The 110054-nt window shown below is 64.6% G+C and carries 112 protein-coding genes and 1 pseudogene (1 of these 113 cut by a window edge); 53 read left to right on the top strand and 60 right to left on the bottom strand.

Annotation, left to right across the window (positions count from 1 at the left end; all coding sequences use genetic code 11):
- The 3 genes and pseudogenes from AC1D10_RS30195 to AC1D10_RS30185 all read left to right on the top strand — a co-directional run.
- Positions 1 to 410: pseudogene (locus tag AC1D10_RS30195) on the top strand (LysR family transcriptional regulator); it begins 486 nt to the left of the window's first position.
- A gap of 138 nt (positions 411 to 548) precedes the next feature.
- A complete protein-coding gene (locus tag AC1D10_RS30190) occupies positions 549 to 3188 on the top strand; it encodes a bifunctional diguanylate cyclase/phosphodiesterase (protein ID WP_477278462.1) in 2640 nt (879 codons plus the stop codon).
- A gap of 168 nt (positions 3189 to 3356) precedes the next feature.
- The gene (locus tag AC1D10_RS30185) at positions 3357 to 4184 is read left to right on the top strand and encodes a class II aldolase/adducin family protein (RefSeq protein WP_477278460.1); all 828 of its coding nucleotides are present in this window, start codon (positions 3357 to 3359) and stop codon (positions 4182 to 4184) included.
- Between the two features lie 41 nt (positions 4185 to 4225).
- Here AC1D10_RS30185 and AC1D10_RS30180 read toward each other — a convergent pair whose 3' ends face one another.
- Both AC1D10_RS30180 and AC1D10_RS30175 read right to left on the bottom strand, forming a co-directional pair.
- Positions 4226 to 4810, bottom strand: a complete 585-nt coding sequence (locus tag AC1D10_RS30180; RefSeq protein WP_477278458.1) for a TetR/AcrR family transcriptional regulator — start codon at positions 4808 to 4810, stop codon at positions 4226 to 4228.
- 46 nt (positions 4811 to 4856) lie between these two features.
- Complete coding sequence (locus AC1D10_RS30175) at positions 4857 to 5033, bottom strand: hypothetical protein (protein ID WP_477278456.1); 177 nt, start codon at positions 5031 to 5033, stop codon at positions 4857 to 4859.
- Between AC1D10_RS30175 and AC1D10_RS30170 the strand changes: the two genes are divergently transcribed.
- Positions 5014 to 6165 (top strand): alpha-hydroxy acid oxidase, encoded by a 1152-nt coding sequence (locus AC1D10_RS30170; protein WP_477278454.1) that lies wholly within the window; start codon positions 5014 to 5016, stop codon positions 6163 to 6165. The genes AC1D10_RS30175 and AC1D10_RS30170 overlap by 20 nt on opposite strands.
- A gap of 6 nt (positions 6166 to 6171) precedes the next feature.
- Here AC1D10_RS30170 and AC1D10_RS30165 read toward each other — a convergent pair whose 3' ends face one another.
- On the bottom strand, positions 6172 to 6378 hold the full coding sequence (locus AC1D10_RS30165) for a hypothetical protein (RefSeq protein WP_477278452.1): 207 nt from the start codon (positions 6376 to 6378) through the stop codon (positions 6172 to 6174).
- Between the two features lie 113 nt (positions 6379 to 6491).
- Here AC1D10_RS30165 and AC1D10_RS30160 point away from each other — a divergent pair, with 113 nt between their 5' ends.
- Positions 6492 to 8030, top strand: a complete 1539-nt coding sequence (locus tag AC1D10_RS30160; protein ID WP_477278450.1) for a winged helix-turn-helix domain-containing tetratricopeptide repeat protein — start codon at positions 6492 to 6494, stop codon at positions 8028 to 8030.
- A 391-nt stretch (positions 8031 to 8421) separates the two neighbouring features.
- Positions 8422 to 9915, top strand: coding sequence for a winged helix-turn-helix domain-containing tetratricopeptide repeat protein (locus AC1D10_RS30155; protein WP_477278448.1), 1494 nt, complete (start codon positions 8422 to 8424; stop codon positions 9913 to 9915).
- 290 nt (positions 9916 to 10205) lie between these two features.
- Here the strand turns inward: AC1D10_RS30155 and AC1D10_RS30150 are convergent, their stop codons facing one another.
- Positions 10206 to 10901: an alpha/beta fold hydrolase gene (locus AC1D10_RS30150; RefSeq protein ID WP_477278446.1), complete on the bottom strand. Its 696-nt coding sequence runs from the start codon at positions 10899 to 10901 to the stop codon at positions 10206 to 10208.
- Between the two features lie 175 nt (positions 10902 to 11076).
- On the opposite strand from AC1D10_RS30150, the gene AC1D10_RS30145 reads away from it, so the two are divergent.
- Positions 11077 to 12621 carry a winged helix-turn-helix domain-containing protein gene (locus AC1D10_RS30145; RefSeq protein WP_477278444.1) on the top strand — a complete coding sequence of 515 codons (1545 nt, stop codon included), beginning with the start codon at positions 11077 to 11079 and terminating at the stop codon, positions 12619 to 12621.
- A 47-nt stretch (positions 12622 to 12668) separates the two neighbouring features.
- On the opposite strand, the gene AC1D10_RS30140 is transcribed toward AC1D10_RS30145, so the two are convergent.
- Positions 12669 to 14291, bottom strand: a complete 1623-nt coding sequence (locus AC1D10_RS30140; RefSeq protein WP_477278442.1) for an ABC-F family ATP-binding cassette domain-containing protein — start codon at positions 14289 to 14291, stop codon at positions 12669 to 12671.
- A 258-nt stretch (positions 14292 to 14549) separates the two neighbouring features.
- On the opposite strand from AC1D10_RS30140, the gene AC1D10_RS30135 reads away from it, so the two are divergent.
- Entirely contained in the window at positions 14550 to 14843 is a 294-nt protein-coding gene (locus tag AC1D10_RS30135) for a hypothetical protein (RefSeq protein ID WP_477278440.1), read from the top strand.
- 321 nt (positions 14844 to 15164) lie between these two features.
- On the opposite strand, the gene AC1D10_RS30130 is transcribed toward AC1D10_RS30135, so the two are convergent.
- Positions 15165 to 15764 (bottom strand): YdeI/OmpD-associated family protein, encoded by a 600-nt coding sequence (locus AC1D10_RS30130; RefSeq protein WP_477278438.1) that lies wholly within the window; start codon positions 15762 to 15764, stop codon positions 15165 to 15167.
- Positions 15765 to 15966: 202 nt separating this feature from the next.
- Here AC1D10_RS30130 and AC1D10_RS30125 point away from each other — a divergent pair, with 202 nt between their 5' ends.
- Both AC1D10_RS30125 and AC1D10_RS30120 read left to right on the top strand, forming a co-directional pair.
- Positions 15967 to 16311 (top strand): VOC family protein, encoded by a 345-nt coding sequence (locus AC1D10_RS30125; protein ID WP_477278436.1) that lies wholly within the window; start codon positions 15967 to 15969, stop codon positions 16309 to 16311.
- A 100-nt stretch (positions 16312 to 16411) separates the two neighbouring features.
- Positions 16412 to 17020, top strand: coding sequence for a hypothetical protein (locus AC1D10_RS30120; protein WP_477278434.1), 609 nt, complete (start codon positions 16412 to 16414; stop codon positions 17018 to 17020).
- 28 nt (positions 17021 to 17048) lie between these two features.
- Here the strand turns inward: AC1D10_RS30120 and AC1D10_RS30115 are convergent, their stop codons facing one another.
- Positions 17049 to 17522 (bottom strand): cupin domain-containing protein, encoded by a 474-nt coding sequence (locus AC1D10_RS30115; protein ID WP_477278431.1) that lies wholly within the window; start codon positions 17520 to 17522, stop codon positions 17049 to 17051.
- 65 nt (positions 17523 to 17587) lie between these two features.
- Between AC1D10_RS30115 and AC1D10_RS30110 the strand changes: the two genes are divergently transcribed.
- Positions 17588 to 18049 carry a MarR family winged helix-turn-helix transcriptional regulator gene (locus AC1D10_RS30110; protein ID WP_477278429.1) on the top strand — a complete coding sequence of 154 codons (462 nt, stop codon included), beginning with the start codon at positions 17588 to 17590 and terminating at the stop codon, positions 18047 to 18049.
- Positions 18050 to 18155: 106 nt separating this feature from the next.
- Positions 18156 to 18884, top strand: a complete 729-nt coding sequence (locus AC1D10_RS30105) for an SDR family oxidoreductase (RefSeq protein ID WP_477278427.1) — start codon at positions 18156 to 18158, stop codon at positions 18882 to 18884.
- A 25-nt stretch (positions 18885 to 18909) separates the two neighbouring features.
- Here the strand turns inward: AC1D10_RS30105 and AC1D10_RS30100 are convergent, their stop codons facing one another.
- Together AC1D10_RS30100 and AC1D10_RS30095 are read right to left on the bottom strand one after the other, a co-directional pair.
- Positions 18910 to 19872 (bottom strand): LysR family transcriptional regulator, encoded by a 963-nt coding sequence (locus AC1D10_RS30100; protein ID WP_477278425.1) that lies wholly within the window; start codon positions 19870 to 19872, stop codon positions 18910 to 18912.
- 22 nt (positions 19873 to 19894) lie between these two features.
- The gene (locus tag AC1D10_RS30095) at positions 19895 to 20800 is read right to left on the bottom strand and encodes a S1C family serine protease (protein ID WP_379099554.1); all 906 of its coding nucleotides are present in this window, start codon (positions 20798 to 20800) and stop codon (positions 19895 to 19897) included.
- A gap of 257 nt (positions 20801 to 21057) precedes the next feature.
- On the opposite strand from AC1D10_RS30095, the gene yghU reads away from it, so the two are divergent.
- A complete protein-coding gene (gene yghU / locus AC1D10_RS30090; protein WP_477278423.1) occupies positions 21058 to 21924 on the top strand; it encodes a glutathione-dependent disulfide-bond oxidoreductase in 867 nt (288 codons plus the stop codon).
- A 51-nt stretch (positions 21925 to 21975) separates the two neighbouring features.
- Here the strand turns inward: yghU and AC1D10_RS30085 are convergent, their stop codons facing one another.
- The 3 genes from AC1D10_RS30085 to AC1D10_RS30075 form a co-directional block, all read right to left on the bottom strand.
- Positions 21976 to 22773, bottom strand: coding sequence for a hypothetical protein (locus AC1D10_RS30085; RefSeq protein ID WP_477278421.1), 798 nt, complete (start codon positions 22771 to 22773; stop codon positions 21976 to 21978).
- A 397-nt stretch (positions 22774 to 23170) separates the two neighbouring features.
- The gene (locus AC1D10_RS30080) at positions 23171 to 23473 is read right to left on the bottom strand and encodes a DUF1236 domain-containing protein (RefSeq protein ID WP_477278419.1); all 303 of its coding nucleotides are present in this window, start codon (positions 23471 to 23473) and stop codon (positions 23171 to 23173) included.
- A gap of 691 nt (positions 23474 to 24164) precedes the next feature.
- Entirely contained in the window at positions 24165 to 24383 is a 219-nt protein-coding gene (locus AC1D10_RS30075) for a hypothetical protein (protein WP_477278417.1), read from the bottom strand.
- A 306-nt stretch (positions 24384 to 24689) separates the two neighbouring features.
- Here AC1D10_RS30075 and AC1D10_RS30070 point away from each other — a divergent pair, with 306 nt between their 5' ends.
- Complete coding sequence (locus AC1D10_RS30070) at positions 24690 to 25403, top strand: SOS response-associated peptidase (protein WP_477278415.1); 714 nt, start codon at positions 24690 to 24692, stop codon at positions 25401 to 25403.
- Here the strand turns inward: AC1D10_RS30070 and AC1D10_RS30065 are convergent.
- Both AC1D10_RS30065 and AC1D10_RS30060 read right to left on the bottom strand, forming a co-directional pair.
- Entirely contained in the window at positions 25400 to 25660 is a 261-nt protein-coding gene (locus AC1D10_RS30065) for a hypothetical protein (protein WP_477278413.1), read from the bottom strand. The genes AC1D10_RS30070 and AC1D10_RS30065 overlap by 4 nt on opposite strands.
- Positions 25661 to 25663: 3 nt before the next feature.
- Complete coding sequence (locus AC1D10_RS30060; protein ID WP_477278411.1) at positions 25664 to 25924, bottom strand: hypothetical protein; 261 nt, start codon at positions 25922 to 25924, stop codon at positions 25664 to 25666.
- Between the two features lie 138 nt (positions 25925 to 26062).
- Here AC1D10_RS30060 and AC1D10_RS30055 point away from each other — a divergent pair, with 138 nt between their 5' ends.
- Both AC1D10_RS30055 and AC1D10_RS30050 read left to right on the top strand, forming a co-directional pair.
- Positions 26063 to 26239 (top strand): hypothetical protein, encoded by a 177-nt coding sequence (locus AC1D10_RS30055; protein WP_477278409.1) that lies wholly within the window; start codon positions 26063 to 26065, stop codon positions 26237 to 26239.
- A gap of 472 nt (positions 26240 to 26711) precedes the next feature.
- Entirely contained in the window at positions 26712 to 26918 is a 207-nt protein-coding gene (locus tag AC1D10_RS30050; RefSeq protein WP_477278407.1) for a hypothetical protein, read from the top strand.
- 537 nt (positions 26919 to 27455) lie between these two features.
- Here the strand turns inward: AC1D10_RS30050 and AC1D10_RS30045 are convergent.
- From AC1D10_RS30045 to AC1D10_RS29980, 14 genes are all read right to left on the bottom strand, one after another.
- A complete protein-coding gene (locus AC1D10_RS30045) occupies positions 27456 to 28676 on the bottom strand; it encodes an amidohydrolase family protein (protein WP_477278405.1) in 1221 nt (406 codons plus the stop codon).
- Positions 28677 to 28981: 305 nt separating this feature from the next.
- Positions 28982 to 29548: an isochorismatase family protein gene (locus AC1D10_RS30040; protein WP_477278403.1), complete on the bottom strand. Its 567-nt coding sequence runs from the start codon at positions 29546 to 29548 to the stop codon at positions 28982 to 28984.
- Between the two features lie 43 nt (positions 29549 to 29591).
- Positions 29592 to 31211, bottom strand: coding sequence for a WD40 repeat domain-containing protein (locus AC1D10_RS30035; RefSeq protein ID WP_477278401.1), 1620 nt, complete (start codon positions 31209 to 31211; stop codon positions 29592 to 29594).
- Between the two features lie 148 nt (positions 31212 to 31359).
- Positions 31360 to 32130, bottom strand: a complete 771-nt coding sequence (locus AC1D10_RS30030) for an exodeoxyribonuclease III (RefSeq protein WP_477278399.1) — start codon at positions 32128 to 32130, stop codon at positions 31360 to 31362.
- Between the two features lie 4 nt (positions 32131 to 32134).
- A complete protein-coding gene (locus tag AC1D10_RS30025; protein WP_477278397.1) occupies positions 32135 to 32779 on the bottom strand; it encodes an alpha/beta hydrolase family protein in 645 nt (214 codons plus the stop codon).
- 55 nt (positions 32780 to 32834) lie between these two features.
- Complete coding sequence (locus tag AC1D10_RS30020; RefSeq protein ID WP_477278395.1) at positions 32835 to 33494, bottom strand: hypothetical protein; 660 nt, start codon at positions 33492 to 33494, stop codon at positions 32835 to 32837.
- Positions 33495 to 33498: 4 nt separating this feature from the next.
- The gene (locus AC1D10_RS30015) at positions 33499 to 34617 is read right to left on the bottom strand and encodes a tetratricopeptide repeat protein (protein ID WP_477278393.1); all 1119 of its coding nucleotides are present in this window, start codon (positions 34615 to 34617) and stop codon (positions 33499 to 33501) included.
- Positions 34614 to 35519 carry a non-homologous end joining protein Ku gene (gene ku / locus AC1D10_RS30010; protein ID WP_477278391.1) on the bottom strand — a complete coding sequence of 302 codons (906 nt, stop codon included), beginning with the start codon at positions 35517 to 35519 and terminating at the stop codon, positions 34614 to 34616. Before ku ends, AC1D10_RS30015 begins: the two co-directional genes overlap by 4 nt.
- A gap of 229 nt (positions 35520 to 35748) precedes the next feature.
- Positions 35749 to 38247, bottom strand: a complete 2499-nt coding sequence (gene ligD / locus AC1D10_RS30005; RefSeq protein WP_477278389.1) for a DNA ligase D — start codon at positions 38245 to 38247, stop codon at positions 35749 to 35751.
- A gap of 69 nt (positions 38248 to 38316) precedes the next feature.
- Positions 38317 to 38541, bottom strand: a complete 225-nt coding sequence (locus AC1D10_RS30000) for a hypothetical protein (protein WP_306280573.1) — start codon at positions 38539 to 38541, stop codon at positions 38317 to 38319.
- Positions 38542 to 38653: 112 nt separating this feature from the next.
- The gene (locus tag AC1D10_RS29995; protein WP_477278387.1) at positions 38654 to 39871 is read right to left on the bottom strand and encodes a GNAT family N-acetyltransferase; all 1218 of its coding nucleotides are present in this window, start codon (positions 39869 to 39871) and stop codon (positions 38654 to 38656) included.
- 73 nt (positions 39872 to 39944) lie between these two features.
- Positions 39945 to 41141, bottom strand: coding sequence for a GNAT family N-acetyltransferase (locus AC1D10_RS29990; protein ID WP_477278649.1), 1197 nt, complete (start codon positions 41139 to 41141; stop codon positions 39945 to 39947).
- A 48-nt stretch (positions 41142 to 41189) separates the two neighbouring features.
- A complete protein-coding gene (locus AC1D10_RS29985; protein ID WP_477278385.1) occupies positions 41190 to 42482 on the bottom strand; it encodes an MATE family efflux transporter in 1293 nt (430 codons plus the stop codon).
- A gap of 41 nt (positions 42483 to 42523) precedes the next feature.
- Complete coding sequence (locus AC1D10_RS29980) at positions 42524 to 43693, bottom strand: glycosyltransferase family 4 protein (RefSeq protein ID WP_477278383.1); 1170 nt, start codon at positions 43691 to 43693, stop codon at positions 42524 to 42526.
- Between the two features lie 313 nt (positions 43694 to 44006).
- On the opposite strand from AC1D10_RS29980, the gene AC1D10_RS29975 reads away from it, so the two are divergent.
- Positions 44007 to 45176: a DUF1972 domain-containing protein gene (locus AC1D10_RS29975; RefSeq protein ID WP_477278381.1), complete on the top strand. Its 1170-nt coding sequence runs from the start codon at positions 44007 to 44009 to the stop codon at positions 45174 to 45176.
- Positions 45173 to 46432, top strand: a complete 1260-nt coding sequence (locus AC1D10_RS29970) for a glycoside hydrolase family 5 protein (protein WP_477278379.1) — start codon at positions 45173 to 45175, stop codon at positions 46430 to 46432. The genes AC1D10_RS29975 and AC1D10_RS29970 overlap by 4 nt, the downstream gene beginning before the upstream one ends.
- A 174-nt stretch (positions 46433 to 46606) precedes the next feature.
- Here AC1D10_RS29970 and AC1D10_RS29965 read toward each other — a convergent pair whose 3' ends face one another.
- Complete coding sequence (locus AC1D10_RS29965; protein WP_477278377.1) at positions 46607 to 48130, bottom strand: winged helix-turn-helix domain-containing tetratricopeptide repeat protein; 1524 nt, start codon at positions 48128 to 48130, stop codon at positions 46607 to 46609.
- A 331-nt stretch (positions 48131 to 48461) separates the two neighbouring features.
- Here AC1D10_RS29965 and AC1D10_RS29960 point away from each other — a divergent pair, with 331 nt between their 5' ends.
- Positions 48462 to 49064: a DUF924 family protein gene (locus AC1D10_RS29960; protein WP_477278375.1), complete on the top strand. Its 603-nt coding sequence runs from the start codon at positions 48462 to 48464 to the stop codon at positions 49062 to 49064.
- A gap of 324 nt (positions 49065 to 49388) precedes the next feature.
- Positions 49389 to 50348: a DMT family transporter gene (locus AC1D10_RS29955; RefSeq protein WP_477278373.1), complete on the top strand. Its 960-nt coding sequence runs from the start codon at positions 49389 to 49391 to the stop codon at positions 50346 to 50348.
- A gap of 156 nt (positions 50349 to 50504) precedes the next feature.
- On the opposite strand, the gene AC1D10_RS29950 is transcribed toward AC1D10_RS29955, so the two are convergent.
- Positions 50505 to 51545 carry a LacI family DNA-binding transcriptional regulator gene (locus AC1D10_RS29950; RefSeq protein WP_477278371.1) on the bottom strand — a complete coding sequence of 347 codons (1041 nt, stop codon included), beginning with the start codon at positions 51543 to 51545 and terminating at the stop codon, positions 50505 to 50507.
- A 190-nt stretch (positions 51546 to 51735) separates the two neighbouring features.
- Between AC1D10_RS29950 and AC1D10_RS29945 the strand changes: the two genes are divergently transcribed.
- Positions 51736 to 52065 carry a MoaF-related domain-containing protein gene (locus AC1D10_RS29945; RefSeq protein WP_477278369.1) on the top strand — a complete coding sequence of 110 codons (330 nt, stop codon included), beginning with the start codon at positions 51736 to 51738 and terminating at the stop codon, positions 52063 to 52065.
- Between the two features lie 33 nt (positions 52066 to 52098).
- Complete coding sequence (locus AC1D10_RS29940; RefSeq protein WP_477278367.1) at positions 52099 to 52485, top strand: hypothetical protein; 387 nt, start codon at positions 52099 to 52101, stop codon at positions 52483 to 52485.
- 121 nt (positions 52486 to 52606) lie between these two features.
- On the opposite strand, the gene AC1D10_RS29935 is transcribed toward AC1D10_RS29940, so the two are convergent.
- The 3 genes from AC1D10_RS29935 to AC1D10_RS29925 all read right to left on the bottom strand — a co-directional run bounded on the left by AC1D10_RS29935 (position 52607) and on the right by AC1D10_RS29925 (position 57001).
- Entirely contained in the window at positions 52607 to 53164 is a 558-nt protein-coding gene (locus AC1D10_RS29935; protein WP_477278365.1) for a dihydrofolate reductase family protein, read from the bottom strand.
- A 380-nt stretch (positions 53165 to 53544) separates the two neighbouring features.
- Positions 53545 to 54891 (bottom strand): VpsF family polysaccharide biosynthesis protein, encoded by a 1347-nt coding sequence (locus AC1D10_RS29930; protein WP_477278363.1) that lies wholly within the window; start codon positions 54889 to 54891, stop codon positions 53545 to 53547.
- A gap of 1 nt (position 54892) precedes the next feature.
- Complete coding sequence (locus AC1D10_RS29925; protein ID WP_477278361.1) at positions 54893 to 57001, bottom strand: GumC family protein; 2109 nt, start codon at positions 56999 to 57001, stop codon at positions 54893 to 54895.
- 250 nt (positions 57002 to 57251) lie between these two features.
- Between AC1D10_RS29925 and AC1D10_RS29920 the strand changes: the two genes are divergently transcribed.
- Complete coding sequence (locus tag AC1D10_RS29920; protein ID WP_477278648.1) at positions 57252 to 58775, top strand: glucosamine inositolphosphorylceramide transferase family protein; 1524 nt, start codon at positions 57252 to 57254, stop codon at positions 58773 to 58775.
- Positions 58776 to 58869: 94 nt separating this feature from the next.
- Positions 58870 to 60090 carry an FAD-dependent oxidoreductase gene (locus AC1D10_RS29915; RefSeq protein ID WP_477278359.1) on the top strand — a complete coding sequence of 407 codons (1221 nt, stop codon included), beginning with the start codon at positions 58870 to 58872 and terminating at the stop codon, positions 60088 to 60090.
- Between the two features lie 18 nt (positions 60091 to 60108).
- Here AC1D10_RS29915 and AC1D10_RS29910 read toward each other — a convergent pair whose 3' ends face one another.
- The 5 genes from AC1D10_RS29910 to AC1D10_RS29890 all read right to left on the bottom strand — a co-directional run bounded on the left by AC1D10_RS29910 (position 60109) and on the right by AC1D10_RS29890 (position 64961).
- Positions 60109 to 60963 (bottom strand): sugar phosphate isomerase/epimerase family protein, encoded by an 855-nt coding sequence (locus AC1D10_RS29910; RefSeq protein WP_477278357.1) that lies wholly within the window; start codon positions 60961 to 60963, stop codon positions 60109 to 60111.
- 5 nt (positions 60964 to 60968) lie between these two features.
- Entirely contained in the window at positions 60969 to 61745 is a 777-nt protein-coding gene (locus AC1D10_RS29905; protein ID WP_477278355.1) for an ATP-binding cassette domain-containing protein, read from the bottom strand.
- Positions 61742 to 62734 (bottom strand): ABC transporter permease, encoded by a 993-nt coding sequence (locus AC1D10_RS29900; protein WP_477278353.1) that lies wholly within the window; start codon positions 62732 to 62734, stop codon positions 61742 to 61744. The genes AC1D10_RS29905 and AC1D10_RS29900 overlap by 4 nt, the downstream gene beginning before the upstream one ends.
- Positions 62735 to 62815: 81 nt before the next feature.
- A complete protein-coding gene (locus AC1D10_RS29895; protein ID WP_477278351.1) occupies positions 62816 to 63805 on the bottom strand; it encodes a sugar ABC transporter substrate-binding protein in 990 nt (329 codons plus the stop codon).
- 76 nt (positions 63806 to 63881) lie between these two features.
- Complete coding sequence (locus AC1D10_RS29890) at positions 63882 to 64961, bottom strand: LacI family DNA-binding transcriptional regulator (RefSeq protein WP_477278349.1); 1080 nt, start codon at positions 64959 to 64961, stop codon at positions 63882 to 63884.
- A gap of 145 nt (positions 64962 to 65106) precedes the next feature.
- Here AC1D10_RS29890 and AC1D10_RS29885 point away from each other — a divergent pair, with 145 nt between their 5' ends.
- From AC1D10_RS29885 to katE, 3 genes are all read left to right on the top strand, one after another.
- Complete coding sequence (locus AC1D10_RS29885) at positions 65107 to 66138, top strand: hydroxyacid dehydrogenase (protein WP_477278347.1); 1032 nt, start codon at positions 65107 to 65109, stop codon at positions 66136 to 66138.
- A gap of 375 nt (positions 66139 to 66513) precedes the next feature.
- Complete coding sequence (locus AC1D10_RS29880) at positions 66514 to 66729, top strand: CsbD family protein (RefSeq protein WP_019859538.1); 216 nt, start codon at positions 66514 to 66516, stop codon at positions 66727 to 66729.
- A gap of 153 nt (positions 66730 to 66882) precedes the next feature.
- Complete coding sequence (gene katE / locus AC1D10_RS29875) at positions 66883 to 68991, top strand: catalase (RefSeq protein ID WP_477278345.1); 2109 nt, start codon at positions 66883 to 66885, stop codon at positions 68989 to 68991.
- A 57-nt stretch (positions 68992 to 69048) separates the two neighbouring features.
- On the opposite strand, the gene AC1D10_RS29870 is transcribed toward katE, so the two are convergent.
- Positions 69049 to 69258: a hypothetical protein gene (locus AC1D10_RS29870; protein WP_477278343.1), complete on the bottom strand. Its 210-nt coding sequence runs from the start codon at positions 69256 to 69258 to the stop codon at positions 69049 to 69051.
- A gap of 329 nt (positions 69259 to 69587) precedes the next feature.
- On the opposite strand from AC1D10_RS29870, the gene AC1D10_RS29865 reads away from it, so the two are divergent.
- Complete coding sequence (locus AC1D10_RS29865; protein WP_477278341.1) at positions 69588 to 69992, top strand: hypothetical protein; 405 nt, start codon at positions 69588 to 69590, stop codon at positions 69990 to 69992.
- Positions 69993 to 70037: 45 nt separating this feature from the next.
- Here the strand turns inward: AC1D10_RS29865 and AC1D10_RS29860 are convergent, their stop codons facing one another.
- Positions 70038 to 70331, bottom strand: coding sequence for a hypothetical protein (locus AC1D10_RS29860; RefSeq protein WP_379099721.1), 294 nt, complete (start codon positions 70329 to 70331; stop codon positions 70038 to 70040).
- Positions 70332 to 70601: 270 nt separating this feature from the next.
- Between AC1D10_RS29860 and AC1D10_RS29855 the strand changes: the two genes are divergently transcribed.
- Complete coding sequence (locus AC1D10_RS29855) at positions 70602 to 70853, top strand: hypothetical protein (protein ID WP_477278339.1); 252 nt, start codon at positions 70602 to 70604, stop codon at positions 70851 to 70853.
- A 100-nt stretch (positions 70854 to 70953) separates the two neighbouring features.
- Here the strand turns inward: AC1D10_RS29855 and AC1D10_RS29850 are convergent, their stop codons facing one another.
- Positions 70954 to 71169: a hypothetical protein gene (locus tag AC1D10_RS29850; protein WP_477278337.1), complete on the bottom strand. Its 216-nt coding sequence runs from the start codon at positions 71167 to 71169 to the stop codon at positions 70954 to 70956.
- 477 nt (positions 71170 to 71646) lie between these two features.
- Here AC1D10_RS29850 and AC1D10_RS29845 point away from each other — a divergent pair, with 477 nt between their 5' ends.
- Positions 71647 to 72390, top strand: a complete 744-nt coding sequence (locus AC1D10_RS29845; protein ID WP_477278335.1) for a Crp/Fnr family transcriptional regulator — start codon at positions 71647 to 71649, stop codon at positions 72388 to 72390.
- Positions 72391 to 72394: 4 nt separating this feature from the next.
- Here the strand turns inward: AC1D10_RS29845 and AC1D10_RS29840 are convergent, their stop codons facing one another.
- Positions 72395 to 72760 (bottom strand): hypothetical protein, encoded by a 366-nt coding sequence (locus AC1D10_RS29840; RefSeq protein ID WP_477278333.1) that lies wholly within the window; start codon positions 72758 to 72760, stop codon positions 72395 to 72397.
- A 65-nt stretch (positions 72761 to 72825) separates the two neighbouring features.
- Positions 72826 to 73086, bottom strand: a complete 261-nt coding sequence (locus AC1D10_RS29835) for a hypothetical protein (protein ID WP_477278331.1) — start codon at positions 73084 to 73086, stop codon at positions 72826 to 72828.
- Positions 73087 to 73315: 229 nt separating this feature from the next.
- Here AC1D10_RS29835 and AC1D10_RS29830 point away from each other — a divergent pair, with 229 nt between their 5' ends.
- Positions 73316 to 74059: an XRE family transcriptional regulator gene (locus tag AC1D10_RS29830; protein ID WP_477278329.1), complete on the top strand. Its 744-nt coding sequence runs from the start codon at positions 73316 to 73318 to the stop codon at positions 74057 to 74059.
- A gap of 30 nt (positions 74060 to 74089) precedes the next feature.
- Here the strand turns inward: AC1D10_RS29830 and AC1D10_RS29825 are convergent, their stop codons facing one another.
- On the bottom strand, positions 74090 to 74761 hold the full coding sequence (locus AC1D10_RS29825) for a GntR family transcriptional regulator (protein WP_477278327.1): 672 nt from the start codon (positions 74759 to 74761) through the stop codon (positions 74090 to 74092).
- A gap of 141 nt (positions 74762 to 74902) precedes the next feature.
- Between AC1D10_RS29825 and AC1D10_RS29820 the strand changes: the two genes are divergently transcribed.
- From AC1D10_RS29820 to AC1D10_RS29775, 10 genes are all read left to right on the top strand, one after another.
- Positions 74903 to 75490 (top strand): amino acid synthesis family protein, encoded by a 588-nt coding sequence (locus tag AC1D10_RS29820; protein WP_477278325.1) that lies wholly within the window; start codon positions 74903 to 74905, stop codon positions 75488 to 75490.
- A complete protein-coding gene (locus AC1D10_RS29815) occupies positions 75483 to 77276 on the top strand; it encodes an alpha/beta fold hydrolase (RefSeq protein WP_477278323.1) in 1794 nt (597 codons plus the stop codon). The genes AC1D10_RS29820 and AC1D10_RS29815 overlap by 8 nt, the downstream gene beginning before the upstream one ends.
- A gap of 5 nt (positions 77277 to 77281) precedes the next feature.
- Positions 77282 to 78340 (top strand): LLM class flavin-dependent oxidoreductase, encoded by a 1059-nt coding sequence (locus AC1D10_RS29810; protein ID WP_477278321.1) that lies wholly within the window; start codon positions 77282 to 77284, stop codon positions 78338 to 78340.
- Positions 78337 to 79815, top strand: coding sequence for an aldehyde dehydrogenase (locus AC1D10_RS29805; protein ID WP_477278319.1), 1479 nt, complete (start codon positions 78337 to 78339; stop codon positions 79813 to 79815). The genes AC1D10_RS29810 and AC1D10_RS29805 overlap by 4 nt, the downstream gene beginning before the upstream one ends.
- An 82-nt stretch (positions 79816 to 79897) precedes the next feature.
- Positions 79898 to 80932 carry an ABC transporter substrate-binding protein gene (locus AC1D10_RS29800; RefSeq protein WP_477278317.1) on the top strand — a complete coding sequence of 345 codons (1035 nt, stop codon included), beginning with the start codon at positions 79898 to 79900 and terminating at the stop codon, positions 80930 to 80932.
- A gap of 67 nt (positions 80933 to 80999) precedes the next feature.
- A complete protein-coding gene (locus AC1D10_RS29795) occupies positions 81000 to 81860 on the top strand; it encodes an ABC transporter permease (protein ID WP_477278315.1) in 861 nt (286 codons plus the stop codon).
- A gap of 1 nt (position 81861) precedes the next feature.
- Entirely contained in the window at positions 81862 to 82662 is an 801-nt protein-coding gene (locus AC1D10_RS29790; RefSeq protein WP_477278313.1) for an ABC transporter permease, read from the top strand.
- Positions 82659 to 83735, top strand: coding sequence for an ABC transporter ATP-binding protein (locus AC1D10_RS29785; protein ID WP_477278311.1), 1077 nt, complete (start codon positions 82659 to 82661; stop codon positions 83733 to 83735). Before AC1D10_RS29790 ends, AC1D10_RS29785 begins: the two co-directional genes overlap by 4 nt.
- A gap of 151 nt (positions 83736 to 83886) precedes the next feature.
- Positions 83887 to 85965: an acyltransferase family protein gene (locus AC1D10_RS29780; protein ID WP_477278309.1), complete on the top strand. Its 2079-nt coding sequence runs from the start codon at positions 83887 to 83889 to the stop codon at positions 85963 to 85965.
- 132 nt (positions 85966 to 86097) lie between these two features.
- Complete coding sequence (locus AC1D10_RS29775; RefSeq protein ID WP_477278307.1) at positions 86098 to 86745, top strand: hypothetical protein; 648 nt, start codon at positions 86098 to 86100, stop codon at positions 86743 to 86745.
- 72 nt (positions 86746 to 86817) lie between these two features.
- Here the strand turns inward: AC1D10_RS29775 and AC1D10_RS29770 are convergent, their stop codons facing one another.
- Positions 86818 to 87567, bottom strand: a complete 750-nt coding sequence (locus tag AC1D10_RS29770) for an SDR family NAD(P)-dependent oxidoreductase (protein ID WP_477278305.1) — start codon at positions 87565 to 87567, stop codon at positions 86818 to 86820.
- A gap of 134 nt (positions 87568 to 87701) precedes the next feature.
- Between AC1D10_RS29770 and AC1D10_RS29765 the strand changes: the two genes are divergently transcribed.
- Positions 87702 to 88595: a LysR family transcriptional regulator gene (locus tag AC1D10_RS29765; RefSeq protein ID WP_477278303.1), complete on the top strand. Its 894-nt coding sequence runs from the start codon at positions 87702 to 87704 to the stop codon at positions 88593 to 88595.
- 79 nt (positions 88596 to 88674) lie between these two features.
- On the opposite strand, the gene AC1D10_RS29760 is transcribed toward AC1D10_RS29765, so the two are convergent.
- The 3 genes from AC1D10_RS29760 to AC1D10_RS29750 all read right to left on the bottom strand — a co-directional run bounded on the left by AC1D10_RS29760 (position 88675) and on the right by AC1D10_RS29750 (position 90219).
- Entirely contained in the window at positions 88675 to 89277 is a 603-nt protein-coding gene (locus AC1D10_RS29760; protein ID WP_477278301.1) for a DUF6456 domain-containing protein, read from the bottom strand.
- A gap of 80 nt (positions 89278 to 89357) precedes the next feature.
- Positions 89358 to 89663 carry a hypothetical protein gene (locus AC1D10_RS29755; RefSeq protein ID WP_477278299.1) on the bottom strand — a complete coding sequence of 102 codons (306 nt, stop codon included), beginning with the start codon at positions 89661 to 89663 and terminating at the stop codon, positions 89358 to 89360.
- Complete coding sequence (locus AC1D10_RS29750; protein WP_477278297.1) at positions 89584 to 90219, bottom strand: YdaU family protein; 636 nt, start codon at positions 90217 to 90219, stop codon at positions 89584 to 89586. Before AC1D10_RS29750 ends, AC1D10_RS29755 begins: the two co-directional genes overlap by 80 nt.
- A 74-nt stretch (positions 90220 to 90293) precedes the next feature.
- Here AC1D10_RS29750 and AC1D10_RS29745 point away from each other — a divergent pair, with 74 nt between their 5' ends.
- Both AC1D10_RS29745 and AC1D10_RS29740 read left to right on the top strand, forming a co-directional pair.
- A complete protein-coding gene (locus AC1D10_RS29745) occupies positions 90294 to 90596 on the top strand; it encodes a DUF982 domain-containing protein (RefSeq protein ID WP_477278295.1) in 303 nt (100 codons plus the stop codon).
- Positions 90597 to 90695: 99 nt separating this feature from the next.
- The gene (locus tag AC1D10_RS29740) at positions 90696 to 91004 is read left to right on the top strand and encodes a DUF982 domain-containing protein (RefSeq protein ID WP_477278647.1); all 309 of its coding nucleotides are present in this window, start codon (positions 90696 to 90698) and stop codon (positions 91002 to 91004) included.
- 168 nt (positions 91005 to 91172) lie between these two features.
- Here AC1D10_RS29740 and AC1D10_RS29735 read toward each other — a convergent pair whose 3' ends face one another.
- Positions 91173 to 91880 (bottom strand): GcrA cell cycle regulator, encoded by a 708-nt coding sequence (locus AC1D10_RS29735; protein ID WP_477278293.1) that lies wholly within the window; start codon positions 91878 to 91880, stop codon positions 91173 to 91175.
- Positions 91881 to 92492: 612 nt separating this feature from the next.
- Here AC1D10_RS29735 and AC1D10_RS29730 point away from each other — a divergent pair.
- The gene (locus tag AC1D10_RS29730; protein WP_477278291.1) at positions 92493 to 93188 is read left to right on the top strand and encodes an XRE family transcriptional regulator; all 696 of its coding nucleotides are present in this window, start codon (positions 92493 to 92495) and stop codon (positions 93186 to 93188) included.
- Between the two features lie 58 nt (positions 93189 to 93246).
- On the opposite strand, the gene AC1D10_RS29725 is transcribed toward AC1D10_RS29730, so the two are convergent.
- Positions 93247 to 93549: a hypothetical protein gene (locus AC1D10_RS29725; protein ID WP_477278289.1), complete on the bottom strand. Its 303-nt coding sequence runs from the start codon at positions 93547 to 93549 to the stop codon at positions 93247 to 93249.
- Between the two features lie 176 nt (positions 93550 to 93725).
- On the opposite strand from AC1D10_RS29725, the gene AC1D10_RS29720 reads away from it, so the two are divergent.
- Positions 93726 to 94094, top strand: coding sequence for a hypothetical protein (locus AC1D10_RS29720; RefSeq protein WP_477278287.1), 369 nt, complete (start codon positions 93726 to 93728; stop codon positions 94092 to 94094).
- Positions 94095 to 94098: 4 nt separating this feature from the next.
- On the opposite strand, the gene AC1D10_RS29715 is transcribed toward AC1D10_RS29720, so the two are convergent.
- From AC1D10_RS29715 to AC1D10_RS29690, 6 genes are all read right to left on the bottom strand, one after another.
- Complete coding sequence (locus AC1D10_RS29715) at positions 94099 to 95115, bottom strand: ABC transporter permease (protein WP_477278285.1); 1017 nt, start codon at positions 95113 to 95115, stop codon at positions 94099 to 94101.
- Positions 95112 to 96764, bottom strand: coding sequence for a sugar ABC transporter ATP-binding protein (locus tag AC1D10_RS29710; protein WP_477278283.1), 1653 nt, complete (start codon positions 96762 to 96764; stop codon positions 95112 to 95114). Before AC1D10_RS29710 ends, AC1D10_RS29715 begins: the two co-directional genes overlap by 4 nt.
- 178 nt (positions 96765 to 96942) lie before the next feature.
- The gene (locus tag AC1D10_RS29705; protein ID WP_379098779.1) at positions 96943 to 97890 is read right to left on the bottom strand and encodes a substrate-binding domain-containing protein; all 948 of its coding nucleotides are present in this window, start codon (positions 97888 to 97890) and stop codon (positions 96943 to 96945) included.
- Between the two features lie 264 nt (positions 97891 to 98154).
- Positions 98155 to 98598: an SRPBCC family protein gene (locus AC1D10_RS29700; RefSeq protein WP_477278281.1), complete on the bottom strand. Its 444-nt coding sequence runs from the start codon at positions 98596 to 98598 to the stop codon at positions 98155 to 98157.
- A 79-nt stretch (positions 98599 to 98677) separates the two neighbouring features.
- On the bottom strand, positions 98678 to 100597 hold the full coding sequence (locus tag AC1D10_RS29695) for a diguanylate cyclase (protein ID WP_477278278.1): 1920 nt from the start codon (positions 100595 to 100597) through the stop codon (positions 98678 to 98680).
- A 209-nt stretch (positions 100598 to 100806) separates the two neighbouring features.
- Positions 100807 to 101694, bottom strand: coding sequence for a LysR family transcriptional regulator (locus AC1D10_RS29690; protein ID WP_477278276.1), 888 nt, complete (start codon positions 101692 to 101694; stop codon positions 100807 to 100809).
- Positions 101695 to 101825: 131 nt separating this feature from the next.
- On the opposite strand from AC1D10_RS29690, the gene AC1D10_RS29685 reads away from it, so the two are divergent.
- The gene (locus AC1D10_RS29685; protein ID WP_477278274.1) at positions 101826 to 102692 is read left to right on the top strand and encodes a class I SAM-dependent methyltransferase; all 867 of its coding nucleotides are present in this window, start codon (positions 101826 to 101828) and stop codon (positions 102690 to 102692) included.
- 114 nt (positions 102693 to 102806) lie between these two features.
- Complete coding sequence (locus AC1D10_RS29680) at positions 102807 to 103553, top strand: pseudouridine synthase (RefSeq protein WP_477278272.1); 747 nt, start codon at positions 102807 to 102809, stop codon at positions 103551 to 103553.
- 62 nt (positions 103554 to 103615) lie between these two features.
- On the opposite strand, the gene AC1D10_RS29675 is transcribed toward AC1D10_RS29680, so the two are convergent.
- Entirely contained in the window at positions 103616 to 104029 is a 414-nt protein-coding gene (locus tag AC1D10_RS29675) for a hypothetical protein (protein WP_477278270.1), read from the bottom strand.
- 325 nt (positions 104030 to 104354) lie between these two features.
- Here AC1D10_RS29675 and AC1D10_RS29670 point away from each other — a divergent pair, with 325 nt between their 5' ends.
- The 3 genes from AC1D10_RS29670 (at position 104355) to AC1D10_RS29660 (ending at position 106679) form a co-directional block, all read left to right on the top strand.
- Positions 104355 to 105101, top strand: coding sequence for an SDR family NAD(P)-dependent oxidoreductase (locus tag AC1D10_RS29670; RefSeq protein ID WP_477278268.1), 747 nt, complete (start codon positions 104355 to 104357; stop codon positions 105099 to 105101).
- 42 nt (positions 105102 to 105143) lie between these two features.
- Complete coding sequence (locus tag AC1D10_RS29665) at positions 105144 to 106190, top strand: sigma-70 family RNA polymerase sigma factor (RefSeq protein WP_477278266.1); 1047 nt, start codon at positions 105144 to 105146, stop codon at positions 106188 to 106190.
- 75 nt (positions 106191 to 106265) lie between these two features.
- On the top strand, positions 106266 to 106679 hold the full coding sequence (locus tag AC1D10_RS29660; RefSeq protein WP_477278264.1) for a VOC family protein: 414 nt from the start codon (positions 106266 to 106268) through the stop codon (positions 106677 to 106679).
- 1 nt (position 106680) lies between these two features.
- Here the strand turns inward: AC1D10_RS29660 and AC1D10_RS29655 are convergent, their stop codons facing one another.
- Positions 106681 to 107262, bottom strand: coding sequence for a histidine phosphatase family protein (locus tag AC1D10_RS29655; protein ID WP_477278262.1), 582 nt, complete (start codon positions 107260 to 107262; stop codon positions 106681 to 106683).
- Positions 107263 to 107469: 207 nt separating this feature from the next.
- Between AC1D10_RS29655 and AC1D10_RS29650 the strand changes: the two genes are divergently transcribed.
- Complete coding sequence (locus AC1D10_RS29650) at positions 107470 to 107919, top strand: universal stress protein (protein WP_477278260.1); 450 nt, start codon at positions 107470 to 107472, stop codon at positions 107917 to 107919.
- Here the strand turns inward: AC1D10_RS29650 and AC1D10_RS29645 are convergent.
- Positions 107916 to 108665 carry a sulfite exporter TauE/SafE family protein gene (locus AC1D10_RS29645; RefSeq protein ID WP_477278258.1) on the bottom strand — a complete coding sequence of 250 codons (750 nt, stop codon included), beginning with the start codon at positions 108663 to 108665 and terminating at the stop codon, positions 107916 to 107918. The genes AC1D10_RS29650 and AC1D10_RS29645 overlap by 4 nt on opposite strands.
- Positions 108666 to 108692: 27 nt before the next feature.
- Positions 108693 to 108896 carry a hypothetical protein gene (locus tag AC1D10_RS29640; RefSeq protein ID WP_477278256.1) on the bottom strand — a complete coding sequence of 68 codons (204 nt, stop codon included), beginning with the start codon at positions 108894 to 108896 and terminating at the stop codon, positions 108693 to 108695.
- Between the two features lie 146 nt (positions 108897 to 109042).
- On the opposite strand from AC1D10_RS29640, the gene AC1D10_RS29635 reads away from it, so the two are divergent.
- Positions 109043 to 109918: a LysR substrate-binding domain-containing protein gene (locus AC1D10_RS29635; protein ID WP_477278254.1), complete on the top strand. Its 876-nt coding sequence runs from the start codon at positions 109043 to 109045 to the stop codon at positions 109916 to 109918.
- The last annotated feature ends 136 nt before the right edge of the window (positions 109919 to 110054 follow it).

Below are 110054 nucleotides of genomic sequence, written 5' to 3'. Positions count from 1 at the left end.
TCACCTGCGCCAGCCCCGCCTATCTCGAACGGCACGGCACGCCGGCCTCCCCCGATGCGCTCGATGGCCATGAGGCGGTGGGGTTCGTCTCGTCGCGCACCGGCGAGACCCTTCCGTTCGAATTCACCGTCGGCGCCAAGACTCGCGAGGTCAGGCTGCCGGGCCGCGTGGCGGCCAACAATTCGGACACCGCCGCCGACCTGGCGCGGCTTGGGCTCGGCCTCATCCAGGCGCCGCGCTATCGCTTCGAGAAGGACCTTGCCGACGGGACGCTCGTCGAGGTGCTGGCCGGCTACCCGCCCTCGCCGACGCCGCTGTCGGCACTTTACCCGCAGAACAGGCAGCTCTCGCCGCGGCTTCGCGTCTTTCTCGACTGGGCGTCGCGCATCTTCGCCGAGGCGAACCTGTAGCGCCCGGCCTCGGTTGAGCACAGCCTGAGCCGTTCCAATCCATCCACGCCCGGTATAGAAATTTCTTTTCTGGCATGGAAGGTTAAATTTAAGCGTTTGCTACTACGATCGGCTGGCGGGCTATTGTCCAGGAAAGGTATGCAGGTCGAATTGGCCACAACGGGATTCAGTCTCGGCCGCGTGAGGCAGGCCGTTTTTTCCTCCGCCAACTTGCCGGCGGCGATTGCTTTTGTTGTGCTCATGGTCTGCGCCGTCATTGCCGACCAGCAGAACAGAAGGGTTTCCGATCAGCTGGCGCGCGCTGATGTGCTGGCCAAGGTCAACGTCATCCGCGCCAAGCTGGAAGGCAACATAAACGGCAATCTTCAGCTTGTTCAGGGGCTCGTCTCAGCCATCGTTACAGAGCCCTACATGGGCCAGCAGAGATTTGCATCGCTCGCAGGCAATCTGTTCGAGCAGAAATCGCAGTTGCACAACATCGCCGGCGCACCAGACCTCGTTATCTCGCTGATGTTCCCGATGGAGGGCAACGAGAAGGCAATCGGGCTCGATTACCGCAAGAACGAGGAGCAACGCCTGGCTGCGCTTCGGGCGCGCGATCAGCGCGCTCTGGTATTTGCCGGACCGGTCAAGCTGGCGCAAGGCGGGCGCGGCTTCATCGGCCGCATCCCGGTCTTCGTGCCGACGGCGGGCGGCGGCGACCGCTTCTGGGGCATCGTCTCGGCGGTGGTCGACGTCGACCGGCTCTACGCGGCGAGCGGACTGGCCGACCCCGATCTCGACATCGATGTCGCGCTCACCGGCAAGGATGCGCTGGGCGGCGGCGGCGAACGTTTCTTCGGCAACGGCAATGTCGTCGCCGGCAATCCCGTGTCGGCCGATGTGCAATTGCCTTCAGGCTCCTGGCAGATCTCGGCCATCCCCAAGGGTGGCTGGCCGGCTCCGAAAAATGAGTGGACCTTGCGGGCGCTCATGGCACTTGCCGGCGCGCTGGTGGTGCTGCCGATCCTGGTGGCCGGGCGGCTGTTCGGCGAACGGCAAAAGAACTACGCCGAGTTGAGGCGCCTGTCCGGTCGCCTGGAGCTGGCGCTGGAAGCCTCGGGCATCGGCGTCTGGGAGCACGACCTCGCCAGCAACGAACTGCTGTGGGACGACCGCGTCAACGAAATCTACGGCAAGCCGGCCGACGGCAAGCCGCGCGGCTATGCCGACTGGGCGCAGGCGATCCACCCCGAGGACATCGAGCGGGCAAGGCAGGACTTCGATTCGGCCGCGGCGACAAAAGGCCCCTACTTCTCACAATACCGGCTCCTGCGCCCCGACGGCGCCGTCCGTCATGTGCGCACGCGCGCAAGCTTCTTCCAGGACATCAGCGGCACGCCCAAGCTGATCGGCGCCGAATGGGACGTAACCAGCGACGTGCTGCTCAACGAGAACCTCATTCGCGAGCGCCAGCTGTCGGAATCGAAGAACGCCGAACTGAAGCTCGCCAAGGCGCATATCGAGCATGTGGCGCTGCACGATTCGCTGACCGGCCTGCCCAACCGGCGCTATCTCGACGAGATGCTGGCCGAAACCGACCAACACGAGCGCATGGCGCTGCTGCATCTCGACCTCGACCGCTTCAAGCAGATCAACGACACGCTCGGCCACGCAGCGGGCGACGCCATGCTGATGCATGCCTCGAAAGTCATCACGGCCAATGCCGGTTCTGCCGATTTCGTTGCGCGCATCGGTGGCGACGAGTTCGTCGTGGTGAGCCATGGGCGTGACGATGACGAGCTCTCGGCACTCGCCGACCGCATCATCGAGGAGATGCGCCAGCCTGTCGAATATCGGGGCCATCAGTGCCGGTTCGGGGTCAGCATCGGCATTGCCGCCAACAGCGGCGTCGACGCAAAGCAGCTGCTCGTCAACGCCGATCTCGCGCTTTACCGGGCGAAGGGCCGTGGCCGCAACCGCTACGAGTTCTTCAACGAAGAGCTCCAGAGCGAGATCGTGCGGACCAAGCAGATCGCCGATGAGATCCTGGGTGGGCTGGAGCGGAACGAATTCATCGCTTACTTTCAGCCGCAGTTCGACGCCAGGACGCTCGAGATCGTCGGTGTCGAAGCGTTGTCGCGCTGGAAGCATCCGCGCCGCGGCATCCTGGCCCCCGACGCCTATCTCAAGGTGGCCGAAGAGCTCAATGTCGTATCGCTGATCGACCGCATCGTCCTCAAGGAGGCGCTGGAGAATTTCGAGCGCTGGTCGCGCAGCCATCTCAATATCCCCCGCGTTTCGGTCAACGTCTCGGCCAGGCGCCTGGAGGACAAGGACCTCATCAAGGGTCTGCGCCAGCTCGCCATCAAGGAAGGAACCGTGTCGTTCGAGCTGGTGGAGTCCATCTTCCTTGACGAGAACGATGATCTGGTCACCTGGAACATCGAGCACATCAAGGAACTCGGCATCGACATCGAGATCGACGATTTTGGCACCGGCTATGCCTCGATCGTCTCCCTGCTCAAGCTGCGGCCGCGTCGCCTCAAGATCGACCGCCAACTGGTCACGCCCATCACCGGCTCGACGGCGCAGCGACATCTGGTGTCGTCGATCATCGAGATCGGCAAGTCGCTCGGCATCGAAGTGGTTGCCGAGGGCGTTGAGACGATGGAGCACGCGCGCATCCTCAAAGAGCTTGGCTGCGATATCCTGCAAGGCTACTTTTTCGGCCGCCCGATGGAGGCGAAGGCCTTCAAGACCTTCGCCCAGTCGCGCAAATGGCTGGCGGCCGGGTAGCGGCCAGGCGCGCCTACCCTCGCGACATGGCGCCGCGACATCGGAATGTTTCGCACCTATTCGGAAGAATTCGGAACAATTGCTGTAGCCTTTGAGACTCCAGCCCGAAGCTCCCCCAGTCTGAGGCCTGCCGTCATGCCGACGGCATGGAACCCCAGGGAGGGAGCAATGGACGTCGTCACGTCAGTTCCAGACACCGAAAGCGATTTGGCCGTCAGCAAGCAGGCGGCCTATGAACCCCTTTTCAAAAGGCGGGGGCCATCGCGCTTCGAAGACCTCGAACAGGAGCGGCAACACCGAAAGGAAAGGCTTGCCGCCGGCTTCCGCATATTCGCGGCGCTGGGTTTCAGCGAAGGCGTCGCCGGGCATATCACGGCACGTGACCCGGAATTCACCGACACGTTTTGGGTCAATCCGTTCGGCATGCATTTCGCGCACATTACCGTCTCGGACCTCATTCGGGTCGACAGCGCGGGCGACGTGGTCGAGGGCACGATGCCTGTCAATGTGGCCGCGTTCGTCATTCATCATCAGGTCCACGCGGCGCGCCCGGATGTCGTTGCGGCCGCGCACACCCACTCCATCTACGGCAAGGCATGGTCGGCGGTGGGCCGGTTGCTCGACCCCATCACGCAGGACGCCTGCGCGTTCTATGAGGATCACGTCTTCTTCGACGACACGCGGGTGCTGGTCACCGAGGCGAGCGAAGCCGCACGCATCGCCGAGTGCCTTGGTGCACGCAAGGCGGCGATCCTGCGCAATCACGGTCTGCTCACGGTTGGCCAGACCGTCGACGAAGCCGTCTGGTGGTTCATCTCCATGGAACGGTGCTGTCAGGCGCAGTTCCTCGCCGAAAGCGTCGGGACGCCACTGCAGGTCGACCCGGAAAATGCCCGTGCCACCCGCGCGGTGAACGGCACGCCCCTGGCCGGCTGGTTTCAATGCCAACCGCTCTGCGACCGCATCCTCAGGCAACAGCCGGATCTGCTTGGATAGGTCCGCGCGTGGTCGGCTGTTGGCCAGCGAAGGCTTGACCATCAGCCTCCAGCGGCAGGTCCATTCACGACCAGCCTTTTGGCGGCATCGGCCGCGGCGGTGCAATAGTCGCGGTCGCCATGGATCAGGATCATGACCATCGCACCCTCGACCAGCAGGAACAACTCGCGTGCCCGCTCGCGCGGCGATGCCACCTGCGCTTCGGCGAGAAGGGTTGCCAGATGCTGTTCCATCAAGGCTTTGTGCCGACGCGCCATCGAGCGTGCCGGATGGCCGGAGAGATCGGCAAGCTCGATTGCCAGCCGGGTAAATCCCGATCCAGCCCAGCGCGGCTTGGCCGACCATTTGGCCAGTCCACCGAAGAGCTTGTCGACCAGTTGCTCCGGGCCGCCCGACAGGTCGATGCCGTAGGTCTGGAACTCGGCGAAGGCCCGCTCATGCTGTGATGCAAGCACCGCGGTCAGCAACGCGTCCTTGCTGTCGAAATGATAGTAGAGTGTGCGCTTGGTGACGCCTGCGGCACTCGAGATCTCATCCATGCCGACGCGAAAGAACCCCCGACGGCGAAAGAGCTTGTAGGCCGCCTGCAATATGTCTGGCCGGGTCTGGTCGGACGATCTGGGCACGGAGCGACGCTCATACCGATGGATGAATGTATACTCGCTAGTGAATTTACATCCGCGCGCGGGCGACATTCAATGGATCGGTGACAATATTCATCAGGGAGCCGACGATGGACAGGCTGGTCTCCGCAGTACCTGATCTTGGACAATCCACCGATGCTGCAACGTTTCGCGCCCAAACCAAGGCTTCACCGGCGCCCTTGCGCTTGAAAAACATGACCTGCATCGAGGATCTTCGGCAAGCGGCCCGTCGCCGCGTTCCCAAGCCCTTTTTCGACTATGTCGAGGCAGGCGCCTATTCCGAACAGACCTTGCGCGCCAACAGCGCGGATCTGGAGCGTATGACGTTCCGCCAGCGCGTACTGGTCGACGTTTCGCAACGGGACACCGCGACAACGATCCTCGGCGAGAAGGCCTCGCTTCCGATAGCGCTGGCACCGATCGGCATTGGCGGGATGCAGTGGGCCGATGGGGAAATTCTCGCTTGCCGCGCCGCGCAGGCGGCCGGTGTCCCCTACACGCTCGGAACGATGTCGATCTGCTCGATCGAGGACGTTGCCGAGGCGGTCGAGAAGCCGTTCTGGTTCCAGCTCTATGTGATGAAGGACCGCGGCTTCGTGCGCTCGCTTGTCGAGCGTGCCGCGGCGGCCCGCTGCAGCGCGCTGGTGCTCACCGTCGACCTGCAGGTGCTGGGACAGCGCCACGCCGACGTGAAGAACGGGCTCTCGGTTCCGCCGTCGCTGAACCTGCGCAATCTTCTCGCACTCGCCACCAGACCCGCCTGGGCCTGGCGGATGCTCACCGCCAGGCGCTGGACGTTCGGCAATCTCGCCGGCCATGTGAAAGGCGAGCAAGGCGTCAAGGAACTCGCGGACTGGGTGTCGCATCAGTTCGATCCCACGCTCAACTGGAACGACGTCGAGTGGATCAGGAGCATCTGGCCAGGCAAGCTCATCATCAAGGGCATTCTCGACGTGGACGATGCGCGCACCGCCAGCAAGGCCGGCGCAACCGCGATCGTGGTGTCCAATCATGGCGGCCGGCAGCTGGATGGCGCACCATCGACGATCTCCAAGCTGCCGGAAATCGTTGAAGCGGTGGGCTGCGAAACCGAAGTGCTGTTCGATGGCGGCGTGCGGTCCGGTCAGGATGTGATGCGCGCGCTGGCACTTGGCGCGAGAGGCTGCCTGGTCGGCCGGGCATACATATACGGCCTTGGCGCCGGCGGAGAGGCCGGTGTGGCAACGGCCATTGAGATCCTTCGCAAGGAACTGTCCGTCACCATGGCGCTGACCGGCACAAGAAGTGTCGACGAAGTCGGCGTGCGGGTGCTGGACCAGCCGAGACCAACTGGATGACGGCCGTCACGATGTCCGGCGGGTCTGCCTGCCGTCCATGCCGTGGGGCACCTCGATTGCCTCGGCGCGGCGCTTCTGGCGGTCGATGTAATCCGTCATGTAGCGGTCGAGGGCGGCCCGGAATTCTACTTCGCGCGGGCGCGGTCTGCTCGCCGGAACCGCCTGGCTGGTCTCAGTCTCAAACTCGAAACGGTCAAAAACAACAGCGGACATTTTCGGCTCTCCTGTCTCGAAACGCGATGACAGGATGAGCCGGGCGCGCATTGTCGTCCCTGGCGCCTGGCCGAATAGTTCTAAAAAGCCCCGAAAATATGCTAGTTTGCACCATGGTGGGGAAGCGGTTTGCCTTCGGCCCGTTCGAGCTCAATCCGGAGGCGGGAACGCTGCTCCGGCAAGGCATGCCCGTTCCCGTCGGCTATCGCGGCGTGCTGCTGTTGGGAGCACTGGTGGAGCGGCCCGGCGAAGTGCTGTCCAAGGCCGAACTGATGGACGCGGCGTGGCCGCACGCGGCCGTCGAGGAAAGCAACCTCTCGGTCCAGATCGCCTCGCTCCGGAGACTGCTTGGATCGGGGTCGGACGACGCCGAGTGGATCGCCACCATCCCCCGTGTCGGCTACCGCTTCGGTGGCGTGGTGGATTGCCTCGACGCGGCCGCGGCCCCACCCGACAGCGCGGAGGCCGGGCCTTCGATCGCCGTGCTGCCCTTTGCCAATCTCAGCGACGATGCCGAGCAGCAATATTTCGGTGACGGCCTCGCAGAGGACATCATCACCCGCCTGGCGCGGCTGCGCTGGCTGTTCGTGTCGGCGCGCAACTCGTCTTTCACCTATGGCGGCAAGCCGGTCGACGTGAAGCAGATCGGGCGCGAGCTCGGCGTGCGCTATGTGCTCGACGGAAGCGTGCGCCGCTCAGGACAGCGGCTCAGGATCAACGCCAGGGTGAGCGACGCCGACGCCGGGCGCCAGATCTGGGCGGAGCGCTATGATGCGGAGATCGCCGACTTCTTCGCGCTGCAGGACGAGATTGCCGAGAGCGTGATCGGCGCCATCGAGCCCAGGCTCTACGTGGCCGAGCAGGAGCGGTTCCAGAGCCGGTCGCCCGGCAGCCTCGACGCCTGGGGGTTCGTGATGAAGGCGATGCCCTATGTCTGGACCTGGGCCTCCCTGCCGGATTTCGAGATCGCCGAGCGGCTGCTCAAGAAAGCCATCGACATCGACCCCGACTATCCGCGCGCCAACTGCCTGATTGCCTGGGGTCTCGCAGCAAAGGCGATGCTTGGGCTGGCTGATGCCGAAGCGGCCTTGCCGACCGCCCACGACATGGCGCAACGGGCAATCCGCAGCGACCCCGAGGACCCCTGGACGCACTTCGCCACGGGCTTCGTGCATATGGCCTCGCGCCGTTTCGATCCGGCCGTGAAGGCCTTGTCCGAGGCGATCACCCTCAATCCGAGCCTGGCCTATGCGCATATGATCCTTGGATCGACCTATGCCTATGCGGGGATGCCCGACGACGGCCTGCACCATGTCGCGCTGGCCGACAGGCTCAGCCCGCGCGATTTCACCCAGGCGGGCAGCCTTTCCGTCATTGGGCTCTGTCATTTCATGGCCGGGCGCTACGCCGAAGCAGCCGAGTTCGAGCGGCGGGCGGTGGATCTCAGGCAGAATTTCGGCACGGCCTGGCGCACATATGCCGCCTCGGCCGGCATGGCGGGCGATCGCGCCACCGCGGCCCACGCGCTATCGCAGGCACGACGCCTGCAACCAACCGTCTCCGTGGACTGGGTCGAGAAGTACCACCCCATCGTCCACGAAAAGGATCGTGCGCTCTATATCGAGGGGCTGCGCGTCGCCGGGCTCGACTGATCGGAGAGGCCGGCTCCGTCGTTGCGGAGAGATTCAGCAGAATTTCAGAAATTTTCCGGTACGCGCGCTTTCCTTGGCTTCATTGTTCTCACAACGAAACGGAGGAGGTCGAACATGTCACCGAATGAGAGCATGCGCCAAGCCGCCCGGCATGAACTCCTGGAATTTGCGTCCAGCGTCATGGCTGGGTCCCCTTGTGCCCCCATGCCTGGAACAATGTTCGAAATGCTCGAGATCATGGCCGAGGAGAGGCGTATGGCTTCCAGCCAAAGTGAAGGCGGGTCAAATTCTCCTGAACCCTTGACGTCCGCGCCGATTGAGACCCCAATCAGGCAGCGTTTGGTCGAGCTGGTCAGATCGGCATTCAATGTCGCGAGAAAACCCAGGGCACGTGGCACTTGGCAGTTGCGAGCTTGATCTTGCCCGTGGGCTGCTGCTGCGCGATGGGAAACCCGTTGCTCTCCGCTCCAAGGCTTTTGATCTGCTGACCTACCTCAGCGGGAATGTTGGGCGTGTCGCGACAAAGTCGGAACTGATGTCAGCGGTGTGGCCCGATGTCTTTGTGACCGAGGACTCACTGACGCAGGCTGTCAGGGAGTTGCGAAAGGCGCTGCACGACGAAAGCCAAACCATTATCCGCACGGTCGCCAAACGCGGCTACATCCTCTCTGTTCTCGATACGCCGGAGCAAGAGCGCTCCGGACAGCCGAGCGTGGCGGTACTGCGTTTCAGCAATGAAGGTGCGCCGGAAGACACCCCTTTGGTCGACGGTTTCGCCGAGGACATTGTCAATGCGCTGGCTCGCTTCGGAACAGTCGTCGTGCTGGCGCGCAATTCCGGATTTGCATTTGTCTCGGATTCCGCTTCCGATTGGCGTGCCGTTGGCGACAGCCTGGGCGCAACCTATCTGGTTCGCGGTAGGGCGACGACTCGCGCAGACGGCATGCGGGTCACGATCAGTCTCGTCGCTGCTTCGACGGGTGGAGTCCTCTGGAGCGATACTTTTTCCGCGTCCGGCGGCGAGATCTTCGACATTCAGGAAGAAATCGCCCGCCGTGTGGTGAACCGGCTGGTGGCTCGGCTCGACGACGCGGGTGTCAAGCACGCAACGCCAAAACCTCCCGAGAGCCTGGCCGCATACGAGCTTCTCCTGCGTGGGCTGGCCCGGCTGCGCGGTTATGGTGATGGTGACAATGAGGCTGCGCGCGATCTTTTCCAGGCTGCGGTCGAAAAGGACCCGACTTATGCCTTGGCGCATTCCTATATCGCGCTCGCCGATCTCATTATCGGTGGCTATGCCGAGGCATCCCCAGCATCGCTTGGTTCAGTGATCTACCGCGCGGAGTGTGCGGTGACCTTGGCACCGGAAGAGCCACGCTGCCATCGCGTACTCGCCCAGGCTTTGATCTATGCGCGTCGGTTCGACGCGGCTGAACATCACCTTCAACGCGCGCTCGACCTCAATCCATATGACGCCGATACGATTGCGCAAATGGGGTTCTTGCTGACGATGAGAGGCAGGCCTCTTGAAGCACTCGCGGCGCTTGACAGTGCAATACGGATCAACCCGATCCATCCGGACTGGTACCACTATGATCGCGCCATCGCGCTATACTCCGTTGGAGATTACAGGGCCGCGCTTGTCAGCATGTCCAAAGTCCCCTCGAAGACCCCCTGGCGACTTACAAGACTGGCGGGGTGCCACGCTCAACTCGGCGATCTCAAGGAAGCTCAGCGCATTATGGCGGAGGTCAAGCGGATAGCGCCGGATTATTCGCCATTGCAGTTTGCGCAAACCGGGATCGCATTCGAACATGAGAGTGATGTCGAACATCTCGTTGCCGGCGTCGCGAAAGCACTCGCAGCCTATGAAGAGCAACCCTAGGCGGCGCCAACGGTGCAGCCTTCGCCTTGGAAAGGCAGCTTCTCGCCGGGAGCGCTGGCCCAAGCTGCCGATCGATGGTGAACGAACCTGCCTCATCCCAGCAAAATCCGTCGTTCTCCGAGAGGCGGCGCGTTCTATGATCAGCATCTCCTTGGTGGCGATGTCGCGATGGTCGGTCGGCTCGTCCAGCACCAGGCGGCGAGTGCCCCGCAGCGCCTGGCCGGTGCGGGCTGGAACAGGAAAGCCTGAGCGCCGCCAGGCGCCCAGGCCGTCATCTCGGTGATCCGGGTTCAGTTCTTGCTGGTGGCCGCCTGTTCGATGAGCTTGGCAACCGCGCCGGGATTGGAGACGTAGACTGCGTGGCTGCCGGGCACTTCAACGACCGTCGCCTGGGCGCGGCTTGCCATGTTGCGCTGCGCCGGCGGTGGGATCATCCGGTCGTCGGTGGCGACAAGATACCAACTGGGCTTCACTTTCCAGGCCGGAGCGGTGACCTTGCCTTCCAGCGCCGCCACACCCCAAGGCACCTGCGAGTCCGCCATGAAGGCGGCGAGCGAGGGACGGACATCGGCGGCGAACGAGGCGGCGAACTTCTCCTTGTCGAGCATCAGGAAGCCGTCGACGGGCGGCAGGATCGGCGGCACCGACGCTCCGGGCGGCGGGTTGGCGATCAGGGTCGAAACCGACTCGCCGGCATCCGGCGCGAAGGCCGCGATGTAGACGACGCCCGCCACCTTGGGATCGGTGCCGGCCTCGGACACCACGACGCCGCCATAGGAGTGGCCGACCAGGATGACGTTGCCGGGAGCGGCGGCGATGGCGCGTTTGGTGACGGCGACATCGTCGGCGAGCGAGGTCGTCGGGTTCTGCACGATGGTCACGTCATAGCCGTCCTTCTTGAGGATCTGGTAGACCCCGTCCCAGCCGGAGCCATCGACGAAGCCGCCATGCACGAGGACGACGGACTTTGCTGCGGTGTTCGACATCTGAGTTCTCCTGTTCAAATCGTTGGTTGCAGGAGGACTATGCGGCAGGGCTGGCGGGCGCGCTTTGAGGCGACTTTCAGGCTCTCTTGATTTTACCTTGAGACCGCTTTGATTTTGCGTCCACGACCCGGCTAAAGTGTCAGGCGTCGCAATTCCCGCGGTCTGGAGCAGCAATTTGCCGTATCTCTTCGAGGATTTCGCCCTGGATGGCGATCGGCGCGAACTGCGTCGCGGCAACGACCTGATCTCCGTCGAGCCGCAGGTGTTCGACCTCTTGCAATATCTGATCCGCAATCGCGACCGGGTGGTCAGTAAGGACGACCTGATCGATGCGGTGTGGCAGGGGCGCATCGTCTCCGACGCGACGCTCGCCAGCCGCATCAACGCCGCCCGCAATGCGCTCCAGGACAGTGGCGAGGAGCAGCGGCTCATCCGCACCATCCTGCGCAGAGGCCTTCGCTTCGTCGGCTCTGTGCGCGAGGAGGCCGAGGCGGCCGCTCCGGTGGAGCAACCGAAGCCTGCCCTGGGCATTCCCGCCCGTCCATCCATCGCCGTGCTGCCCTTCGTGAACATGAGCGGCGATCCCGAGCAGGATTATTTCGCCGACGGCATGGTCGAGGACATCATCACCGGCCTGTCGCGCATCCGCTGGCTGTTCGTCATCGCCCGAAATTCCAGCTCCACCTACAAGGGCCGCGCGGTGGACGTGAAGCAGATCGGCCACGAGCTCGGCGTGCGCTACGTGCTGGAAGGCAGCGTGCGCAAGGTGGGAAGCCGCGTCCGCATCACCGGCCAGCTCATCGACGCGGAGGACGGCAGCCATATCTGGGCCGAACGCTACGACCGCGAGCTGACCGACGTGTTCGCGCTGCAGGACGAAATCACGGTCAGCGTGGTCGCGGCAATCGAGCCCAATCTGCGCCGGGCCGAGATCGAACGCGTCCGACGCGACCGTCCCGACAGTCTCGACGCCTATGATCTGCTGCTGCGCGCGCTGCCCGATGTCTACACCTTCATGCCGCAGGGCGCCGCCAAGGGTCTGCCGCTGCTCGACCGGGCGCTCGCGATCGAGCCGACTTATGCGCTTGCCCACGGCTTTGCCGCCTGGGCGCACCAGACCCTGTTTGTGCGCGGCGGCCTGCAGCCGGAGAACCGCGAGAAGTCGATCCGCCATGCCCATGCGGCGATCGAGCACGGCTCGGGCGACGCGATGGCGCTCGCTCTGGCCGGCTTCACCATTGGCCTGGTGGAGCATGACCGCGGGCTGGCCGACGAGGCGTTTGCGCAGGCTTTGGCGCTCAGTGCCTCCTGCGCCTTCGTCTATACCTTCGGCTGCGTGCCGGTGGCCTATGGCGGCAACGCGGCGCGGGCAATCGACTGGTGCGAGCAGGCGATGCGGCTCAGCCCCCTCGACGCCATGAGCTGCGTGCCGCAAGGCATCATCGGCTTCGGCAACTTCCTGTCCGGCAGGCACGAGCAAGCCGTCACCGCCGGCCGGCGGGCGGTGGAACTGAACCCCGGCTTCAGCATCCTGCACGGATGGCTGGCGGCGCCGCTGGCCAGGCTCGGGCGGCTCGACGAGGCAAAGGGAGCGGCGACACGGCTCTTGTCGCTCGATCCGCATTTCAGCATCGGCCGCTGGTCCGCGGCCGTCGGACTTGCGCCCGATATCATCGATGACGTGACCGATGCCATGCGGACGGCGGGATTGCCGGCTTAGCCGATGAGGAACCGATGGCGGCTATGGACAATAGCCGCCCTGCCCGCTCAGCTCCGCAAGCCCGGCGCTTCGTGCCCCGTCCGCTCGACGTATTCGGTATAGCCGCCGCCATAGGTGTGGATGCCTTCGGGCGTCAGTTCCAGCACGCGGTTGGAGAGCGCCGCCAGGAAATGCCGGTCGTGCGAGACGAACAGCATGGTGCCTTCATACTGTGAGAGTGCCGTGATCAGCATCTCCTTGGTGGCGATGTCGAGATGGTTGGTCGGCTCGTCCAGCACCAGCAGGTTGGGCGGGTCGAACAGCATCAGCGCCATCACCAGCCGCGCCTTCTCGCCGCCTGACAGCACGCGGCATTTCTTCTCGATCTCGTCGCCGGAAAAGCCGAAGCATCCGGCAAGCGCGCGAAGCGGCGCCTGGCCGGCCTGTGGGAACGCGTCCTCCAGCGTCTGGAACACGGTGCGCTCGCCTTCCAGCAGTTCCATGGCGTGCTGGGCGAAATAGCCCATCTTGACGCTCGGGCCGCGCGCCACAGTGCCGGTGTCCGGTTCCGAGGCGCCGGCGACCAACTTCAGCAGCGTCGACTTGCCGGCGCCATTGACGCCCATGATGCACCAGCGCTCGCGGCGGCGGACCTGGAAGTCCAGCCCCTCATAGATGCTGCGGCTGCCATAGCCCTTGTGGACGTTCTTCAGCGTCACGACATCCTCGCCGCAGCGCGGCGCCGGCTGGAAATCGAAGGAAACCGTCTGGCGGCGCTTGGGCGGCTCGACGCGATCGATCTTGTCCAGCTTCTTCACCCGGCTCTGCACCTGCGCGGCATGTGACGCCCGCGCCTTGAAGCGCTCGATGAAGGCGATCTCCTTGGCCAGCATCGCCTGCTGGCGCTCGAACTGCGCCTGCTGCTGCTTGTCGGCGATCGCCCGCTGCTGCTGGTAGAATTCGTAATTGCCGGAATAGGCGGTCAGCGAGCCGGCGTCGATCTCGACCACCTTGTTGACGATGCGGTTCATGAACTCGCGGTCGTGCGAGGTCATCAGCAGCGCGCCGTCATAGTTCTTCAGGAAGGATTCCAGCCAGATCAGGCTCTCGAGGTCGAGATGGTTGCTCGGCTCGTCGAGCAGCATGGCGTCGGGGCGCATCAGAAGAATGCGGGCCAGCGCCACCCGCATCTTCCAGCCGCCGGACAGCTTGCCGACATCGCCGTCCATCATCTCCTGGGAAAAGCCGAGACCGTCGAGCACCTCGCGGGCGCGGCCGTCCAGCGCATAGCCATCGAGTTCCTCGAAACGGTGTTGCGCCTCGCCATATTTTTCGATGATCTCGTCCATCTGGTCGGCCTGTTCGGGATCGGCCATGGCCGCCTCGAGCGCGGCCATCTCGGCCGCCACGTCGCTGACCGGCCCGGCGCCGTTCATCACTTCGGCCACCGCGCTGTGGCCTTCCATGTCGCCGACATCCTGGCTGAAATAGCCGATGGTGACGCCGCGATCGACCTGCACCTGGCCTTCGTCGGGCTGCTCCTGCCCGGTGATCATGCGAAACAGCGTCGTCTTGCCGGCGCCGTTGGGGCCGACAAGGCCGACCTTCTCGCCCCTCTGCAGCGCCGCCGACGCCTCGATGAAGACAAGCTGGCGGCCGTTCTGCTTGCTGATGCTTTCCAGTCTGATCATGCGGTGTCCGGGGCTTGGAGCTTGGAGGGATTTTCCCCGGGGCCATACGCGATGGCGAGCGCCAGAGGAAGAGGCGCAAGCGCCGCAGTGGCGGGACGTTTTGCCATCTCCCCCTGCGGGAGAAGGACCGTCCCCAGACACAACCCAGAAACAAGATTCAACAGTTCGGAAAAACTGGCGAAAAGATCGGCTGGCATAACCACCCCGCGGCGGCCGGAAAATGGTCGCGGCACAACGCGAACGGGATGGTTATCGGCAATGCAACGAGGTTCCAACCGATGGATGGGTGCCCTGCTCGGCATGTCGCTCGCCGTCACCGCCATCGGACCGTCGGAAGCCGCGATCACCCGCAGCGAACAATGCGACCGGCTCAGTCTTCAATTGGACCAGGCCATCCAGACCACAGCCGAGACGGCCGAGGTCGCCGAGGCAACGACGCTGCAGAAGACGGCCGTCCGCTTCTGTGCCGAGCGCAAGCAGGCGCAAGGCATCAGGACGCTCGCCAACGCTCTGAAGCTGCTTGGGGTGACACCGGACGATCAAGCCCCGTGATATCGAACATTTGAAACCAGTTTTTGAAGCCCAGACTTTCAACATACAGACCCCAAGGCATGTCAAAAAGGCACACCGGCAAGAAACACGGCGACAAGCACGCCAAGGCTTATTGATCCCCGCTCTTCCTGACTTCCTCCCGGGAAAAGGCCGCACTCGCGAAAGCGAGGGCGGCTTTTTCTTGCGCGCAATTCAGGAAAAATGTGCAGCGGCTGTCCGCCCGGAATTGCGTAAAATCAAATCCTTACAACGGTTCAACGATTCAGACGTTGAACCGCTCGAGACCAGACTTCGGCTGAACCTGCGCTGCGCCGAAGGGCCTCACTTCCTCCCCTGCGGATAGATCGTCTCGCCGCGCGTCAGCATCGCGACGAAGGTCTCGATCTTCTTCCTGCGGCCGGCCTCGGTCTTCATGTTGTGGGTGCGGAAGGCGAGCGCGAAGCGGTTCTGCGCGCTGAGCTTTGCCAGCATCTCCTTCGCCTTGGGTTCCGCGTCGATCGCCGCAAGCAGATCGTCGGGGATCTTCATCTCCTTGCCGCTGCCATAGGCGCGCGCCCAGCGCCCATCGGCCTTGGCCGCCTCGACCTGCTTGAGCCCATGCTCGGTCATGCGGCCTTCCTCGACCAGCCGCGCGACATTGTCGACGTTGATCAGGCTCCAGATGCTCTTCTTGCCGCGCGGCGTGTAGCGCTGCAGGAAGCTGTTGTCGTCCAGCCCCTTGCGCACGGCGTCGATCCAGCCGAAGCACAGCACCACGTCGATGGCCTCCTTGGGCGTGATCGACTTCAGTCCCGACCCCACCTTGTGGACCTTGATCCACACCTCGGTTTCCGTGGCGTGGTGCTTGCCGAGCCAGGCACGGAACCTGTCCGCGTCCGGGAACTCCCTGACCTTGTCGGGGTCGACCTTAACCGGCGCCATCAGCACACCTGCCCGTTCGTTGCTCTTGCCGCTCGCATCACTGACATCTTGCCTCCAGCACCGTGCCTAACATCATCCGTCAACAGCGTGACATGGCACCCTGTCGGTTTCCGGCAGCAGAGACCCTTGCCGGCGGATGACGATGGAACGCACCACCCATCGCCGCGTTGCGGCCTCAGTGCAACATCGATGGAGGTTCGCGATGGCGATCCAGACCATTTTCGCCCATGTCAGCTGCTCCAACCTCGAAGCCAGCATCGACTGGTATGAAAAGCTCTTCGGCAAGGCGCCGCTGCGCCGGCCGATGCCGGGCCTGGCCGAATGGCAGTTCAGCGACAGCGCCGAGGTGCAGCTCTTCGAGGACAAGAACAAGGCCGGCACCAGCACGCTGACGCTGGGCGTGCTGCCGCTGGCGCCCGAAAGGCAGAGGCTGGTGGACGCCGGCCTCGAACCCGGCCCGATCGAGGAAGCCGACGATTTCTACATCATGCGCATGCGCGACCCCGACGAGAACCTGGTGGTGTTTGCGAGTGCACAACGCCACTAGGCCGGCGTTCCTTCGCGGCCTCGCCCGAATATATTGCTCCGCCCCGCTGTAGAATTCCCGCAGACCTGCCATGGTCCTGTTCCAAACCTCGGAACATGCCATGAAATCTCTGTTGCTCGCTCTTGTTCTCCTGCCCACAGCGGCCCTGGCCGAACCCATCGAAACCCAAAAAATCATCACGGCGGTGACCGGCGACTTCAACGGCGACGGCGCCGTCGACCTTGCCATGGTGGTGGAGACCCAACCCGGCGATCCGATGGACATCCACTTCTTCCTCAGGGACAAGGAGCACAATTACCTCAAGCCCGTTGAAATCGTGCACGAACAGATCGATGCCGAGTGGAACGGCTACGACCGGCCAGGCTACGAGAACTCCGACACCGAGCCGGAGCTGACCATGCTGCCCAACGGCTCGATCAAATTCTATTTGCCGGCGCCGCCGATCGGCAGTGAGCGCACCAACCAGACGCTGACTATCGCCTACCGCAATGGCGCCTTCATCGTTGCCGGCTTCGCCTATGATTCGCAGGATTACCAGCAGGAGAATGTCGCCAGCGCCTGTGACTACAATGTGCTGACCGGCAAGGGCACCAGCTCGAAGACGCAGCCGGACGGCAGCACCAAGCACAAGACGGTGTCGGGCCAAGGCCAGATCGTTGCCTTCAAGGACTGGAACCCAGGCGACGCCTTCTCCGCTTGCCAGGAATAAGCGGCGCGCCCTGTCCCTCCGGCCGGCGTCAGACCGGCGGCGGTGCCGCCGGTGTCAACCCATGGCGGCGCATGATCTCCATCATCTTGGCCTTGTCCGGCGGGCCACCGGCGGCGGCATAGAACATGGCGAAGATCTCACGGAAATAGTCCGGGCCGATCGCCGCCGGTGTGATGACACACAGTACTGTCGCGTCCGTGGTGCCCTTGTTGTCGAACCGGTGGACGGCGCCGCGTGGAATGCACAGCGCCTCTCCCGGTCCGACCTCGATCGCCTTGCCGTCGACGGTCCAGGTCAGCACCCCGTCGATGCCGTAGATCGTCTCTTCGTAATGATCGTGGCTGTGCGCCGGCGCCAGCAGACGTGATCCGCCGGCCACCTTCAACTCGAAAGCGGCGACGCTGCCGTTCGAACTGTCGCCGGTCACCAGGAAGCGAATGGATAGCCACTTGTCGCCGATGGTTTCGTTGGCTGGATTGATCTGGACGTTCATCACGGACATTGCGCAGAACCCTCCGATAAATTACATTTACTGGCTATCAGTAAACTCAATTTACCGAATCGTCAATGGCCACATCAACGGAAGTTCTCCAGACCAGGACCGAGGATCTGCTGATCGGCGCCCTCCTGCGCGTGCCGGCGCAGGCGATCCAGCGCCGGCTGATCAAGGAACTCAACACAGCCGGTTTCGATGAATTGCGTTTGCCGCATATGGCCGTGCTGCAGTTTCCCGGACCCGATGGCGCACGTCCGGGCACCATCGCCGAGCGCGCCGGCATGAGCAAGCAGGCCATCAACCAGCTGCTCAGCAGTCTCGAAGGGTACGGCTATCTCGTGCGCTCCGACATTCCGGGCGAAGGCGGCGCGCGCGTGGTGCGGTCCACCGAACGCGGGCATGCCGCCTTCTGGAAAATGGTCGACATCCTGCGCGACATCGAGGAGGAGTGGCGCGCCGAGCTCGGACCGGAACGCTTTGCCCAGCTGAAGGCGCTGTTGTTTGTCGTCTGGGACAGCCCGCTGGCGCGCTGAGAGCAGCCATCTGCATTTCCGATAGCGCCATCGGTTTCTTCCGTTTTCCCTTGCCGCACCGAACTGCCAATCCCTGCCTTGTCCCACCAAACAAAGGCAGAGCGAAATGAGCATTTCAAACCAGAAAATCCTGATCGTCGGCGGCGGTTCCGGCATGGGTCTGGCGCTGGCACGGCGATGCGTCGAGGCCGGTGCGGAGACCGTCATCGCCGGGCGCGGCGAGGACCGGCTGCGGCAGGCATGCGAGGCGCTGGGCAACCCCGTGAACCTGAAGGTGGTCGCTGTCGACATCGCGCGGGAGGACCAGGTGGTTGAACTGTTCGCGCGGATCGGCGGGCTCGACCATATCGTCAGCACCGCCGCCGACATCGACGGCGCCTACCGGCTGTTGCCGGAGCTTGACCCGAAGGCGGCGCAACGGGTGGTGGAGAGCAAGTTCTATGGCCCGCTGCTGCTCGCCAAGCATGGTGCACCACGGCTTAGCGTCGCCGGGTCGATGACCTTCGTCTCCGGCATCGCCGCCTATCGGCCGGCAGCACGCGGCTCCGTCGTTGCCGCCGTCAATGCGGCGCTCGAAGGGCTGGTGCGGGCGCTCGCCGTGGAGCTGGCGCCAATCCGCGTCAACGCCGTGTCACCCGGCTGGGTCGACACCACGATCTGGGCGCAGGTTGCCGGCGACAGGAAGACCGAGACGCTGGCCGCGATGGCGCAACGGCTGCCGGTCGGCAGGATCGGCCAACCCGACGATATCGCCGACGCCATCTTCTTCCTGACCGGCAACGGCTTTACCACGGGAACGACCCTGCATGTCGAGGGCGGGCACCGGCTGATCTAGAATGGCCTGGTGTCGGGAATTGCTTTTAAAGCAAGGCCTTGGAGCGGTTCGCCGATTCAGGCTCTGAACTGGTTGGAAAGCGTTCCGAAACAGGCGCCAGCGTGTCGCGCGCGGCGGCAAGAAGCCGCTTGAGCGCCGGCGGCTGAACACGCCGGCGCCGCCAGATCATCACCAGCGGTGCCGTCCGCATCGGGCTGGGCCATGGCAGTTCGGCGAGGTCGCCACGCGCCAGCGCGTCGCTGACGGCAAGGCGCGGAACGAGGCCAAGCCCCGCGCCGGCCGCGACCAGCCGCGCAATGGTGCCGATGCTGCTAACCTCGGCGGCAAGTTTTGGCGCGGCGACACCCGCCTCGGCAAAGGCGGTGTCGAACAGGTGCCGGTAGATGCATCCGGGCTCCGTAGCCACGAAGCGCAGCGTGGCAAGCGCGGCAAGGTCTGATGGCGCGGGCCCCTGCCCCGGAGCCGCGACGAGCACCAGCGGTTCGGCCACGATCGTGCGCCAGGCGAAGCGGTCGGCGACTGCACTCTTGGTGACGTCGCGACGATCGAAGCAGAAGGCGACGTCGATGTCGCCATCCTCCAGCAGGTGCCGCAGCGCGTCGCTGTCCGCCACCTTCATCCGCACGGTGATGTCGGGATGACGGGCCTGAAACCCCGGCAGCCAGGGCGCCAGCCGGGCCGAGGCAATCGTCTCCAGCGCACCGATGGTCAGCGATCCGCTCGCCTGCGCGGCGGCCGCCTGCACGGCCGCGCGCGCCTCGCCATCGAGGCGCAGCAGATCTTCGGCGATGGGCTTCAGCGCCAGTCCCGCCGGTGTCAGGTCGAGGCCCGTCTTCGAGCGCGTGAACAGGGCAGCGCCAAGCTCCGCCTCGAGCGATTGGATCTGATCGCTGACACTCGATTGCGCCAGGTGAACCGCCTCGGCGGCGCGCGTGATATTGCGGCTCCGCGCCACCGCGAGGAAGGTCTTGAGCAGTCTGGGGTGCAACGAAGTGTCCTGGTCGATGCGCTTACTGCAGCTGCGGCTTCTTGAGAAAGCTGCCGCGGTCGGCGGACTTGACGCGCAGCCAGGTTTCGCGGCCGTCGCGCAGCACCCGCATCGGGATCTCCGCGCCGGCCGAACCGCTCTCCCACAGCTTGCGATAGAAATCGGCCAGCCCATCGACCGCGCCGTCGCGGATGTCGGAGATGATGTCGCCCTGGCGCAGGCCGGCCTTGGCGGCCGGGCCGCCTTCGGTCACGCTCATCACCACGACCTTGCCGTCGCTTTCGGCCGACAAGGCGCCGAGCCACGGGCGCGGTGGCCTGGCCACATGGCCGCGCGTCAGGAGGTCGTCGAGAATCGGCGGCAGCAGATCGATCGGCACCACCATGTTGATGTCGGCAACCTCGCCGTTGCGGCTCATCTGCAGGCGCAGCGAACCGATGCCGAGCAGCGAACCGTCGGCGCCGAACAGCCCGGCACCGCCCCAGGACGGGTGCGCGGGTGCGATGAAGATCGCCTCGTCGAGCAGGTACTCCCAATAGCCCGCGAATTCCTGCTTGGTGACGATCTTGGCCTGGACCGAGCGGCCGATGCCGTCGGCAAGCACGACCGCATCGCCGATCCTGGCCTTGCCGGCATCGCCCAGCGCCACCGCCGGCAGCCCGAGCGGCGCCAGCGCCTGCACCAGGCCGAAGCCCGATTCCTGATCATAGGCCAGCGCATGCGCCGGGATGACGCGGCCGTCATGGCTGGTAAGCCAGACCTCTTCCGCTTCGGTGATGAGATAGCCGATGGTCAGCACCAGCCCATCGTCGCGGATGACGACGCCGCTGCCTTCCCTGAGCGTGCCCAGCGCACCGGCGGTGAAGGCATCCTCGGGAACGGTGGCCCGCACGGCAACGACCGAGCGCGAATTGGGATTGAGGGTCATGCTGTCATTCCTGGGTAGGTGATACTTCTATAGGTATGCCGCGCGGGAGATGGTGCAAGGGGTGAGAAGCTGTTCGCGTAGCGAACGAAAAGACAATTGCTTGGCTTTTCGAGCTTCGAACGCCCTGGGAAAGCGCCGGCAGGCGGACGCGGGGCAGCGCCGACATGAACAATAGTTCAACGCAAGTTGAACTTCCTCGTCGGCAGCCCTAGGTGTAGAGCGTCTTGCCCATCCTTCCCACGACACGAGGCCCCGAGATGACCGACTACACCCCGCCGAAAGTATGGACCTGGAACAAGGCGAATGGCGGCGCCTTCGCCAGCATCAACCGGCCGATCGCCGGACCGACGCATGACAAGGACCTGCCGGTCGGCAAGCACCCGCTGCAGCTCTATTCGCTGGCGACGCCGAACGGCGTCAAGGTGACCGTCATGCTGGAAGAGCTTCTGGCGCGCGGCCACAAGGGCGCCGAATATGACGCCTGGCTGATCCGCATCAACGATGGCGACCAGTTCGGCAGCGGCTTCGTCGAGGTCAATCCCAACTCCAAGATTCCCGCTCTGATGGACCGCAGCGGCAAGACGCCGGTGCGCATCTTCGAATCCGGCTCGATCCTGGTCTATCTCGCCGAAAAGTTCGGCGAGTTCCTGCCGGCCGAACAGCCGGCCCGCGTCGAAGTCCTGTCCTGGCTGTTCTGGCAGATGGGCTCCGCGCCGTATCTCGGCGGCGGCTTCGGCCATTTCTACGCCTATGCGCCGGAGAAATACGAATATGCCATCGACCGCTTCTCGATGGAGGTGAAACGCCAGATGGACGTGCTCGACCGCCGGCTGGCCGAAACCGAATATCTCGGCGGCAAGGACTACAGCATCGCCGACATGGCGGTGTGGCCCTGGTATGGCGGGCTGGCGCTCGGCCGCATGTACAATGATTCCGCCGCGTTCCTGTCCGTGCAGGACTACAAGCATGTCCAGCGCTGGGCCCAGGCGATCGACGCACGCCCGGCGGTGAAACGCGGCCGCATGGTCAACCGCGCCTTCGGCGAACCGGCCTTGCAGCTGCATGAGCGCCACGATGCCCGCGACTTCGAAACGAATACGCAGGACAAGCTGGCAGCGGAGTGAGCTGAGCCGATAGCGCGCCGATCTCCCTCCCCGTGGGGGAGGTTGGCGGCTTCAACCCACCAGTCCCTTCTCGACGGCCGACATCCACAGTTGGTCGATGTCGGCCAGAAACGTCTCGTCGATCTCATCGAGATGGTTCCAGTACATGCCATCCTCGTAGAAATAGCCGAGGTCCTTCTCGATCTCCTCGGCTTTTTCGGCCTTGTCGAGCCGGATGCCGGCAAGAATTTCCGCTTTCATTTCGGCAATCCGCGCCAGCGAAAGGCCGCCAAGCTCATCGAAGGCGAGACTGGGAAAGACCAGCCGGCTGCGCGGCAGGTCGGACAGATTGATGCACAGGCAGCCGTGCTTCAGGGCCTGGACAAGCAGGCGCGCCGACTTGGCCTCGAGGTTGCGCAGGGTGACGTCATCGCGCAACGGATCGGGTTGGCCGATGCCATAGAAATGGGTCTTGTCCGGCCGGTCGTAGATCATGTCGCAGCCCAGGAATGCCAGCACATCGGGCTTCTGGCTGTGAATGGTCCAATAGGCTGCGGTCAGCGCCATTGTGGCGCCGGCATAGACGAAGCCACCGAAGGCGTTCTGCGCCGGAACATAGTGCGTGGCGCTGAATATCTGAGCCCGCCGCGAGGTCGCGTCGTGGGGCAGGCGGTCCAATGGAAAATCACCGGCATGGATCAGGAAATCCCAGTCGGGACGCACGCGCCAGGCATTGTTGATGGCGACGATCCGGCTGAAGGCCTGCTTCGGCCAAGGCTCGCAACGCACCGCGTCGGGCGCGCTGCCAAGCAGAAGGAGGATGCGGGGGGCGTCATTGCGAACATTCGTTTCGACGGGCTGGATCGTCATCGAAGGACTTTCAGGTCTCCGGTCGAAAGGGCCGGCTTCGCATGCGATGCGTATGCCGGCTTCGTTGCCGGCGCGCGAATGTTTCGCTGCAACCCTGCACCCAGGCGGGCCGCTTTGCCAGCCCAATCCATGCGGCCGATCGCGCAGGCCGAGAGGCCGAGTCGATCGATGCGCGCCCGGTTGGTGAAACGGGGCCGCATGGTGAACCGCGCCCTCGGCGAACCGGCCACGCGGCCGCATGAGCCGCCGCGACACCAGCGATTTGAGACGAAACGCAGGACAAGCTGGCTGCCGGACAGACCACGGCAACGCCAGCCGCAAAAGAAAGCCCGCCACCGGTGTTGGTGACGGGCTTCTCCCAAGGCTTACGCAGGCAATCCTGTGTCGCGGGCCTCACTCAGTGCAGGACTTCGACGATCTGACGGGTCTCCGGATCGACCAGGACAGTCTGGTCGTTGATCACGGCGACGCGATACTTGACGTCGGGCACCTCACGCAATTCGACCGTGTCCGGCAGCGACGAGCCGAGCTTGAGTTCGACGCCCAGAAGGTTCACCGACGCAAGCGGCTCCTTCTTGATGTATTCGCGAACAACCGTCTCCTGCTGCGGCTGGAGGACGACGACATTTTCCGCCAGCGCCACACCAATGCCACCCATCAGGACGACCGCGGCAGCCACACTCGTAAGATAATGTTTCATGATAGCCTCCATTATATTGATTGGAAAACCGCCCTGGATGAAAACTCCGTCGCCACAGTGGGGTTCCATCGAAATTTCTGAATTGAAGGCATCACAAAATCGAGATGACATTAATTCTTGTTGAAAAAGTTCTCTGGAACAGAGGTGAAACAGCTTCCATGTTCGCGGATAAATTGTGCGGATCGATGCTGAATAGCGAACAAGTCTGGAGCGGAGACTGCAGCGGGAGGGTACCCTCCTGAGTCCAAAAGGCCATCAGCAGCGCCGGATCGGCCTCGATATGGTCATGGCCTAACGTGGAGAGGGAGGTGTCGTTCCAGCCGCCTTTCTCGGGATCACAAAAAGCTCCGGCACGAAAAAGGCCCGCCCTGCCGGGAGCAGAACGAGCCTTAGACGGCGCCGGCGGAGGTGGCAGCCTCACCGGTCACGCTCAAAAACGCGAGCATCAAGGGTTGGTTCCCACGTTTGCAGCCGCGATGGTGGCAACGGATGCAACCATGTGGCCGGGATGACGTTGTGGCAAAAATCTGCAGCAAGGATGTGCCCGGATGGCTCCCCGACCCTCAGTGACCAAGTATCCGTTCACGCTGATGTTTGTCGTGATCGCGCTGATGGCGCCGTTCGCCGGGCTCGCCTGGCGCACGCGCGAATGGATCGGCTGGTAGGAGGAATTGGACCCCACGTGCCGGCTTCAAAGCCAGGTACCGTCCCGGTGCAGCGGCGGCACAACGTCGACCGAATTCTGATCTGTTGCCCCCTCCTGCGCGCTCTTGTAGATCAGCCTTGCGACGAGCACGAAATAGCCGACTTGCAGGACAAACAGAGTCCCTATCGTCCAGGCAAGCGCCTGCCAAAACGAACCGGTGGCCCTATAGGTCCAGACCGCCACGACGATGGTCGTGGCTGACATTCCCACCAGAAACTGCCCAAAATACATCTATGCTCAAATCGCCCGAACCGATTCCGGCTCGAAACGACTCCCCTGCTCAGATTCCCAATACCCGCGCAGAGCGTCCCATTATTTTAGCAACTACGCAACTATGTGATCGCCCCGCTCGGCAACGCCGCTCGAAACCTTAGCGGCCGCAAGACATCTGACGAAGCTGCGATCACCCGCCACCCGACCCGCGAGGGCCGGTTCGACGAGACGTGATGGAACGCTGGAAATTGCCCTCCCTTTCCCACAAGATGCGCAGGCATCGGGGAAGGGCTTGAGATGTGCAACCTCTATAACATCACCACCAGCCAGGAGGCGGTTCGCCAGTGGACGCGTGCGCTACGCGACATTCTCGGCAACCTCGAACCCTCGGTCGACATCTATCCCAACCAGCCGGGCCCGGTGGCGCGCAACGCCCCCGACGGCCAACGCGAGCTGGCCAATCTTTTGTGGGGCATGCCGACGCCGATCGAGCGGGTGAAGGGCAAGGCCGACTACGGCACCACCAACATCCGCAACCCGCAATATGGCCACTGGCAGCAATATGTCGGTATCGAGAACCGCTGCGTGGTGCCGGTGACCAGCTTCGCCGAGCCCTCGCCGACGCCGGGCGACAAGGACCCCGAGACCGGCATCCAGCGCAATGTCTGGTTCGCGCGCAACGAGCACAAGCCGCTGTTCTTCTTCGCCGGCCTGTGGACGCGCTGGCAAGGCGTGCGCAAGGTCAAGGACGGTCCAGGCGACTTCGAACTCTATGGCTTCCTGACCACGAAACCCAACGCGCTGATCGCACCGATCCACGAAAAGGCAATGCCGGTCATCCTGATCACACCCGAGGAAACCGAGACCTGGCTGACCGCGCCGTGGTCGCAGGCCCGCCACCTGCAGCGCACCGCGCCTGACGACGCGCTGGTGATTGTCGACAAACCCGCCACGCAGATAAAATTTCCGCTGCAGGCTCCGCTGCCACCTGTGCAGGGTTCGCTGTTTTAACCCCTCGCCTTCTGCAGCACCCAGATGTAGCCCTTCGGCGGATGGTCCTGGTCGATGAACTGGGTCCTCACCGTCGCATCCTTGCGGCTGCAGCGCTTGCAGCGAAAGCGAATAGTTTCCAAGGGCTTGTTCCAGCCCACCACCTTGGCCACGTCGTTGGCCCGGAAACGGCCGACATGCCAGCAATGGCCGCACTCGACGACCAGCAGCATGTTGGCCTTGGCGGCTCGCCCGACACTGTCCATTGGCCCGGCCATGGCTCATTTCCGGCTGGAATAATCCTCGGGCAGGGGCAGCAGGCCGAGCCATGCCGCGCGGAAATCGGGTTCCTTTTCCGCCACCATTGTCATCACCGCATGCAGTTTGTCCGTCAGCCCCACCAGGTGCCAGAACAGCTCGCCATTGGCCCTGAGGTTCAGCTGCGCCGCCAGCACCGTGGCGCGCAGGCGTAGCGCGTCCCGCAGGATCGCCTCCGCGTCGCTCGCAAACAATCTGTCATACCGGCTCTTCCGTCTGCCCATCGCGGCTCTCCCTGACTTGCGAGCAACCGCCCCACCTCCTGACAAATAGGAACGTATTCCTCGCCAAGTCAATTCAAGCTTGACAGTTTTGTTCCGTTTTTGTTCACTATCCCCATCAGGACATCAGGAGGTGCTGAAATGGCCCACATCGTAACGCTGGACAGCAACCAGGAGGCCGCGCTTCGATCCGTCGCCGACAAATTCATCGCCCAGCACAAGGGCGACGCGGTAAAAGCTCTGAAGGAAATGATCGTGCTCAACGGGCACTTGCAGGAACGGCTGGATACGATGGAGAGGCGAAGGGTGGGAGGCTAGCCCCTCAAGCCGAAGTTAACCTATGCTAACGCGTTCACCAAGGCGCGCCACTACTCGGCGTGACCGTGATAGATCGCGTCCAACTGTCGAAATGCCTGCGCTCGCCCGCCCGCAACTGCGTGCTGTCGATCGCTTCGGAAATTGCAATCGGCCTTGCCAACGACACCATTTTCGGTTGCCGAGATTGCGGCGAAGACGCTTGTCCAGATAAATTTTTCCCGGTCCCGTCCCCTCGAAACAGCTGCGACATTATATCACGTTTGACTAAAATACCGGAACGTCCAATGGACATTGCCGGAACCGAACAGGGACCCTCGGACCTTTGCGGCTGGCACCCAAGACCTTGGTCCTATACGAAAACGCAAAGGGCCGATGCGGCCTGGATTGAAGCCCGGACAAGGGAACATCTCGCCTTGGCTGTCGTTTGTCGCGAGGTCTCGGCGTTGCCGGACCCCGTCTGGAGGACAAAACGATGCCGCATCGATCCACCATCGTCAAAACAGGCAACGGCCCGGTCACGGCGATTGCCGTGCTGATGGTGGGATTGATGGCGGTGGGCATCGTGTTCCTCGTCCTGGGCGGCTCGCTCTATCTCAGCGAGCCACCGTCGGATCAACGCGCCCTGTCTTCGCCACCCGCCCGATCGATTCAAGCGACCGATCGAAGTACGACCAACTGATCGAACCCGGCGGAACATTCAGCCGATTCACCTCAGCATCACCAATACTGGAGAACCCATAGAGAAGACCTTCATTCTGTCGGCACTTGTCGCCATCTCCGTCGTGTCGCCGGTCACCGTCGCCCCGGCGCGAGCCGCAAGTCTCGTCATCACGACGGACAATGGCAATATGGGCATGGGCCGGCATCATCGGCGCGATCATAGTTGGCGCAGGCATCACAACCGACATTGCTTCGTGAAGATCAGGAAGTATTGGCGCCATCATCACTGGATGATCAAGAAGGTGCGCATCTGCAATTACGACCGCTACCGCTACTGATGTCGAAATCACCGCCACCCAGGACGCATCGCAGAATTCGTCCGAACGCAAGAAGTATGGCAAGGGCCGCTGTCTGGAGTGCAGCGGTCGTCATGCTGGTGTTGATGGCAGCCCGAACGGTCGGCTTCTGACGCCCACGCGCACGGCAAGACGGACGCGGCGCCGTAGTCAGCATCGATTGCCCTTGTCGGCGTGACGCTGCCGGCCGAGCGCGCGCCTCAAACCATCTTCCCATCTTTCGCCACTGCCCTGCCCCGGCGATACACCGTCCGGCCCTTCGGCACGGCGACCACCGCCTCGGGCACATGTTCGGCCTTGATCGTGACGAAGTCGGCGCCGGCGCCGACAGCGATGCCGTAGCTCTCCAGCCCAAGCGCCCTGGCGCCGGCATGGGTCACCACATCGAAGGCGGCGGCCAGTTCATGGTCCTCGTAGAAGCCGGAGCGGTAGCCGATCAGGTTGGCCCGCGAAAGCATGTCACCATCGCCATAGGGCCACCAGGAATCGCGGATGTTGTCGGAGCCGCTGAACACGGTGACGCCGGCCTGCCGCAGGGCCGCCACCGGCGGGAAGGCGTGGTTGCCCGGCGCATTGGTCATGATCGCGACGCCGGCACCGGCGAGCATCTCGCCGGCCTTCAGCAGGGCGTCGGCCGGGATATCGCCCAGCCCATAGGCATGGCTGACGGCGACACGGCGCTGCATGCCCAGTGCCTTTGTCCGCGCCACGATCTCCTCGACCTGAAACAGGCCAAGCGTGCCGCCATCATGCAGATGGATGTCGACGCCGGCGCCGTGCTTTTGCGCCAGGCCGAACACCACGTCGAGATGGCCCTTCACGTCGCGGTCGAAGCTGGCGGGGTCGAGCCCGCCGATCAGGTCGCAGCCGAGCTTCAGCGCATCGTCCAGCAACTCAGCTGTGCCCGGCGAGGACAGGATACCGCTTTGCGGAAAGGCGACGAGCTGGATGTCGATGAGGTCGCGGTACTCTTCGCGCACCGCCAGGATGGTCTGCAGATGCTTCAGCCCGACCGAGCCGTCGACCATCACATGGCTGCGCATGGCAAGGCTGCCATTGCCGATGCAGAGCTCGAGCTGGTTCTTCGCCCGCTCGCCCATTGGTGCTGCGGCGTCCAGGTTCCTGGCCTGGAAGGCGACCCGCTCGCGCACGTCGAAGCCGTTGCTGCACGGGATGTGAGGGCGCCAGACGTCGCCATAGAACGAGGTGTCGAGATGGATATGCCCTTCGACGAAGGCCGGCACGACGAGTTGGCCGCCAAGATCAACAATGGCAAGGTCGATGCTGGCGAGGCCGACCGAGGGTGTCTTCCCGGCCGGCGCGATGGCGCTGAAGCGCCCGTCGACAACGGTGAGGTCCACCCGCGACCCGTCGGCCAGTTTCGCGTTGAGGAAAATCGTCTGCTCGGTCAACGGCGCCATCCATCGGTTCAAGCGCCAGTCGTCGCCGCTCACCCGCCACAGGTCAATGCGGCAACGCTGAGAAACTGTTTCACGCTGCAATCGACCAGGGCGCCGAATCCGCACTTTGGCCCCGGCATATTCCGCTTTCGCGGAAGTGTCGGCCGACCGGCGATGTGCAATGGTGGTGATGCGGCGGTACGAGCCGCCCTGGTTGACGCGGGCGCCCAAGCCATCCCAACAATGCGCCCCCCGTCCGCGTCGACCAGCGCCGCGCGCCGGCAGACGCCGGACAATGCCACCGCGCTAAGCGGCGATCAGCCCTCTCACGAAGTTCGTTCTTCAGCCCCGACCAGCGCCTTCGTCGTCACCAGATTGACGCCGGCCTCGGCGAATTCGCCATTATGCCGGGCGATGATCTGCCGGGCGCTCTCGCTGGCATTGTCCAGCGTGCTGTGCGCATCGGAGACCACGGTGACGCCGAGCCCTCTGGCCATGGCGCCCTTGACGGTCGCCGCCACGCAAAAATCGGTCTGCGCGCCCAGCAGCACGACCCCACCGGCGCCCTGCCCGGCAACCCAGTCGCCGAAGGCGGGATTGCTGAAGGCATCGCGCACGGATTTGGCAAAGGTCGGCTCGTCCTCGGCCTGGCCAAGTGCCGGCCATACCGGCCAGCCCGGCTCACCGGGCGCCAGCGGATCGCCCGCCGGTCCGTCATGCCTGACAAAGGCGACCTTGCGGCCGCTGCGCCGCGCCCAGTGGATGACCGCGCGGGCACGCTCGACAATGGCTGACGCCTCATGGATCGGCGGCTCGTGCACGCCGTCGAACATGCCGGTCTGGAGATCGATGACGATGAGCGGCGCTTTGTCCGCGAGGCTGGGTGCTGACATGGTTTTTTACATAGCACGGCAGGCAAGGTGATCAAGGTTCCATTCACCCCGGCGCGCCGGCAAACAGCACCACGCCGTCGCCGCCCGCGGCCGGCCAGTCGCGGATGGTGCGGTCGTAGCCTCCGGTCAGCACCGTGCCGTCCGCGGCGAAGGCCACCGCGTAGATCGGGCCGGTCTGGCTGTCGAACATGGCGATCTGGTTGCCGCTTTCCATGTCCCACAGGCGCGCCGTGCCGTCGAGCGAACCGGAGACCAGGCGCTTGCCGTCTGCCGACAGCGCCAGCGTGTAGACGGTGCCCTCATGGCCCTCGAAGCGGCGCACTTCGCGGCCGCTGTCGAGGTCCCAGAGCTTGATCGTGTAGTCGCCGCTGCCGGTGATCAGATGGTGGCCATCGGCAGTGAACACGGCGCCATAGGTGCCTTGCTCATGCCCGTGCCAGCTGCGCAGCTGCTTGCCGCTGTCGATGTCCCAGAGCTTTAGCGTGCCGTCGATGCTGCCAGAGACCGCGCGGGTGCCGTCGGGCGAGACGGCCACCCCGCTGACCGACCAGTCGTGCCCGCTCATCACATGCAACACGGTGCCCTTCTCAAGGTCCCAGACGATGACGTTGCCGGTCTCGTGCCCGGTCACGGCGCGCTTGCCGTCCGGACTGATCGCCAGCTTGTTGACGCCGCCATTCGCGCCCGCCGAGTAGACGTGCAGCACCGCGCCATCGGAAAGTCTTCGCTGCACGATCTCGCCGTCGTCGCCGCCCGTCAGCGCACTGACGCCATCGGGCATGAACAGTGCCGTGCGCGCCATGTCCTTGTGGACGCCAAGCGTGCGGATCAGGTGCTTGCCAGCGATGTCCCAGAGCTTGATCGTGTGGTCGGTGCTGGCGCTCATGATCGTGTGCCCGTCGGCCGCCACCGCCAGCCAGACGACCGCGTCGCGGTGGCCCTCGGGCTGTGTCGGCAGCGCCGGCGGCGGTGGCGGCAGCGGCGCGACCGTGGGTGGCGGAATGACCGCGACCTCCGGCGGCGTCGGAGCGACAGGCGTTGGCGGTGTCGGCGGCACGGGCGCAGGCGGGGTCGGCGGTGCAGCGGGCGGGTTGGCCGCTTCCGGTGGTGGAGCCGGTGGGGCGACCGCAGGTGGCGCCGGCGGCGCCGCAGCTGGCGGGGTTACGGGTTCCGGTGCCGGCGGGGCGCTGGCGACGTCCTGCCCCTTGGGCTCGCCGGGTTTGGGTTCGCTGGGTTGGGGTTCATTGGGCTTCGGCTCGCTGGGCTGGCTGGCAACCTCGCCGCCATCAGGCGTCCGCGCGGGGCCGAACCGGTCAACGGCCAGCGCCGCGACGACCACCAATGGCAGCACGAGAAAGGCCTTGCGCAGGCCGGGCCTGCCGGTGTCCTGCACGTCCGCCGCGCGGCCGAACAGCGGCGCCCCGGCGGCATGCGCCGGCCGCCCCGGCAGAAGACCGGCCCAGAACAACACCGCGCCAATGAGACAAGCGAGTGCGGCCACCAGCAATCCGGCCAGCCGCAAGGTGGCGGGATCCCCGGCGAAAGACGAGACGCCACGCCAGACGACGACCGCGTCGCCAGGCGCCAGCCAGGCGCGCCAGGCGCAAACCACGGCCACCACCAGCAGGATGAATGCAATCCGCCTGTCGACGACTCTGTTCATCGGCCCCCCTCGGCGCCATTGCAGGCTTCGCCCGAAATGGCACCCCCGCACAGTTCAGCTCATCAGATTACCCGTGGAAAAGGTGTTCGCAAAATGGCGTTTGCGAAAGGGATGGATGGCGAAGGTCTCCGGCACGTTCGCCCCGCGCTCACCTGACCTCCACCCAGACCGGCGCATGGTCGCTGGCGCCGTCTTGCCCGCGCACCTCGCGGTCGATGCCGGCGGCAGTGAGGCGGCGGGCAAGCGTCTTCGACAGCAGGATGTGGTCGAGCCTCAAGCCGGCGTCGCGCGGCCAGCGATTGCGGCGATAATCCCAGAACGTATAGAGCGTCTCCTTCGGATGCTTCTTGCGCAGCGCATCCGTCCAGCCCTGCTCGAGCAGAGCGGCGAAGGACGCCCGGCTTTCCGGCTGCACCAGCGCATTGTCGTCATAGGAGCGGGTGGCGTAGATGTCGCGCGGCTCGGGCACGATGTTGTAGTCGCCAGCCAGAACCACCGGCAGGCCCGTGTCCAGCAGCTGCTCGGCATGCGCCTCCAGCCGTTCGTGCCAGGCGAGCTTGTACTGGAATTTCGGGCCGGGCTGCGGATTGCCGTTCGGCGCATAAAGGCAAGCGATGACGATGCCGTTCACCGCCGCCTCGATGTAGCGGCTCTGCTTGTCGGCATCGTCGCCGGGCAGGACATCACGGGTCAGGACCGGTTCCGAGCCGAGCGCGAGGATGGCGACGCCGTTCCAGGTCGGCTCGCCCTTCCACACCGCGCCATAGCCGGCCGCCGCGAGAGCCGAACGCGGAAACTGCGTGTCGCGTGCCTTCAGCTCCTGCAGGCACACGACATCGGGCTTTGCCGCCGCCAGCCACGCCAGCAGGTTCTCCAGCCGACTGTTGATGTTGTTGATGTTGAAGGAGGCGATTTTCATCGGCTCAGGAAACGATCCGGCCCGCCCACGCCTTCACCGCCTCGGCCAGTGTCTTCAGGTGATCGGCGGTGGAGAAACCGGAGATGCTCTTGCGCGGCTTGAGATCATGGTCGCCATCCTCCAGCCAGATAATCTCGATCTGCTCGGAGAGCGCATAAGTCGCGACCTCATCCTGCGTGCCAAACTCGTCGCGCGTGCCCTGGAAGATCCGCGTTGGCGTCTTGAGGTCGGCAAGATGTTTTGTCCGCAATTGCTCAGGCTTGGCCGGCGGATGGAAGGGATAGCCGAGGCAGACCAGCCCGGCGATCTCGCCCTTGGCAAACATCTCGTCGGCGACCATCGAGGCGACACGCCCGCCCATCGACTTGCCGCCGATGATGAGCGGGCCGGTGACGCCCTTCGCCCTGAGGTCGGCGATCGCCTTGACATATTCCGGGTTCACCGTCTCCGCCCGCGGCGGCGGCTTGCGATGGCCGTAGCGGCGGGCGGCCATATAGTGGAATTCGAAGCGCGCGACGCGGAACCCGGCAGCGGCCAGTGCCTTGGCAGTGGCGGTCATTGAGGCCGAGTCCATCGGCGCCCCGGCGCCATGGGCGAGCAGGATGGTGACGGAGGCGGTGTCGGGGCCGTCGAAGAGGAAGGTGGTCATGGGGCGAACTTCCGAAGCATGAACTTGCCAATCCTTCTTGAATTGCACCACTAGATTATTCGCGCGCTGCACCTGCACCACACACCTGCGACTGTAGATATTCCACCTGTGCGGCCAGCCATTCGGGCCAGCCTGCAGCATCAATGCCGCGAGCCCATGCACGGGCAGCTTCGCGCCCATGAACCTGCTCCATCAGGCAATAATAGGCCGTGTCTCGCCATGACCCACAGAGGTTCGAGTGAGCATCCAATACATCCAGCGCCGAAGGCCAACTGAACCATCTCTTGATCCACTCGCCGACCTTACCGTCGAGATCATCGACACACCGGGTTATGAAGGCATCCAGGTCTTGTTCGTTGGCGACCCAAAAGACGCCTCGGCTGGAGGGGCCGAAATCAGCATGAATTCCGTCGAAAGCAACTCTGACAAATTCCTTGTTGCTCGGCCGAACGGAACTTTGGAATTTGACATTGTACCAACCGGCCAATTCCTTAAAAAACTTGGCGAACTTCTTCCATTTGAACACTGCCACCAGTGCACAGTCATAATCCCCATAGCGACGGTCCGCATAACAGTCGAACTCGATGTTGAAGTCGGTCAGGTTGTCCGCGGACTTCACCACGAGCTTGGCGCTGTCCGGCTGGAACCATTTCGCCCCAAGGCGGGTATGGAGGTCCTCGGCGACGGTTTTGCGAATAGTCTTTGCATCCAGCATCTGGTCAGGACGCCGACTTCTGCGCCAGTTGCAGATCGACGAACTGCACCCCCTTGGCCGCCACGCGCGCCCACTCCGAATCCGCATCGAGTTCGAGATAGCGCGCCCAGTTGCGGCGCGCTTCCAGCAGATTGCCGGCGTCGAATTCCAGCCGCGCGAGGTTGAACACCGGATCGGCATAGGTCTTGTCGAGCGCGATCGCCTTCTGCAGATGCCTTCGCGCCGAGGCTTCGCGGCCCTGCTCGCTCATCAGCCCGGCAAGGTTGAACCACGCCTCGACGAAGGCCGGGTCAAGCTTTATCGCTCTGATATAGTCGTGCGCGGCCTCCCTCCCGTAGCCGCCGGCGCGCAGGCAGTTGGCGCGGTTGAAGGCGGCAATGGCATCTGTCGCGTCGATGGCCAGACATCGCTGGTAGAGTGCGGCCGCCCCGTCATGGTCGCCGCCCTCCTCCGCCGCTTCGGCCTCCGCGAACAGCTCTTCCAGCGTGTCGTCGCCGGCAGAACCGGCGTTGCCCAGATCGAACAGCAATTGTCCGTCGAGTTCGCTCTGCCCGCCTTCGAGATAGATCGCATCGGAGCGGCGCCCCTGCTGGGAGCCGACATTGAGCGACTTGGCGGTCAGCGATGCCACCGGACCCGAGCGGTGGACGGAACGCGCGATCGCGCCCCAGGTCGCCCCGCCAGCCACCAGCCCGGCATATTTGCGCGCCAGGATCAGGTCGCGGAAGGAATAGGGTTCGCTGTCATGCTCGAAGGCATCGAACAGCGACAGCAGGTCGAGGTCGGCGCCCGACAGCCGCGACTGGTCGATCAGGGATTGCCTGGACAGCGAGGATGCCTCCGGCGCCTTCATCAGCCCGAGCAGGCGCAGGAAACCGTTCTCGCTGATCAGCGTGCGCCCGGCCGTGCGCTCGGCAGCGACGCGGCGCTCGATCTCGGCATCGCCGGATTTTCCCAGATGCGTCCGCCCGAACACGACATGCGTGGTGCGCCTGGTGACACCGCGCCGCAATTGGCCGTGCTGGCGCTCGACCTCGCGCGCCGCCAGCCGCAGCGGAAACGCCGCCAGCGCGCCGATCGTGCCGAAGACAGCCCCGGGGATCAGGACGGCTGGTGCCGTCATTTCTTGCTCTTGCCGACCGCCTTCAGCAGATTGGCCTTGAGCGGATTTTCAGCCGCACCACCGGCTGCCGCCTTCTTGGCGGCGGGCTTGGCGGCCTCGTCGGCCTTGCTCTTCGACTTGGCCGGCGGCTTCGACTGCGACAGGCTGGCCTTCAGCGCATCCATCAAATTGATGACGTTGCCGCGCTCGGGGGCGGCCGCGATGATCGGCTTGTGGCCCTTCAGCTTCTCGCGGATCATCGTCATCAGCGCGATCTCGTAGCGATCCTCGTAGTTCTTCGGATCGAAGGTGGTTTCCTTCTGCTTGATCAGCGCTTCGGCCAGCTGCAGCATCTCCGCATCGGGTTTGCCGGCCGGGATGTTGCCGAAATATTCAGCCGTGCCACGCACTTCGTTCGGGTTCCTCAAGGTACACACGAACATGCCGTTCTCGCGCGCGCCGATCGTCACCACCCGCTCGCGGCTGGACAGCACAAGGCGCGCGATCGCCAGCTTGCCGGATTTGCGCATCGCTTCGCGCAGCACGGCGAAAGTCTCCTCGGCCATCGCGCCATCCGGCGCCATGTAATAGGGCGCGTCCTGGTAGATGACGTCGACCTCGCCCTCGTCGACAAAGGCCTCGATGTTCATCGTGTGGTTGGATTCGATACGCACCGCGTCGAGATCGGCGTCATCGATGATGATGTACTGCTTGTCCTCGTACTCGTAGCCCTTGACCAGATCCGAGCGCTCGACCAGCCCCAGTTCAGGGTCGACCGGCTTCATGTTGATGCGGTTGTGGGTCTTCTTGTGCAGCTGGTTGAAGCTGATGCGCTCGCTGGCGCTGGTGGCGGGGTATAGCCGCACCGGACAGCTGACGAGGCTGAGCTTGAGGTAACCTTTCCAACTTGCCCTGGGCGCCATGAAACACTCCTACGCGGCCATGCACTGTCACACCGGTGCAGCGCTGTTCGTCCGAAGGACGAACGACGCCACGGAAATCCTACACCGACCCCGCACAATACAGTCAAATCCCTGACGAAATGTTTTAGACGGCACAGGGGGTCGCCGGCGGAGGATAATTCAAATTGTCGGGAGCGTCGATGGCGTTGGAATTTGAGCGATTGCGCGAAGGATCGCGGCCACTCTGCGATTATGTCCTCGTTCCCGGCATCACCGGCAAATCCCGGGCAAACTCCTCGATATCCGCCCACGGATCGCCCGACGTCGCGAGCAGCCCCGGCAGCGAGGAATAGTTCAAGTCCTGCGGTGCGTCGATCGACTCCAGGTCCGCCCAGCTTACCGGTGTCGACGCCGGCAAATTGGTGCGGGCGCGCAGTGAATAGGGGGCGGCCGAGGTGTGGCCTCGCGCGTTGCGGTGATAGTCGATGAAGATGCGCTTCTTGCGGTTGTCCTTGCCCATGGTGGTGGTGAAGGTGTCGGGCGCGGTTGCCGCCAGATGCGTGGAAATCGCGCTGGTCGCCTGGTGCAGTTTCTTCCAGTTCTGCTTGCCCGTCACCGGCACGGTGATGTGGATGCCGCTGCCGCCCGAGGTCTTGGCGAACGGCACCAGCCCGAGCCCCTCCAGCTCACCCTTGATATGCACGGCCGCCTCGACCACCTCGCGCCACAAGATCCCATCGCCCGGGTCAAGGTCGAAGACGATCTGGTCGGGCTTGTCGAGGCTGGCGCGGTGCGTGCCCCAGGTGTGGAACTCGACGACGCCGAACTGCGCCAGCGCCAGATAGCCCTTGGCGCCTTCGACCGAGAGATAGGACTTGGTCTCGCCCTCGGAATTGGTCGCCTCGAACGTCACCACCGAGGGCGGCATGCCGGTGAAGGAATGACGCTGGAAGAAACAGTCCTTCGGCAGGCCGGTCGGGCAGCGCACCAGCGACACCGGCCGGCCGAGAATGTGCGGCAGCATGAAGTCACCGACCAGCGCGTAATAGACGGCGATGTCGAGCTTGGTCGGCCCGGTCTTGCCGAACAGACGCCGCGTCGGGTTGGTCACCCAGATGGTGGCGAGGTCGGCCTCCGAGATCAGCCGCTTGCGTTTGGCCGACACCGGCGTCGACAGGCCGACATCGCGCAAGCCGCGAAACACCGCGTGGCGCAGCGCATTGTCCGCGGTGCGGTTGGCAAAGTGGATATGGGCCGAAAACAGCGGCCGCACCCAGTGCATTTCGCGCATGACTTCGCGCGGCACGCCTTCGGGCGCCGTCGCGCCTGATGTGAGCGGTTCCAGCCTGGCCAGCAATTCGGCAGCGGTCCCCGCGGCGAAGCCGGTGCCGACCTTGCCGCGGTAGTGCAGTTCGCCGTCCCCGAACTCGGCAAGCCCGAGCGCTGCCAGACCTTCGGCGGCGTCCGAGGTGGTGTAGCCGGCAATGACGAAGTCGCCGGTCTGGAGCGCCTTGGTCTTGGTCCAGCTTTTGGTGCGGCCGCTCTGGTAGGTCGCGGTGGCGCGCTTGGAGACGACGCCCTCCAGCCCGAGTTCCGACGCCTGATCGTAAAGCCCCTGGCCCGAGCCTTCGACATGATCGGAAAACTGGATGGCGGAGTTGGCGCCGAGGCCTGACAGCATTTGCGCCAGCAGCGCCTTGCGCCGGACCAGCGGCACCTTGGTCAGGTCCCAGCCGTCGAGATAAAGCAGGTCGAAGGCGTAGAAATGCAGTTTGTTGCCGGCGCCCGCGGCCAGCGCATCCTGCAGCAGCGCGAAACGGCTGATGCCCTTGGCGTCGAGCACGACGATCTCGCCGTCGATGATGGCGTCGCGGCACGGCAGTTTCGCAACGGCCTGCGGCAGGTCGCCATAGCGCTTCGTCCAGTCGATGCCGCCACGTGTGATCAGCTTGACCACGCCCTCGCTGAGATGCGCCATGGTGCGGTAGCCGTCGAACTTGATCTCGTGCAGCCAGAGCTCGTTTGTATTTTCCGCAGGACCTTCGCCGCCCGGCGGTTTCGGCACCTGCGTCGCCAGTTGCGGCTCGATGCGGCTGAGCGCCGGGGCCTTGAAGGCGCCCGGCAGTGTGCCTGGCTTCAGCGAACCCGGCTTGGGCTTGGGCGCGGGTTTCGCAGGCGCCACCAACTCTTCGATGCGCTTGCCGGACTTCACGCTCTCCGGCCGCGTCTCCAGGATGTCGAGCGCGGTGTCGGCGGCAAGATCACGCTCCTTGAACAGCAGCCAGTTCTTCTTGTTCTCGTCCTCGCCGGGTTTTGGTTTCAGCCTGGTCAGCATCCAGCCGCCATTGAGCTTCTCGCCGGCCAGCCTGAACTTGAAGGCGCCGGCCCGCAGGCTCTTCTCGACATCGTCCATCGGCGCCCAGCTGCCGGTGTCCCAGACGATCATCGGCCCGCCGCCATACTCGCCCTCGGGAATGACGCCCTCGAAGTCGATATATTCGAGCGGATGATCCTCGGTCTCGACCGCCAGGCGTTTGTCGGCCGGGTTGAGCGACGGCCCGCGCGGCACCGCCCAGCTCTTCAGCACGCCGCCGACCTGCAGCCTGAGATCATAATGATCGGCGGTGGCGTGATGCATGTGGACGACGAAGCGGTTGCCTTCGTCGGTGACCAACCCGCCGGCCGGTTCCGGCGTTTTCGAGAATTCGCGTTTGGCGCGATAGGTTTTGAGCTTGGGGGGAGTCGTCATGGCATAGGTCGAAGCACGGCAGCCAAGTGCAAGCGTCCCGACAGAGCGCTACCTCCAGGCCTCACGCTCTCAATCGTCTGTGGCCGGTGTCAACTCGAGCTCTGCCGGCGACAGGCCCTGCTGCAGCTGGGCGAGCCGGAACTCGTCGACCCAGTAGGCCTCGCCGTCGACCAGCACGCGTGCCTGGTAGGCGCCGGCCGAAAAACTCTGCGCGGTGATGTAGACCTTGTGGCGGTCAAGCGCCTTGCGCACCGCGGCGCGCTTGGAATTCTGGCCGATGACGGGACTGAACATGACACTGCCCTCGGTCGCCTGACACGCAACAAGGCCGCTGTCCGCAGCGTGGCGACTGGGCTCAAGGATGCCGGAGACCCGCCGTCCTGTCAATTTCGCGGGCAAACCGCCCTCAGCCCTTCAATCGCCGCAAGCGTTGCGCCACGCCCCGGACGGCCTTGAGCAACCGCGGACGGGACCGCACCCTGGCCTCGGCCCGGCTGCGAAACAAAATGGCTGCGTTCGCACCCCAGCCCCGCACCGTCAGCGGTTCGCAGATCTCGGCCAGAACCGAACTCGCGGCACCGATATGTTCCTTGTAGCCCTGGCTGCCGACCGACAGGTCGAAATAATCGAATCCCCGCTCGCGCCCCCACATCATCAGCTTGGCGATCGTCGTCAGGCCCGGCGAGGCATTGGAGACAGCATCCTGGTCGATCCCGAGCAGAATGCCGTGAAGCGTGCCTTTTCTGGCCAGCACAAGGATGGCGGCAAGCCAGGCTTGCCCGACGCGCAGTCCGAACAGCCGCACCGACCCGTCGGACAGGCCCTCGAGGGCCGCGTTCCGGTAGAAATCGACGGCCGATTGCCGGGTCAGGAGATCGAAACGCCCAAGCTCGCGAAAGCGCTTCAGCCGCAGCTCCAGCAGCCTCTGGAAGAGCTCCTCCACCAGGGCGGGCGTGTCGGCCTCGACCAGGCTGAGGCCGCCCAGCTTCTCGAAGCGCCGGCGGTGCTTGTGGAAGGCCTTGGCGAAGGACGGCTTGCAGATGCGCCTGATGAGACCCTCGGGCTCGCCGTACATGACCAAGCCGGAGGTGATCTGGATGGAATCGCGCGTCGCCGAAAGCAGAGCCAGCGGATTGGCCACGCCGTGGACCTGTCGCGGGATTCCGGCAATGTGGATGCGGTCCGCTTGCGGCAGCACCGAACGGACCGCCGCCCAGGCGGCTTCGGCGCCCTGCGTGGTCCACGGGCTCGCATCCGCCAGCAGCGGCGCCGAATAGTCGCAGACGCCGCAGTTCAGCCATTCGATCACATGGTGGTGGAAGGCCCGGCGCCGCATCAGCGGCACCAGCATTCTGGGCTCGCCTGTCGCGGCGTCGCTCACCTCGACGATGAGCAGTTCCGCACCTTTGGGCATCAGCCGACCGACGATCCCCTCGGCCCATGCATAGTGCTGATGGGCGGTGCAGACGCCGTCGGTCTGGTATTGCAGCCAGAGCGGCTTGACGGTCTCGAGGTTGGTGTGCAGCCGGGCGGTGCAGGCACGCTCGTCGGCGCCAGCGCTGGCGGCAGGCGGAGAAGCCTGCGCGCCAGCTATCGGCGCCATTCGCATTGCCCGGCTCGACATGTCTGCCTCCCACCATTGTCCCGCGGCGATCGGATGCGTCGCGGGCGATCCATGCCGGAGCTGTTTTTCCCCCTCAGCCCTTCGACCTCCGCAAGCGGCGCATCACGCCCTGGGCGGTCTTGAGCAGCCGCGGATTGGCGCGCACGAAACGCTCGGCCCGCTCGCGAAGCGAAGCGACGGCTGCCACGCCCCTGCCGAGAGGCGTCAGCGTTTCGTCGATCTTGGCCAGAACGAAACTCTCGGTGCCGAACTGTTCCTTGTAGGGCTGGCTGCCCACCGACAGGTCGAAATAGTCGAACCCCTGCCGAAGTCCCCAGCTCATCAACGTGCCGATGATCGCAATGCCCGGCGAGGCGTTGCTCACCACCTCCTGGTCCATTCCGATCAAGAGGGCATGCAAGGTGCCTTGCCGGGCCAGCATGTACTGGGCAGCGACCCAGTCCTCGCCTGCGCGCAATCCGAAGACCCGCACCGACCCGTCGGACAGGCCCTGAAGAGCTGCGTTCCGGTAGAAATCGACGACCGCCGGCTGCGCCAGGAGATCGAAACGGCCCAGTTGGCGAAAACGCTTGAGCCGCATCTCAACCAGGGCGTCGAAGACGCGCGCTAGCAAGGCCGGGGTGTTGGCGTCGACCAGATCCACGCTGCCGTGCCTTTCGAGCCGGCGCCAGTCCTTGTTGTAGGTCTTGACGAAGGACGGCCTGCCATGGCGCTTGATCAGGGTCTCCGGGTCGCCCTCCAGAGCAAGGCCGAAGGTGATCTGGATGGAATCGCGCGCCACCGAAAGCAACGCCAGCGGATTGGCCACGCCGCGGTTCTGTTGCGGGATGCCGGTGATGTGGATGCGGTCCGCAGGCGGCAGCACGGAACGGATCGCCGCCCAGGCGGCTTCAGCGCCCTGCCTGGTCCACGGGCTCGCATCCGCCAGCAGCGGCGCTGAATAATCGCAGACGCCGCAGCTCAGCCATTCGACCACCCGATGTCCGAAGCTCGACCGCCGCATCAGCGGCACCAGCATCTTGAATTCACCGGTCCCCGCATCCGCCACTTCCACGACGAGGAGGTCGGCGCCTGCAGGCATCAGCCGCCTGGTGATCCCTTCGGCCCAAGCATAAAGCTGATGGGCGGTGCACACCCCATTCGCCTGGCATTCAAGCCAGAGCGGCTTGACGGTTTCCAGGCTGGTGTGCAGCCGTGCGGTGTAGGCTCCCCCGGCAGTGCTTCGGGACGCATGGATAGCCTGCCCGGCCGGCACTGGCGCTCCAGCCATCGGCGTATCGGGCGCAGTCGTCAATGTCTGGATCGACACGTCTGTCTCCTACCTTTTTCCGGTGGCAAGCGGGGCGGCGCCTCGCCACGACGTCGACTTGCTTCCATGGCGGCTATCCCCGCTGTCAAGCGTCCCGCTGTCGAGCGTCCCGCTCTCAAGCGCGAGCATGTGGCGGCGTGCGAAATACCATGAGGCCACGAGCACAACGGTCTCGGAGACCGCGGCACCCGCAAGCGACCATGTCGGGGAAGCGATAGCGAGCAGGATTGCGATCAGGACCAGCCCGACGACCGCGCCGGCCGTTGTGATGAACGCCACGACCCGGAACTCGCCGAGTATCTCGAGGATGATGCGCGGCATGATGTAGAGCATGATCGGTACGAAGTTCGCCAAGGCGAGAAGCCCGATGACGCTGACCGAAGCATCCGCGAGAGCCTGGGATCTTATCGTCGGCAGGACAAACAGGATGCCCGCTCCGTAGACCAGGCTCCCGAGCCCCATGACAAGGGACCAGAGCTTGGCGTGCATCCACACGCGCCCGACTTCATTGTTCGCCATCAGCTTCGCAAGCTCGGGCTGCAGCATGTTCACAAAGGCCAGGCTGACGATGCGCAACGGGGCAAACAGGACGAGAACCGCCGCGATAGGCGCGTAGGCCGCCGGACCGGCAATACCCGCGACCAGCAGCGCCAGGCACTGACCCTGAATGTTGGTGGTCGTCGCGCTGAATCCCGACCAGCGCAGTTGGCGCCAGAGCCTGGCATAGCGTCGCCGCACAGGCGCTCGGAAACTGAGCCGTAGCGGACGGGGTGCCAGGCGCGCGAGCACGGCTATGCCGATCAGATTGGCCGCTGCAAGGGCGTAGAACACCATCTGCAGCACATTCGCCGCCGTCCAGATCGCCAGCGCTGCCATTGCGGCACCGGCGAGGGTGAAGGTGAAATCGCTTATGCTGACGACCATCTGCTGGCGGCGCGCGAAGAAAGCCGTACGCATATGGCTGCGCAGCGACCAGGCGCCGACGAAGCATCCGGCGGCGATACTGCCCGCGTCACCCCAGAGCAGCATCAGCAGCGCGGTCGCCCCGCCCGCGATCGACGCGACGACCACCGCCGCCCCTCCGAACGTCACGTCATGCGCATCGACGCCGGCCCTGTTGGTGCTCTTGCCCATCCATATGCTGGCGGGGACGGCGGTCAGCGATCTGATGTAGGACAGGCCGACACCGCCCATCACCATCGCGATGGCGAAGATGCCGTATCCTTGTGCCGACAGCACGTGCAGCAGCGCGATGTTGAGCGCGAAGTGAAAGCCGCTCTGTATGGCCTCGCCGCCGATCATCAGCACAAGGCGCCGCAGCAGATGGCCAGGAAACGCGAACTTCACGAACTGGTCTCCGCTTCGCGGGCGGCATGCGCCCGGCCAGGCTTCGCCAGCGCCGCCCTCAGCTTGTCGGTGGCGATCGCCGCGATCGCCGCCGCCGCCACCTGCTCGCTGAAAATCTTCTCGTATCGCAACCGGCCAGCGGCGACGAAACCACGCCACGCATCTGGCCGCAGGATGATCTCGCGCAGTTTGTCGGCCAGGGCGGCTGCGTCGCCGGGCGGAACGTGCCAGCCGGTCCCGCCATTGATGACCACTTCCACCAGGCCGCCGATCGCCGACACCAGCGGCGGACGGCCATAGGCCATCGCCTCGATGGCGACGCGCCCCAGCGATTCCGGACGCCGCGACGGCACGGTGACGATGTCGGCCCAGCGGTAATGCGCCGAGGGATCTGCCACGACTGGCAATACGCTGACCCGTTCGGCCAGGCCCATGCTCCGGACCAGTTCGGCCAAAGCGCGTTCGCGCTCGGCGCTTTCGAAGGCGCCACCGACCAGCCGCACCTCGATCCTCGACCGCAATTCCGGCGGCATCGACGCGATCGCTTCGAGCAGGATCTCCTGGCCCTTGATCCTGTTGACGCGGCCGAGCAGCAGCACCCGCAAGGGCCGCTTGCCGTCGTAAGTCATGGGTTCGGCGGCCGCCGGCCCGGCGACACCGTTGTAGACGACATGCGTGCGCGAGATCTTGGGATCGCCGAACGCGGCGCGCGTCGCATTCGAGTTGAAGATGAGGTCCGCATGGCTCCACCGCATCAGGCCGACGAGGACCCTGCGCATGGCGCCTTCGGGGATCTCGTGGATATGCAGGACAGCCTTGTCGGGGAGAAGGCGCGCGGCCAGCGCATAGTCGGCCACGATCGAGGTGTTGACGTAGGTGAGATCGCAATCCCTGAGACGCCGCCAGGCTCTCAGCACCGCCATCGGCAATCGCGCCATCTCGACCGTCGCAAGGCGCGCGATGGCCTGGCGCCTCAACACCCAGAGCGGTTCGAAGACGATCCGGCTGGCATGGCGTTCCAGGATCTGCACGATCGGCCCGCTGCGCGGCAGCACCACCTCGATGTCGGCGGACGGAAACGCGGCGCGCAGCGCAGCAACGCTCTCCGCGAAGCTGCGGTCGGAACCATAGAGTTCATAACCCTGATGAACGCAGGCAATCCGCATCTTTGTATCCCGCCAGGTGCCGCACCATCGCGCCGGGCGGTGGCATGCAGGACCTTGTCGCAAGAACCATGCCTGGTTGAACCGTCCGGCTGCCGGACGCCACATCCTGGCAATGCCTCGTTTCGACACAGATACGCACAGAAGGGTTGACCGATAATGAAACAACCACCAGCTTCAATACAGTTTTTTTACAACCCGGCGCGATGATCATCCGCCCGAGCGCCGAAATCGTGAGATGGCACGGAAGTTGCCCGTCTGCTTCTTGATGATGCAGCAATCGCTAATATATTCAGATCTGAAAGTACTGCCGGCCATGAAACCAGAGAAGCCTGCCATTCTGATCCTGGGGACGCGCGGCATACCCGCGGCCCATGGCGGCTTTGAAACCTTCGCCGAAAGACTGGCACTTTTTCTTGCAGGGCGAGGCTGGAAGGTCGGCGTCTATTGCCAGGACGAGGTCGAGCGGATCGACCAGCGGGTGCGCAGCGAAACCTGGCGCGGCATCGAACTCATCCACGTCCAGGTTGCCTCGAAGGGACCGCGTGCGACCCTGGAATTCGATTGGCAATGCGTGCGCGACGCCGCCAGGCGGCCGGGCGTCTGCCTGGTGCTCGGCTACAACGGCGCGATTTTCCTGACCTGGCTGAGGCTGAAGGGGCGCAAGATCTTCACCAACATGGACGGCATCGAGTGGCGCCGCCCCAAATGGGGTTTGGCGGCCCGCACCTGGTTCTGGCTCAACGAATGGATCGGCGCCTGGGCCTCGCATCGCCTGGTCGCCGATCATCCCGCCATCGCCGACCATCTGGCGACGCGCCGGCCGCGCAGCGCCATCGCCACCATCGCCTATGGCGCCGATCCGGTGACATCGGCGCCGGAAGCACCGGTCCGGGCGCTCGGCCTGGAGCCCGGGCGCTATCTGATCTCGATCGCGCGCATCGAACCCGACAACAACATCCTGCCGATCGTCGAAGCCTTTTGCAGCCGCAAGCGCGCCATGAAGCTGGTGGTGCTCGGAACGCTGTCCGACGAAATCCCCTATCATGTCGCCGTCCGCAACGCCGCGAACGGGTCGGTGGTCCTACCGGGTGCCATCTACGACCAGGCGACGGTGAAAGCATTGCGCTATCACGCGCGCGCCTATCTGCATGGCCACACGGTCGGCGGCACCAACCCGTCGCTGGTCGAGGCGCTGGCGGCCGGCAACATGGTGATCGCGCACGACAATCCGTTCAATCGCTGGACCGCGGGTGCTGCGGCGATCTACTTCACCGACACGGACAGTTGCGCCGAACGCATGCAACAGGCGCAGGACGACGATGCCCTGGTCAGCACCTGCGGCATCGCGGCCCGGGTGCGCGCCCGCGAGGCCTTCCGCTGGGAGGATGTCCTGGTAGCCTATGAGCGTGAAGCCTATCGGCTTCTCGGTGTCACCGCCGACGAGGCCGTCGCCGTCGATCGCGCATCGCGCCGCACCGCATGACAGGTTGGTCGCGCCGGCGGGTGCTGCGGACGGCGCTGTCGACGGCGGCGGCACTTGGCTCCCTCTCGATCGCGCCGTTCGCCCGCGCCTCCGAGCCGCAGTTTCGGCGCGGCGTCAACGCCTGGCCCTGGTTCTCGCTGACACGCGAATTCCCGGCACCGCGCACCGACTATGGCTGGCCACCCTTCCAGTCGCAGCGGCCGGTTCCGACCGCGGACGACCTGCATCGGTTGCGCGAGACGGGGCTCGATTTCATCCGCCTGCCGGTCGATCCCGGCCCGTTCCTGGCAGCCGACGCCACCACCCGCGCCCTCTTGCTGGACATGCTGGACGCGGCGGTCACCGCCACCCTCGACGCCGGTCTCGGCATCATCGTCAACGTGCAAGCCAATGGCGCCACCCACTATTGGAATCCCGACCGCATGGTCGCCAGCGTCACCGCGCCCGCCTTTGATCTCTATCGCGGGCTGGTCGGCGAGCTTGCCGGCAGGCTGCAGCGCTTCCAGCCCCGCAAGGTAGCGCTTGAGCCGGTCAACGAGCCGCCGCAGGCCTGCGCTTCGGAGGTCTGGTCGCAGGTCCAGCTCGCGCTTCTGACCGCGGCACGGGCGTCGGCTGCAACCTTGCCGCTGGTCGTCACCGGAGGCTGCGGCTCGATGGTCGGCGGGCTGACTGCGCTCGATCCGGCGCCGCTGTCGCCGTTCGAGCCGATCCTGTTCACCTTCCATTTCTACGAACCCTATCTGTTCAGCCATCAGGGCGCGCCGTGGATGCGCGAACCCGTCTACCGTTCGCTCAACAATGTGCCATGGCCGGCATCCGCCGGCTCGTTGGAAGAGACGCTGGCGTCGGTCAGGGCGCGGATGGCGCAGGACACCGAAACCTCGGAGGCGGACAGGCAGGCCGCCTATGCGGAAACAGAGCGTGTGCTGAAGGTCTATTTCGACGCCCAGCCCGATCGGCGCTTTGTCGACAACTATATCCGCCAGGTTCGCGCCTGGGGCGACGGCCACGGCCTTGCGCCGGAGCGCATCATCATGGGCGAGTTCGGCGCGCTGCGCACCGACGCCCGCTATGTGGCGGCGCCCAATCCCGATCGGGCACGCTACATCGCCGACGTGCGCCAGAGCGCCGAGGATCTCGGCTTTGGCTGGGCATTCTGGAATCTCTTCGACGGCATGGGGATGATGGACGACACCACGCGGGCCCTCGACCCGGATATCGTCGACGCGCTTGGCCTGGCCATGCCGGCGGACTAGGCAAGACCCAATCCCTCCGAACGACCGAGTCGACCCAAAGCCGACTTACGTCTTCCCTGATGCGAACGGCAACTTTGCGCCGCTAAGCGGACATTGTCGTATCGACGCGCATCCGCGCGGCTTCCTTCACAGCGACTAGGGGAATATCCGAGGATCCACTACCGGAATTGTGTGCTAGATCGGCAGACCTGCTTTGGCGGCACCTTCAACAATTCGCTCCGGATCGGACGGACTGGCGAACCAGAAGTTCGAAAGGCGTTCCCGAAGTGAATAGGCCGGGTTGATGGCAGTTAGATCGTTCCAGACTCGGCGGGCCTCCTCCACTTGACCCAAATGACCAAGCGCCGAGCACAAGTAGCCGCGCGAAATATCGGTTTCTGGGACCAGCAGGATGCGCGCCCGGAGCAGCGATGCTGCCGTTTCGTAGCGTGCTCCGAAGAGGTATGCCGTTGCAAGGTGGTGCAGGTTCTGGTGAGTCAGCGCCGGGTCGAGCCGGATGGCTTCCTCAAAGTAAGGGATAGCTTCCAGTGGCCGGCCGCCATGCGTGAACGCATTGCCGCGTCCCACTTGAACGAGGGTATGGTTGGGGTTGATTTTGAAGGCCTTGAGGGAGTCGTTCTCGACGCGGGCGCCGTCCTTTTCCATCAAGGCCACAATCGAGGAGATGCCGTAGCCCAGTGCAAAGTCCGGATCGATTTTGACGGCGGCATCGGCGCATCGGCGTGCTTCAGCGACCCCGGCGGTGACGTCCGGTAGCCACCGGTTCACGGCCATGGTCAAGAACGCTATTGAAAGGGCGACGTAGGGCCCGGGCAGGGTGGGATCGACGGCAAGCGCACGGCGCATGAGTTCGATGCCGGCGCGCGCCCGGTCCGGAGATGGACTCTCTGAAAACAGTATCGCTCTGCCTCTAAGGGATAGGTCCAACGCTTCGAGGTTCGCCGACTTCCCTTCGAGCTCGGCTAGAGTGGTGCGCGGAGATATCGAAAGGCGAAGCGCGTCCGCGACTTCGCGAGCAACCTCATCCTGGATCGCGAAGATGTCGGTAAGATCGCGATCGAACCGCGTCGACCAGACCTGCGAGCCATTCGCGGCGTCGGCCAGCTCTACATACATGCGCAGCCTCTGGCCAGAACGCTGCACGCTTCCGGTCAGCACGAACCGGACCTCGAGGTCGGCGCCGACTTTTCTCACGTCAATGTTCCGGTCGCGATAAGCAAAGCTCGAGTTGCGCGCGATGACCGACAGTCCCGGAACCTTGCCCAAGACACCGATGATCTCTTCCGCCAGGCCGTCGGCGAAGTAGGCTTGCTCCTGGTCTTCGCTCAGGTTGAAGAAGGGAAGAACCGCCACCGACGGCCTTTCGCTGAGCGGCGAGGCAGGACGGCCAGAGGCGTCGGGTAATGCAAGGCGATATCCGATGCGGGGCACCGTAACGATGATGTCGCCGTGAGAGCCCTTGCCGAGGATCTTCCTTAGCGAGGCAACCTGTACCGAAAGGTTGCTCTCCTCTACGGCTCGCCCTTCCCATGCAGCATCCATCAGCTCCGATTTGGTAAGAATGTCACCGCGGCGCCTCAACAGGGCTGCAAGGAGACGGGAGCCTCGAGAACCGAGCGACCATGTTTGGCCGTTACGGCGGACCGATTCCGTCGCCGGATCAAATTCCAGATCGCCGATACTCAAGCGCGGGTGCATGTCGCCGGTCGACCTTGCTGGCTCACTTTTCGGAAGTATTTCGGACCCTCTTCGATACTCGATCCACGCCCTCAGGCCAATCTCCCATAATCATCAATCAATACGGGAGGAGGCCTGATGTTTCCCTACGTTTGGCATGACCCCTTCGCCGAGCTTGCACTGCTCCGTGACCCGAGTGCGCTGCAAAGAAGGACAATAGAAGCCCAGCACGAGGCAGCCAGGGGGCCATCGACATGCTTGGTGCTGGCGATCCTCTTCAACTTGGCAACGGTTGCGTTGGTGGTGGCGCACTGGATCTTCCAGCCCGCATCAATCGAGAGGAGCTCATCGGATGGACAAAGCGGATCTCAGCCACATCTACCAGTTCTGGTTCGGAGGACAGCGATGCACTGAGGCCATGGCAGGCGAGCGCGTCCGGGTCTGGATGGAACAATCCGACGAGACCGACAAGGTCATACGTCGAAGGTTCGGTCACTTGATCGCTGCAGCCGCTGGACAAACGTGGGCCCCGGAGCAACTGAGCCCTCAGGAAGCGATAGCGTTGGTCGTTCTTTTCGACCAGTTTCCACGCAATATCCACCGCGCCAGTGCCGAGGCATATGCCTACGATCCGCTCGCCCGAGATCTCGCGAGGATAATGGTTGCGGATGGATGGGAGGCTTATGAGACGCTCGAGCAATTCACGCTGGGCCTTCCTTTCGTGCATCACGAGGACCTAGACGACCAGAACTACATCCTGGGCCTAGCCGAAGGCAGGCTGGTGGCGGCGTCCGTCGAATCTCGGCCCCTCTGGCAGCCGACTGTCGACCAAATCCGGAAGCATCGCGATATTATTGCGCGCTTCGGTCGCTTTCCACATCGGAACGATGTCCTCGGGCGCCAGTCCACGGTCGAAGAAAGGGCTTTCTTGTCGAGGTGGGGGAGAGGCTTCTAACCAGTCGCACGCTAGCTCGCTACGCGGAATCACCAAGCCAGGTTAGGTTCCCATGCCACTCAGGCTGCATTGGGACCCGAAGCAGGCATTTGATTAGCCGGCACGAGATAGCCGCATGGCAGCGTCGGGAAGAAAATCGGCAGCTGACCACTCGAAGTCAGGACATCTCGACTCAGGGAAAGAATCTCCACCCTCCATCGAGAGACATAGGCAGCCGGGCACGGATTCCCCCTTTCGACCTCATCATTTCAAAACCAGATGCAGGATCCAAGGACGGGGGATATATTGCGTCCTTGGACTGACATTCACTGAGGGGGGCATGACATGCAGGCAATGCCGATAGCGCATCAAGCCGCGCAACCCGTGGTCGGGCCCCTATCCTCCTTGACCGGCTATCCGGCCGCCGTCCTCTGCTGGCTGCTTTCGGCCGGTGTCTATATCGCGGCAAAATGGGTGGCGCCTGAAATGCCGCCCTGGGGCCTCTGCTTCTGGCGGCTGACGCTCGCTTTCGCCATCCTGCTGCCGATCGTGCACCATCATCACGACGCGATGATCGGGCTTTTGCGAACTCGCGCCGTGGAGGTCGTCGCCGTGGGGGCGATCGGCCTCACGCTGTGCCAGGGCATGATCTACCATGGCCTCAATGACACCGACGCCACCACGGCCGGCATCATCATGGCGCTGTCGCCTGTCATGACGATGGTGCTCGCCCGTTTCGTGCTTGGCGAGCCGCTCGGGCTGTGGAAGTCGCTAGGCGCGCTGGTTGCGCTCGCCGGGATGATTTTCATCGTTGCCCACGGGAACCTGACGGCGCTGCTGCAACTCAAGTTCAACGCTGGCGAGCTGTGGATCGTCGGCAGCGCGTTCTGCTGGGGCCTGTACACCGTGCTTTTGCGCCGTGCCAAATTCGGCATCGAACTCTTGCCGATGGTCGTGCTGCTGCTCGGCGCCGGTGCGCTGGTCGCGCTGCCTTTCCATCTATGGGAACTGTTCAACGACGAACGCTCCACCATGGACGTCGACAGCATTCTCGCGCTCGCCTATCTGGCAGGCCCCGGCGGCGCCTTGATGTACTATCTCTACAACAAAAGCGTGGAAACGCTTGGTGCGAGCCGGGCGAGCATGCTGCTCTATCTGCAGACGGTGTTCGTCGCCATACTCGCCTATCTGTTGCTCGGCGAGGGCTTGCACGATTACGATCTTGTCGGTGCTGCCTTCATCGTCGCCGGAATCGTGCTCGCCACCGTGCTCAAACCCAGGACGACTCAACCACGCGTCGCGTAGTGGTCCTGCGAGTGACGGGTGAGGAATTGGCCTGAAGCGGAGCTCGATCAAGCAGACGCCGCTTGCGGCGAGGCCGCAGGTCGACGCGCCACCACGAGTTAACTACCGCAGCAAATACGCTCCGGTGCGTCACGACGATGGAAGAGGTGACCCGGCCTAGCCGCGCGGCCGGGTGGTCGAGCCGCGGACCAAAAGTTCGACCGGTATGATCACCTGGTTCGGGGCGCCGTTTGCAAACACCGTCGTGGCGGCAAGTCTCCCCTTCCCGACAATGTCTTGAGCCACTGTCGTGAGCGGAGGCGTGGTGCGCGAAGACTCCGCGGTGCCATCGAAGCCGACGACCGACATGTGCTCGGGTATCTTGATATTGCGCCGACGCGCTTCGTCCAGGACGGTGATTGCCTGCCAGTCCGACATAGTCAAGATCGCCGTTGCTTGCGGAGCCCGGTCGAATACGATCGCTCCTGCCGAAGGCTCACCTGGGGTCGTCTCGATGATCGGGACATTGTCAATTGACAGACCGAACTCAGCCAAACCCTGGGCGAAGCCGGAGAGTCTCTCGTGATCGAGTTGAAAACCGGCAGAAATAGCGCGCGGGGCATTGCCCGGCATATGGACGATGGGCGGCCCCGATGTGCGCCGAATGGACAGGATTGCAAAACGCTGATGTCCAAGAGCAGCCAAGTGCCTGATGGCCGCCAGAGCCCCGCTCCTGCCGTCTATCCGGATCGAATTGACGTCCGGACCGGCATCGCTTTCGAGGATGACGAAGGGCAGCCGCCGGCGCCGTAAAGAAGCGATCAGCTCGATGTCCGCGCTGTGGCCCAGGATGAAGCCGTCAACTAAGGCCTCTCGAATGGTGGAGGTGCGCGTTTCGTCCGTACCATTGACCAAACTCAGCGTCGCTCCAGCCTCGTCACAAGCAAGCGAAACGCCAAGCACCAGCTCCCGCAGATACGGGCTCCTGATCATGTCGGCAATGGCGTATGCACCCGGGGGGATCAGGCCGATGGCGTTGAACTTGCCGTCGCGCAGCACGCGCCCTCTCGGGTCGGGGCCATCGTAACCAAGCTGGCGCGCCGCGGCCTCGACGCGCTGGCGCAGATCGGGCCGCACCAGGTCCGGATGGTTGAATACGTTGGAGACAGTACCGCGGGAGACTCCCGCGACCCGGCCGACATCGGCGAGCGTAGGCATTTTGGAAGCATTCATTTCCCTCAGTTAGACAATTTTTTGGAGCGCTCCAAGTTTTTTCTTGACGCTAAGGCTTAAATGTTGGAATTTGCATTTGGAGCGCTCCAAAGATTGAAAAATTGCAAGGTTTCGGCATCTGTGCCGAACATCGGCCAAGTGTGCCTGATTTCGCAAATCATCAAGGAGGATTAGGATGGCTACGACCAATGGTGCCCCGACCTCGCTCGTCGGAAAGACTTTTGATTGCTCGTTCGGACAGTTCGTACCGAGGCTGACGGTCCTGTCGCCGACCGAATTGCGGGTGCAGGCGACGATCGGCGCTACCGAGATCGACGAGGTGGTTCAGAGCAATCTGACCGGCGTTCGGCCCGGACTTTTCATCATGAATTGGACCGAGCAAGGCGGCAACTTTGTCGTGCAGGTTCAAGATCACGAGAACCAGATCGTTCATAACTATGCGCGACTGGCGGACGGGCAGCAATTCTGCGCGCAAGGCACAATTCAACCAGTGACGACGGCGTGAGGGCCGCCTGTGTATCTGAGAGGAGATTGTGCCATGACCACCAACATGATCGACCAGACCGACCCTACGCAGTGGGACCCAAAGCTTGACGCCGTGATCGCGGCGCCCGCAAACCACAAGGTATTGTTTGAGAATGACCGGCTACGCGTGCTTGAAGTGATCCTCAGGCCTGACGAGGAAGAGCCGACACATCACCACCGCTGGCCTTCAGTATTCGTGTTCGATCAGGTGGAAGGCCCTATCCACGACTTCGCGCCGGATGGGACAATGATGCCGCCCAATCGAGATGTCATCCAGGCGGTCCAGGCATGGGATGGTCAAGGCTGTCTCGTGGTGCATATGGCCCCCCAACCGGCGGGTCGCGTGCTCAATGCTTCGAGCAAGACCCTGCATGGTATTCGTGTCGAGATGAAGTCATAAAGCAGATGTGATCCTGGCCCCCGTGGACGACTTCGTAAAGAATAGCGGCAGGGTCCGGCGCCTCGGTTTGGGAAAACGCGTCCTGGAGAACCATCAACAGGTGTTCCTCTCCTGCTCTGCGTCAGCGCGCGCGCCGGTAATGCATGGCGACCGCGCCGCTGCGGAGCGGCTTGGCCGAGATCAGCTCGAGCCGTCGCGTGCTGGGCAGCCCGCTCTGGTAGAGGGTCGGGCCGTGGCCCGCGATCCTGGGGTGCACGAGGAGCTTGTACTCGTCGATTAGATCCAGCCGGTCCAGCTCGGTCGCGAGCTTGCCGCTACCGAGGAGCACGCCGGCCGGGGTCGCGTCCTTGAGCCTCTGCACGCCCGTGCGCAGTTCGCCGCCGATGTGGTGGCTGTTGGTCCACGGGAAGGCCTTTCGCGTCGATGACACTACGTACTTCGGCTTGGCATCCAGCTTGACCGCCCACTCGCGTATCGCCGGTGGCGCCTCCTCGTCGCCGCGGGCGACCGCCGGCCAGTAGCTCTCCATCATCTCGTAGGTGACGCGACCCCACAGCATTGCTCCGCGTTCATCCATAAGGCGGGTGAAGAAGGCGTGCGTCTCTTCGTCGGCAATTCCCTCCTGGTGGTCGACGCAGCCGTCCAGGGTGACGTTGATGCTGAAGGTCAATAGTCCCATGCGGCGAGTCTAAGCCATACAATGGAGAACATGAAGGCCGATTGCTCGCGGTTGATGTTGAACTTCCGCAATGGGTCGATTTGAGAAGTTGGCGCCAGGCCAAAAACCCGCCCTTCGCGGCGGACAATCGGCGGCTCCAGGGAGCCTGCCGGATACACTGTCGTACAATGGCGCAGATGCGCCCGTATAGATTTGAACTGTCGTCGACTTTTGGCTTGATCACAGGCGCGACGGCTGCTTTCGAGAGGTTGCCATTTAGTAGTGGACAGTCCGTTTTCGGCCCAATCCCGGCCATTGGCGGCAGCCAGTTTGATTGAGCTGGTACCCCACCCGGCACGTCAGTCGCGAGCGACACTTTCGGCTCTCCGTCCGCAATTGCGTTAAAAAGATAGAGAGCGGTTCTGCGTTTCCGCGACAGGACGAACCGCTTTGACCGGCCTGATCACCGAACGCGCCGGCCGGTAAAGGGCAAGGCACAGCACCATGATCTTGGTGAGGAGCGTCGTCTTGGAGGAGATGCTCTCCGAGGTGTTGAGAAGAATGAGCCAGCCCAGCATCGGCAGCCAGACGCCAGGATGGCAGCGGCGCGCCACCTCATGCATGAACAGCCCGAAGCTGGACATCATCAAAAGGGTGAAGAAGGCGCCCTGGTAGACTGTCATGCGGATGAATGGATTTTCGATACCCCATTCGAGGCCGTTGATGCGGCGCAGGCTCTCGACGAGGTCGACGCTCGGCCCGACGATCACATCGCGCAGTTCCAGATAGTTGAAGATCTCGAACATCTCGACGCGGGCATTGGCGCTGCCGCCATCCGAAACGAAGCGGCCGAGCAGCGCATCGAAAAAGCCCTCCGAGGCCAATATGGCGATGGCAGCCGGCAGCAGCGCGACCAGCATCATGGCCAGGGCGGCGCCGAGCAGGTTGACGCGCCCCGTGCGCAGTTTGCGAAAGCCGTGGAAAAGCACATAGCTGCCACCCAGAAGGATGGTCACCACCATCGCCGACCGGCCGCCGAACGCAACGAGCGCCGCGCATTGCAGGCCGATCATCGCCAGCCGCAGCGGAGCCGGCAGCGATCTCGCACCGCTCAAAAGGGCAAGCACGTAGATCGACGTCAGCGTGGCATTGACAAGTGGATGCCCCTGCAGCGCGCTCGAACGCAGGTCGGTGGCAAACACCTCGCCATCGAAACGATAGGGAAACACCAGTGTCTTGGTAGCGAATTCGACAAGGGCGAGCAGCGCATTGACCGTCATGACCGCGTGAATGACGGTGCGCAGCCGGGCGAATGTCCATTCGTCATCCTCGCCGAGCATGAGCACCAGCAGCCCGGACGCCACGAACGTGTCGACCATGCCGGCCATGCCTGGACGTTGCCTGACGATGACGACGACCAGCAACACGACGGCGATGACGATCATCAGCGCGGTGGCGGGCCGCCTGTCGGCGACGTGGACGCAATAGCCGACCGGATTGCCGAACGTGCATGAACGCCAGGCAAACAGCAGAATGATGAGATAGGTGGAGGGATGTATCTTGGTTGCCGCGCTGCCTGACAGGCCGTCGTAATTGTAGCCCAGGAGCCAGAGCATGCCGCCCGACACGCTGAACAGCACCACAACGGCCGCGATCAGTCCAAACTGGGTCACCGCATCGACGGAGGTGCCGGCGCGGGGCGCGGCAGCGCCGAAAGTCGAGGCGGTTCCGCTCCAGCCGGAGGCCATGTCAGGCCACCTCGTCGACCAGCAAGGCGCCTGTCGGCACCCGCCCCATGACGGAAATCGCCTGCACCGCCGCCGTCACATCGCGCATCGGCGTGGCGTTCAACCTGGCGACGAGCACGATCTCGTCGACCATGGCGACAAGCGGCGAGGCATTCAGATTCTCGGCCAGCGCACCGCCATCGACGACGACGAGTTCGAAACTGCGGCTCGCCTGCGACAGCATGTGCTGCGCGAAGTAGACGCCGTGCGCTTCCTGGAAGATCGCCTTCGGCCGGCCCCTGCCCAGCAGGGCGACGTTGCTGCCCGGGGCGTACCGGCTGACGGCTTCAAACGCATACTCGCCGCGCAACACATCGAGTATGCCGGGCTGCGGATCCTTCTGGCCGCTGCCGGTGTTGGTATCGACGAACAGGACCCGGCTGCCCCTGGCCGCCGCGGCGTTGGCGATGAGCCGTGCGATCCTGTTGCGTTGCTGGCCGTCTTCCGGCGGCGATGTCACCAGGATCGACGGCACCAGCGGCCAATCCGGCGGACGCCGGCCCGAACTGAACATGCGCCGGAGCGCCAGACCGACGACAGCGTCCGTCTTCTGGCTGGACGCGACGGCCGGGCTCGTGCCGAAAGGCCACCAGCGCCATCCTGCCTTTCCTCCCGCCGGCAGGATGCCAAGCACGGGGGCATCGATGGTGAATTGCATCTGGTTGCTGGAAAGCACGGTCGGCGAGGAGTACTCCGCGATCAGCGCGAGGCCAGTGCCCAGCCCAAATCCGCCAAACACGGCGCCAAACAAAAGCAGCCCCAGCGGCGGCCAGCTCTTTTTCTGCGCTGGCATCGCATCCGAAATGACACGCGCGTTGGTGCTGTCGACATTGATCTGCTCGCGCGTTTCCTGGGCCCGCTGCAGGTAGGTTGCGTAGACCGAACGGACCGCCTCGAGATCGCGCTGCAATTCGCGCAGCCGCACGGATGCCTGGTCGGTGTCGAGCGATTTGTTCTTGAGGCCGGCGACCTTCGCTTCCAGCGCCTGCTGGTTGGCGAGCGCCCGCTCGTAATCGGTCTCGGCGGCCGTCCGGATCCGGCCGAGCTCGCGCGCGATCAGCTGCCGCGTGTCACGCAGTTGCTGCTGCGCGGCGATCATCGACGGATGGCGCGGTCCCAGTTCCGTGCCAAGCTGCGAGACCTGGTCGACAAGCGTTGCCTCCTGTGACCGCAGGCTCGAAATCACCGACGAGCGCATCGCTTCCGAGGTTGCGTCCGGCGTGCCGCTCTGCCTGCGCATCTGGTCGACCTGCGCCTTCAGCGTCGCGGTGCGGCTTTGCGCCGCCGACAGTTGCGTGTTGAGCTCGGTCAGTTCCTGGTCGCTGACCAGATTGCCCGCTGTCATCACCATGTTGTTGGCGGACTTGTAGGCCTCGACGGCATTCTCGGCCTGCTGGACGCGCTTGCGCTGTTCGTCCAGCCGCGCGGTGATCGACTCCGAGGCATCGGTGGCGGATTTTGCGCGCGCGCTCGCCTGGTCGGCCAGATAGGCTTGTGCGATGGCGTTGGCCAGAAGGGCTGCCTTGTCGGCACTCTTGGCGGTGACGATGACGTCGATGACCAGCACCTTGTCCGCCCGCTTCACCGCCAGGCGCCGGCGCAGGCCGTCGAGCGTCTGCACCGTCCTGTCGGTCGCGGCCGGACCCGAACCGAGCAGGCGCGACAGCATGCCCTGCCCGTTGAACTCCGGGTCGTCCGTCAGATTGGTTGCCTTGATCGCCCGCAGCAACACGCCGGTCGACTGGACGACGCTGACCTGGCTTTCAACCTGCGTGATGCCGCCGTCGGGCGCCAGTCCGCTCGGATTGATATCGTTGGTGACGACTTGCAGATCCTGCGGATCGATGATGATTTCCGCCACCGAGCTGTAGAGCGCGGGGGTGAGCAGGCCGTAGAGCAGGGTTGCGAGCGTCAGCAGCACGGCGGTGCCGATGATCCAGAGGCGACGGCGCACCAAAATGCGCTTCAGATCGCCAAGCTCGACAGTCGAAGGTGCGTATGATCCCGCTGATTCCACCGATCCCGCTTCCGGAAAGTATTGCTGAGGCACCACGGGCAGAGATGATAGCATAGCTGCCTCCTACAATACTCCATTTGCCTGCAAGACAAAATTGCGGCGTGAGCCTAGCTATTCCTCCAATTGTTAAAACATTATTAATTATGTTCGGAGCTCGCATGAATTTTGGCACGGAGTTTGCTTAGAACGAAAACGGAGTGTTGAGATTGCAAAACTGAGCAGGAGACGGGCATAGATGAAGCAACACTTCAACCGGGCCGGCCGTGTCGGCGATGACATGCGCCAAACCGGTCGGGCCTTCGATATGCGGGTAAGCCTTCGCCTGGACAGCCAATGCGTCCGCGCTTTTCATGTCCTGTTGCTTCAGCGCCTGGCCTCGCATCCGGGGGTGACGCTGGTCGTCGACGCCCGGCCGGCTGGCGGCGGCATCCCGCGCAGCGCCGAGGCCTTGTTCCAGCTTGAAACAGCAATACATGGCTTGTCCCGCGATGGGTTGGCCAGGCACGTGCCACTTTCGCAACTCGCTCCCTACCGCACGGAGCAGCCCTCACCCGACCTGGTGCTCGACCTCTGTGGTGACGTCAGGCTGGAAGGCACGCGAGTCTGGCGCGTCACCTACGATGGCGCCAGTGGAGAAGCGGCGCTGCTGGCCTTGATCCTCAACGGCCAGACGCCGCTTGCCCGGATCGAGGAAGACGGCGTTGCGATTGCCGCCGGGCGCCTGGGAACCGAGTATGGCGGCATCGCGCTGGCTTCCTTCCAGGACATGCTGGCGCGCACGGCGAGCCTGATCGTCGCGGCGATGACACGTGCGGCCAAGGCCGTGCCGGTGCTGCCCGACCTGACGCAGATGGGTGCCCCGCCGCCAATGCCCTCGGCCGGCAAGCTTGCCGTCAGGGCGGGCAAAGCGCTGGCGCGGCGGATCGTCCAGAAGATCTACCATCTTTGCTACAACGCCCCGCACTGGAAGGTCGGCTGGCGGCAAACCGGCGGCCAGGACCTGTACGACCTGCGCGTGCATCCGGCATCGGGCTGGCAGGTGCTGCCGGACGATGGCAGCCGCTTCTATGCCGATCCATTCCCGATCGTTTACCAGGGCCAGGTCACCCTGTTCGTCGAGGACTACATCCACCGGCTCGGCAAGGCCATCATCTCCGCCGTGCCCTTCGGTCCGGCAGGCCCGCTCGGACGCCCCGAGCCCGTGCTCGAACTGCCCTACCATCTCTCCTACCCCTTCGTCTTCGAGCGCGACGGTGAGGTCTGGATGGTGCCGGAAAGCTGCGCCAACGGCACGGTCGATCTCTACCGCGCGACCGCCTTCCCGGGTGGCTGGGTCAAGGAAGCCACACTTCTGTCCGGCGTCGTCGCCAGCGACGCCACGCTGGTCGAACATGGCGGCCGCTGGTGGATGTTCGCCACCGTCAGGGAGGGTGAAGGCACCATCCGGGATGGCGCGGGCGCCTTCTCCGACGCGCTTCATCTGTGGTCGGCGCCGGATTTTCGCGGCCCCTGGACGCCGCATCCGCACAATCCGGTGCTGATCGACATCGCCTCGGCGCGCCCGGCCGGCCGCATGGTGAAACGCGGCGACCAATTGCTGCGACCGGTGCAGGACTGCCGCAGGAGCTATGGCGCGGCTCTCGGCATTGCACGCGTTTCTCACCTTGATTTGATCGGCATGGAGCAGGTCGTTGAGACGATCTTAAATCCAGGTGCGCTATGGGGTGGGCGCAAGCTGCACACCCTCAACGAGGCGGGCGGCTTCGAGTTCATCGACGGTTCGGCGATCGCACCGCGCTGGAAGCAAGGAAGTGGCGGCCGGCATTAACCTAAAGATTGGTTACTACCAGTCGCGCGCGCAGGTTGCTTGAGGTTGATTTGGGTCCGGGCGTATTTTCCACCACAGATTGCAGAGCAGGAACATGACGAGCAGAAAGGGCAGCGAAATGACCATCGCAGGGGCTGGCCCAGCCGAAGTCGACGTGGCGATCGTCGGCGCCGGACTGGCCGGCACGACCTTGGCAATGGTGCTCGGAAGAGCCGGCCGCAAGGTGGCGTTGATCGATCCGCACCACACCCATCCCGATGAGTTCCGGGCCGAGAAGCTTGGCACGGGCCAGTCGCGCCTGTTCGAGAAACTGGGACTCAACTCGATCGTCCTGCCGCTGATGACGGCGATGGACGACATCCATGTCTTCCGCCTTGGCCAATTGTTCTCACGCGATCGGCGTCTGGAACATGGATTCTCCTATGGCGCGCTGATCAATGGCTTGCGAGCCGCCTTGCCGCGCGAGGTGCCGGTGACCGTGGCCAAGGTCGCCGAGATCACCACCGGGCCGGACAAGCAGCGGCTTGTTCTGACCACAGGCGACATCATCGACGCCCGGCTGGTGGTTGTGGCCACTGGCCACAGCGAGGCGGTGCGGCGCGCCGTCGGCGTCCGCCGCATCGAGGACTCCAAGGCCCATTCGCTTTCGATTGGATTCGATCTGGCCACGCCGCCGGGCGAATGCGGCTTCCAGGCCGTCACCTGTTTCGGCAGGCGGGCCGAAGACCGTGTCGCCTATCTCAGCGTGTTTCCCATCGGCGGCGTCATGCGTGGGAACATGTTCGTATATCGGCAGGCGGGCGAGCCCTGGACCAAGGCATTCCGCAAGGATCCGCAGAAAATGCTTTGCGAACTCATGCCGGAGATCGCCGCGCAGTGCGGAAACTTCAAGATCGACGGGGCCGTCGAGATCAGGCCGATCGATCTGACGCGAACGGAAGGACATCGGCGCGACGGGGTTGTCTTCGTCGGCGACGCCTTCTGCACGACCTGTCCAACGCCGGGCGTCGGCATCGAGCGGGTGATGACCGATGTCGATCAGCTCCATTCGGTTCACATTCCGCGCTGGCTCGAAACACCAGGAATGGCGGCCGACAAGATCTGCGCCTTCTACGACGACCCGGTCAAGATCGCCGCCGATGAGCACGGCATGAGGGCCAGCGTCTATGCCAAGGCGATCACCACCGGCACAGGGCTGGAATGGCGCATCCGCCGCCTGCGCAACAACACCGCGCGCCAGCTGATGATCGTCGGCCGCAAGATGCGGCATTTGGGACAGCGGCGGGCGACGGCTGTCAGCGGCGAAGCGTCATAGAACAACCCCGTCGCCTGGTCACCCCAGCGTCAATCCAGCCTTGCGCGCCTCCTCGCGCAGGAACGGCAGCCCGACGCCGATCACATCGTCCGGATTGTCGGCCACCGGCCGCCATACCGCCAGCCCGCCGGCAATGTCGACATCGACATGGTTCATGCTTTCCAGCGTGATGGCGCCGGTGTAGCCGATGGCGGCGATCGCCTTCATGCAGGCCGCCCAGTTGAGCATGCCGCGGCCCGGCACGCCACGATTGGCTTCCGAGACATGGACGTAGCCGAGATAGGGCGCCGCGGCGCGGAAGCCGGCCTCGAAACTCTCCTCCTCGATATGCATGTGGTAGGTGTCGAGATGGATGAAGATGTTGTCGGCGCCGACGCGCTCGATGATGTTTGCCGCATCGATGCCGCGATTGATCAGGTGCGTTTCGTAGCGGTTGCAGGGCTCGATGCCGAGCTTCAGCCCATGCGTCTTGGCTGCTTTCGCGGCGCGCGTGAGGAAGCTGCACATGCCATCGATTTCTTCCGCTGTCGGCGCGCGTCCGGACGTCTTGCCGATCGTACCGTAGGTGACGCCGCCGAGCGCTTCACTGCCCACCGCTTCGCAGACGGAAAAGGCCGGTTCCAGGAAAGCCAGCGCCTCGTCCGGCCGCGCCACCACGTCGAGCGAGGCAGGCAGGCCGAGCGACGGGATAAGTTCGACGCCTTGGCGCTCGGCGAAGGCGCGCGTACGTTTGGTGTCGATCTCCTCGGGGCGCAGCAGCGGGATCTCCAAGAGGCCGATGCCGAGCCCCTTCAGCCGCTCCATCTGCGGCTCGATCAGGTCGAGGTCCCAGACCGGTGCGATGGCGAACGTGTGCAGTCCAAAAACATTCATCAGCTCTAGCCTCTCTGTTCGTGCGCCGCCGCGGCGCTGGTGTCGCCGCCGCCGACGATGCGGCCGACGACTTCGTTCATATTGGTTTTGGCGGTGACCAGATTGGCCTCGGCGCGGCCATGGCGCAGGACCACGATGCGGTCGGTGACCGCCAGCACGTCGTTCAGCCGGTGCGAGATCAGGATGACGGCGATGCCTTCCGACTTCAGCCGGCGGATGAGATCGAGCACGCTCTGTACCTCACGCACGGCGAGTGCCGCCGTCGGTTCGTCCATGATCACCAACCTCGGATTGAAGGTCAGCGCCCTGGCGATCGCCACCGTCTGCTGCTGGCCGCCCGAGAACGAGCCGACCGAGCGGTTGATCGATGGCAGATGCGCGCCGAGCCGCTCGATCATCTTGCCCGCCTGACGGTCCATCTCGGCCTTGTCGACGAAGCCCGGAATGAGCCCGAACAGCTTCTTCGTCGGCTCGCGGCCGAGGAAGATGTTGGCGGCCACGTCCTGCTGTTTGGCCAGCGACAGGTCCTGGTAGATCATCTCGATGCCGAGCTGGCGCCGCTGGCCGGGGTCGAGCGGCAGGATGTCCTTGCCGCCGAGCTCGATCGAGCCGGCATCGGCGCGATAGATGCCGGTGATGGTCTTCATCAGCGTCGACTTGCCGGCGCCATTGTCGCCGACGAGGCCGATCACTTCGCCGGCCTCGACACTGAGGTCGACGCCATGCAGCACGTCGACCGCGCCAAAGCTCTTGCGGATGCCGTGCAGGGTGAGAAGGGTCATACGCGTGACTCCTTCCTGACCTGATACTGGTCGATGAACACCGCCAGGATCAGCACCGCGCCGATCGCCATCTGCTGGTAGTAGGATTGCACCGCCAGCAGCGTCAGCCCGTTCTGCAGTACGCCCATGATCAGCGCGCCGATCATGGTACCGAGGATCGAGGCGCGGCCGCCGAACAGATTGGTGCCGCCGATGATCGCAGCGGTGATCGCGGTGAGCTCATAGTTGATGCCGGCGGTCGGGTCGCCGGCATTGACGCGGGCGGTGAACAGCAGGCCGGCAAGGCCGGCGAGCGCCCCCGACAGCGTGTAGATGATGCGGCGATGGTGTTCGACGCGAATGCCCGCGGCGCGCGCCGCGCCCTCGCTGTCGCCGAGCGCCAGCGTGTGGCGGCCAAAGCGCGTGTAGGCCAGCAGGCAGTGCGCGACGATGGCCGTCAGCACCAGCAGGATGACCGGCATCGGAATGCCGAACGGCCGGCCCTGGCCGATATAGACGATCTCGGGCGGCAAGCCGTAGATCGCCCTGCCCTGCGAGATGACCAGCGCCAGCCCGCGCGCCAGGCCCAGCATGCCGAGCGTGACGATGAAGGCCGGCACGAAGGCGCGGGTGACGAGCTGGCCGTTGATGTAGCCGGCAAGGCCGCCGGCGATGATGCAGGCGCAGACCGCGAACACCGACGGCCAGCCGAGATTGACGGCAACAAAGGCCCCGGCGACGCCGGCCAGCCCCATCACCGAACCGAGCGACAGGTCGAGCCCGCCCGAGCCGATGACGAAGGTGGCGGCGATCGCCAGCACGCCGATGGTTGAGGTGGCGAGCAGGATGTTGAGGAAATTGCTGAGCGACAGGAAGTACGGCGACAGCACCGCCATGACGGCGCTCAACGCCACCAGCACCAGCAGCGATTCCAGCCTTATATGCAGCCGCTCGACGGATGCACGCTGCACCCGGGCCCAGAAACCGGGCTGCGCCATTTCGGAAGCCATGCTTTTACACCTTTGAGAGAGGTGGCCGGCGCGGAAGTCCCGCGCCAGCCTTCGGGGAGTTACCCCCAGTCCTGGGAGGGACTATTTCACATATTCGAGCATCGGCTCCTTGCCGGCGTCGAGCACATCCTTGGTCAGCACCAGTGTCGGCACGGCGATGCTGTCCTCGACCTTGTCGCCGGCCAGTGCCTTCTTGACGTTCTCGACCGCCTGCTTGCCGACGAGGTAGGGCAGCTGTGCCACCGAGGCATTCAGCCGGCCATCCTTGATCGACTTGACCGCATCCGAATTGCCGTCGACGCCGATGATCGTCACCTGCGGACCCTTGCCGGCGGCGTAGACGGATTCGACCGCACCCAGCGCCATGCCGTCATTGGCGCAGAAGATGGCGACGAGGTCGGGATGCGCCGTCAGCGTGTCGGTGGCGATCGAGGCCGCCTTGCCGCGATCCCAGTCGCCCGGCAGCGAGGCAACGACCTCCAGCCCCGGCGCCAGTTCCTTGAGCTTGTCGGCAAAGCCCTTGGCGCGCTTCTCGCCGGTGATGTTGCCCGACAGGCCCTCGATCACCAGCACCGGCCCCTTGGCATCCTTGCCGAGCTTGGAGACGAGATAGTCGGCCCCTTGCGCGCCGGCCGCACCATTGTCGGAGCCGATGTGGAAGGTGACCTTGATGCCTTCCTTGTCGAGCACCGCCTGGTCGAGATTGTTGTCGAGGTCGACGATCTTGACGCCGGCCTCCTGCGCCGCCTTCAGGCACGGCAACAAATTGGTCGAGTTGATCGCGGCGGTGATCATCGCCGCCGGCTTGCGCTCCAGCATGGTGTTGCACAGGTTGAGCTGCGGCTCGGCCGCCTGGTCGCTTTCGGCCGCCTGCTGGAAATACTTGACGCCGGCTTCCTTGGCGCCGGCCTCGACGCCTTGGGCCATCGCACCCCAGAACGGGTTGGCCAGCGTCTTCATCAGCACGCCGTATTCGCCATCCTCGGCCTTGGCCACGGAGATGGCCGAGAACGCGATTGCCGCACCCAAAGCCAAAGTAAATCGATTTATCTTCGGAACGAACGATGTCATTTTATTTTCCTCCGGTTGATGTCACGTGCCGCGAGCCAAGGCCAGGTGCAGCGCTACTGCCTGTCGACAATGGGGGCTATTGTCGGTTTCCTCCCCCGGAATGCGGGCAGTTGCCTGGCGAGCCAACGGATTCCCGCATCAAAACCTGGCACGGTTCGAGCCGCGCTAGCGGCGGCCCCTCCCCGCCTTCAATCCTGGCAAACAACGCCTCCATGGCGTGGCCGGCGATCTGGCGCACCGGCTGCACCACGGCGGCGATGGCCGGCCAAGTCACCTGCATCCATTCGGCATCGTCGAAGCCGACCAGAGAAATGTCATTGGGGCAGTGCCAGCCGCGCCGGCGGAATTCGGACAGCGCCACCAGCGTGCCCTTGAGGAATAGCGAATAGACGGCCGTCGGGCGTTTGCCCCCGGCCTTCCCTTCGCACTTGTCGAAGTAGTCGCGCAATTGTGCCCGCAGCGGTTCGACATTGCTTTCGGCGAGCACGACGTCGATGCGCATGTCCGGCGCCAGCGCCAGCGCGGTGCCGCGAAACCCGTCGAGTCGGGCGCGCACGGTGGCGGCCTGTTCGCCCAGGCCGATAACAAGGATGTGGCGGTGGCCCTTGCCGATCAGTTCGCGCGCCACCTCGGCACTTGCGGCCGCACTGTCGGCCGATACCGTGTCGAAGGCGTCGTCGGACAGCACGCGGTCGATCAGCACGCCGGTCATGCCGTTGGCCTTCATGAATTCGGCCGCCGGGCCATGCTCGTTGCGCACCGGCGCCAGCACCACGCCGGCGACGCGCCAGTCATGCATGCGTTCGAGGATTTCCTTCTCGCGCGCTTCGGATTCACGGCTCGAGGCGGCCACCAGCGTGTAGCCGCGCTGCTCGGCCAGGCTTTCGAGCTGGGTGACCATCTGGCCGAAGAATTCGCTTTCGAACTCCGGCATGATGGCGCCGATGATGCGGCGCTTGGCCCGCCGCATGTCGGAGGCCAGCGGATCGACACGGTAGCCCAAATGCTCGACGGCATCGAAGACACGCTGCGCATTCTCGGGCTTCACCGTGGTGACGCCGGCCATGACCTTGGAGACGGTGGCGGCCGACACGCCGGCACGGCTTGCCACGTCGTGGATCGACGGACGCCGCTGCTGGCCCTGCCTATGCGCCATTGGTCCTCCTCCCGAGGCGCGAACGTCAGCATTTTTCGTCCGCTGCCAAAATGAGTAAATCGATTTTTCGCAGTTGTAAATCGTTTAATCGGAGGTAATTTACACCTCGAAAAAGCGCGATTGGATCGCGTCGGGAGGAATTGCCATGTCCAACAGCGCCTTGCCGCTGGTCATCAGCGCGCCGGATCCACGCACGCTCGACCTCATCTTCACGCCGCCGCAGCTGGCGCGCTTGCGGAAAAAATACCGCATCGTCGAGACCACACCCGGTGGCGTGGCGAAGCTGCCGGCTGATGTGCTGGCTGAAGCCCGCTACATCGTCGGCCAGCCGCCGATCCCGCCTGAAACGCTCGAGCAGATGAAGGCGCTGCGCTGCGTCTTCAATGTCGAGACAAATTTGATCAACAACATGCCCTACGAGACGCTGTTTGCACGCGGCATCCATGTCGTCACCACCGGCCTGGTCTTCGCCGAGCCGGTGGCCGAGCTTGGCCTGGCCATGGCGCTCAACCTCGCCCGCAACATCGTCGACGCCGACCTCGCCTTCCGCCGCGGCAAGGAGCTGTGGGGCGGCGATGGCAACCAGACGGCCCGGCTTTTGTCGGGCGCCGATGTCGGCATCGTCGGCTTCGGCGATCTCGGCCGCGCGCTGAACCGGCTGCTGTCGGGGTTCCGCACCCGCACCAAAGTCTTCGATCCCTGGCTGCCGCCGTCGATCCTGATCGACAATGGCGTCGAGCCGGCCTCGCTCGACGAGGTGCTGTCGCAAAGCGATTTCGTCTTCGTCGTCGCCTCGGTGACCAGCGAGAACCAGGGGTTTCTCGGTGCTGATGCGTTCGCGACAATGCGCAAGGGCGCCGCTTTCATCCTGCTCAGCCGCGCCGGCGTCGTCGACTTTCCCGCGCTGATGGCGGCTGTGAAAAGCGGCCACATCGTCGCCGCCAGCGATGTCTTCCCGGAAGAGCCGCTGGCGCCGGACCACCCCGTACGTGCCCTGCCCGGCTTCCTGCGCTCGGCCCATCGTGCCGGCGCCCTCGACATCGCCTTCAAGCGCATGGGCGACATGGTGCTGGAGGACATGGACCTGATCGATCGCGGCCTGCCGCCGCTACGCTCGAAGCGCGCCGAGCGCGAGACGGTGTCGCGAATGCGCTCGAAGCCGGTGGACAAGAATTGACGGGAGAGGTTGGAGCCCGCTCATCCCCGAGCACCGGAACCTTTTGCGCGGCGTTTGCGTTCTCCACCCGGATCGTTTCCCATTCGATCCGGAGTTCCTCCAATCAGATGCCCCGTCAGGCTCCAGCCGGCGGGTTTTTTTATCCGCGCGGCCAGGACCGAACGCACCGGTTTCCTGTTTTCGGAACAATCGTCCCGCCGTGAAGTTTTGAAAGCAGCCGGGCGGTGGGAAGCCCGGTCTACTCCAGAAGGCCCGTCACGATTCGCGTCGGTGGCGGGCCTTTTCGTTCCGTCGCCTCGCGGCGTGCGGAACCTTCCAAACAAGGCGACGTTGGTCCTCGCCGGTCAGGCAACAATCCACGAAAGGGAAAACTCCATGGGAAGCACCAGCGACAAGGCTTCGGGTCTCGCCAATCAGGCCGTAGGCAAAGCCAAGGAAGGTGTCGGCAAGGCCGTCGGCAATGACCGTCTGCGGGCCGAAGGCGCCGCGCAGGAAGCCAAGGGAAAGGTCCAGAAGGCCGTTGGCGACGCGAAGTCCGCCGTCAAGGACGCGACAAACAAAACAGCGGCTGCGATCAACAAGAACCTGTGAGGGTTCTTTGCCCTTTGTAGGCAACCGAAGGCCGCCCGTGCGAACGGGCGGCCTTCGCCGTTCAAGGATCTGAAATCGACAAGGAACGCATTGTCATCCGGGAGATTGAGCCAACAGCGCAGCCCGCGCGTTCAATCCTGAAGGGTTATTGGCATGGCAAAGCAAGCATCAAAATCGGTTGGTATGGCCGCGACGATTCACGATCAGAAACTGCAGCGCGGCGCAGGAGGAGAACTGCACCAGGTCGCATCCGGCTCGACGCCGGTGCTGACAACCGCCCAGGGCGGAGCGGTTTCAGACGACCAGAATTCTCTCAAGATCGGTGCCCGGGGTCCGACGACGCTGGAAGACTTTCACTTCCGCGAAAAAATCTTCCATTTCGATCACGAGCGGATTCCCGAGCGTGTCGTCCATGCCCGTGGCTATGGCGCTCACGGCTACTTCGAAACCTATGAATCGCTGGCGAAATACACGCGTGCCGACATCTTCCAGCGCGCCGGCGAAAAGACGCCGGCTTTCGTCCGCTTCTCCACCGTCGCCGGCAACAAGGGCTCTGCCGATCTTGCCCGTGACGTGCGTGGCTTCGCTGTCAAACTCTATACGCAGGAAGGCAACTGGGACATCGTCGGCAACAACATGCCGGTGTTCTTCATCCAGGATGCGATCAAGTTTCCCGACCTGATCCACGCCGCCAAGGCCGAGCCCAACAGCGACTTCCCGCAGGCGCAGACCGCGCATGACAATTTCTGGGACTTCATCTCCCTCACCCCGGAAAGCATGCACATGATCATGTGGGCGATGTCCGACAGGGCGATCCCGCGTTCCCTGCGCTTCATGGAAGGCTTCGGCGTTCACACGTTCCGGCTGGTCAACGCCAACGATGAATCGACCTTCGTCAAATTCCTCTGGAAGCCCAAGCTCGGTCTCCAGTCGGTCGCCTGGAACGAAGCGGTCAAGATCAACGGCGCTGATCCCGACTTCCATCGCCGCGACCTGTGGGACGCGATTCACGCGGGCAACTTCCCCGAATGGGAACTGCAGCTGCAGCTGTTCGATCAGGCGTTCGCGGATAGCTTCGACTTCGACATCCTCGATCCCACCAAACTCATCCCCGAGGAAGTGCTGCCGCCGATCGCGGTCGGTCGCCTGGTGCTCGATCGCATGCCCGACAATTTCTTTGCCGAGACCGAGCAGGTCGCGTTCATGACCCAGAACGTACCGCCCGGCGTCGACTTTTCGAACGACCCGCTGCTGCAGGGCCGAAATTTCTCCTACCTCGACACGCAGATCAAACGGCTGGGCAGCACCAACTTCACCCACCTGCCGATCAACGCACCCAAATGCCCCTTCCACAATTTCCAGCAGGACGGGCACATGGCGATGCGCAACCCGGTTGGGCGTGCCAACTATCAGCCGAATTCATGGGGCGAAGGCCCCCGTGAATCACCGGCCAAAGGGTTCCGGTCATTTGCCGAGGTCGAAGACGGACCAAAGGCTCGGTTGCGGTCGGAAACCTCTGCCGATCATTACAGCCAGGCACGCCAGTTCTACATCAGCCAGCAGCCCGTGGAGCAAGGGCACATCGCCTCGGCGCTGACTTTCGAACTGAGCAAGGTGCAAACCCCGGTCATTCGCGAGCGCATCGTTTCCCATCTTCTGAACATCGACGATGGGCTGGCCGGCAAGGTGGCGGACGCGCTTGGTTTGAAAACGATGCCCAAGCCCGCCGATGCGGCCGTTGCGACGCGCCGGGATCTCGCTGCGTCGGACGCGCTCAGCATCCTCAAGAACGGCCCTGGCCGTTTTGAGGGTCGCAAGCTCGGAATCCTGGTGACCGATGGAACGGATGCCGGCGTGCTGAACGCCATCAAGCTGGCGCTGACCAAAGCCGGCGCAAGCTTCGAGATCATCGCGCCAAAGGTCGGCGGAGCCAAGGCCAGCGACGGCAGCTGGATCGAGGCTCAGCAGATGATATCAGGCGCGCCATCGGTTCTCTACGACGCCATTGCGCTGTTGCCGGCAAAGCCGGCGATGGCAGAGCTGTTGAAGGAATCCACCGCCCGCGACTTTGTCGCGGATGCCTTCGCGCATTGCAAGTTCATCGGCTTCGTCGAAGCGGCAGCTCCGCTGTTGTCCAAGGCCGGAATTACCGAGGATGAGGCGGTGATTCCACTGTCATCCGCCAAGGATGTCGCTGGCTTTGTCGCAAGGCTCGGCGAGTTGCGCTGGTGGGCACGTGAGCCGAAGGTGAAGTTGGGGTGAATTCGGCCTGCACCGGTGACGCGCAGGGATCAGGCAGGAGCCGGTTCCGAGTGCGCCTCACGCATCCGAAGGATCGCTCCCTGCGGCATCGGCACCCCGGCCGGTCGGAAAGATCCGCCTGAGGATGTCGCGCGCGATCTCGGCCCGGTGCTTGTCCTGGCCGCGCAACTCGACGCCGCTGAGTTTTGCCGGAGCGCCGTCCGCATGGTCCCACACCATCCAACTGCCAGGTGTCTCCTGCAGGCACTCGAATCTGTCTCTTGGCATCAGGCGAGTCTGTCTCTCGGCATCAACTGTCCCCCGTTTGCATAACCCGGCGATCGAGGCAGCGTTGGCCGACGCGGGGAATTGGATTGAGCGGGGGCCCGGGTCCCGCGTCGGCCAAGGCGGCTCCTGAGGTCCGCTGCGTTGCTAACCTAGCGAGTTGCCGGCGGCCGAACAATTGCACGGGTTGCTGGGTACGGTTTCGGACAGTTCGCCGGGGACTCGCTATGCGATTGTCGGAAGCGTACAGTCGCTTTGTCGCTGGCCACTCAATGGGCGCTGGCGCTTGAAAGAGCCGATCGCGCTTTCGCCCCGAGGATGGGACAAGCGCAGTGACCTTCAACGGCTCAGCGGATTCAGATCAGCTTTCGATTCTTTCCAAAGTGCTCGATGACTACTGCCGTCAGGCCGGCATTGCCGCGGGCCACCCGGCCAGGGAACGTCTTGGACGCCGCGTCATCGAACTGTTCCAGGGCGGCATGGACAAGGCCGAGGACCTGCCTGCGGCCATGAACGCCAGCTACGACGAATGGCTCGGCGAGGTTGATCTGCCGTCATCATCTTTACAGCAGGCCGCTTTGTGGGCGGATGACGACCAGTCAGCAATCACGGAACCATCCTCTGCCGAGACAGTTGGTTCGGGTGGCGGCGGAGCATCGCGCTTCCCTCAAGCTGATATAGCGGAGCATTCCGCTAATTCGTCGCCACGCCCCCTCCAGGGAAGAGATCCGGAATAGCAGCGCCTTCGGACCAAGGGCGGTTGCCGTCATCCCAGGCGCGTCTCAGGCGGCGCGGCCAAACTCGCTCTCGACGATATCGAGAAGCAGGCCGTCATTGTCTCGGCCGACGGGCTCCCTCGTTCGCCAATCGCACCCCGACCGGTCGAATTCGATGGGCGCGGAATAGAATTCGGCGAAACCGAGAACCAGTCGTTCCGCGTCGGCCAGGGACAGACCGCTGTGGCGATCGGCCACCTGCGCCGCCAGAACCGGTATGTTGACGATTCCAAACTCGTAGATCGTCTTGACCAGCGTGTGGTTCAGGTCGTCACGCAGCTCGATCGGGTAGTTGTTCATGGCAAACTCCTGTCCTTTGGACTGGGTTTTCCCTCACTTTCACCATGCGCCGACGGCTTCGTTAAAGCAAGACAATTCGTAAATTTTCATTAACAAAATCAATTAGTTAGTAGGTTTAGCCGGTGGCACAACCCAAGCACTGTGAGTACGTGGTGCAACAAAAGCGTTTGACTGTCTCGGAACCAAATCGGCCATTGGCAGATTGTGAGCCACATAAGTCACTTACTCATTCGGCTCACCGGCCCGCACGCCGGCAGAAGGAGGCCCACAATGACCGACAATCTTGAGCGCCCCGAACGACTGCAGGTCATGCTGAACGAGGAAGAATTCGCCGCGCTCGACACTTGGCGCTTCGACAAGCGGATGCCGAGCCGCGCGGCCGCGGTGCGTGAACTGCTTCGTCGCGGCCTGGCCGCGGAGGGCTTTCTGCATGCCAGCAGCGGAACGCGCTCCGCCGACTTCGGTCTTCTGAGAGGCGAAGAAGACAAGCTTGCCGGCAAGGCAAAGGTTTCAGGCGGATGAAAAATGCGGCTCCGGCTGTCTGGCGCCCTGCGGCTTGATAGGGCCGGCGGGATTTGAAACGTCTCAGCCTTGGGTGCCGAGCATGTGGCCCTGACCCCGGTCAATGGCGTAACCGCCTGAAACTCTCAAGCAATTCGCTTTCATTGCTGCAGCCATTCTCGAACAGCCAGAACACCGTGGCTGCGAGTTGCTGCACGTTCGGCTCCAGTGACAGGCGGTCAAGTTTGCGTTCGCAGCAGATCTGATCGAATACACGCTGGCACAGTTGCAGATCGGACGGATTGAAGCCGGGATGGCGCTTGTTAAGGCTCGACATGAGAAGCTCCTCGCGGAGCAGCGACCCATTTGCCTGACGCTGTGAATCGAAAAATGAAATCGGGCGCGGGCAGAGTCAATATCCACGCCACCGACCGTAAGAATCGTACAATCCACTCCGCCGATGGGGGCGATTGCGCGGGGTCATTGGCCGCGCGTCCGAACGAGCCGCCGGACCAGATGTGACGAAGCGCGTTTGTCATTAGCCGGCGGATATTGTCGATCATCATCGGGATCCGACGCTCCAACGGGATATGTCGGTTTTGTACCAAGAGGCGCTTGGTACGTTTCCGACACTAACCTTCCGATCGATCTTTTCGTATGCGAACGACGTTGGGGGGCGCCGTGCATCGAATTTCAGACCGTATTTCTAGGTTTCTTCGTTCCGAGCCCCCATATACAGGCCATCGTCGGCACGTTGATACGGGCGCGGACGGCTGGGAGATCGAATGGCTCTTGCCCTGCATTGGGCCGCGCCATGACTAATCCCGACAAAAACCCTGATCCCGATAAAGGCCACCAATTCCGAAATGAGCTGTTGAGGCGCATGAGCGCGGACGATCTTGCGCTGCTCAAGCCGCATATGCAGCGCTGCGATCTGCCGTTGCGCATGATGCTGGTCACCCCCAATGTGCCGATCGAGGCGATCTATTTCATCGAACAGGGCATTGGCTCGGTGGTCGCCAGGACGACGAGTGGCCACGAGGCCGAAGTGGGCTTCATCGGCTTCGAAGGCATGACGGGATCTTCGCTGGTGATGGGCGACGACCGTGGGGTGCATGCGTGTTTCGTGCAGCTCGAAGGCGAAGCCATCCGCATCGCGGCTGGCCCTTTCAACGCGGCGCTTGCGGCAAGTGCGACCTTGCGAATGTTCCTGCTGCGCTTCGTCAACGCCCTGCAGACCCAGACCGGCTGCACCGCGCTCGTCAACGCGCGGCTGAAGCTCGAGGAGCGGCTGGCGCGGTGGCTGCTCATGTGCGACGACCGGGTGCCCGGCGAACGCCTCGCCATCACGCACGAATTCCTGGCCATCATGCTTGGTGTGCGGCGGCCCGGCGTCACCGTTGCCCTGCAGCTGCTGGAAGGCCGCGCGCTGATCCGCTCGCGCCGCGGTGAGATCGTCATTCGCGACCGCGCCGGGCTCGAAGAACTCGCCAATGGCAGTTACGGCGAAGCGGAGGCCGAATATGCCAGGCTGATCGGCGCGGTCGACGCCGGCTGACGCATCATGCGTCGTTGTCCGGCCCGCCGGCCTGAAGCACTGCTTGCGACGCAGCGGCGCCGGCGGCGCGGTCGATGTCGTCTTGGACGACAAGCCGCACCGGCGGCGAATAGGGTGGCATGCTGATCTGGTGCCATAGCCCTTCGAACTCGTCCTTTGTGCCCGGATGCTCGAAGAATGGCACGCGGAGATCGAGCGGCGTAACGTCGAAGCGTTGCCCCGTCAGGATGTTCTCGACGATGAAATGCTTGTCGAGAATGCCGCCCGGGGACATCAGCCAGCCTCGGACCACGCGATAGCCGGGGCTTTCCGCGACAAGGTCATCGGCATTCTCATGCGCGTCGTAGCCGCCCGGGAGCCCCGAACGCAACTTGACATATCTGTAGGGGATCAAGACGGCAGACCTGCTGCCGGCGCGAAGCCTTGCAAAAAGACTCAAGACGCGCGCCTGGCGCGCGGCATCGGGCTCCCGGTGGCCGGCTTGCCCGACGGCGTGACGTCACTGTCCCGGGCAATTGGCATACCGGCATGCTCCAGGCTTGCGAGCTTGCATTTCGTCTGTTCGGCCGCCGCCCCGACCAGGCAATCGATGGTGAACATGGCGTCGGCGTGATCGCTCGCGGCGACCGCCTGGCGTATCTTGCTCAATTGCGCTTGCGTATAGTCCAGAAGCTCGACCAGGCCGGTATGATCCAAACCGCCCTCCATCACAGGATGTCGAGTGGCCGATCCAGGTCGCTCTTGGCAATGGATTACGCCTATTTGCATGGCTTGCATAGGCGGATTGTCAAAAACGTACAGTCTTCGTGTCGCCGGCTGCGGTATTGTCCGAAGGTCCCATTCGCGAAATCAATGCGATGTGCGAGATTGCACGAACATAAGCTATCGCTTGAATAACGGTCCGTACGTCCGCCGCGGGGGCGATGTGCCAATTCGCGAGAACCTCGCCGCCAACCTCAGGCGGCTGATCCAACGCCACGCCTCCGTGAGCGCGGTGTGCCGTGAGCTTGGCATCAACCGCACCCAGTTCGAGCGCTATCTGCAAGGCCACGCCATTCCCAACAAGACCACCGCCAGGCTGATCTGCGCCTTCTTCAAGATCGACGAGAATGAGTTGTACCGTGAGCCCGCTGCCGCGGCGGCCAAGGACGACGTCCACGCGTCGCTGCGCCAGACGCTTTACGAAACCATGGTGCGCCCGCCTTCGCCCGCCATCGCCGGTGGCACCTATTTCACCTATTTCTCGATCCCCGGCCGCCCCGAACTTCTGATGCGCTCGGTCACCTTCGTGCGGCGTGAGGCCGAGCTGGTCACCTTCAGGCGGGTGACGCGGTGGGCCCCGGGCGATGGCCAGGGCGGAGCACGGGTGCCCGGCGACCACTACGGCGTGGTGATCTCGCGCCTGAACTGGATCTATTTCAGCGGCGTCAACCGCCGCCAGACCAGCGAGCCGACGATCGTTGCCGTGCAGTGGGCCCCGATCTCGGAGCCGGTTCTGGTCGGCAGCGCCTTCGTCCTGACCGGATCGGGACCAGCCTGCGTGTCGGCCATCATGCGGCAGGACGTCACCCGGATCAGCAAAAGGCGAGCGATGCAGATGGCCCATATCGTCAGGCTCGATGACCCCAGCGTCGATCGGCTGGTGGTCAGTCTCGCGCACGAGGCCTGATCCACCGGCGGCGGCCGAGAACGCTGGCGCTCAGCCGAGGCGGAGCGTGTCGCGTGCGATCTGCCAGGCGGATTCGACGTGCCGGCGGGCTGCCGCCTCCGCCTGGTCTGGCTTGCGCGACCGGATGGCATCCATGATTTCGGTCATCTCGGCGATCGCCGGCTCGCGCCGGTTCTGCGACGCGATGGTCATCGAGCGGAGCTGGTTGATGCGGACATTCAGACCCGTCACGATTTCCCAGGCAATGCGCTTGTCGGCCGCCTCGAACAGCGTTTCGTAGAATTTGGTCGTCGCCCGCATCACCTCGACCGGCGCGCCCGACGCCCACGCGTCAAGCAGGTTCGTCAAGGCGGCATCGAGCGAAGCGATCTGCGCGTCGGTCGCCGATAGTGCGCAAGTCCGCGCCGCAATGCCCTCCAGCAGAGCCCGCAATTCGTAGATTTCGTCGGTGCGGCCGAGATCCGGCCTGGCGACGGCAGGGCCATGGCCTGGTATCATCTGCACCAGGCCTTCCGCCTCCAGTTGCCGCAGGACCTCGCGCACGACGGAACGGCTTACCCCGAGCTGATCGCAAAGCGGCCGCTCGACCAGCCTTTCACCGGGCTGGAAATGGAAGCCCATGATCGCCTCGCGCATGCGCTCCAGCGCCAGCGTCCTCAACGTCTTGGCAGAGCGGTCGATCCGCAGCGTATCGTCTGACATGTCTTCTCCGCCTTCCCCGCGCCGTCACAAAACAGATTCCGAAGCCGATTGACAAGGTCTTTGGCGCTCCATAGCATGGTATACCATAAGACGATACAGTGATGACGGCGCCGCATAGCGCCCTCGCGACCGAGGACTTGCATGAAACCGGCCATTCGGAAGACCGTCACCTACATCGAGAACACGCTTATCGAGGGCGGCAAGGCTGCGCCGAAACCGTTGCGCCTGATCGGCGTGGCTGCCGTGCTGACCAACCCCTGGGCCGGCCGCGGTTTCACCGACGACCTGTCGCCCGAGATCCGCGCCTTTGCTCCCGTCCTCGGCGAACTGCTGACCCGCGAAATCATCGCCATCGCCGGTTCGGGCGATGCGATAGAAGGCTACGGCAAGGCTGCGATCTGCGGGACTTCGGGCGAGATCGAGCACGCATCGGCGCTGATCCATACGCTGCACTTCGGCAATCACTACCGTCGCGCGGTCGGCGCCAAGACCTATCTCGCCTTCACCAACCTGCGCGGCGGGCCGAACACGCCGATCATGATCCCGCTGATGGACAAGAACGACGAGGGCCGCCGCTCGCACTATCTGACCGTGCATTTCCAGATCGGCGACGCGCCCGCGCCCGACGAGCTGGTGGTGGCGCTTGGCGCTTCGATCGGCGGCCGCCCGCACCATCGCATCGGCGACCGCTACCAGGACCTCAAGGAGGTCGGAGATCTGCATGGCTGATATCGCCGCCCCCGCATGGGTCCGCAACACGGCTCCGGACGGCACCGGCTTCATCCGCGCCGGCTCCGGCGCGCCGGTTCTGCTCATTCACGGCGTCGGCATGAACGCGACGATCTGGCAGGATCAGATCGCTCAGATGCAGGACCGCCACGACCTGATCGCCATCGACATGCTCGGCCACGGCGTTTCACCGCTGCCACCGGAACATGCCGCCCTGTCGGATTTCGCCGATCAGGCGCTGCGCCTGCTCGACCATCTCGGTCTCCCTTCGGTATCGATCGTCGGCCATTCGATGGGCGCGCTGGTCGCCCTGGAAATCGCCCTTCGCTCGCCTTCGCGCGTCGACTCCATCGTCTGCCTCAACGCGGTCTTCCGCCGCCCCCCGGGCTTGGCGCAGGCGGTGCGCGAACGCGCCGCCGCGCTCGGCACGCATGGCGATGCCGCGGCCGTCGCGGCAACGCTTGCCCGCTGGTTCGGCGACCCGCTGCCGGCCAGCCTTGCCGGCGCGGCCGCAACGGCGCGCGCCGCCCTTGAAGGCGTCGACGCGCAAGGCTACGCGCGCACCTATCGCCTCTTTGCCCATGCCGATGCCGCCCACGCCGACGCCCTGGCGGGGCTGACGGCGCCAGCCTTGTTCATGACCGGGTCGCAGGACAGCAATTCGACCCCGGCCATGTCAGCCGCGATGGCGCGGCTTGCGCCGCGCGGTCAATGCCTGGTTCTCAGCGGAGAAAGGCACATGATGGCAATAGCTTCTCCCGAAAAAGTGACTCAACACATCAGTGCCTTTCTCCACGCCGGGGAAGCCGCGACGCCGCAGGCCGATGCCGCGTTCGACAGCGGCGAATTCCGGCGCGCGCTCGGTTCCTTCCTGACCGGCGTCACCATCGTGACCACGATCGGCGCCGAAGGCGAACCACGCGGCTTCACCGCCAACTCCTTCACCTCGGTCTCGCTCGAACCGCCGCTGGTGCTTGTCTGCATCGCCAAGAAGGCGCTGGGACACAAAGCCTTCTCGACATCGAAAGGCTTCGCCATCAACATCCTGTCGGAGAGCCAGAAGCCCCACTCCGGCATCTTTGCCTCCAAGGCCGCCGACAAGTTCGCAGCCGTGGCCTGGCAACCGGGCCAGACCGGCAATCCGCTGATCGACGGTTCGGTTGCGGTGTTCGATTGCGACATGCAGCAACTTGTCGATGCCGGCGATCATTCGATCCTCATCGGCCGCGTCCGCGATTTCAGCCATAACGGAGCCCAGCCTCTCGGTTATTGCAGGGGCACCTATGTGACGCCCGGCCTCAGCCAGGAAGCGCTGGCGGCAGCGCCCCCCGATACGGAAGTCGGCGCCATTCTCGAGAACGAGGGCCGTGTGCTGTTCTTCGAAACGGCCGATGGGTTCCACGAATTGCCCGCCGGGCGCGGACTGGGCACGCCGAAGGATGCGCGCAGCCTCAAGGGGCGCCTTGCCGCCAGGACCATCGACGCCCAGCTCGGTTTCCTGTTCGCGGTGTGGGACGATGCCGCCGACCCCTCGCACACGCATGTCTACTATCGCGGCACGGTCGATGGCCCCTGTTCCGACGATCGCCGTGTGCGGCTCGTCGACATCGAGCAGATCGCCGATCTAAGGATTGCCGACCCGGCGGTGCGCTCGATGCTTGCCCGCTATGCCCGCGAACGCACAGAAGATGCATTCGGCGTCTATGTCGGCAACGAGGTCGAAGGCGAAGTCCGGCCGCTCGCCAAGCCCTCGCATCCTCAAGTTCTTCTTTCCGGTCGCGGGTGAAGCTGATGAAATTCTCGCTTTTTGTCCATATGGAGCGATCGGATCTGGCAAAGCCGCATTCCGAGCTTGTCGGCGAGTTGGAAGACCTGGTTGTGCAGGCCGAAGAGGCAGGCTTCGAGACCGCCTGGATCGGCGAGCATCACGGGATGGAATTCACCATCTCGCCGAACCCGTTCATCAACATCGCCTGGCTCGCCGCCAAGACCCGGCGCATCCGGCTCGGCACCGGAACCATCGTCGCGCCGTTCTGGCACCCGATCAAGCTTGCCGGCGAAGCGGCGATGGCCGACGTCATCACCGGCGGCCGGCTCGACATCGGCATTGCGCGCGGCGCCTACGCCTACGAGTACCAGCGCCTTTTCCCGGGCCTCGAGGCCTGGGGTGCCGGCCAGCGCATGCGCGAGATGGTGCCGGCGATCCGCGGCCTGTGGGATGGCGATTTCGAACTCGCCGGCGAGTTCTGGACGTTCCCTTCGACCACCTCGTCGCCCAAGCCGCTGCAAAAGCCCTATCCGCCGATCTGGGTGGCCGCGCGCGATCCGAACTCGCACGACTTCGCGGTTTCCAACGGCTGCAACGTCCAGGTGACCCCGCTGGCCTCGGGTGATGGCGAAGTGGCCAGCCTGATGGAGCGCTTCAACACCGCTTGTGGTGCCCACCCCGACACAGCGCGGCCCGAAATCATGCTCCTGATGCATACATTCGTCGCCGAGGACGCGGCCGACGCCGACCGCCTCGCGCAGGATCTGTCGCAATTCTACTGCCAGTTCGGCGCCTGGTTCCAGAACAAGAAGCCGGTGCGCCAGGGCATATTGGAAACGCTGACCGATGCCGAGATCGCGGCCATGCCGCAATATGCGCCGGACAAGATCAGGCAGAACCTCGTCATCGGCGAAGCCGACGAGGTGATCGCGAGGCTGAAGGCCTACGAGGCGCTCGGCTACGACCAGTATTCGATCTGGATCGACAGCGGCCTTTCCCATGAGCGCAAGAAGAAGTCGCTGCAGCTCTTCATCGACAGGGTGATGCCGGCCTTCTGCGAGCCGAAAGCGGGATCGCAATGAGCACCGCCGAATTCAGGAACTACATAGACGGCAGCTTCGTCGATGCGGCGGCGACCTTCGACAGCATCGACCCGTCGACCGGCACGGCATGGGCCACGATGCCCGCCGCATCGTCCGATGACGTTGACCGCGCCGTCGAAGCCGCTCACCGGGCGCTGCGCTCCGGCCCGTGGGCGGCGATGACGGCGACGGCGCGTGGCAAGCTTCTGGTGCGGCTCGGCGACCTGGTGGTCGCCAATGCCGATCGGCTGGCCGGACTCGAGACGCGCGATACCGGCAAGATCATCCGCGAGACCCGCGCCCAGATCGCCTATGTCGGCGACTACTACCGCTACTATGGCGGGCTGGCCGACAAGCACGAAGGCTCGTTTGTCCCCATCGACAAGGCGGACATGGAAGTGACGATCCGGCCCGAGCCGATCGGCGTCGTCGCCGCGGTCGTGCCGTGGAATTCGCAACTCTTCCTGTCCGCCGTCAAGCTCGGGCCGGCGCTGGCGGCCGGCTGCACCGTCGTCCTCAAGGCGTCCGAGGACGGCCCTGCCCCGCTGCTGGCTTTCGCCGAGCTCGTCCATGAGGCGGGCTTTCCCGCCGGCAGCGTGAACATCGTGACCGGCTTCGGCCATGATTGCGGTCACCGCCTGACCAGCCATCCGCTCGTCGCCCGTGTCGCCTTCACCGGTGGTCCGGCAACCGCCCGGCAGATCGTCAGGAACACCGCGGAAAACCTTGCCTACACGACGCTCGAACTTGGCGGCAAGAGCCCGGTCGTGGTGTTTGCCGATGCCGATCTCGACAGCGCCGCCAACGCGGTCGTCGCCGGCATCTTCGCCGCCACCGGCCAGAGCTGCGTCGCCGGCTCGCGCCTGCTGGTCGAGCGTTCGGTGAAGGACGAATTCCTCGCCCGGCTCAAGCACAAGGCCGAGGCGATCCGGATCGGCGATCCGCAGGATCCGGCAACCGAAATGGGGCCGCTGGCCACGTCGCGGCAGCGCGAATGGATCGAGAAGATCGTCGCGGCAAGCCTTGCCGCAGGGGGACGGCTGGTCACCGGCGGCGAAAGGCCCGCCGGTCACGCCGGCGGCCTCTACTACGCGCCGACGATCATCGATGCCAATGACAACACCGGCTTGCCGTGCGTGCGCGAGGAGCTGTTCGGTCCCGTGCTCTCCGTGATCGCCTTCGACGCGGAAGCCGAAGCCCTGGCGCTGGCCAACGACACGCCGTTCGGCCTGGCGTCCGGCGTGTTCACCACCAATCTCGCGAAAGCCCATCGCATGGCGCGCGGCATCCATGCCGGCGTAGTCTGGATCAACACCTATCGCGCCGTCTCGCCGCTGGTTCCGTTCGGCGGCTATGGCCAGTCGGGCCTCGGCCGCGAAGGCGGCCTCGATGCGATCCGCGACTACACGCGTTCGAAGTCGGTGTGGATACGCATCTCGGACGACCCGATTCCCGATCCTTTTGTCATGCGGTAGCCGCCGCGGACGGGGATTCGCGATCAAGGCGAAAACGCCGATTGCGAACAGCCAACAACGAAAACAAACAGAGGAGAACGACATGAAACTGATCATCACCGGCGCCCTTGCCCGCCTTCTTGCAACCACACTGCTCGCAACAACCCTTCTGGCAACGACGGCCGCAAAGGCCGAGGACATGGTGTTCACCAGCTGGGGCGGGACGACCCAGGAAGCGCAGACCAAGTCCTGGGCCGAGCCGTTCACGGCCGCCTCAGGCATCAAGGTCATGCAGGACGGCCCGACCGACTACGGCAAGCTGAAGGCGATGGTCGACAGCGGCAGCGTCAACTGGGATGTCGTCGACGTCGAGATGGATTTCGCCATCAAGGCGGCCAAGGACGGCTTGCTCGAGCCGATCGACTTCACTGCTGTGCCGAAGGCCGACCTCGATCCGCGCTTCACCACCGATCATGCCGTCGGCAGTTTCTACTATTCCTTCGTGCTCGCCTGGAACAAGGGCGCCGTTTCGGGCGAACCGGCCGGCTGGGCCGACATGTTCGACCTGAAGAAATTCCCGGGCAAGCGGACCTTCTACAAATGGTCGGCGCCCGGTGTCATCGAGATCGCCTTGCTGGCCGATGGCGTTCCGGCCGACAAGCTCTATCCGCTCGATCTCGATCGCGCCTTCAAGAAGCTCGACACCATCAAGTCGGACATCGTCTGGTGGGGCGGCGGCGCGGAGTCGCAGCAATTGATCGCGTCCGGCGAAGCGACGTTCGGCCAGTTGTGGAACGGCCGCGTCTTCGCGCTGGAGAAGGATGGCGCCGATGTCGGCGTCTCCTGGAACCAGAACCTGACCGCCGCCGACGTCCTGGTGGTGCCGAAGGGTGCCAAGAACAAGGCCACGGCGATGAAGTTCCTCGCCGCGGCGAGCAGCCCCGCCGGCCAGGCGAAATTCGCCGAGGCCAGTGGCTATGCGCCTGTTAACACCAAGGCCAAGGCCGAGATGCCGGCCGATGCCGTCAAATTGCTGCCGGACGCCCATGTCGACGGGCAGATCAATCTCGACATGAACTACTGGGCCGCCAATCGCGACACCATCGCGGCGCGCTGGTATGCCTGGCAGGCGAAGTAAGCCCGCCCTTGAACTGCAAGGAACGAGACGGCGCGCGCCGTCTCGTCCCGTAGCCCGGATCGCTGCCATGTCGGTCGAAACACGTCGGAATTTTGGAACGGTGCGGCTGCCGGCAGGCTTCAATGGCCTGCTGCCGGCCCTGGTTCTGATCGTGCTGTTCTTCGTCGTCCCGGTCCTGGCCCTGCTTTTGCGCAGCGTCACGGAGCCCGAGCCCGGCTTGCAGAACTACGCGGCCCTGCTTGGCGACGGCACTTATGCGCGGGTGTTCTTCAACACCTTCCTGGTCGCGTCGGTGGTCACGATTGTCACGGTCCTCGTCGCCTTTCCGGTTGCCTGGATGCTGGCGATCATGCCCTCGGCGCTGGCCTCGATCGTCTTCGGCGTCATCATCCTGTCGATGTGGACCAATCTCTTGACCCGCACCTATGCCTGGATGGTGCTGCTGCAGCGCACCGGCGTCATCAACCGGACGCTGATGGCCGCCGGGATCATCGACCAGCCGCTGCCGCTCATCAACAATCTCACCGGCGTCACCATCGGCATGGTCTACATCATGCTGCCCTTCATGATCCTGCCGCTGGTCGGCACGCTGCGGGCGATCGATCCGATGACGCTGCGCGCGGCGGCACTGTGCGGCGCAAGCCCCTTCCAGGCATTCCGCCGCATCCTTTTGCCGCTGTCGCTGCCTGGCGTGGCGGCCGGCGGCCTGATGGTCTTCGTCATGTCGCTCGGCTACTTCGTCACGCCGGCACTGCTCGGCGGCACCTCGAACATGATGCTCGCCGAAATGATCGCGCAGATGATCCAGTCGCTGCTCAACTGGGGGCTCGGCAGCGCCGCAGCCTTCATCCTGCTTGTCGTCACCATGGCGCTCTATGCGCTGCAGCTGCGCCTCGTCGGCGCCAGGCGCATGAGCGGAGGCATCTGAGATGCTGCTCGACTATGACCGCATGGGATGGCTGAAAATCGCCCTGCTCGGCTTCACCGCGCTGGTCGCCGGCTTCCTCCTGTTGCCGGTCGTCTTCATCGTCCTGCTCTCCTTCGGCTCGTCCCGCTGGCTGGCCTTCCCGCCGCCCGGCTGGACGCTCAAATGGTACCAGGAGCTTTTTGCCGATCCGGCCTGGCTCGATGCGGCGCTGACCAGCGCCAAGATCGCCACCATGACGGCGATGCTGGCGGTCGCGATCGGCCTGCTCGCCTCCTTTGCCCTGGTTCGCGGACAGTTTGCCGGGCGCGAGATCCTGCGCGGCCTGCTGCTGACGCCGATGGTGCTGCCCGTCGTCGTCTTCGCCATCGCCATCTATGCCTTCTTCCTTCGCCTTGGCCTCGGCGGCACCAGCATCGGCTTCGTCATCGCCCACACCGTTTTGGCACTGCCCTTCGCCATCATCCCGATCGCCACCGCACTCGAAGGCTTCGACAAGTCGATCGAGGACGCGGCGATCGTTTGCGGCGCAAGCCCGCTCGAAGCCAGGCTCAGGATCACCTTGCCGTCGATCCGGATCGGCATCTTCTCCGCCGCGATCTTTTCCTTCCTCGCCTCGTGGGACGAGGTCGTGGTGGCGATCTTCATGGCCAGCCCCAGCCTGCAAACCCTGCCCGTCAAGATCTGGGGCAGTCTGCGCTCGGATTTGAGCCCGGTGATCGCCGCCGCCTCCAGCCTGCTGGTCGGGCTGACGCTTGCCCTGATGGTGGTGACGGCGCTGCTGCAGCGAAAGTTCCGCACATGACCCAGCCCTTCCTCTCCATCCGCAATCTGCGCAAGGCGTTCGGGGCGATCACCGCCGTGCACGACGTCACCCTCGAGATCCCCAAAGGCGAGTTCCTGACCTTCCTCGGGCCTTCGGGTTCGGGAAAATCGACGACGCTCTACGCGATCGCCGGCTTCCAGGATCCGAGTTCAGGCGATGTGCAGCTGGAAGGAAAGTCACTGCTCGCCGTGCCCTCGCACAAGCGCAACATCGGCATGGTCTTCCAGCGCTACACGCTGTTTCCGCATCTGACGGTGGCCGAGAACGTCGCCTTTCCGCTTCGGGTTCGCCGCCGGCCGGAAGCAGAGGTGAAGAAGAAGGTCGCCGACATGCTGGCGCTGGTGCGGCTCGAAAGCTTCGCCGCGCGCTTGCCGGGCGCGCTGTCGGGCGGCCAGCAGCAGCGCGTCGCACTGGCCAGGGCGCTGGCCTACGATCCGCCGATCCTTTTGATGGACGAACCACTGTCGGCGCTCGACAAGAAGTTGCGCGAGGAAATCCAGGGCGAAATCCGCCGCATCCATCGCGAGACCGGCGTCACCATCCTCTACGTCACCCACGACCAGGAGGAAGCGCTGCATCTGTCGGACCGGATCGCCCTGTTCCGGGACGGCCGCATCGAGCAGACCGGCAGCGGCGAGGACCTTTATCTGAGGCCGGCGACCGATTTCGTCGCCGGTTTCATCGGCAATTCGAATTTCCTCGCCGCCGAACATCTCGATACCACCGACGGCACGGCGACGATCCGGCTGGCCGACGGTTCTGTCATCTCCGGCGTCAGGGCCAACGGCACGTTTGGCAACGGCCAGAAGACCAGGCTGATGATCCGGCCGGAGGCGTTTGGCATGGAGCGGAGCCAGGCGAGCGCCGAACTCAACGTCGAAATTGTCGATGTCGCCTTCTATGGCGAACGTCGGCGCATCGTCGCGCGCACCGCCGCCGGCGAGGGGGTCGACATCAGGCCGACCTCCGCCGCCATGCCGTCGCAGGATATGTCGTCCTGCAGCCGGCAGGTCTTTTTCGACCCGGCGGCAGCGTTTCTGTTTCCCGCCTGACGTGCCGCCTCCCTTTTCCTGCCATGTTGCACTGCGATAGATTTGTTGCATTGCGATATCATCCTGCCCGGCCGACCCTGCCAATGGGGCCGGGCCGATGGGGCTGGGCCAAAGGGTGGGCCAAGGGGTGGGCTTGCACGAAGGAGCCAAGGTGGCAGCATCGTTCCGGCCGGACATACAGGGATTGCGCGCACTCGCCGTCGGCGGCGTCGTCGCCTTTCATTTCGGCCTCTCCGGCCTGCCCGGCGGCTTTGCCGGCGTCGACATCTTCTTCGTCATCTCCGGCTGGCTGATCACCACCCACCTCATGCAGGAGATCGGCGACACCGGCGGGCTCGACCTCTGGCGCTTCTATGCCAGGCGCGCCCGGCGCCTGTTGCCGGCGGCACTGTTCGTCATCCTGGCCACGCTGGCCGCCGGTTATTTCATCCTCTCGCCGCAGGAGCAGGCGCTCTATTCGGGCGGTGCGATGTTTGCCTCCGCCTACGCCATCAATCTGTGGCTGCTGCGCTGGTCGTTCGACTATTTCGCCACCGATGCCACCAGCAATCCCTTCATCCACTTCTGGTCGCTGTCGGTGGAGGAGCAGTTCTACCTGGCCTGGCCGGCGCTGCTGCTGTTGGCCGCCTGGCTGCGGCCGGGCCGGCGCACGACCGTGGTTGTGATCGGCGCGGTGGGCGTCGCCTCCTTCGCCGCCTGCGCCTGGCTGACCAGCGCAGCACCGGCCTGGGCCTTCTATTTTTCGCCGCTGCGTGCCTGGGAGTTCGCCGCCGGCGGCCTGGCGACACTGGTCCCGGCGGCTTTCCCCGGGCACCGCGCAGGACTGCGGGCTGCACTTGGCTGGCTCGGCCTGGCGCTGATCGCGGCGGCCTATCTGTGGCTGAGCGAGGACCTGCCCTTCCCCGGTTATTATGCCCTGCTGCCGGTCGCCGGCACGGTGCTGGTGCTGTTGAGCGGCGCCGGCGAGGAGCAGGCCGGCAGGCGGATCAACGGGGGCACCAACTGGCAATCCTTTGGCCCGGCCGCCGCTCTGTCGCTGACGCCGCTGCAATGGATCGGCGCGCTGTCCTATTCGCTCTATCTCTGGCACTGGCCGGTCATCGTCTATGCGCAGATGCTGGTGCCGGATCTCACCGGCCCGCAGCGCCTCAGCTGCGGCGCGGTGGCGCTGGCGCTGTCGGTGCTCACCTATCATCTGATCGAAAACCCGGGCCGGCGCGCCGGCTGGCTGACGGCGGGCGCCCCAGAGCAGTTCATCGTTTCAAGGAAACGTCGAACCGCTCTGGCTCTTTTTCCTGGCGCAATTCCGGACGGAAAACCGCGTCTCACTTTTCCTGGAATTGCGCTGGTGCCCGCGCTGGCATTGACCGGTGCCGGCGTTGCGGTGGCGTATGCCAATGCCCATCTGGCCCAGCGCAACATCGACCCTGAGCAGCGCGGCATCGAGCAGGCGGCCGAACGCCCCTCCATCGCACGCGCCATCGACAAGAGCTGCCTGCTCGACTTCCACACGGTGACGCCAAAACCCTGCACCTTCGGCGCGGCCGACGCCGCCCACACCATCGTGCTGTTCGGCGATTCGCATGCCGACCACTGGTCGACGCCGCTGATCGAGGCGGCGAAACGCAACGACACCAAAGTGGTCACCTATCTCAAATCATCGTGCCGCGCCTCACGGCTCTCCACCTTCAACACGGTGCTGAAGCGCGACTACACCGAATGCGACGCCTGGCGCGAGCAGGCGATATCGGACATCATCGCCCGCAAGCCGCGCCTGGTGGTGATCTCGGAATTCTCCATCGGCAATCTGACGCGCGACATGCCCGCCGCCAGCCGCACCGCCGAGACCGCGCGCTGGCAGGCCGGCCTGCGCTCGACATTGCAGGCTTTCAGCCGCGCCGGCGTCGAGGCCGCGGTGATCCGCGACACGCCGATCAGCGACAGCTTCGCCGACTCCTGCGTGGCGCGCACGCTGTGGTGGCGCGAGGCGCCGTCGCCGCACTGCGACACGCCAAGGGCCGAGGCCGCCAATGACGGCGCCGCCGCCGCCGAGCGCGCCATCGTGACCAGCGTGCCCGACACGCTCTACGTCGACCTCACCGACCGCTTCTGCGGGGCGACCGCCTGCCACGTCTTCATCGGCGGCAAGCTGGCTTTCCGCGACCGCCACCATCTCGCCACTGCGTTTGCCGAGACGCTGGAGGGGCCGCTGGAGCGGGCGTTGTTTTGAGAGCGGCGAAGCGGTCCGCGCAGAACGGCGATCGGCGCCTCGCGCCCCAGAATCCAGAGATAGGTAATCCTCGCCCAATTGATCTTCGCCAGCTACACCGCTAGCTGAGGACTGTCCTTCTGGAGCCAGGTCATGCGCCATCTCGTTTCCTTCGAGCATTTCCTCTCGACTGGCACGCTGGGGCCGCTTTCCGCCGATCTTAACCTGCTGCAGGTCGCCGCCCTGCTCGGCCCCCCACAGCACTGGATGACCAAGAACGTCGAAGCCTATCCGCTCTACTGGATCTATGGCGACACGACTCGCTGGCTCAATCCGGCATTGGAGGTGGCGTTCTATCCAGACGCACCGCACGCGATGCATATGTTTCAATTCGAGCATGCAGACATGCTTGAACACGAAGTCCATACTTTCGGCCAGGAGCTTGCGGTTTCAATGGATGGCTTCACCGGCTCGACCAGACCCTCGGAATTTCTGAAGCGCGACATGTGGAAGGGCCGCGACGTCAGGGTCTATTTCACCACGCATCATTTCGAAGTGACGATCGTCGCTGGTCAGGTGATGGTGCACTTCATGATCCACGACGGCGACCAATATGACGAGACGGAAAAGCAGACCTACCTGAAAGCATTCGGCGCCGATAGCCGCTTCGGCGACAACGACCAGCGCTGCGAACTGAACAGCATTGCAGCTGTGCCCAAGGGCGCGAACACCTCCCCTGGGCCCTATTTCGACATGAAGAACTGTTCTGGCCAAGAGTATTTGAAGGCGTTGGCGGGTTGATAACGCACGCTGCACTCTTCTTGCCGCTGGCGGCCAGCGCTGCCGGCTCCGTGCTTGCGGTCTATCCGCCCCCTACCGCCACCCACCCGACGCCACAATCCGCTCCCCGGTCACCCAACCCGCCTCGTCGGATGCCAGGAACACCGCCACCTTGGCAACGTCCTCGGGCTGGCCGAAGCGGCCGAGCGGGGTGATCGCCACCAGCGCCTTTTCGTGCTCGCTGCCGACGATGCCGACGCGCTGCAGCCCTTCGGTGTCGACACCGCCCGGCGCGATCGCGTTGACGCGGATGTGACGGCTGCCAAGCTCGCGCGCCGTCGACAGCGTGATCGAGTCCACCGCCGCCTTGGTGGCGGCATAGACCAGCGAATTGGGCTGCGGGTTGAAGCTGGCGACCGAGCTGATGTTGATGATGCTGCCGCCGGCCGGCCCGAAATGCTTTACCGCTTCCTGGATGGCGAGCACGACGCCCAGCACATTGGTGTCGAATTCGCGGTGGAACTCGGCCTCGGTCACCGCCTCCAGCGGCTCGAACTGGAACACGCCGGCATTGTTGACGAGGATGTCGACGCCGCCGAATGACGCCTTCGCCGCTTCAAACAGCCCGCCCACGTCCGCCGCCTGCGCGACATCGCCCTTTACCGCCACTGCCCGGCCGCCGGCGGCCTCGATGGCGGCGACGACGCGCTCGGCGCCTTCCCGCGACGAGGCATAGTTGACCACCACAGCCGCGCCCGCCGACCCCAGCCCCTTGGCGATGGCTGCTCCGATGCCCTTCGAGGCGCCGGTGACGATGGCGACCTTGCCGTTCAGACTGCTCATCCATTCTCTCCTTGTGACCCTGACGATGAGCGGTATTTAAGCGCGCCGAAAAAGCGTATTAGGCAGACCACAGGCTGTTCTTTCATGCCCAGAATTCCGGAATAAACCCTTTCTCGACAGGCGATGATGCCGCCATGACCACCATCCTCGAAAAGACCGCCGGCCTCGTCGCCTTCGTGCGCACGGTGGATGCCGGCTCGTTCCAGGCCGCCAGCCGGCTGATCGGCTCCAGCCCGTCGGCGGTGTCGAAGAGCGTCGCCAAGCTGGAGCGGCGGCTTGGCGCAAAACTGATCCAGCGCTCGACACGCAGGCTGGGGCTGACCAGCGAAGGCATCGCCTATTACGAGCGCGTGGCGCCGCTGCTGCGCGCGCTCGACGATGCACAAGACATCGTGCAAAGCACCGGCACGGCGCGCGGCCTGTTGCGCGTCACCGCCCCGGTCGAACTCGGCCGCGGCCTGATCGCCTCATGGGCGCAAGCGTTCCTGGCCGAGCAGCCCGAGGTGAAGCTGGAGCTAAGCGTCACCGACCGCCACGCCGACCTGATCCGCGAGAATTATGACGTGGCGGTGCGCATGGGCGCGCTGGCCGATGCCGGCCTCACCGCGCGGCGCATCGCCAGCCTGCCGATCGTGCTGGTGGCCGCCCCCGCCTATCTCCAGCGTCGAGGCCTTCCAGCCTCGATCGCTGACCTGCAGCACCACGATGTCATCCGCTACGTCTCCGCCGGCCGGCCGCAGCCCATCACCTTCGCCGACGGCACGCAAATCGTGCCCGACGGCCGCTTCGACACCGACGACGGCGGCGCCATCCGCAACGCCGCACTGGCCGGCGCCGGCATCGCCCACCTCATGCAAGTCGCCGTGCAAGACGACCTCGACAACGGCCGCCTCGTGCGCGTCCTGCCTGAGGTGCCGATGCCGACCATGCCGGTCCACATCGTGCACGCCTTTGGTAGGCAATTGCCGGTAAGGGCAAGGTTGTTCGTGGAGTTTCTGGCGAGGCAGATGGGGCGGTTGGGAAGGTAGCTCCCTTCTCCCCTTCTACGGGAAGAAGGTGCCGGCAGGCGGATGAGGGGCAGCGCCACCATCGGAGGGCAGCCAAGGCTCACACCACCCTCCGCCCCACCATCATCCCATAGTGTACCGCCAGCAAATCCAGCCCCACCTTCAACAGCTTCGTCACCACATCCCTGCCCTCGCCGGTCTGCTCGGCCAGGCTCTTGATCGAGCCGCCGGCGCAGCAGACTTTCTGCACCACGGCGGCCACTTCCCAATGGCAGAGCGCCCGGGTGGCGGCGGCGTGCGCGCGGCCGGCGTCGAGCACGCTGTCGGCGATGCCGCCGCCGTGGCGGCCGCCGTCGACGCGCTCGCTCCAGCGCATCGGCTTGACGCTGGCCTGCTGGCTGCAGCGGAAATCCTCGCGGTAGCGCAGGCCGGCCTCGCGCTGCTGGCGCGTCAGCGAGCTGATGCCCAGCAGCGGATCGATCGTGCGCACCCGCACGATGCCGCCGGTGGCGGTGTAGCCGTCATTCGACACCTCGTAGACGCGCGCTGCCTCGAGCGTCCCGGCGGCCAGCCGCGAGCGGCCGAATTCGTCGTCCTTCAGCGCGAAATCATGGCCGATCTCGCGGCGGATGCGCACCTGCTCGGCCTCGCCCTTCGGCAGTTTTGGCGTCTGCGGCTTGGTGGGTCTGGTCTTCTTGCTCATGGCGTGGCTCCTCGGTTGGGCGGTGGGGTTATTTGGACGGGGCTGGCGATCCTTCGCGCCGACCTGTCGATCAGAGATCGTCACCCGTTCAGTGGCCGCCCCAGCGTACCGGCCGCCCTTCTCGCCAGCAGCTCACGGATGGCGCGACGTTCGCGCAGCTCGAGGCAGAGCTGCGCGCTGGAGGGGCAGAACTGGGCGTTGCCGGTCTTCACCTCGCCGCGCATGAAGCGCTGGATGGCGGCCTGCAGGTCGGCGAGCTCGGCATCCTGCACGGCGCTGAGAAAGCCGCGCATCTGCATGTCGACGTCAGTCAGCGCGGATTGCGGGAAGCATGAGAACATCGCGGCCAGCGCCTTGGTCGCCTGCTGCAATTCGGCTGCGGTCATGGTTGCGGATCTCCTCGATGATGGCGTTGGCGGCGTCGGTATGGGTTTTCGGCTGGTGCCAGCCGGTTTTCGGACTGCGCTGCGAAGAACGCTGCGCATTCTCGGGGGAAAAACGTCCCGCGTTTTCCCGGGAAAAGGCGCGAGCCTTTTCCATATGGTTTCTGGACTCTGGAAGATGCCGCGGCAACACCTCGGCATTTGCCGCCCCGTGCGCCTTTGTTTTCAAGGCGGTGGCCGCACCGCCGCGTGCGCCGGCGGCGGCTCTCGCCTCGCTCTTGACCTGGGCTTTGCGCAGCTCCCTGGTCAGCCGCCTGTGGCCGATCTCGCCGCCCTCGCGCTCGAAAAAGGTCAACAAATCGGCAGAGATCACCCGCCACTTCTTCGCCGACAGGCGCGCCACCCGCGCCAGCTTGGCGTCATCGTCGGGCAGGCTGCCGCCGGCGTTCCACATCGCCATCAAAAGCAGCATGTAGGCGCCGATCTGCTCGGTCGAGAGCTGCAGCGTGTCGCCGACGAAATCGGAGACGTAGAGCTGCATGAAAGGCCGCTCGCTCATCGCAGCACCTGCGCAGCAACGTCCGCATCCCGGCTAAGGGAACCAGTGCGAATTCGCGACGTTATGCGGCGTCGATGAACACGGGAGACGTGCCGATGACCGCCTTCATGCCGATTACCCTGCGCTTTTGCGACAACACGACCATGCTGGTCGGCTCGGTGGCCGAAGCCGCCACGGCGCTCGGCAAGCAGTGGCCCGACAAGACAGCACCTGGCTATGTCGAGGCGGCCCGGCTCGTCGCCCTGGCCGTGGATGGCACCTGCAGCCAGCGCATCGCCTTCGAAGCCCTCACCAGCGCGGCCAGGCAACAGAACATATTGCTGGCGAGACCCAAAAGCCGCGCCTATGACTGGCTGGACGCCGTTGCCGGTTCGTGAGCCGGGCGAAAATGTGATGCAACCGCCCGCCAGCATGGCGCGTTGCTCATAGCGAGGTTTCTTGCCCCGCGCAGAGTGAAGGTGAACGCCGTGGGTACGATGAAGACCGGAGTGCCGCTCAAGGTGCGGATGGACGGGCAAATCGAAGAGATCGACTGCGTCAGCGAGGCCGCCGACTTCCTGCAGCGCTGGCCGCTCGAGCGGCGCGGCCATGTCTACCGCAGCGCGCTCAACGCCTGCAGTGCGGCCATTGCCGCGCAGATCTCCGAATCCGACGCCATGAAAGTGTTCACCGGCTTTGCCAGGGTGGCCGACATCCTGGAAGCCGAAGGCGGGCCCGCCATGATACTCGAGCCCAGGACCGTGCAAAGCCGGATGCCCAAGCAAGGCCGCCAGGCGCCGAAATAGGCTTGCGGCGCTTTCGTTTCGATTGAGCGTCATCTCAAGATCCTCACACTGACGCTGGGGGAGTTGGCGGTTGAACCACTCGATGTGTCGGCCAGTCTCACAGCGCTGGCGCCGCTCCTCATCCGCCTGCCGGCAGCTTCTCCCCGTAAAGGGACGGAGAAGGGATGCTCACCCCGGCGTCACCTCGAAAACGCGGCGGCGGAAGCGGGCCTGGTGGTAGGTGCAATAGCTTTTCAACGCCTTGGTGCGCATGCCACAGCACAGCATGTCGGCACCCGGCCGGCCGCCTGGCGCATCCCCCTCTTCGGCAATGGAATTGTCAGGATCCTCTTGCAGCGTCAGGTTCAATGGCGCGCGGCAGCGGTCGAACAGGCAGTCGATGAAGCGCATCGCCACGCCATGCGGCTGGCGGCCAACGACGGTGCGCTGCGGCACCGGCACCTTGAGGCGATAGGCTTCGCCGTCGGCCACCAACACGCCCACTTCGCGCACGAACAGGCGCGGCGGCAGCCAGGCCGGCGGCGGCTCGCGCCTCGGTCGGGTGGCCGGTTTGCGCACGCCAGCGCCATTGGCCGCAAACGCATCGTCAACCCTGCCGGCAACCGCCTCGGCGGTCGTCCCGCCCTTGGCCGGCGCTCCGTTCGCCCGCTTGCTCACCGTGCGTTTGCCCGCAGCCCGCTTGGCTGCTGCCGGCCTGCCATTGGCAAGGCCGATCGCGCCCAGCATGGCGTTGCGGTGGACGATGCCGATGATGGCGTTGCGTGACACGCGCGCACCGCGCAGCGCGCTGAATGCCGCCGCGATCTTCGAGGCGGAAAGCCCGTCCTTCAGCCAGCCGGCGATCTCTTGCAGTTCCGCGTCGGTATAGCTTGCCATCTCCAGGCTCCATCCAAGGTTCCGCCTTCGGCTTCGAGCCGTCAGGCAAGCGTCAGGGTTCGGCCCGGTTGGGCGGGCCTGGTCGGGGTTGTCTTGTCCGAGGGCCGGCTGGCGCCGGCTCCGCCTCAGCCGGATCTGGCTAGCTGCCCGGCCGGTTCAACAAGGTGCGAAAGCCGCGCCTCTGCCGTCTTACTGTCGAGGGCGCAAACCGCCCTGCCCGTCAGCGGGTCGAACGTGATGACGGTCCCGTCCTGCGTGCGGACGCAGGAGCGGCCGGAGGAACCGACAGAATCCGCGCCAGCGCCATGCCGGCCGAATTGGGGGCCGGAGCCGCTGGGAGCGGCGGCTCCGGCCGTTCCGGTCGCCGGTGACAGGCGGACCGGACCCGAGGCTGTCGAGTCTTGAGCCTCGGGCTTCGCCCCGGCCGGGGAGGAGGACGGCCGGGACGGAAGGCTGGCGGTGACAGCCGCTGGATGTGTCTCACGCGAGGCCGGCGTCACGGCGCCATCGAATCTGGACAGGTTTTGCATCGCCATATATAAGCATAACTCAAAAATTTATGCAAGCCATTCTTTCATAGACGAGAGCCGCTTTCATCGCTCACATGGCGCCATGGCAAAAACGCAACTGTCGATCAAGGTCGGGGCGGCGATCCGCCAGGCGCGCAAGCAGCGCGGCCTGGTCATGCGCCACATTGCCGAGCACAACGACACCGATGTCGCCGCCGTCGGCAACTGGGAAACCGGCCGCAACCTGCCCAAGACCGAGAACCTGCTGAAGACCGCCGCCTTCCTGGGCGTCGATCCGGTGGCATTGGGCAAGGGCGAGGTCGTTTTCCTCGACGATGCCGGCCCGGTCGCCGATGCCGAGATCGTCACCGATGCCGCTCCCCTGCCCGCCGGGCCGATGGACATCGAACTGCTCGGCGCGGCGGTCGGCGGCGACGACGGCGATTTCACCTTCAACGGCGAGGTCGCCGGCTACGTCCAGCGCCCGCCCGGCATCGCCCATCTGCGCAAGGTGTTTGCGCTGCACGTGCTGTCCGATTCCATGGTGCCGCGCTACGAGCCGGGCGAGATGCTCTATTGCGGCGGCCGCGACGCCGTGCCCGGCGACCATGTGGTGATCGAGACCTTTCCGGAAGAAAACGAGCGCAACGGCAAGGCCTTCATTAAGAAGCTGGTCAAGCGCACCGCCGCCGAGCTGGTCGTCGAGCAGTACAATCCGCCCAAAACGCTGACCTTCAACCGTTACGCCATAAAACACGTCTGGCGCGTCATCCCGCTCAAGGAACTGCTGGGGTATTGAGGGCGTCTTTCCCTTCTCCCCTTGCGGGAGAAGGGAAACCAGCGCCGCCCCCCCTTTCTCAAGCCCGCCTCGACCCCTCCAGCGGCACGTCGCGGTCGCTCAGCATCTGGGCTTCGCTGCGCACCCGCTGGCGCTCGTCGATGAACGCTGCCTGGATCGAAACCGCCGCGCCCGGCAGCCCCTCGGCACGGCAGGCCGAACAGACGATGCGGCCTGAAAGGGCGGCCAGCGGCGTGTTCCCGGTCACCCCGAACCGTTTTAGCTGATCGGGCCGCCACCACCTGTTGCGGCCGCAATCGGCGCACTCGACCGATATCGAGGCGACATGCGCGATCACTGGTTCCTTGCCTGGCAATGCCATCGCCCCTCCTCGCCTTTTGTTCCTGATTTGTTCGTATATTCCTGCGTTTTCAACCCGGAGTCGAGTCGCGCCTCCCAAAAGTTTCTCTTCTGCATTTATTTGAGTTATGCTTATATCAACTCATAAATGTGAGTCGGACGCTAGCCCACTTCGGCGCATCATATCCGGGAGCAACGATGGACGCCCTTGCCGCCGATTTCGCCCGCGCCTGCGGTTATACCGGCGACAGCCCCGCTCTGCTCGAAGCCTTCGAGGCGATCCGCCGCAACGGCATCGAGCGCGCCCGCCAGGATCATCTGAGGCGCAAGGCCGCCATCGATGAGTTGAAGCATTCAGAGGCGCTGTTCCTGGCGGCGATCGGCCCGGCGCTGTCGGCGGAGGAAGCCATCGAGGACGCCGCCCGCTTCATCGCCTTCTGGCGCAACATGCCGCGCTGGCGCCAGGAGCGCCGCCTGCCCGACCTCATCAGAGCCAGACAGCAGCGACTGGTGGCGCGCTACTTCCGCCGCTACGGTCACCTTCTGTGGGCGCTGGCAGCGGCCTGACGCCTCACCGTCGCACTCGCGACTTCAGCCAGCGGTCAAACGCCACCGCCAGGATCAGGATCAGGCCGATGACGATGCTTTGCGTGTAGGACGAGACGTTGTTGAACTGCAGCCCGTTCTGCAGCACGCCGATCAGGGCCGCGCCCACCACCGTGCCGCCGACCGATCCGATGCCGCCGAAAAGCGAGGTGCCGCCGATGACGACGGCCGAGATCACCGTCAGCTCGTAGCCGATGCCGGCCACCGCTTCGGATGAATTCAGCCGCGCCGACAAAACGAAGGCGGCAAGCCCAGCGAAGAAACCGACGATGACATAGACCGAGACCAGGATGCGGTCGACGCGCAGGCCCGACAGCCGTGCCGCCTCGGCATTGCCGCCGACGGCATAGACGGCGCGGCCATAGCGCGTGTAGCGCAGCACGATGTGGCACAGGATCGCGGCTGCCGCGAAGATGAGCGCCGGCACCGGCACCGGGCCGATCAGGCCGGTGCCGAACCAGCGCATCGAGGCGTCGAAGCCCGAGATCGGGCCGCCATTGGAGATGGTCAGCGTCAGCCCGCGAAACACCGTCAGCCCGCCCAGCGTGACGACGAAGGGCGGCACTTTCAGCCTGGTGATGACAAGCCCCTGCATGCCACCGGCAGCCGCTCCCACCACGACGGCGGCGAGCAGCGCTGCAAACCAGCCATAGCCCTGCGTGCCTGAGGTCGACAGCGACAGCGTGTTGGCGGTGCCGCCCTTGGCGACGACGGCAGCGACCATGCCGCAGAAGGCAAGCAGCGAGCCGACCGAAAGGTCGATGCCGGCGGTGAGGATGACGAAGGTCATGCCGAGCGCGATCAGCCCGGTGATCGAGATCTGCCGCGTGATGTTGAACAGGTTGATCGGGTCGATGAAGCTCGGCTTCAGCACGGTGAAGACGACGACCAAGGCGGCCAGGAACAGCAGCGGCCCGAAGCTCATCAAGAGCCGCGTCATGTTGATGCCGCCGCGCTGGTTCTGTTCTCCCGCCACGCTCATCGTGCCTGCCCCTTCGCGTCCTGCCCCCTCGCATCCCGCTTGTCGAGCGCCATCAGTTCCATCAGTTTTTCCTCGTTTGCCTCGACGCCCGGCATCTCGCCGGTGATGCGTCCCCGGCGCATGGTGACGATGCGGTCCGAAACCGCCAGCACCTCGGGCAGTTCGGACGAGATCATCATCACCGCGATGCCGCGCGCCGCCAACTGCACCAGGATCTGGTGCACCTCGGTCTTGGCGCCGACATCGACGCCGCGCGTCGGTTCGTCGACGATCAGCACCTTTGGATCGCGCGCCAGCCAGCGCGCCAGGATCACCTTCTGCTGGTTGCCGCCCGACAGGCCCTCGATCGCCTGCTCGGCCGAGGCCATGCGGATCGACAGCATTTTGCGAAAACCGGCAAGCGCATCGCGCTCGCGCCGCTCGGCCATGAAGCCGAAACCATTGCTGAAGCTGCCGAGCGAAGCGACGGAGAAATTCGGCAGGATGCCCAATGCGGCAAAGATCGCCTGGTGCTTGCGGTCCTCCGGCACCAGGCCGATGCCGAGCGCGATGGCGTCGGCTGGCGACGCCGGCGCGATCGGCTTGCCATCGAGCGTGATGGTACCGGCCGCGATGCGGTCTGCGCCGAAGATGGCGCGCGCCAGTTCGGTGCGGCCGGAGCCGACCAGGCCGGCGACGCCGAGGATCTCGCCGGCCTTGAGGTCGATATCGACACCGTCGAGCACGATCGCGTGCGGCGCCTCGGGGTCGCGCACCGTGCGCAGGCCGCGCACCGAAAGCCTGACATCGCCGGCGACCGCGCGCTGCGCCGGCCGTGCATAGAGTTCGGATGCGGCGCGACCGACCATCTTCTCGATGATTTTCGGCAGCGCGATCGGTCCGCCTTCGCGGTCGAGATGCCCGGCAAGCCTGCCGTCGCGCAACACCGTCATGCGGTCGCAGATGGCTGACGCTTCCTCCAGCCGGTGGGTGACGAACATGATGGCGACCTTGTCCCCGCGCAGCCGGTCCATGATCGACAGCAGCCGCTGCACCTCGGTCTCGGTCAGCGCCGAGGTCGGCTCGTCCATGATGATCAGCCGGCTTTTCAGCGACAGCGCGCGGGCAATTTCGACCAGCTGCTGCTCGGCCACCGACAGTGCCGACACCGGCGTCATCGGGTCGATGGAGAGACCGACGCGGGCGATGATCGCGCGCGAATCTTCCTCCATTCTGCGCCAGCTGACCAGCCCAAGCGGGCCGGTCGGCGCGCGGCCGATAAAGATGTTCTCGGCCACCGTCAGCGTCGGAATCAGGCTCAGTTCCTGGTAGATGGTGACGATGCCGAGCCGCTTGGCGTCCTGCGGGCTGGATGGATGATAGTCGGCGCCGTCGAAAATGATGTGCCCGCTCGACGGCGGCATGACGCCCGACAGGATCTTCAGCAGCGTCGACTTGCCGGCGCCGTTCTCGCCCAGAAGGCCGAGGATTTCGCCGGGCCTTATGTCGAGCGAAACGTCGCTCAGCGCCGTGACGCCGGAGAAATGCTTGGTGACACCCTCGACGGCAAGCAAGATGGGCTCGGGCGATGCGGCTTCAGCTGGTGGCAAGGGTTGCTCCCGGATTGCTGCAGGCGGCGGGACAGCGCCCCCCTCTGTCCTGCCGGACATCTCCCCCATTTGGGGGGAGATTGGCAGTCTTGCCGGCAGCGCCTCTTCTGCAAGGCTGGCGATTGGCGAAAGCCAAAGCGAAGGCCGATCTCGCCCCTCGTGGGAGAGATGTCCGGCAGGACAGGGGGAGGCGCGACAAAGCGCGACCTCCATCCGCCATGCGCCTGACTCTCACGGACTACTTCGTCTCGCCAATCCGCTCCGCCTTGTCGAGATTGTCCTTGCCGATGACGATCGGCGTCAACAGCACCAGCTTCTCCTTCGGCTCGGTCTTGTCCTTGGCATAGGCCACCGCGATGCGCACCGCGGTGCGCGACTGCTCGCCGGGGAATTGCTCGACAGTGCCGGCAAGCTTGCCGTCGCGCACCGCGACCAGCGCTTCCGGTAGCGCGTCGAAGCCGTAGATCTTGACGTCCGTGAAGTTGCGCGCCGCGCACGCCTCCATGGCGCCGAGCGCCATGTCGTCATTGGCGCAGACGATGGCATCCGGCTTGCCGTTGGCGGCAAGGCCGGCCTCGGTCACCGACAGTGCTTCGGCGCGGGCGAAGTTGGCGGTCTGTTCGAAGACGATCTGATACTTGTCCTTCAAGGGATCGAGCACATTGTGGACGCCCTTGTTGCGGTCGATCGCCGGGCCGGCGCCGGGCTGGCCCTGCAGGTGGAAGATCTTGGCGCCATTCGGGAACGCGGCCACCATGGCGCTGGCCTCCGCCTCGCCGCCCTTGACGTTGTCAGCGCCGACATGGGCCAGAATGCCCTCGACACCATCGACGCGGCGGTCGATCGTCACCACCGGAACACCAGCCTTGACCGCCTCCTCGATCGCCGGCGCCAGTGCGTTGACGTCGAGCGGTGAGATGACGATGGCGTTGACCTTCTGCACCAGCGCCGCCTCGATGTCGGCGGTCTGCTTGGTGGCCGAATTCTGGCCGTCGCTCTCGGTCAGGTTGACGCCTTGCGCGGCGGCCTCGGCCTTGATCTCGTTCAGCATGTGCACGAAGAACGGAAAGCCGAGATTGGGCACAGAGCCCAGGATCGTAAGCTTGTCCTCGGCAAACACCGAGGGTGCGGCAAGCATCATGGCGCCAAACGCCGCGGACGACAGCAGGACTTCACGTCTGTTCATAGGATCCTCCTCCACAGAGACGCATCATCCCCAAGGCCGGGATCGGTCTTGGGAAGGGATCATGCGCCGGTTCAAAGTGTTGGAGCATCCTCCGTGCGCCCGAAGACGCGTGCCGCTCCAGCTGGTCGCCGCTGTTGAAAAGTGCCTCCCATCGACGTCAGCGCGGGGATGCTAACCCAGGGGCAACACCTTGCGCAATAATCGATGGAACGGAACTGTCGGGCAAATTATCGGAATTGTCGGATTTTTCGCGCGGGCGCCGCCTTACCGCTCGCAGACCGCTTTCAGAATGTGCAGGGTCGGGCCCCAGTAGAGATCGGCATGCGGGCGGATCGATGGCTCGGCGAAATCGCTCAAGGTCAACGTCAGCAGCGTCCCGCCATCCGCCGGCGTCAGTTCGAAGCTGACCACCGGGTGGTTTTCGGGCGCGTCCGACAGCCGCGAGGCCGACAGCGTGCTCCAGTAACCGTACGCGAAGCTGCTTTCCGGCGCGAACGCCCGGATGGTACCGCGGTTCTCGAACGGCATTCCATGCAGCAGTCCGCGGATCACGATCTCCCCGCCGACGCGGTCCTGCAGGCTGACCGTCAGCTCCTCGTCGGACATCCATTGCGGGATCATCCCAGGCGTCGTCAGCACCTGCCAGACCCTGGCCGGCGCGGCTGCGATGACGACGGTCTTGATGATCGGCGCGGAGGAAAGGCTCATGCCAATTGGCCCTGTCAGGCCGACTCGGGCGCCAGCGTCAGCCCGATTTCTTCGGCCGCCTGCGCGGCGTGGCGTCGGCTCATGGCCGGCGACGTGCACCAGCGGCGTGTGGCTCGCTGACATGCGGGCGCCAGCCATGGACCCGGTCCCGCCCCGCCACCTTGGCGCCATAGAGAGCCTCGTCGGCGCGCCTGAGCAGGTCGGCGATCTCGATCGAGGCGCTGCCCGGATCGAAGGTGCCCACCCCGATGCTGACGGTGACGATGCCTTTTTCGCTGCCGGCGTGTGCGAGCCGCAGGTCGCGCACGCCGCTTCTGAGATTTTCGGCGATCACGAACGCGCCCCGCGCGCCGGTTTCAGGCAAGATGAGGGCGAACTCCTCTCCGCCATAGCGGGCTGCCGCGTCGGCCGGCCGCCGGGCGGTGGCCTTGATGCAGCCGCTGACGGCGCGCAGGCATTCGTCACCGGCGGGATGGCCGTAGTGGTCGTTGAACCGCTTGAACCAGTCGACGTCGATGATGAGCAGGCTCAATGGCGTTGCGTTGCGCATGCCGCGGGCATATTCGCGCGCCAGAGCTTCGTCGAAGGCCCGGCGCGTCAACAACTCGGTCAGGCCGTCACGGTTTGCCAGCAGGTTCAACTTCTCGTTGGCCGCCATCAGCTCCGCCTCGACATGCTTGGCCTCGGTGATGTCGGAATAGACGCTCAGGCTGCCGCCATTGCTGGTCGGCCTGGTCCTGACATCGAGCCAGCGCCCGTCGGCGAGCCTGACCTCCTGGCGGTTGCTGGGAAGCCTTCGCGATGCCACGATGTCGCCGATCCAGTCCTCGACCTTGTCCGGCGGCACCATCTGTTCGCCGCGCGCGGCAGAGGCGCGCAGGATATCGCGATAGTCGGCACCGGGCACCCGGATGTCGGCCGTGTGGGGAAACATGGCAATGTATTGGGCGTTGCTGAGCACCAGTTTGCCGTCCCGGTCGAACATCACCAGGCCGTCGGCCATATGCGTCAGGGCGTCCGCCAGCGTGACACGGCTTTCCGCCAGTTCGGTCTCCAGCTGCTTGCGCGTCGTGATGTCGCGATTGTGCGTGATCAGCCCGACGATGGTTCCGCCATGATCCCGAAAAGGCGCCTTCAATGTCGACAGCCAGCCGTTGGTCCCGTCGTCATGATGAAGGCGCTGTTCGATGGTGGATGGCACGCCCGCCGCGAGAATGGCAAGCTCGTCCTCGCGGAATTTTCGCGCCGTTTCCTGCGGGTAGAAATCGAAATCTGTTTTGCCGATCAGCGCCTTGGCGTTTGTTGCATGCATCAGGTCCGCCGTTGCCGGATTCGCGGCGATGAACCGCCCGTCCAGGTCCTTGACGTTGAGGCAATCCGGCAATGCCTCCACCACCGCCTTGAAGATGCGCCTGGACTGCAGCGCCTCGAGGCGGCGCCTCTCCTGGTAGAGCGCCAGCCCCGACAGCATGATCGAGACGAAGATCAGCAGCGAAGTCGGCAGCGCCACTTGCGGCAGCACCGCCTGCATGATCTCCCGTGGCAAGGCGAGCAGGCTGAGCAGCGAGCCGGCTGCGGCCGTCGCGGCCAGGATCAGGACGTCGACGCGTTCGGGGGCGCGGCCTCTCAGCACGAGATGGCCGGCAATACCGATCAAAGTAGCGATCGAGATTCCCATGGCGCCGGCGAACACGCCGATACCGCCTTCATGGAAGCGGAACGCAACCGCAAGCAGCCCGGCGATGACGCAAGCGACCGGGCCGCCGAAGAAGCCTGCCAATGCGATCATCGTGCCGCGCAGGTCGATGAAGACGCCCGGCTGCAACTGCATTGGCGTCAGCATCAAGGTGACAGCGCCGCCGCCCATCAGCAGGCCGAAGGCCGTCGCTCTCGTCAACGCAGCCTTGCGATCCAGCCAGACATGCGTGTGGATCCACACCGAGACGAACATCGCAACGACAGCAAGATTGGCCAGCAATTCGGACCAGGGCGAACCCATTGCGCGCCTTTCCTTTTGCATCGGCTTTCGCCGCATCGCCTCCTCGATATGCCTCCAATGACAACAAAGTGTTACATCAGGCCAATTGGCCGGCGAACAGAAAAACGGTCAGGCGCGGTCGGCGGGCCGCTCGGCCTCGGTTTCCTGGCTGGACGTGATCCGCCGAGCAGGCAGGCTGACGACCTCCGTCATCGCGGTGACCGGCTGTGTCACAGTCCAGCGGAAACCAGACCTGATGGCTGCGGCAGGCGACCCTCGAACAACGCACTCTGGTCGCGGATGCGCGCCACCATATGTTCGCGAAACACCCTGACGCGCTTGGTTCGCCGCAGGTCTGGATGGTAGAGCAGCCAGAGTCCGAGATCGTGGATCGGATCCGGTTGGCGAAAGCGCTCCAGTTCCTCGGCGCAGTCGCCCATGAAGCATGGCAGATAGGCCAGGCCGAGCCCTTGTTTCACGGCGGCGAGCGTCAGCAGCGTGTCATCGACGAAGAAACTGTGCCGGTGATCCGGGCATGCCGCATGCGTCCAGGACTGATGGAAGGCGCAACATTCCACGCCGATCCAGAGCGGCCTGGCGCCGCTGGCGCGCAGCCCCTCCAGGTAACGCCGTTCTCCGTAGACGGCCGACGCCACAGTGGCGAGCCGGGTGCCGACCAGCGTGTCGAGCGGCGTGTTGGTCAGCCGGATGGCGATGTCGGCATGGCGTTCCGCCAGGCTGACATATTTGTTGGAGACCTGCACATGCAGCTGGATGTCCGGATAGGCCTCGCTGAAGCCGGCGAAGATCGGCATCAGCACGGATGAAGCCATGTTGTTGATCGCCGATACCCTGAGTTCCCCGGCGACACGGTCTTCCTGACCGCCGAGCGCGCCCTCGACCTCGAGCACCTCCAGCTCCATCTTGCCGGCCGCCATCCTCAGCTCGTCGCCGGCCGGGGTCAGCTCGTATCCGGATTTCTTGCGCTCGATCAGCCGCGTGCCAAGCTGCGTCTCCAGCAGCCGGATGCGGCGCGACACGGTCGAGTGCTGGATGTTCAAGCGTTTTGCGGCGCCGCTGATCGAGCCGTCGCGCGCGACGGCCAGGAAAATCCGCAAGTCATCCCAATGCATCCTGGACCCGATCCGTGCAAATTTGCAAAATGGGCGTCGAGATTTCGAGAATGGTACCAGAACTACGCGATCACTACGGTTTGCGGCAAGGCAATACTGCCTTTGAGGAGCAAGCCATGACCGTCCAGCAACCGATTTTCGATCCGGTCAAGTTCAAGGACACCACCCGAAAGCAATGGGACAGCGCTGCCGAAGCCTGGAACCGCTGGGGTCCGCTGCTGACCCGCTGGCTGGGGCCTGCCACCGAACTCATGCTTGACATGACCGATATCGGCAAGGGCAGCCGGGTCCTCGATGTCGCCGCCGGTGCCGGCGAACAGACGCTGACCGCCGCGCGGCGCGTCGGGCCGACGGGCTATGTGCTGGCCACCGACATTTCGCCGGGCATTCTCGGCTTTGCCGCCAGCAACGCCAGGCTGGCCGGCCATGCCAATGTCGGCACGGTCGTCGCCGACGGCGAAATGCTGGATGCCATATCGGCCGAACCGTTCGACGCCGTTATCTCGCGCGTCGGGCTGATCTATTTTCCCGACCAGAACCGGGCGCTGGGCGGCATGCGCGATCACCTCAAGCCGGGCGGCAAGGTCGGCGCCATCGTCTATTCCACCGCCGACAGGAACCCGTTCTTCTCGATCCCGGTCGGCATCATCCGCCGCCGCGCCGCCCTGCCCGCGCCGCTGCCCGGCCAGCCCGGGCCGTTCAGCCTGGGTGACCCGGCGGTGCTTGCCAAGCGCCTGACAGATGCCGGTTTCCACGACGTGCGCATCGAGAAGGTCGACGCGCCGGTGCGGCTGCAATCGGCCCTCGAATGCCTGCAGTTCGAGCAGGAGTCTTTCGGCGCCCTGCACCAGATGCTGGCCGGCCTGTCGCCCCGCGAACAGGACGACGCCTGGGCGGAGATCGAGACCGCGCTCGGCCAGTTCGAGCATGACGGACAATTCGAGGGGCCGTGCGAAATGCTCGTCGCCGCCGCCACCAGATAGTCGGCCCTGCCAGTGGCTTGAGCCGGACGGGATGCGCGTGATAGCCAAGGCGCGTCGGCAGGTCCGCCGGCGCGTACCTCAACCGGACACATCGTCCGGAATGACAAAGCAGACATGACATCACGCCAGCCACGAACCACAGGCAAGCCAGCCGGCGTCAGCCTCAACCGCGCGTTGTCGAAGCTCGGCCTGTGCTCGCGCACGCAGGCCGAGGTGCTGATCGCGGAAGGGCGCGTGCGCGTCGGCGGCAAGGTGGTGCGCGATGCCTCGCTGCGCGTCGACCTCAACCGCGACCGCATCGTCGTCGACGACAGGCCTGTGGTTGCCGAGCGCAAGGTCTATCTCGTCCTCAACAAGCCGCGCGGGCTGGTCACCACGCGCGACGACCCTCAGCAGCGCGGCACCGTCTATGCCTGCCTCGAAGGGCTCGACCTGCCCTTCGTTTCCCCGGTCGGCCGGCTCGACAAGGCGAGCGAAGGCCTGCTGCTGATGACCAATGACACCCAATTCGCCAACCGTCTGATGGACCCGGCCTCGCATCTGCCCAAGACCTACCACGTGCAGGTCGGCACGGTGCCCGACGCTGCGATGATGGAAAAATTGCGCGCCGGCGTCACCATCGACGGCGAGACCCTGACCACCAACGCGATCGAGCTCTTGCGCAGCGGCGGCCGAACCGCCTGGCTGGAGATCGTGCTCGACGAGGGCCGCAACCGCCACATCCGCCGCCTGCTCGCCGCCCATGACATCGAAGTGCTGCGCTTGATCCGCATCGCCATCGGCCGCCTGCAACTCGGCGACCTCGCCAAGGGTACGGCGCGGCACCTGACAGCGGAGGAACTGGCGCTGCTCGGCGGGTGAAATGGCGGCCTGCAGGAGCGCTCTATGGCGCCCACGCCGGTCCGGCCTGCGCTCTGACTGTCCTATTCGACAGTTACCTTCACGACCACGCTGCGGGCGTTTCCCGAGAACGTGTGGATCGAGAGACTGACCTGGTCCTGCCCCTTGAAACCTGGGGCTGACTTGTAAAACGCCTGTACTCCGTCATCGCCCTGCAGATTGCATTTGTAGCGCTCGCTGTCCTTGGGGAAATTAGGATAGACCTTGCCATCCACGATCCGGATCGATCCGTGGCTTGGCCCCGATGTCGCCTGCACGTCGTCCAGGCCTGCACTCGTGCAGTCCGGGTTCAGGTTGGCATCCTCGAAAATATAAATCTCCTGCCCGGAAAGTGCTGTCTTTTCATAGGTTATCGGCCGGCTGCTCCCGGCCATCGCATAGCCAGTAAACCCAACCATTGCAGTCATTGTTATGATACAAGCCATCCGGCGCGTCATTTAGCCTATCCTTCAGATGATAGAGTATTACCTGTAGTTTTTCTATAGAAACCGCAAACAACACGCCTTGCATTGGCGGCGTGATCGTCCGCACTATTTCAGATACCTGAAGCAGACGCGTCTATTTTAGCATTGTATAATCTTTCCGGCTGCCTTTGTACTGATACGCACGATCAAATTTCCGTCAGGGCCAGCGACAAACGCCGTTCACCCGGGAGCGCCCCGCCAAAGTTTCTTTTTGCCCCCACCGATGATTTCCACCCACCCGCGCTGTCTTCACCTACAGGCGCCGGAATCCTCCGAGCCGGAAGAAGCGAGGTGAGCCATGCATTCGTTGAAAGGTCAAAATGTCGTCGTGGTCGGAGGCAGCCGAGGGGTGGGCCGCTCGATCGTGGAAGCTGCGCTCGGCGAGGGAGCAACCGTGCTTGCCGTTGCCCGCGGCGCGGCCGATCTGAAAGAACTCGCCTGGGAGGCGTCAGGCGTGAAGACGCTTGCCGCCGACGCCACGCAGGAGACCGCGCCCGACGCGGTGTTTGCCGCACTTCAGCCGGACGTGCTGGTGATCTGCGCCGGCGCGCTGGCCGCTTCCGCGCCGATCCCGGAACAAAGCTGGGAGGACTTCTCGGCGAACTGGGACATGGACGTCAAGGCGTCGTTCCTGTTCTGCAAGGCAGCACTGCAGGGCCGGTTGAAGCCGGGCAGCCGGGTGGTGCTGATCTCCAGCGGCGCCGCACTCAGCGGCGGGCCGCCGAACTCCGGCGGCTATTCCGGCGCCAAGCGCATGCAGATGTTCCTCGCCGGTCACAGCCAGAAGGAGGCCGACCGGCTTGGCCTTGGCCTGCGCTTCATGGCGCTGGTGCCGATGCGGATCATGCCGGGCACCGGCGTCGGCCAGCGCGGCATAACAGGCATTTCGGCCTATCTCGGCATCAGCCCGGCGGACTTCCTCGCCAGCATGACCGATGTGCAGACGCCGGCCGATGTCGGACGCGCCGTGGTCACGCTCGCCGGCGGCAAGACGCAAGGCATCTCCTTCACGGTCAGCGGCAGCGGACTTGCGGCGGCGGCATGAGGCGCGCACGATGCCAACCGAAATCAGCACCACAGGCTCGATATGACAGACGCTCCTGGCCCGCTTGAGCCGTTGGGCACGCAAGGCCAGCCGATCCTCGATCGGCTGGCCTTCGAGCGCCTGACGGCAGCCCACCGCCGCGCGCTCAAGCTGCACTGCTACCGGATGATGGGCTCGCTGCACGAGGCCGACGACCTTGTCCAGGACACGTTCCTGAAGGCATGGCGCGGCCGGTCGCAATTCGACGGACGCGGCTCGCTGCGCGGCTGGCTCTACACGATCGCCACCAACGCCTGCCTCAACGCCATCAAGGCGAGATCATCGGCGCATCGCCTTGTCGAGCCGCCCGGGCGGCCGCCCACCGAGGGGCGCGCCGGCGGCGGGCCCGCCGCCGAACTCGCCTGGCTGGAGCCCTACCCGGACACCGAGTTGCCGGATCTCGTCGACGGCGAGCCCTGCCCGGAAGCGCGCTACGAGACCCGAGAGGCCGTGCAGCTTGCCTTCGTCGCCGCGATCCAGTTGCTGCCGCCAAGGCAGCGCGCCGCGCTTTTGCTGTGCGACGTGCTGGGCTGGTCGGCGCTCGAGACCGCGCAATTGCTGGGCGGCTCGACCGCTTCGATCAACAGCGCCCTGCAGCGCGCCCGCGCAACGCTTGGCGAGCGTTATCCCGAAGGCCGTCCCCTGCAGCGCGGGCGGCCGAACCGCGAAGAGAGCCTGCTGCTCGAACGCTACATGCAGGCCTGGCAGGCCGCCAATCTCGACGGCTTCATCGAACTGCTCCGCGAGGACGCCACCTACCACATGCCGCCATGGCTGGACTGGTATCAGGGCCGCGAGGCGATCCACGGTTTCTTCAGGACTGTCTGGGGCAATTTCGCCGGCTACCACGCGGTCGCCACCCGCGCCAACGGCCAGCCCGCGGTCGCGGTCTACGCGCGCCGCCATCAGGATCCCGAATGGCGCGCCCAGTCGCTGCATGTCATCGAGCCGGCCGACGACAGGATCGCCTCGCTGACGGTCTATGTCGGCCCGCTCGGCCCAGGCCTGTTCCCTGCGTTCGGCCTGCCGCCTATCTGGCCCCGCTCCTGACAGCAGGCTGTCATTAGGCCTGGTCTATATCTGTTCATGGGCCGGGCAGCGGCTCAGCAATCAGGGAACAAAACAATGAATTTCGTCTCCGTCCGCATCATCACGTCAGACGTCCAGCGACTCGTGCGCTTCTACGGCGAGATCACCGGCATGCCCGTGACCATGTACACGGAGGACTTCGCGGAACTGGTGACGCCGGCCTGCACGCTGGCGATTGGCAGCACGCGCACCTTGCAGCTGTTCGGCGGCGACGTCGCCCGCCCCGCCGACAACCACACCGCCATCATCGAATTCCGCGTCGGCGACGTCGATGCGGAATTCACCAGGCTGTCGGACACCATCAAGGACGCAACCGTGCAGAAACCGACCACCATGCCCTGGGGCAACCGCTCGCTGCTGTTCCGCGACCCGGATGGCAATCTGGTGAACTTCTTCACGCCCGTGACCGCCGAGGCGATCAAGAAATTCGACAAGCAGGTTGTTGCCTAACCTACTTCTGGTTCCATTTGCGGATGACCGGCTCGGTCAGATCATGCTCGTAGCCGAGCACGCTGATGCTTGCGGTGTCCAGCACAAACAGTGCGCCGCCGTCCGGCGGCAGGCCGATCCAGCGGACCGCCAGCACGCGCAGGAAATGCGCACTGGAAAACACCAGGATGTCGGCACCGGCCTTGCGCAGCCCGGCGATGATCGTATCGGCGCGCGCGCCGACATCGGCCGCCATCTCGCCCTTCGGGCAACCGTCGCGAAACACGTTCCAGCCCGGCCGCTCGGCCAGGATCTGTTTTGTCGTCAGCCCCTCATAGGCGCCGTAGTCCCATTCCTGCAGATCGTCCTTCTTGACGCTCTCGGCACCAAAGCCGGCCAGCACGCTGGTGTTGTAGGCGCGTTGCGACGGGCTCGACCACACCGCCGAAAACGACAGGCCCTTCAGCCGATCGGCGACACCGCGCGCGGCGGCCTCGCCTGCCGGCGTCAGCGGCATGTCTGTGCGGCCGGTGTGCTGCCCCGAAAGGCTCCACGCCGTCTCGCCATGCCGGACCAGGTGGATCTGCGGAAACGCGTTGCTCATAGGGTGCCCCTCAAAATCGCCGGCACCTTAGATGACGATTTGCCGAAGGGGAATCCGGCTGACGCGAAAGTGTCTGGTCGCCTGGCCTTGATCCGCATCAAGCCGGCCCTGTGATGGGCCCGATGGCGCAACTATATCAAGGTCAGCCCTATCAAGCGGCTCCCGCCACCCAAGGGCTTTGGCCCTTGCACAACAGGTCGCATCATCATGTACACACATTTGCTGATTGCCACGGACGGATCGGAACTCGCCGACAAGGGCGTTGCCCATGGCCTGGCGCTGGCCAGCCGCCTCGGCGCCACCGTTACCTTTGTCAACGTCACCGAGCCATTCCCGATGTTCGCCTGGGGCGGCGCCATGGCCGGCTATGCCGCGGGCGATGAATTGGCTGCCTACAAGGAAGAGGCGGGCCGATTTGCCAAGGACGTGCTCGACAAATGCAAGGCGTCGGCGGACCTCGCCAACGTGCGCGCCGAGGTGGTGCATATCGAGGACAAAAAGCCCGCCGAGGCGATCCTGGAACTGTCGCAGGCTGAGGGCTGCGACCTGATCGTGATGGCCTCGCATGGGCGCCGGGGACTGGGCAGGCTGCTGTTGGGCAGCCAGACCGCCGAGGTGCTGTCCTACACCGAGATCCCGGTTCTGGTGGTCCGCTAGATCGCGGCCTCGCCCGCGAGATAGACCCCCAGCACCAGCAGCCCGACGAAGAACACCGTGCGGAAGGTCTCGACGCTCATCCGCTGGCGCAGCATCTGGCCGATGAACATGCCGGCCAGCGCCGGCACAAGGGCCGCGACCGACCCCGCCAGTTGCGCCGTCGGCGATGCGAAAGCGCCCGTCCTGAAAAGCCCGATGGCGAGGGCTGAAGTCGATATGGTGAAGGACAGGCCGAGCGCCTGGATCAGGTCCTCCTTGTCGAGCCGCAGTGACTGCAGATAGGGCACCGCCGGGATGACGAAGACGCCGGTGGCGCCGGTGACCAGCCCGGTCGCCACGCCGACCAGCGGCGACGCCCACGCCTCGTGGCGCGCCGGCGTGGTGAAGCCGGCCCTGGCGAGGCCGACAAGGGCATAGAGCACCAGCGCCGCGCCTAGCCCTGCCGACGCCAGCGCCGTATGCGCGCCGGTCAACAGACCGGCGCCGGCCACGGTGCCGAGCACGACGCCGGCCATCATCGTCCACAGCCGCTTGCACAGGCCGGCGAAGGACGGGCCGGTGAGCAATTGCCAGAGATTGGTGACCAGCGACGGGATCAGCAGCAAGGCGGCGGCCTGCGCCGGCGGCATCGTCACCGCCAGCAGCCCCATCGCCACGGTCGGCAGCCCCATGCCGACGACACCCTTGACCAGGCCGGCGGCAAGAAAGACGGCGCTGGTCCAGGCGATGACGCCGGCGCTCAGCACGGTGACAGCTTCAAAACAGCGGCCGGATCAGTCATGCAGCAGCATGTCCGTCGCATCGGTATCCGGGCCGGTGGCATCGGGTACCGGCGCACCATCGCGGCTGACAGGGGTCGCCGTGCATCCCCGCAGGCCGGGTTCCGCCCGCGCCATGGCAAGGCAGGCCACCGCGATGGCCAGCACGATCGCCGTGCTTTCAAGAATGCCAAGTCTGCCTGATGCTCGTTCGCCCATCGCACATCTCCACCCAAAAACGTTTGACGCAGATGCAGGCCGGCCACAATGTGGAAGTTACACGGTCAGCCTTCGGCCTGGACGAAGGCTGGAGCTGGACGCCGCCCGGCTTTGCCAGGCTGCCATCCGTTTTGCAGGAGCAAGAAATGCGCTTCGACCTGGTCGATCTCCGGCTGTTCCTGCTGGTGGCCGAACGCGGCAGCATCACCCATGGCGCCGAACTCGCCGGACTGGCCTTGGCTTCCGCCAGCGCCCGCATCAAGGGCATGGAAGAGCGGCTCGGCGCGCCGCTGCTGGAGCGCCGCCGCCGCGGCGTGGTGCCGACGGCGGCCGGGCAGGCGCTGCTGCATCATGCGCGCGCCGTGCAGAACCAGATCGAGGCGATGGCCGGCGACCTCGCCGCCTATGCCACCGGCCTGCGCGCCCGCGTCCGGCTGCTTGCCAACACCGCCGCCACCGGCGAATTGCTGCGCGACATCCTGCCGGCTTTCCTGGTCGCGCATCCCCGGATCGACATCGATCTCGACGAGCGCCCCAGCCACGAGATCGCCGAGGCGGTGGCCAGCGGTGCCGCCGATCTCGGCATCGCCGCGACCTGGGCCGGCCTTGCGCATCTCGAGCAGAAACCGTTCCTCATCGACCGCCTGGTGGTGATCGCCGCGCGCGACTGGCCGGGGCTCGCCGGCCTGCGTACCGCCGGCCTCGCCGACATTCTCGGCCAATCCTTCGTCGGCCTGAGCACCGGCCATGCGCTGCAGGAGCACATCACGCGCCAGGCCGCGCGCCTTGGCGGCCACCTGCATATCCGCATCCGCGTGCCCGGCCTCGACAATGTCTGCCGGCTGGTCGCGCAAGGTGCGGGCATCGCCATCGTGCCGGAAAGTGCCACGCGCCGCTCGGCACGCACGCTGCGCTGCCTGCGGCTGACCGACGACTGGGCGACGCGCCAGCTCAATCTCTGCGCCCGCCGCTTCGACGAGCTAACGCCGCAAGCGAAATTGCTGGCCGCCGCGCTGGTCTGAAGCCACGCCGGCGCCCGCAACCGCACGCCGGCCGGCGGACATATCCCCATCGACGCGGAATCATTACCTTGCATTTCAAAAATCTGTGACGTAGCTTGTTTGCACATTGGCAAAGAATTTGCCGTCATTTTTTCTT

It is taken from the genome of Mesorhizobium sp. P2_A8 (assembly GCF_056404935.1).
This window is presented reverse-complemented; position numbering and strand designations above follow the sequence as displayed.

Bases quoted from the DNA above. Each gene is read 5' to 3' on its own strand.
- AC1D10_RS30190 (WP_477278462.1), top strand. From the start codon at position 549: ATGCAGGTCGAATTGGCCACAACGGGATTCAGTCTCGGCCGCGTGAGG.
- AC1D10_RS30185 (WP_477278460.1), top strand. From the start codon at position 3,357: ATGGACGTCGTCACGTCAGTTCCAGACACCGAAAGCGATTTGGCCGTC.
- AC1D10_RS30175 (WP_477278456.1), bottom strand. From the start codon at position 5,033: ATGCAGGTCATGTTTTTCAAGCGCAAGGGCGCCGGTGAAGCCTTGGTT.
- AC1D10_RS30165 (WP_477278452.1), bottom strand. From the start codon at position 6,378: ATGTCCGCTGTTGTTTTTGACCGTTTCGAGTTTGAGACTGAGACCAGC.
- AC1D10_RS30160 (WP_477278450.1), top strand. From the start codon at position 6,492: ATGGTGGGGAAGCGGTTTGCCTTCGGCCCGTTCGAGCTCAATCCGGAG.
- AC1D10_RS30150 (WP_477278446.1), bottom strand. From the start codon at position 10,901: ATGTCGAACACCGCAGCAAAGTCCGTCGTCCTCGTGCATGGCGGCTTC.
- AC1D10_RS30140 (WP_477278442.1), bottom strand. From the start codon at position 14,291: ATGATCAGACTGGAAAGCATCAGCAAGCAGAACGGCCGCCAGCTTGTC.
- AC1D10_RS30135 (WP_477278440.1), top strand. From the start codon at position 14,550: ATGCAACGAGGTTCCAACCGATGGATGGGTGCCCTGCTCGGCATGTCG.
- AC1D10_RS30130 (WP_477278438.1), bottom strand. From the start codon at position 15,764: ATGGCGCCGGTTAAGGTCGACCCCGACAAGGTCAGGGAGTTCCCGGAC.
- AC1D10_RS30125 (WP_477278436.1), top strand. From the start codon at position 15,967: ATGGCGATCCAGACCATTTTCGCCCATGTCAGCTGCTCCAACCTCGAA.
- AC1D10_RS30120 (WP_477278434.1), top strand. From the start codon at position 16,412: ATGAAATCTCTGTTGCTCGCTCTTGTTCTCCTGCCCACAGCGGCCCTG.
- AC1D10_RS30115 (WP_477278431.1), bottom strand. From the start codon at position 17,522: ATGTCCGTGATGAACGTCCAGATCAATCCAGCCAACGAAACCATCGGC.
- AC1D10_RS30110 (WP_477278429.1), top strand. From the start codon at position 17,588: ATGGCCACATCAACGGAAGTTCTCCAGACCAGGACCGAGGATCTGCTG.
- AC1D10_RS30105 (WP_477278427.1), top strand. From the start codon at position 18,156: ATGAGCATTTCAAACCAGAAAATCCTGATCGTCGGCGGCGGTTCCGGC.
- AC1D10_RS30095 (WP_379099554.1), bottom strand. From the start codon at position 20,800: ATGACCCTCAATCCCAATTCGCGCTCGGTCGTTGCCGTGCGGGCCACC.
- yghU (WP_477278423.1), top strand. From the start codon at position 21,058: ATGACCGACTACACCCCGCCGAAAGTATGGACCTGGAACAAGGCGAAT.
- AC1D10_RS30085 (WP_477278421.1), bottom strand. From the start codon at position 22,773: ATGACGATCCAGCCCGTCGAAACGAATGTTCGCAATGACGCCCCCCGC.
- AC1D10_RS30080 (WP_477278419.1), bottom strand. From the start codon at position 23,473: ATGAAACATTATCTTACGAGTGTGGCTGCCGCGGTCGTCCTGATGGGT.
- AC1D10_RS30075 (WP_477278417.1), bottom strand. From the start codon at position 24,383: ATGTCAGCCACGACCATCGTCGTGGCGGTCTGGACCTATAGGGCCACC.
- AC1D10_RS30070 (WP_477278415.1), top strand. From the start codon at position 24,690: ATGTGCAACCTCTATAACATCACCACCAGCCAGGAGGCGGTTCGCCAG.
- AC1D10_RS30065 (WP_477278413.1), bottom strand. From the start codon at position 25,660: ATGGCCGGGCCAATGGACAGTGTCGGGCGAGCCGCCAAGGCCAACATG.
- AC1D10_RS30060 (WP_477278411.1), bottom strand. From the start codon at position 25,924: ATGGGCAGACGGAAGAGCCGGTATGACAGATTGTTTGCGAGCGACGCG.
- AC1D10_RS30055 (WP_477278409.1), top strand. From the start codon at position 26,063: ATGGCCCACATCGTAACGCTGGACAGCAACCAGGAGGCCGCGCTTCGA.
- AC1D10_RS30050 (WP_477278407.1), top strand. From the start codon at position 26,712: ATGCCGCATCGATCCACCATCGTCAAAACAGGCAACGGCCCGGTCACG.
- AC1D10_RS30045 (WP_477278405.1), bottom strand. From the start codon at position 28,676: ATGGCGCCGTTGACCGAGCAGACGATTTTCCTCAACGCGAAACTGGCC.
- AC1D10_RS30040 (WP_477278403.1), bottom strand. From the start codon at position 29,548: ATGTCAGCACCCAGCCTCGCGGACAAAGCGCCGCTCATCGTCATCGAT.
- AC1D10_RS30035 (WP_477278401.1), bottom strand. From the start codon at position 31,211: ATGAACAGAGTCGTCGACAGGCGGATTGCATTCATCCTGCTGGTGGTG.
- AC1D10_RS30030 (WP_477278399.1), bottom strand. From the start codon at position 32,130: ATGAAAATCGCCTCCTTCAACATCAACAACATCAACAGTCGGCTGGAG.
- AC1D10_RS30025 (WP_477278397.1), bottom strand. From the start codon at position 32,779: ATGACCACCTTCCTCTTCGACGGCCCCGACACCGCCTCCGTCACCATC.
- AC1D10_RS30020 (WP_477278395.1), bottom strand. From the start codon at position 33,494: ATGCTGGATGCAAAGACTATTCGCAAAACCGTCGCCGAGGACCTCCAT.
- AC1D10_RS30015 (WP_477278393.1), bottom strand. From the start codon at position 34,617: ATGACGGCACCAGCCGTCCTGATCCCCGGGGCTGTCTTCGGCACGATC.
- ku (WP_477278391.1), bottom strand. From the start codon at position 35,519: ATGGCGCCCAGGGCAAGTTGGAAAGGTTACCTCAAGCTCAGCCTCGTC.
- ligD (WP_477278389.1), bottom strand. From the start codon at position 38,247: ATGACGACTCCCCCCAAGCTCAAAACCTATCGCGCCAAACGCGAATTC.
- AC1D10_RS30000 (WP_306280573.1), bottom strand. From the start codon at position 38,541: ATGTTCAGTCCCGTCATCGGCCAGAATTCCAAGCGCGCCGCGGTGCGC.
- AC1D10_RS29995 (WP_477278387.1), bottom strand. From the start codon at position 39,871: ATGTCGAGCCGGGCAATGCGAATGGCGCCGATAGCTGGCGCGCAGGCT.
- AC1D10_RS29990 (WP_477278649.1), bottom strand. From the start codon at position 41,141: ATGGCTGGAGCGCCAGTGCCGGCCGGGCAGGCTATCCATGCGTCCCGA.
- AC1D10_RS29985 (WP_477278385.1), bottom strand. From the start codon at position 42,482: ATGATCGGCGGCGAGGCCATACAGAGCGGCTTTCACTTCGCGCTCAAC.
- AC1D10_RS29980 (WP_477278383.1), bottom strand. From the start codon at position 43,693: ATGCGGATTGCCTGCGTTCATCAGGGTTATGAACTCTATGGTTCCGAC.
- AC1D10_RS29975 (WP_477278381.1), top strand. From the start codon at position 44,007: ATGAAACCAGAGAAGCCTGCCATTCTGATCCTGGGGACGCGCGGCATA.
- AC1D10_RS29970 (WP_477278379.1), top strand. From the start codon at position 45,173: ATGACAGGTTGGTCGCGCCGGCGGGTGCTGCGGACGGCGCTGTCGACG.
- AC1D10_RS29965 (WP_477278377.1), bottom strand. From the start codon at position 48,130: ATGCACCCGCGCTTGAGTATCGGCGATCTGGAATTTGATCCGGCGACG.
- AC1D10_RS29960 (WP_477278375.1), top strand. From the start codon at position 48,462: ATGGACAAAGCGGATCTCAGCCACATCTACCAGTTCTGGTTCGGAGGA.
- AC1D10_RS29955 (WP_477278373.1), top strand. From the start codon at position 49,389: ATGCAGGCAATGCCGATAGCGCATCAAGCCGCGCAACCCGTGGTCGGG.
- AC1D10_RS29950 (WP_477278371.1), bottom strand. From the start codon at position 51,545: ATGCCTACGCTCGCCGATGTCGGCCGGGTCGCGGGAGTCTCCCGCGGT.
- AC1D10_RS29945 (WP_477278369.1), top strand. From the start codon at position 51,736: ATGGCTACGACCAATGGTGCCCCGACCTCGCTCGTCGGAAAGACTTTT.
- AC1D10_RS29940 (WP_477278367.1), top strand. From the start codon at position 52,099: ATGACCACCAACATGATCGACCAGACCGACCCTACGCAGTGGGACCCA.
- AC1D10_RS29935 (WP_477278365.1), bottom strand. From the start codon at position 53,164: ATGGGACTATTGACCTTCAGCATCAACGTCACCCTGGACGGCTGCGTC.
- AC1D10_RS29930 (WP_477278363.1), bottom strand. From the start codon at position 54,891: ATGGCCTCCGGCTGGAGCGGAACCGCCTCGACTTTCGGCGCTGCCGCG.
- AC1D10_RS29925 (WP_477278361.1), bottom strand. From the start codon at position 57,001: ATGCTATCATCTCTGCCCGTGGTGCCTCAGCAATACTTTCCGGAAGCG.
- AC1D10_RS29920 (WP_477278648.1), top strand. From the start codon at position 57,252: ATGCGGGTAAGCCTTCGCCTGGACAGCCAATGCGTCCGCGCTTTTCAT.
- AC1D10_RS29915 (WP_477278359.1), top strand. From the start codon at position 58,870: ATGACGAGCAGAAAGGGCAGCGAAATGACCATCGCAGGGGCTGGCCCA.
- AC1D10_RS29910 (WP_477278357.1), bottom strand. From the start codon at position 60,963: ATGAATGTTTTTGGACTGCACACGTTCGCCATCGCACCGGTCTGGGAC.
- AC1D10_RS29905 (WP_477278355.1), bottom strand. From the start codon at position 61,745: ATGACCCTTCTCACCCTGCACGGCATCCGCAAGAGCTTTGGCGCGGTC.
- AC1D10_RS29900 (WP_477278353.1), bottom strand. From the start codon at position 62,734: ATGGCTTCCGAAATGGCGCAGCCCGGTTTCTGGGCCCGGGTGCAGCGT.
- AC1D10_RS29895 (WP_477278351.1), bottom strand. From the start codon at position 63,805: ATGACATCGTTCGTTCCGAAGATAAATCGATTTACTTTGGCTTTGGGT.
- AC1D10_RS29890 (WP_477278349.1), bottom strand. From the start codon at position 64,961: ATGGCGCATAGGCAGGGCCAGCAGCGGCGTCCGTCGATCCACGACGTG.
- AC1D10_RS29885 (WP_477278347.1), top strand. From the start codon at position 65,107: ATGTCCAACAGCGCCTTGCCGCTGGTCATCAGCGCGCCGGATCCACGC.
- AC1D10_RS29880 (WP_019859538.1), top strand. From the start codon at position 66,514: ATGGGAAGCACCAGCGACAAGGCTTCGGGTCTCGCCAATCAGGCCGTA.
- katE (WP_477278345.1), top strand. From the start codon at position 66,883: ATGGCAAAGCAAGCATCAAAATCGGTTGGTATGGCCGCGACGATTCAC.
- AC1D10_RS29870 (WP_477278343.1), bottom strand. From the start codon at position 69,258: ATGCCAAGAGACAGATTCGAGTGCCTGCAGGAGACACCTGGCAGTTGG.
- AC1D10_RS29860 (WP_379099721.1), bottom strand. From the start codon at position 70,331: ATGAACAACTACCCGATCGAGCTGCGTGACGACCTGAACCACACGCTG.
- AC1D10_RS29855 (WP_477278339.1), top strand. From the start codon at position 70,602: ATGACCGACAATCTTGAGCGCCCCGAACGACTGCAGGTCATGCTGAAC.
- AC1D10_RS29850 (WP_477278337.1), bottom strand. From the start codon at position 71,169: ATGTCGAGCCTTAACAAGCGCCATCCCGGCTTCAATCCGTCCGATCTG.
- AC1D10_RS29845 (WP_477278335.1), top strand. From the start codon at position 71,647: ATGACTAATCCCGACAAAAACCCTGATCCCGATAAAGGCCACCAATTC.
- AC1D10_RS29825 (WP_477278327.1), bottom strand. From the start codon at position 74,761: ATGTCAGACGATACGCTGCGGATCGACCGCTCTGCCAAGACGTTGAGG.
- AC1D10_RS29820 (WP_477278325.1), top strand. From the start codon at position 74,903: ATGAAACCGGCCATTCGGAAGACCGTCACCTACATCGAGAACACGCTT.
- AC1D10_RS29815 (WP_477278323.1), top strand. From the start codon at position 75,483: ATGGCTGATATCGCCGCCCCCGCATGGGTCCGCAACACGGCTCCGGAC.
- AC1D10_RS29810 (WP_477278321.1), top strand. From the start codon at position 77,282: ATGAAATTCTCGCTTTTTGTCCATATGGAGCGATCGGATCTGGCAAAG.
- AC1D10_RS29805 (WP_477278319.1), top strand. From the start codon at position 78,337: ATGAGCACCGCCGAATTCAGGAACTACATAGACGGCAGCTTCGTCGAT.
- AC1D10_RS29800 (WP_477278317.1), top strand. From the start codon at position 79,898: ATGAAACTGATCATCACCGGCGCCCTTGCCCGCCTTCTTGCAACCACA.
- AC1D10_RS29795 (WP_477278315.1), top strand. From the start codon at position 81,000: ATGTCGGTCGAAACACGTCGGAATTTTGGAACGGTGCGGCTGCCGGCA.
- AC1D10_RS29790 (WP_477278313.1), top strand. From the start codon at position 81,862: ATGCTGCTCGACTATGACCGCATGGGATGGCTGAAAATCGCCCTGCTC.
- AC1D10_RS29785 (WP_477278311.1), top strand. From the start codon at position 82,659: ATGACCCAGCCCTTCCTCTCCATCCGCAATCTGCGCAAGGCGTTCGGG.
- AC1D10_RS29775 (WP_477278307.1), top strand. From the start codon at position 86,098: ATGCGCCATCTCGTTTCCTTCGAGCATTTCCTCTCGACTGGCACGCTG.
- AC1D10_RS29770 (WP_477278305.1), bottom strand. From the start codon at position 87,567: ATGAGCAGTCTGAACGGCAAGGTCGCCATCGTCACCGGCGCCTCGAAG.
- AC1D10_RS29765 (WP_477278303.1), top strand. From the start codon at position 87,702: ATGACCACCATCCTCGAAAAGACCGCCGGCCTCGTCGCCTTCGTGCGC.
- AC1D10_RS29760 (WP_477278301.1), bottom strand. From the start codon at position 89,277: ATGAGCAAGAAGACCAGACCCACCAAGCCGCAGACGCCAAAACTGCCG.
- AC1D10_RS29755 (WP_477278299.1), bottom strand. From the start codon at position 89,663: ATGACCGCAGCCGAATTGCAGCAGGCGACCAAGGCGCTGGCCGCGATG.
- AC1D10_RS29750 (WP_477278297.1), bottom strand. From the start codon at position 90,219: ATGAGCGAGCGGCCTTTCATGCAGCTCTACGTCTCCGATTTCGTCGGC.
- AC1D10_RS29745 (WP_477278295.1), top strand. From the start codon at position 90,294: ATGAACACGGGAGACGTGCCGATGACCGCCTTCATGCCGATTACCCTG.
- AC1D10_RS29740 (WP_477278647.1), top strand. From the start codon at position 90,696: ATGAAGACCGGAGTGCCGCTCAAGGTGCGGATGGACGGGCAAATCGAA.
- AC1D10_RS29735 (WP_477278293.1), bottom strand. From the start codon at position 91,880: ATGGCAAGCTATACCGACGCGGAACTGCAAGAGATCGCCGGCTGGCTG.
- AC1D10_RS29730 (WP_477278291.1), top strand. From the start codon at position 92,493: ATGGCAAAAACGCAACTGTCGATCAAGGTCGGGGCGGCGATCCGCCAG.
- AC1D10_RS29725 (WP_477278289.1), bottom strand. From the start codon at position 93,549: ATGGCATTGCCAGGCAAGGAACCAGTGATCGCGCATGTCGCCTCGATA.
- AC1D10_RS29720 (WP_477278287.1), top strand. From the start codon at position 93,726: ATGGACGCCCTTGCCGCCGATTTCGCCCGCGCCTGCGGTTATACCGGC.
- AC1D10_RS29715 (WP_477278285.1), bottom strand. From the start codon at position 95,115: ATGAGCGTGGCGGGAGAACAGAACCAGCGCGGCGGCATCAACATGACG.
- AC1D10_RS29710 (WP_477278283.1), bottom strand. From the start codon at position 96,764: ATGTCCGGCAGGACAGAGGGGGGCGCTGTCCCGCCGCCTGCAGCAATC.
- AC1D10_RS29705 (WP_379098779.1), bottom strand. From the start codon at position 97,890: ATGAACAGACGTGAAGTCCTGCTGTCGTCCGCGGCGTTTGGCGCCATG.
- AC1D10_RS29700 (WP_477278281.1), bottom strand. From the start codon at position 98,598: ATGAGCCTTTCCTCCGCGCCGATCATCAAGACCGTCGTCATCGCAGCC.
- AC1D10_RS29695 (WP_477278278.1), bottom strand. From the start codon at position 100,597: ATGGGTTCGCCCTGGTCCGAATTGCTGGCCAATCTTGCTGTCGTTGCG.
- AC1D10_RS29685 (WP_477278274.1), top strand. From the start codon at position 101,826: ATGACCGTCCAGCAACCGATTTTCGATCCGGTCAAGTTCAAGGACACC.
- AC1D10_RS29680 (WP_477278272.1), top strand. From the start codon at position 102,807: ATGACATCACGCCAGCCACGAACCACAGGCAAGCCAGCCGGCGTCAGC.
- AC1D10_RS29675 (WP_477278270.1), bottom strand. From the start codon at position 104,029: ATGACGCGCCGGATGGCTTGTATCATAACAATGACTGCAATGGTTGGG.
- AC1D10_RS29670 (WP_477278268.1), top strand. From the start codon at position 104,355: ATGCATTCGTTGAAAGGTCAAAATGTCGTCGTGGTCGGAGGCAGCCGA.
- AC1D10_RS29665 (WP_477278266.1), top strand. From the start codon at position 105,144: ATGACAGACGCTCCTGGCCCGCTTGAGCCGTTGGGCACGCAAGGCCAG.
- AC1D10_RS29660 (WP_477278264.1), top strand. From the start codon at position 106,266: ATGAATTTCGTCTCCGTCCGCATCATCACGTCAGACGTCCAGCGACTC.
- AC1D10_RS29655 (WP_477278262.1), bottom strand. From the start codon at position 107,262: ATGAGCAACGCGTTTCCGCAGATCCACCTGGTCCGGCATGGCGAGACG.
- AC1D10_RS29650 (WP_477278260.1), top strand. From the start codon at position 107,470: ATGTACACACATTTGCTGATTGCCACGGACGGATCGGAACTCGCCGAC.
- AC1D10_RS29640 (WP_477278256.1), bottom strand. From the start codon at position 108,896: ATGGGCGAACGAGCATCAGGCAGACTTGGCATTCTTGAAAGCACGGCG.
- AC1D10_RS29635 (WP_477278254.1), top strand. From the start codon at position 109,043: ATGCGCTTCGACCTGGTCGATCTCCGGCTGTTCCTGCTGGTGGCCGAA.